We start from the raw sequence: 115343 nt of genomic DNA on the forward strand, positions 1-115343 counted from the left end.
CTTATAGGTACGGGCGCGTGCCCACTGGCGGTTACCGGTGATGGTGTTGATCTCGCCGTTGTGCGCCAGGTAGCGGAACGGCTGAGCCAGCGGCCAGCGTGGAACGGTATTGGTGGAGAAGCGCTGGTGGAACAGGCAAATGGCCGATTCCAGACGCAGGTCCGCCAGGTCCAGGTAGAAGCGCGGCAGGTCAGCCGGCATACACAGACCTTTATAGATGTTCACCAGGTTCGAGAGGCTACAAACGTAGAACTCTTTATCGTCCTGGAGACGTTTTTCAATGCGGCGGCGGGCGATAAACAGACGGCGTTCCATATCACGCGGACGCCAGCCCGCAGGCGCGTTGACGAAAATCTGTTCAATACGAGGCAGCGAGGAGAGGGCGATTTCACCGAGCACCCCTTCGTTGGTTGGCACATCGCGCCAGCCGACGATAGACAGGGTTTCACGCTGAAGTTCTTCTTCGACGATGCGGCGTGAGGCGGCAGCCTTTTCAGGATCCTGATTCAGGAACAGCATGCCGACAGCGTAGTTTTTGGCTAAACGCCAGCCGCGCTCTTCCGCCACGATGCGGAAGAAACGATCCGGTTTTTGCAGCAGCAGGCCACAGCCGTCGCCGGTTTTACCATCGGCAAGAATAGCGCCACGGTGCTGCATTCGGGCCAGTGCGTGAATAGCAGTACGCACTACCTTGTGGCTAGGTTCGCCTTCTATGTGGGCGATCAGGCCGAAACCACAGTTATCCTTCTCAAGGGATTTATCGTACAACATATCAGTGAACCTCCCCAGGCTCGTCGGGCTTCCCACTGAACTTTACCGTGGCGCACAGGCACAGAAAGAGCATGGCGACGGGGTTTGCGCTTCATACGCGGACCTCGCATTCGCCCTCTTTTTCATCCTTTCGCGCAGGTAAACAAGTTTGAGGACTTGCTTCAGAGGGAATCTCAATTACTGCATAAATATGATGAGCAGGCCGCTCATCCAGAAAGCTTCCAGCGGATTTCCAACTTATCGGGAATTGGTACACAGGTCAAATGGCAATCTTATTTATCCAAAAATGTGCTAAAGAGAGTTTATGTGATTGTAATTAAAGGATGTTTAACTATTTTTACATTGATTGTACGCCCTGGCAGGACGCAGCGGAGTGTGATCTGACTCACTATATGAAAGCGGTATTATCAATGTAGCGTGCTGAATAGCCGTTTTATAGCAGAATAATAATCTGGCATTGAATGCAAACCCGCATAAACCCACTGTTTTTCAGTGGTGGCGCTATAAATGAAAAAAACAATCAGAACATAAGGAAAAGTAATCACGGATGGTGTGAATGAAATTGCAGTAATCCTGATTATTTATTCATATAGATAAAGGCCGTCCAGGGCGATTGATCCAGGTCATCGCCGACAGAGGCTAAAAGTGGCAGGCTTGTCCCCTTTCTCCGGGACGGTCTATCAGATTATGCAGTTACAGAAATTAGTCAATATGTTTGGTGGGGATCTTTTGCAGCGGTACGGGCAAAAGGTTCATAAGCTGACGCTGCACGGCGGGTTTAGCTGCCCGAATCGCGATGGCACCATCGGGCGCGGCGGCTGCACCTTCTGTAACGTTGCGTCCTTTGCTGACGAAGCCCAGCAGCATAAATCTATCGCGGAACAGCTCGCGCATCAGGCGAGCCTGGTGAACCGCGCGAAGCAGTATCTGGCCTATTTTCAGGCCTACACCAGCACGTGGGCGGAGGTGCAGGTGCTGCGCTCTATGTATCAGCAGGCCGTCAGCCAGGCTAACATCGTTGGGCTGTGCGTGGGGACGCGCCCGGACTGCGTACCGGACGCGGTGCTGGATCTGCTCAGCGAGTACAAAGCACAAGGCTACGAGATCTGGCTGGAGCTGGGCCTGCAAACCGCGCACGATAAAACCCTGCACCGCATCAATCGTGGTCATGATTTCGCCTGCTACCAGCGCACCACGCGCCTGGCCCGTGAGCGTGGGCTGAAGGTCTGTTCACACCTGATTGTTGGGTTACCTGGCGAAGGTCAACAGCATGGCCTTGAAACGCTGGAAAAGGTGGTTGAGACCGGCGTGGACGGCATTAAGCTGCACCCGCTGCATATCGTTACGGGAAGCATTATGGCGAAAGCCTGGGAAGCGGGGCGGTTAAGCGGAATTGAGCTTGAGGACTATACGGTGACGGCGGGGGAGATGATTCGCCACACGCCGCCGGAAATTGTCTACCACCGCATCTCCGCCAGCGCCCGCCGTCCAACGCTTCTGGCACCGCTATGGTGTGAGAACCGCTGGACGGGGATGGTGGAAATCGACCGCTATCTGCAGGAGAACGGTGTGCAGGGTTCGGCGCTTGGAAAGCCGTGGATTCCTTTTTCTGAGCATTAGCGTTTTATAATAATTAATATGAATAGTATTAATAAAAGCTCATCAATATATATGAATTTTGTTATTCATTTATTTGATGAGTTTTTATCAATTACAACCCGTTTCGCTAGTGTGTACCTCTGTCGTGAGTAAGCATCATACTATTAATGTCGAATTAAACTCGCCCTCACTCTCCCGTTATTTATTCGTTGCATGAATAATGCGGTTTTCTGTGAGTGCTATTAATATTTTATTTCGTATTTAATTTCGCGCTTTACAGGCGTACTGTTTTACATCGCCACTCTAAAAAGGATATTTTGTATGGTCGATGATTCCTGCTGCTGCGTTTCCATCATTGAGATTGTCTTTCTGGAGAATGACTGATGACAGGCGTAAAAAAAAGCCCGTACTGCCCGCGAGTTATTTCAGAAAATGATATTCCTGTTTACAAAAGCCTCGGGCTGGTAGCCCAAACCCGCAGTATCGGCGTTCCACGACCCATGCCATGCATTGTGATTCTGGTGCACGGTGTGAACGATGTTGGGGAAGCTTATCAGAATCAGGAAAAAGGGATAATTGCCGGGTTAAGCAAGCGGTTGAACCGTTCAGACCTGTATGCGCACGAGTGGAAAGATTTCATCATGTCCCACAACGAAGAGGCGCAAAAAAAAATCTGTGAGCCTGGACGTTCTCCCATTATCCCCTTTTACTGGGGCTATAAGCCGGTTACGCATGAGGAGTGGCGCGCTGACCAGAAGCGTTATCGGGACGAAGTCGGAAAACTGGGCAGCGACGCCCACATCCCTTACGATGCCTACCAGGAAGACGACGAAACCAAGAAGGCCGCGCTGGGTAATGACAGTAAAGGGGCGTTTGCATTTCAGAATGACTGCTTTAAAAATGCGCTCGATATCAATTTTGCCAAAGGTGGTGGCACGTTTGCCAATGCAACCACCAATATACCGGACATGCTTGGCCCTGGGGCCGGTGGCGTTGCCGTCGCTGCCACCGGTTTTATGACGTTGCATGCAAATGGCGGCGATTTCACCCACCCCATCTTTCCCAACCCGCACCGCATCTACCAGTTTTTTGCCGCACAGCGGCTGGCGGATTTGATTATTCAAATCCGCCAGGAGCCAGTCACAACTAAGGATGTGATTAATGTCGTGGCGCACAGCCAGGGCACCATCATTACCATGCTAGCCAATATGCTGGTAAAGCAGGCTGGTTACGATCCCGTTAACTGTACCATACTGAACCACTCCCCCTATTCGCTGGAAGAGCGAATGTTAGAAAACGCGCAATCCGGGCATCACCAGACCAGCGCTGCCCGTCAGCAGACGTTCAGCAATTTCTGTGCCCTGATAGCGACGCAGTACAAAGGCGGTGAGGTGTCCGAGGCTAACCTACTGGCGATGGAGGCCGCGTGCACATTACGAAAACCGGCGGATAACCCGTTGCGGCAGGATGCGCGGTACCGTCGGGACAACAACGGTAAGGTGTATAACTATTTCTGCCCGAACGACGGGACGGTATCCCTGAAAAACATTCAGGGCATTGGCTGGCGGGGGATCCCGCAAAACATCGCCAGTGATATTCCAAACCTGTATCAGCGTGTCTTTTATCAGCACGGTCAGGTCGGTCTCCCGCCAGACGGAACGCGCTTTGAACTGCCTGCGACACAGAGCGGGGATGCGAAGTACAGTTCAGTGACGAACGCGGTTTACTCTGCTCGTGATGTCGTTGTAAATGGCGAAGAATTACCTGAGCCATTCGTCTATGAGTTACAGGGCGAGAGAAACCGAAAGGATAACGACCCGAAAACCTGCGATACCCCCTATGAAACCTGTATCGATCCAGACAGCCCGGATGCCTACATTTCGTATTCTGCTAAAGCCCATACCCTGAGTAGGACAGCCTCAGCCATGTTTCCCATGGATAAATATTATTATCCCTCAATGAAGCCAGGCCATTCACTGACTCCAGACGAGTTGAAAGGGATAAGCTTTGAACGAAAGCACAAGGTTATTCAGGGGGTTGTGTCGGGCGTTGATACGTTCAGAAACATGACGCTGGTGTGGCTAAAAAACCGTGATGAGCTGGAAGAGGAATGGAAGAAAGCCGATCCCGTAGGGTACAGCCAGCATTCGTCAATTGTGATGAGTGAATTTGCGCCCTCCCATGCTATGGCTTTTGATTTGGCAATTGGTCAATGTAAGTCATTTGATTTTAAGGCAGGCCGTTTTTGGGAGGATTTGTTGCATCGTGCGGACTGGAGGGATCCGTTGAATAAAAATAGCTATGCAACCGATTATTACAAAACGGGACGCCTTAATAAGGAAAATACTAAAGATTTTATGAATAAGCCCCAAAATGTACTTCCGAAAGGATGTTTTGGCGTGGTGAATGATTATGTAGGAACACGACCTAATCAACGTAATAAGTTGGAAATTGATACGGGAATTGTCAAGTCAGCCAGTTTCGAGGAAAAAAATATTTTGCAATGGGATATGCCACGGGCGTTAAGTCTTAGCCAAATTAACGAAAAATAGGGATGCCGCATGAGCCGGAATTTTTTTATCTTATGGATAGTATTAGTTATCGGTATTGTGGTCATCTGGGCGCTGAATCAGCCTGCCGCAGATATACGTCCTGCACAGATAGTGTATCGTTTTGACGACCACCGCTATCTGGAGCTGAAAGGCTGGAATTGCGAAGGTGAGCTTTGGTACATCGACAAACAACGTAATATTCACTCGCAAATTGCCTACCAGTTTTATCAGATTTTCACCAGACCATTTATTCATCCTTCAGAGAGATATATCGCCATACCATGGTGGGACACCATCACGGGTGGTTTTACTGTCTCAAAAGATTATGGTCGAACCTGGGAAAGAGGTGGGGCATCGATGCGTGGTCCGAATGAGCCGGACGGAAGCGATGCGCCGTACTATAAAGACGTGCTCTCTTTCACTGTCGTAAATGACCAGGGATTTCTGCAAACCAAGCACCGGCTATACATGTCATCCAAGCCTTATGATGACCCGCGTCTGGCACCAGGAGGGCCGGGTGTGACCTATCACCTGGAAGATGGGACAGTCCAGCGGATTGAGCCACGCTCCCCCGGTGCCGGATGGGGCATGGTGTATATGACCAAAGAAGGGCTTCCGAGCAGTATTGAGCAATTTAAAATCAACTGGCAAGGACAGCCGGATAAGGTACCGGAAGTAAAAAATTATACCGGCTGGGATCACATGCGCTGCGATATGGATAAGGGCAGGGGCGTTTGAATACATCCCCAACGGGAATGTATTCAAGCAGACGAAGCTAAGGTGAATTTGGGTCGCTTTTACTTTCTCTAACCTACCGACGACGGCCGCCTAACAGACTCCCCAGCATGCCGCGCACTATCTGATTGGTGACCTGTCGCGCCGCGCTTTTCGCCATGGTTTGTACCACGCCGTCGCGCTTGCCGCCGCGCGGCCCGGTGCTGCCGAACAGGATGTCTTTGAGCCCCCCGAGAATACCGTCATCCACGGCGACGGACTCCCCTTTAGCGGCGGGCGCATCCTGCGATTCGGTGGTCGCCTGCACCCCTTTTTGCAGCATCTCGAACGCGGACTCGCGATCCACCTCGTCTTCGTACTTTCCATAAACCGGAGAGTGGTTGATCAGGCCGTTGCGTTCATCGTCGGTAACCGGCCCCATGCGCGAGCAGGGCGCGATCACCATGGCGCGTTCCACCACGGACGGGCTGCCCTTCGCATCCAGGAACGAGATCAGCGCTTCACCGGTGCCTAACGCCTGAATCGCCGCTTCGGTATCAAAGGCCGGATTGGCGCGCATGGTCTGCGCGGCGGCTTTCACCGCTTTCTGATCCTTCGGCGTAAAGGCGCGCAGGGCGTGCTGCACGCGGTTACCGAGCTGACCGAGCACGTTATCCGGGATGTCCGACGGGTTTTGCGACACAAACCAGACGCCAACGCCTTTGGAGCGGATCAGGCGAATGACCTGTTCAATTTTATCCAGCAATACCTGCGGCGCGTCGTTAAACAGCAGGTGCGCTTCGTCAAAGAAGAAGACCAGCTTCGGTTTCTCCAGATCGCCCGCTTCCGGTAACTGTTCGTACAGTTCGGAGAGCATCCACAGCAGGCTGGCGGCGTAGAGCTTTGGCATCTGGTAGAGCTTTTCTGAACTCAGAATGTTGATAATGCCTTTGCCGCTGCTGTCGGTGCGCATCCAGTCTTTGATATCCAGCATCGGCTCGCCGAAGAAGTGTTCGGCCCCCTGTTGCTCCAGGGTCAGCAACCCACGCTGAATGGCGCCTACCGAGGCGCTGCTGATATTGCCGTACTGGTTCTGGAAGGATTTAGCGTTATCGCCGATGTACTGGGTAATGGCGCGCAGATCTTTGAAATCGAGCAGTAGTAGCCCTTGGTCATCGGCAATGCGGAAGATAATATTCAGCACGCCGGACTGCACGTCGTTGAGGTTAAGCAGACGGGCCAGCAGCAGCGGGCCGAGATCGGAGACGGTAGCGCGCACCGGATGGCCTTTCTCACCAAAGATATCCCACACGACCACCGGATTGTTATGCGGCGTCCAGTCCGTGATGCCAATATTCTTCAGCCGTTCGAGCAGTTTTTCAGAGGCCGTCCCTTCCTGAGCCACACCGGTTAAATCGCCTTTCACGTCAGCCATAAAGACCGGTACGCCAATCTCCGAAAGCGACTCCGCCAGCTTTTGCAGGGTGACGGTTTTCCCGGTCCCGGTCGCGCCCGTGATCAGCCCGTGGCGGTTCGCCATCGCGGGCAGTAAATACAGCTCTTTTTCCAGCGTCCGGGCAATTAATAATGGTGTACTCATGATGCGCTTCCTCTCTTTGTCCTGGGTGGAGTATAGGCAACCTGGTCGCAATTTGGTTGAGTAAATTCCTGACTTTGCGGCGCATTATCCAGTGCGGACTATGCTTTTGCATACGGTTCACAACATTTTGGGAATGTATGTCCAGATTCTTTTTTAACGATCGCAAACAACTGGTCAACGATGCTATTGAAGGCATTCTGATTTCTGCCCCCCACGGCAACCTCGTCAAGCTTGATGTTGATCCTGCCATTCGAATTGTTGCACGCGGTGACTGGGATAAAAGCCGCGTAGCGGTGATCTCCGGTGGGGGTTCCGGCCACGAACCGGCGCACGCCGGGTTTGTCGGAAAAGGGATGCTCACGGCGGCGGTATGTGGCGACCTCTTTGCCTCGCCGAGCGTGGATGCGGTGCTAAATGCCATTGTGGCAGTCACGGGCGATCGCGGCTGCCTGCTGATCGTCAAAAACTACACCGGCGATCGCCTGAACTTTGGCCTGGCGGCAGAAAAGGCCAAACGCTACGGTCTGAAGGTGGAGATGGTGATCGTGGCGGACGATATTGCGCTGCCGGACAACAAGCAGCCGCGCGGTATTGCCGGTACGGCACTGGTGCATAAGATTGCGGGCTATGCGGCGGAGCACGGGAAATCGCTAAGCGAGGTGCGGGAGATTGCGCAACAGGCCTGCGACAACCTCTGGAGCCTGGGCGTTGCAATGCAAACCTGCAACCTGCCGGGCAGCGACGAGGAAGAGGGGCGCATTAAGCAAGGCCATGTTGAGCTGGGTCTCGGCATTCACGGCGAGCCGGGAGCGTCCGTCGTGGATACGCAGAACAGCAAAGCCATTATCGACACGCTGGTGGCGCCGCTCAAAGCGCAGGCGGGCGAAGGGCGCTTTGCGGTATTGATTAACAACCTCGGCGGCGTCTCGGCGCTCGAAATGGCGCTGCTGACCAAAGAGCTGGCGCATTCGGCGCTGAAAGAGGAGATCGCGTATCTGATAGGCCCCGCACCGCTGGTGAGCGCGCTGGACATGAAAGGCTTCTCTCTGACGCTGCTGAAGCTCAACGATTTCTTTGAGAAGGCGATGCACGCCGAGGTCGAGACGCTGGGCTGGCAGAAGCCCGTGCCGTTTGCACCTTTGCGTACCGTTGCGCATAGCGCCATTCACGATCGCGTGGAATACACCCCGTCGGAAAACCCGCGGGTGGGTGAGTATGTCTCCTCGGTAACGAGGACGCTGATCCAACTCGAAAATCGCCTGAACGCGCTGGATGCCAAAGTGGGCGACGGTGATACCGGCTCTACCTTTGCGCAAGGCGCACGGGATATTGCGCAGCGTCTGGAGGATCGCAAGCTTCCGCTTGATAACCTATCGACGCTGCTGCTGCTGGTGGGCGAGCGGCTGGCGACGGTGATGGGCGGATCGAGCGGGGTGCTGATGTCGATCTTCTTCACGGCGGCCGGGCAAAAGCTTCACGATGGACAGCCGCTACCTGAAGCATTGCTCAGCGGGCTGGCGCAGATGAAGCAGTACGGTGGGGCCGATCTCGGCGATCGTACCCTGATCGACGCGCTGCAGCCGGCGCTGGAGGCGTTGCAGAAAAAAGATCTTCAGTCAGCGGCGCAGGCGGCACAGAAGGGGGCAGAGGCAACGGCGAAAATGCAGAAAGCCGGTGCGGGGCGCTCATCGTATGTGAATAAAGAGAATCTGGACGGTGTGATGGATCCGGGTGCGGTCGCGGTGGCAGAGGTTTTTAAGGCCATGGTAGATGCAAAACGGTAACAACCGTTACCGTTTTTACTGTTTGCGCCCTCTCCCAGTGGGAGAGGGTTGGGGTGAGGGCATCAGGCCGCACATTCCCCGGCAATGTCACATCAAAAATCCGCTTTCAACACCACGCGGTAGCGGGCTTTGCCGTCGCGCACGTGCTGGATCGCTTCGTTGATTTTCGACATCGGATACAGTTCGGTGGTCGGTGCCACTTTAGTGCGTCCGGCAAACTTCATCAGCTTGCGCAATTCAAACGGCGTACCGGTCGCGGAGCCGGACACGCTGCGATCCCCGCCGATCAGCGTAAAGGCCGGAACCGGCAGCGGCTTCATTACCGCACCCACGGTGTGGAAGTTACCGCCGTAGGCCAGCGCTTCAAAGTAGGGCTGCCAGTCGAGATCGACGTTCACGGTGTTGATGATCAGATCAAACTGACCCGCCAGCGCGTTCAGCGCGTCAGGATCGCGGCTGTTCACCACTTTATCCGCACCCATGGCCAGCACTTCTTTCTCTTTCGCCGGGTTCGAGCTGAATGCCGTCACTTCGCAGCCCATCGCGTGCAGCAGCTTGATGGCGATATGCCCCAGGCCGCCAATACCGATGACGCCCACGCGGCTGGTGGCGGTGATATGGTGCATCAGCAGCGGTTTGAATACGGTGATACCGCCACACAGTAGCGGACCGGCGGATTCGATATCAATGCTGTCCGGCAGCGGGATGACCCATTGCCAGTCGGCGCGCAGCTTGTCGGCAAAACCGCCTTTGTTCAGAATAGTAGGTACCGCGCCTTCGAGGCAGTTGATCTGGTTGCCGCTGATACAGGCGTCGCAGTGACCACAGCTGCGTGCCGTCCAGCCAATGCCCACGCGCTGGCCTACCTTCAGCCCTTTGTCCTGCGCGGCGCTACCGAGCGCCACGACGCGGCCAATAACTTCGTGTCCGGCAACCAGCGGATAGCTCGAGAAGCCCCATTCGTTGTCGATAATCGAGAGATCCGAGTGACAGATCCCGCAGTAATCAACCTGTACTTCGACGTCTTCTGCTTTTAGTTCGCCCGCATCGTACTCGTACAGCTCAAGTTCTGCACCCGCCTGCGGTGCGGCGTAGCTTTTTATCTTCGACATCGTGTTTCCCCCGTTATGGTGTGAACTGAGAGTGTAGAGCATTCAGTTTACAGCCGCTTAACAGAAGAGGGCAGGAACGAAAGTTACAGACTTTTCAGCATTCTGACTTCGCAGTCAACGTGGCCGGTACAGCCCAGCGGCGCATCAATATGCTCAAAGCCGAGATGCTCATACAGGCCGATGGCCTCTTTGAGGAAGGCGGTGGTTTCGAGGTAACAGCGTTTGAAACCCTGTGTGCGGGCGTGTTCCAGGGCGACCAGCGCCAGCTTTTTCGCCAGTCCTTGCCCGCGCGCCGTGGGCAGAAAATACATTTTCTGCAGCTCACAAATATCCGGCTCGCTGCAGCTCAGTGGTGCCACGCCGCCGCCGCCCACGACCTTGCCATTCTGCTCGATAACCCAGTAGGCGTGGCCCGGCTGGTTGTACAGATGGAAAAGCTCATCGAGATTAGGATCGGCCACGGTGTAGCCTTTATCGGCCGTCAGGCCATATTCGGCGGAAACCGTGCGGATAACAGCGGCAATGGCCGGGTTGTCCTGCTCAGTGATCCGACGCATTGTCGTCGCGACGGGGGTAATCACGCTCATAGCATTACTCATGACAAAAATTGACACACAACTGCTGTTAATAGCACCGCAGAAAGGGGAGTGCAAGCGAGGAGTTTTCAGGAAGGTTACCCCTTACGCCCTGAAGCGTAAGGGGTAAAAGCATTACAGGGCGGCAATAACCGCCTGCTGCTCAATCAGCTTGGTCTTCGCATCGGCGAAAGCAACCAGACGTTCACGCTCTTTGGCGATGACCGCTTCCGGCGCGCGGGCGACAAAGCCTTCGTTCGCCAGCTTGCTTTCGATTTTGCCAATTTCCACGTCGACTTTCGCCACTTCTTTCGCCAGACGCGCCAGTTCGGCGTCTTTGTCGATCAGGCCCGCCATCGGGATCAGCAGCTCGGCGCCGTCGATGATTTTGGTCACGGAAACCGGACCTTTGTCATCCGCAGGCAGCACGGTGATGCTTTCCAGACGCGCCATGGTCTTGAGGAAGGTGTTGTTCTCGCTGACGCGACGAACGGCAGCCTCGCTGCAACCGCGCAGCAGCAGCTCCAGCGGTTTGCCAGGGGCGATGTTCATTTCAGCACGGATGTTACGTACCGCAACGATCGCCTGCTTCAGCCACTCGGTATCCGCGGACGCCGCTTCATCAACCTTCGCCGCATCGAATTCCGGGAACGGCTGCAGCATGATGGTGTCGGCGTTGATGCCTGCAATCACCTTCACGCGCTGCCAGATGGTTTCGGTGATGAATGGAATGACCGGATGCGCCAGGCGCAGCAGACCTTCCAGAACGGTGATCAGCGTGTTGCGCGTGCCGCGCAGTTCCGCTTCAGAACCGCCGTTCATCACCGGCTTCGCCAGTTCCAGATACCAGTCGCAGAACTGGTTCCAGGTGAATTCATACAGAATGCCCGCTGCGATATCGAAGCGGTAGCTGTCCAGCGCATCGCGGAACGCTTTCACCGTCTGGTTGAATTCCGCCAGGATCCAGCGGTCCGCCAGAGACAGCGTCATCTCGCCGCCGTTGAAGCCGCAGTCCTGATCTTCGGTGTTCATCAGCACGAAGCGGCTGGCGTTCCACAGCTTGTTACAGAAGTTACGGTAACCTTCCAGACGCTTCATGTCCCAGTTGATGTCACGACCAGTAGAGGCCAGTGCCGCCAGGGTGAAGCGCAGGGCGTCGGTACCGTGAGACTCGATCCCGTTCGGGAACTGCTTCTCGGTGCGCTTGCGGATTTTCTCAGCCAGCTGCGGCTGCATCATGTTGCCGGTACGTTTTTCCAGCAGGTCTTCCAGAGAGATACCGTCAACCATGTCCAGCGGGTCAATAACGTTACCCTTGGACTTGGACATCTTCTGCCCTTCGTCGTCACGGATCAGACCGGTCATGTAGACGGTATGGAACGGAACCTGCGGCTTGCCGTCTTCGTCTTTGATGAAGTGCATGGTCATCATGATCATGCGCGCAATCCAGAAGAAGATGATGTCGAAACCGGAGACCATCACGCTTGTTGGGTGGAACTGACGCAGCGCGTCGGTGTTTTCTGGCCAGCCGAGGGTGGAGAAGGTCCACAGCGCGGAGGAGAACCAGGTATCCAGCACGTCTTCGTCCTGACGCAGCGCAACGTCAGCGCTCAGGTTGTTTTCCTGACGCACTTCGTCTTCGGTGCGGCCAACGTAGACGTTGCCGTCGTTGTCGTACCACGCCGGGATACGGTGACCCCACCACAGCTGACGGGAGATACACCAGTCCTGAATGTCACGCATCCAGGAGAAGTACATGTTTTCGTACTGCTTCGGCACGAACTGAATGCTGCCGTTCTCAACCGCTTCAACAGCCGGTTTCGCCAGCACGTCGGCACGCACATACCACTGGTCGGTCAGCATTGGTTCGATAACTACGCCACCACGGTCGCCGTACGGCACGGTCAGATCGTGAGGTTTAATCTCTTCGAGCAGGCCGAGCGCGTCGACGGCAGCCACAATCGCTTTACGCGCGGCAAAGCGTTCCAGCTTCTGGAACTCCGCCGGGATGTCGCTGGAGTAAACGTCAGACTCTTCGCCTTTGGTGTCGTACACTTCTGCGCTTTCACGGATATCACCGTCAAAGGTCAGGATGTTGATCATCGGCAGGGCGTGACGACGACCAACTTCATAGTCGTTGAAGTCGTGAGCCGGAGTGATTTTCACGCAGCCGGTGCCTTTTTCCATGTCGGCGTGTTCGTCGCCCACAATAGGAATACGGCGGTTTACCAGCGGCAGCACCACGAATTTGCCGATCAGATCTTTATAACGCGGATCTTCCGGGTTAACGGCCACGCCGGTATCGCCCAGCAGGGTTTCCGGACGAGTCGTTGCAACCACCAGGTAATCTTTACCGTCGGCGGTTTTTGCGCCGTCGGCCAGCGGATAGCGGATGTGCCACATGGAGCCTTTAGACTCGCGGTTTTCCACTTCCAGGTCAGAGATGGCGGTACGCAGTTTCGGATCCCAGTTTACCAGGCGCTTGCCGCGGTAAATCAGGTCTTCTTTGTACAGGCGCACGAAGACTTCTTTCACGGCGTTGGACAGGCCTTCGTCCATGGTGAAGCGCTCGCGCTCCCAGTCCACGGAGTTGCCGAGACGGCGCATCTGGCGGGTAATGGTGCCGCCGGATTCTGCCTTCCACTGCCAGATTTTGTCGATGAACGCATCGCGACCGTAGTCGTGACGGGTTTTACCTTCTTCAGCGGCAATTTTACGCTCAACCACCATCTGGGTCGCGATACCCGCGTGGTCAGTCCCCGCCTGCCACAGGGTGTTTTTACCCTGCATGCGCTGGTAGCGGATCATGGTGTCCATGATGGTCTGCTGGAAAGCATGTCCCATATGCAAACTGCCGGTGACGTTCGGCGGCGGGATCATGATGCAGAAGGACTCTTTGCTTTCGTCGCCGTTAGGCTTGAAATAGCCCTGCTGTTCCCAGTGCTCGTAAAGCGGCTGTTCGATATCGCGTGGGTTATATGTCTTTTCCATTATTTCCAGGTTGCCGTATTCAGGTTAAAACCAGCCAGGCGGTACGCTTTATAGCGTTCGCGCGCCAGTTGTTTCAAAGATTCTTCGTAAGGGACAAAGTCTACCACTTCTGTGAAAGCGGTGGCAAAATCTGCAAAGTCTACCCGCAGGCTAATGAGAATATCGCGCGCGCTGCTGTTGCGCTTCTGCGGCCAGGCAATTTCTACCGGCGCCCCGCCGCGCGGACCTTCACCCGACAGATTATGCGGGACAAAGCTTTCCGGCGGGCGAGCCCACAGCGCTTCATCAAGGCGAATCGCCTGCTGCTCATCTTCACAGGCAATCAACACGCGTTTGCCTGCGCGCCAACGTTCTGCGGCAATTTCACACACCAGCTGTTCTACGGCGCTGAGGCCATCCTGATGGGTGTCATTGTCCAGAAGGTAGAACGTTGCATTCTTCATATATGGGGCTTCTTGTCGTGGATTTAAATGCAAAGCCGGGTGGCGCTACGCTTACCCGGCCTACGGTTGAGTGACGCTGTAGGCCGGGTAAGGCGAAGCCGCCACCCGGCGTTATGCATCACTCGTCGCCGTTAAAACCCGCACGATTGAGCAGGAACTGCGACAACAGCGCGACCGGACGACCAGTTGCGCCTTTGGCTTTACCGGAGCGCCATGCGGTGCCCGCGATATCCAGGTGCGCCCAGTTGTACTTGCGGGTGAAGCGCGCCAGGAAGCAGCCTGCGGTGATCGCACCACCAGGACGACCGCCGATGTTTGCCATATCCGCGAAGTTGGACTCCAGCTGTTCCTGGAACTCATCGCCCAGCGGCAGACGCCACGCGCGGTCACCGGCCTGTTCGGACGCGCCGATAAGCTCGTGTGCCAGCGGGTTGTGGTTCGACATCAGGCCGGTGATGTGGTGGCCCAGCGCAATCACGCAGGCACCGGTCAGCGTTGCCACGTCAATGACCGCTTCAGGTTCGAAGCGCTCAACGTAGGTCAGCACGTCACACAGCACCAGACGGCCTTCGGCGTCGGTATTCAGCACTTCAACAGTCTGGCCTGACATGGTGGTCAGGACGTCGCCCGGACGGTAAGCGCGACCGCCAGGCATGTTTTCACAGCCCGCCAGCACGCCGATGACGTTAATCGGCAACTGAAGCTCAGCGACCATGCGCATCACGCCATAAACCGCCGCCGCGCCGCACATGTCATACTTCATCTCGTCCATGCCTTCAGCAGGCTTGATGGAGATACCGCCGGAGTCGAAGGTCAGGCCTTTACCGACGAGCACAATCGGGCGCGCGTCTTCGGACGGGTTACCCTTGTACTCAATCACCGACATCAGGGATTCGTTCTGCGAGCCGTTGCCGACCGCCAGATAAGAGTGCATCCCCAGCTCTTTCATCTGCTGTTCGCCGATGACGCGAGTGATGACATTCTTGCTGTAGGAATCCGCCAGCTGACGCGCCTGGGAAGCCAGGTACGCGGCGTTACAGATGTTTGGCGGCATGTTGCCGAGATCTTTGGCGGCTTTAATACCGGCGGCAATCGCCAGACCGTGCTGAATAGCGCGCTCGCCGCTGGTCAGCTCACGACGGGTAGGCACGTTGAAGACCATTTTACGCAGCGGGCGACGCGGCTCGCTTTTGGTGGTCTTGAGCTGGTCGAAGCTGTACAGGCTCTCTTTTGCGGTTTCGACAGCCTGGCGCACTTTCCAGTAGGTGTTACGACCTTTGACGTGCAGCTCGGTCAGGAAGCAGACGGCTTCCATCGAGCCGGTATCATTCAGGGTATTAATCGTTTTCTGAATCACCTGCTTATACTGACGCTCATCCAGCTCACGCTCTTTGCCGCAGCCAATCAGCAGAATGCGTTCGGACAGGACGTTCGGAACATGGTGCAGTAACAGCGTCTGCCCAGGTTTGCCTTCCAGTTCGCCACGGCGCAGCAGGGCGCTGATGTAGCCGTCACTGATTTTATCGAGTTGTTCGGCGATCGGGGAGAGTCGGCGCGGTTCAAACACGCCCACAACGATGCAGGCACTCCGCTGTTTCTCCGGGCTACCGCTTTTTACACTGAACTCCATGCACTACGCTCCTGAATCTTAAAGACAACGGCGGCAGCTACGGATAGAATTGAAACCTTTCGTAACTCATGTCCGCGGTTGTGGTGACTTCGTGTTAATCTTACGTTACTACGGTTTCGGCACGTCATTAAATGTTCTGAAGCGCGAATCCGCCGGGTTTTTTAATCTTAGCGATGATTTCGACGACTCAAGAGAATAAATGACGTTTAAGCCATGAAACAAGCTAAATTCCTGCAAAAGACGAGTTTTAACGGGCGTATTTAAAGTGATAATCATAAGATATCTGGTGCGGGAGACGCTGAAGAGCCAACTGGCGATTCTCTTTATCCTTCTTCTGATCTTTTTCTGTCAGAAGCTGGTCAAGATCCTCGGCGCGGCGGTTGACGGTGAAATCCCAACAAATCTGGTGCTTTCTCTGCTCGGATTAGGCGTGCCTGAAATGGCGCAGCTTATTCTGCCGTTAAGCCTTTTCCTCGGTTTACTGATGACGCTCGGTAAGCTGTATACCGAAAGTGAAATCACGGTGATGCACGCCTGCGGCTTAAGCAAAGCCGTGTTGGTGAAAGCGGCTATGGTGCTGGCGTTGTTCACGGGGATCGTTGCTGCCGTCAACGTCATGTGGGCAGGCCCGGCGTCATCTCGTCACCAGGACGAAGTGCTGGCGGAAGCAAAAGCTAACCCGGGGCTGGCCGCGCTGGCCCAGGGCCAGTTCCAGCAGGCCACCGACGGTAACTCGGTTCTCTTTATCGAAAGCGTTGACGGCAGCCGCTTTAACGATGTGTTTCTTGCACAGTTGCGTACCAAAGGTAACGCCCGTCCTTCCGTGGTGGTCGCCGATTCTGGTCAACTGGCGCAGCGTAAAGATGGTTCCCAGGTTGTGACGCTGAACAAAGGGACGCGCTTTGAAGGCACCGCGATGCTGCGCGATTTCCGTATCACTGATTTCCAGAACTACCAGGCGATTATTGGTCATCAGGCCGTCGCGCTCGATCCGACTGACACCGAACAGATGGATATGCGTACCCTGATCAGCACCGATACCGATCGTGCGCGTGCTGAACTGCACTGGCGCATCACGCTGGTATTCACCGTGTTTATGATGGCATTGATGGTTGTTCCGCTGAGCGTGGTGAACCCGCGTCAGGGACGCGTGCTGTCGATGCTTCCGGCCATGCTGCTGTATCTGGTGTTCTTCCTGCTCCAGACGTCAATTAAGTCCAACGGTGGCAAAGGTAAAATTGACCCGGTTGTCTGGACCTGGGTAGTGAATGGTCTGTATCTGCTGCTGGCGGTGGGCCTCAACTTGTGGGATACGGTGCCAATGCGTCGAATCCGTGCCCGGTTTACGCGTAAAGGAGCCATCTAATGCAGGCATTTGGCGTTCTTGACCGCTATATCGGTAAAACGATTTTTACCACCATCATGATGACCCTGTTCATGCTGGTGTCGCTCTCCGGCATTATCAAGTTTGTCGACCAGCTGAAAAAAGCCGGGCAGGGGAGTTACGACGCACTGGGCGCGGGGATGTATACCCTGCTCAGCGTGCCAAAAGACGTGCAAATCTTCTTCCCGATGGCGGCCCTGCTGGGCGCGCTGCTGGGCCTGGGGATGCTGGCGCAGCGTAGCGAACTGGTGGTGATGCAGGCTTCCGGCTTTACCCGTATGCAGGTTGCGCTGTCCGTCATGAAAACCGCGATCCCACTGGTGCTGTTGACCATGGCGATTGGCGAGTGGGTGGCGCCGCAGGGCGAACAGATGGCGCGTAACTATCGTGCTCAGGCCATGTACGGCGGCTCACTGCTCTCAACGCAGCAAGGCCTGTGGGCGAAAGACGGTAATAGCTTCGTCTATATCGAGCGCGTGAAAGGTGATGACGAACTGGGCGGTGTGAGTATTTACACCTTCAACGATGAACGTCGTTTGAAGTCTGTGCGTCACGCCTCCTCTGCAAAATTTGATGCTGAACACAAGCAGTGGCGTCTCTCTCAGGTGGATGAATCTGACCTGAAAGATCCGAAACAGATCACCGGGACGCAGACGGTTTCCGGAACCTGGAAGACCAACCTGACGCCGGACAAGCTGGGCGTGGTTGCGCTGGACCCTGATGCGCTCTCTATCAGCGGCCTGCATAACTACGTGAAGTATCTGAAGTCGAGTGGACAAGATGCCGGGCGTTATCAGCTCAATATGTGGAGCAAGATTTTCCAGCCGATGTCTGTCGCGGTAATGATGCTGATGGCGCTGTCGTTTATCTTCGGTCCATTGCGTAGCGTGCCGATGGGTGTACGCGTCGTGACCGGTATCAGCTTCGGCTTTGTGTTCTACGTCCTCGATCAGATCTTCGGTCCGTTGACGCTGGTTTACGGTATCCCGCCGATTATCGGCGCGCTGCTGCCAAGCGCCAGCTTCTTCCTGATCAGCCTTTGGCTGCTGCTAAAACGTTCCTGATTGATCTCTCCTCGCTTCCGGTTTGCCGGAAGCGAGGCTAATCTCCTGTTTCACCCCGCACTTTTTCTCACAACCTTCAACGCCTCGCCGCGAATTTGAGTATTATTGAGCGATAACGTCGTGAAGGGATCCCCTATGAAGCAAATTCGAATGCTGGCCCAGTATTACGTCGACCTGATGATGAAACTCGGGCTGGTGCGTTTCTCCTTGCTGCTGGCGCTGGCGCTGGTCGTTCTGGCGATTGTCGTGCAAATGGCCGTGACCATGGTTCTGCACGGTCAGGTTGAAAGCATCGACGTGATCCGCTCTATTTTCTTCGGCCTGCTGATCACGCCGTGGGCGGTCTATTTCCTGTCGGTAGTGGTGGAGCAACTGGAGGAGTCCCGCCAGCGTTTATCAAAACTGGTGGATAAGCTGGAAGAGATGCGCGAGCGCGACCTCAAGCTTAACGTCCAGCTCAAGGATAATATTGCGCAATTGAATCAGGAGATTTCGGACCGCGAGAAGGCTGAAGCTGAACGTCAGGCTACGCTGGAGCAGCTGAAAGTCGAGATGAAAGAACGTGAAGTGACGCAGATCCAGCTCGAACAACAATCCTCTTTCCTGCGCTCCTTCCTGGATGCCTCCCCGGATCTGGTTTTCTATCGTAACGAAGATAAAGAATTCTCCGGCTGTAACCGCGCAATGGAGCTGCTGACCGGCAAAAGTGAAAAACAGCTGGTTAACCTCAAACCGCAGGATGTCTACTCCGAAGAAGCGGCTGCCAAAGTGATGGAGACGGATGAAAAAGTCTTCCGCCACAACGTGTCGCTCACCTATGAACAGTGGCTGGATTATCCCGACGGGCGTAAAGCCTGCTTTGAGATCCGTAAAGTTCCGTATTACGACCGCGTGGGGAAACGCCACGGACTGATGGGCTTTGGCCGCGATATCACCGAGCGTAAACGCTATCAGGATGCGCTGGAGCGCGCCAGCCGCGACAAGACCACCTTCATTTCCACCATCAGCCACGAGCTGCGTACGCCGCTGAACGGCATCGTGGGCTTGAGCCGTATTCTGCTCGACACCGACCTGACCGGCGAGCAGGAAAAATACCTCAAAACGATCCATGTCTCGGCGGTCACGCTGGGCAATATCTTCAATGATATTATTGATATGGATAAGATGGAGCGCCGTAAGGTGCAGCTTGATAACCAGCCGGTGGATTTCACCGGATTTCTGGCTGACCTGGAGAACCTCTCCGGCCTGCAGGCCCAGCAAAAAGGGCTGAGCTTTGTGATGGAGCCAACCCTGCCGCTGCCGCATAAGGTGGTGACGGACGGCACGCGCCTGCGTCAGATCCTGTGGAACTTGATCAGTAACGCCGTGAAATTTACCCAGAAGGGGCGGGTTGCGGTGCGTATTCGCTATGACGAAGGGGATATGCTGCATTTCGAGGTTGAGGACTCGGGTATTGGCATTCCGCAGAAAGAGCAGGATAAGATCTTTGCCATGTATTACCAGGTAAAAGACAGTAACGGCGGTAAACCGGCGACCGGGACCGGTATTGGTCTGGCGGTGTCGAAACGTCTGGCGAAAAGCATGGGCGGTGATATCACGGTTGCCAGCCATCCGGGCAAAGGTTCAACCTTTACCCTGACGGTGCATGCGCCCGCGGTGGCTGAAGAGGTGGAAGATACCTTTGAGAACGACGATATGCCGCTGCCCGCTCTGCACGTTCTGCTGGTGGAGGACATCGAACTGAACGTAATTGTGGCGCGTTCCGTGCTGGAAAAACTCGGTAACAGCGTGGATGTGGCGATGACCGGTAAAGCGGCGCTAGAGATGTTTACGCCTGGCGAGTATGACCTGGTCCTGCTGGATATCCAGCTCCCGGACATGACCGGGCTGGATATCTCCCGTGAGCTTACGCGCAAATATGCTGCCGATGAGCTGCCGCCGCTGGTGGCGCTGACGGCGAACGTACTGAAAGACAAAAAAGAGTACCTCGATGCCGGTATGGATGATGTGCTCAGCAAGCCGCTGGCGGTGCCTGCCCTGACCGCCATGATCAAGAAGTTCTGGGATACCCGTGATGAAGAGGAGAGCACCATGACGTCTGTTGATAGCGCGAAAGCACACACACTACTCGATACCGCAATGCTGGAGCAGTATATCGATCTGGTGGGGCCAAAACTGATTACCGATGGTCTGGCGGTATTCGAAAAAATGATGCCGGGCTACTTGAGCGTGCTTGAGTCCAATCTGACGGCGCGCGACCGGAAAGGTATCGTTGAAGAAGGGCACAAAATCAAAGGTGCGGCCGGTTCGGTGGGGCTACGCCATCTTCAGCAACTGGGCCAACAGATTCAGTCACCTGATTTACCTGCGTGGGAAGATAATGTTGGTGAATGGGTTGAAGAGATGAAACAAGAGTGGCAAAACGATGTGGCGGTACTGAAAGCCTGGGTGGATGCCAGAAAAAAATGACCCCGGCTTAACCGGGGTGCGCGAATACTGCGCCAACACCAGGGAAATCGTGGCTGCGCCTGATTTTTCGTGTTGTTTTCGCTTGGACGCCGCCTGAATATTGAGGCCGCACGCAGATAAGATAGCAAATCTTAAATAGTTTGTTACATGAATCAGTGAAATGTGTGAAGCATAGCGGTTTAATCAGAATTTTTAATGTGCTTCAGCATGTTGCAAAGAAGGAACGTCATAATGAAAAAGATTGGTGTCGTGCTGAGCGGTTGTGGTGTTTACGACGGTTCAGAGATACATGAAGCCGTATTAACGCTGCTGGCATTATCTCGTCAGGGAGCAGAAGCGATCTGCTTCGCGCCGGATAAAAGCCAGGCGGATGTGATCAACCATCTTACCGGCGAGCCGATGGCGGAAACGCGTAACGTCCTGATTGAAGCCGCGCGTATCGCCCGGGGCGCTGTCCAACCTCTGGCGCAGGCTGATGCCTCAACGCTGGATGCGTTGATCGTGCCGGGCGGCTTTGGCGCAGCTAAAAATCTCAGTTCTTTTGCTTCGGAAGGGGCTGAGTGCCATATCGATCCCGATTTAAAACGGCTCGCCCAGGCGATGCATGCAGCAGGCAAGCCGCTGGGTTTCATCTGTATTGCCCCGGCCATGCTGCCCCGGATCTTTGACTTCCCGCTGCGCCTGACCATCGGGACCGATATCGATACCGCAGAGATCGTCGAAGATATGGGCGGAGAGCATGTTCCTTGTCCGGTGGATGATATTGTGGTCGATGAAGACAACAAGATCATCACCACGCCCGCCTATATGCTGGCGCAGTCCATCGCTGAAGCAGCCACGGGTATCGATAAGCTGGTGGACAGAGTGCTGGTTCTCTCGCAATGAGGCGTAAATTTACGGCGGGTGCCTGGATAAAACGTACCCTGTTACGCGTTGTGCTCGTGCTGGCCGTCTTCTGGGGCGGCGGGATCGCCTTATTCAGCATTCTGCCGGTACCCTTTTCTGCCGTGATGGTTGAGCGCCAGCTGAGCGCATGGTTGACCGGTGATTTCGGCTATGTCGCCCATTCGGACTGGGTAAGCATGGATGAGATCTCACCGTTCATGGGGCTGGCAGTGATTGCGGCAGAAGATCAGAAATTCCCGGAGCACTGGGGCTTTGATATGGCGGCCATCGAGAAGGCGCTCGCCCACAACGAGCGTCACGAGAATCGCGTGCGCGGTGCGTCGACGTTATCGCAGCAGACGGCCAAGAACCTGTTTTTATGGGATGGTCGAAGCTGGGTGCGAAAAGGGCTGGAAGCGGGGTTGACCCTGGGAATGGAAACGGTCTGGAGCAAAAAACGCATTCTGACCGTCTATCTCAACGTCGCTGAGTTTGGCGACGGCATATTCGGCGTGGAAGCTGCCTCGCAGCGTTATTTCAATAAGCCAGCCAGCCGTCTGAGCATGTCAGAAGCGGCGCTCCTGGCCGCTGTTCTACCGAACCCCATCCGTTTTAAAGCTGGTGCGCCGTCAGGGTACGTGCGAAGCCGCCAGGCGTGGATCATGCGCCAGATGCGTCAGCTAGGTGGGGAAGGGTTTATGCAGCGAAATCATCTTATGTAGGGCGGGTAAGCGTAGCGCCACCCGCCGACGTGGCGAACGTTAGTCTTCGTCAAACCCGGCATTAAACAGGGCTATCACTGCCGCCAGGGCTTCCTCTTCCTGGGGGCCGGTGGCCTCGACTTCAATCTGGCGACCTTTCGCTGAGTCCAGCATCAGCAGCGCAATGACGCTATTCGCTTCAGCTTCAGTGCCTTCGTCATTACGCAGCAGAACTTCTGCATCAAAACCCTGCATCAGTTCAAACAATTTCATTGCCGGGCGTGCATGCATGCCCAGCTTGTTGGTGATCTCAACGGTTTGTTTTACGGTCATGTTTTACGTTTTTCCAGCGTGCGATGACGGGACTGAACGTTCTTTCCGCGTGAGCGGAAGTAGTCGGCCAGCTGTTCGGCGATATAAACCGAACGATGTTTACCGCCGGTACAGCCAATCGCTACGGTCAGATAGCTACGATTGTTTGTCTCCAGCATAGGTAACCATAGCTCAAGGTAGCTTCGCGTCTGGTAGATAAAATTGTGAACTTCTGTGTGTCTGTCGAGGAAGGCCGCCACGGGCTTATCCAGACCGGTCATTGGACGCAGTTTGGGATCCCAGTGCGGGTTCGGCAGGAAGCGTACGTCGAAAACATAATCCGCATCGATAGGAATACCGTGCTTAAAGCCGAAGGATTCAAACACCATCGTCAGTTCACGCTCGCGTTTACCCAGCAGACGGGTACGCAGCATTTCCGCCAGTTCGTGCACGGACATTTCAGAAGTGTCGACAATCAGGTCGGCCCGGGAGCGCAGCGGTTCCAGCAGATCGCTCTCTTCGTCGATGGCACTTTCCAGTGAAAGGTTTTTACTGGAGAGTGGGTGCAAACGACGGGTATCGCTGTAGCGACGGATCAGGGTGTTACGATCGGCATCAAGGAACAACAGCTGAGGCGAGAAGCACTCTGGCAGATTGCTCATGGCCTGCTCAAAGACCTCAGGTGATTCTGGCATGTTACGGACATCGATACTGACGGCGGCAGAAATTTGTCTGTCCGCAAGCGTCCGCGCCAGTTCGGGCAACAGCACCACCGGCAGGTTATCTACGCAGTAAAAACCCATATCTTCCAGCGCGCGCAGGGCGACGGATTTCCCCGACCCCGAGCGACCGCTGACGATCATCAGCACCATGTTCCGTTTCTCCTCAGGACAACAGATGTGAAGGCCATCTCCCGGTTACGCATCATCCTGATTGCCTTCTGCTTCAGTGATAATCTGGAAAAGCTCTTCATCACTTTGGGCTGAACGCAGTCGACGGCAAATAGTTTTATCGGCCAGGCGTTTAGCGACCAGCGACAACGTATGCAGATGGGTCTTTGTCTGGTCTGCTGGTACCAGCAGCGCGAAGAGGAGATCGACGGGCTGGTTATCGATGGCGTCGAAGGCGATAGGCGTCTCCAGTTGCACAAACACCCCCACGGCACGCAAAGTGTCTTCTTCCAGTTTGCCATGTGGGATAGCAATGCCGTTGCCAATGCCGGTACTGCCCATTTTTTCACGGGTCAGGATCGCTTCGAACACGACCTGAGGCGGCAGGCCCAGCTGTTTTGCAGCCAGTTCACTGATGATCTCCAGCGCACGTTTTTTGCTCTGGCAGTGAACGCCACTGCGGGTACATTCCTGGTTAAGGACATTGCTCAGTTGAAGAGCGGAATCGTTGTTCATCATAATTTCACCTAAGCGCTAACTGTACAAATGGCCTGTTGTGTCGCACAACAGGCCGTCCTGCACCCGTTAACTGCCCGGACAATTAGTGTTGTTTCAGTTTATCTTTATGTTTATTGAGCTGTCGTGCAAGCTTGTCAATCAAGCCGTCGATAGCAGCGTACATGTCTTGCCCTTCCGCACTGGCATGGAGTTCACCCCCGTTGACGTGCAGGGTTGCATCCGAGATATGAGTCACTTTCTCCACTTTTAACACAACATAGACCTGATTGATCCTCTCGAAATACTGCTCAAGTTTCGCGAACTTCGCGTTCACAAACTCGCGTAAAGCCTCAGTAATCTCGACATTGTGTCCTGTGATGTTGAGCTGCATAGTGTCTTCCTTATCGGTTGTGTCAGACCAGCTGTTTACGCTGGTTAGACGGCGGAATGGATAAAGACTCTCGATACTTCGCAACAGTACGGCGTGCCACCATAATACCCTGGTCGGACAGCATGGTGGTTAACTTACTGTCACTCAGTGGCTTCGCGGGGTTCTCCGCGGCGATCAACTTCTTCACCAGTGCGCGAATGGCTGTTGACGAGGCTTCGCCGCCGCCTTCGGTATTCACATGGCTGGAGAAGAAATACTTAAGCTCAAAAATACCGCGTGGACTGTGCAGATACTTCTGCGTGGTCACGCGAGAAATGGTTGATTCATGCATCTCGACGGCCTGGGCGATGTCCGCCAGTACCATCGGTTTCATATACTCTTCGCCCTGCTCAAAAAAGGCCTGCTGTTGTTCAACAATACAGCGGCTTACGCGCAGCAGCGTGTCATTCCGGCTCTCCAGACTTTTGATCAGCCAGCGTGCTTCCTGCAAATTGCTACGAATATATTGATTGTCGGAGTCATTGCGCGCGCTGGTGCACATGGAGGCGTACTGCTGGTTGATTTGCAGGCGAGGAATGCTGTCAGAGTTCAGTTCAACGACCCAGCGGTCATTGTGTTTTCTGACCAGCACGTCCGGGATCACGTACTCGGGCTCGCTGGTCTGGATCGACTGGCCGGGACGCGGATCGAGCGACTGGATCAGATTCACCGCTTCTTTCAGCACCTCTTCCTTCAGGCGCGTGACGCGCATCAGGGAGCGGAAATCGTGGTTAGCCAACAGATCCAGATGATCGCTGATGATTAAGCGCGCCTCGTCGATCCATGGCGTCTCTTTGCTGAACTGAGAAAGCTGGATCAGCAGGCAGTCGCGCAGATCTTTTGCGGCCACGCCTACCGGATCGAAACGCTGGATGCGCTTCAGAACGGCTTCGATCTCCTCAAGTTCAATCTCTTCGTCGCCCATGCTTTCCAGTATATCGTCCAGCGTGACGGTCAAATAGCCGGTGTCGTCAACGGCATCGACAATTGAGGTGGCAATCGCGCGGTCGGTATCGGAGAAGGGGGTGAGTTCCACTTGCCACATCAGGTAATCCTGCAGCGACTGGGTGGTTTCTCCCTGATAGACCGGTAGCTCATCATCCTGGTAGTCTGCACGCGTGCCGGAAGGGGTTCCGGCGGTGTAGATTTCATCCCAGCTGGCATCCAGCGGCAGCTCGTCCGGCATCTCTTTTTGTTCGAGCGCATCAGCGGTGTCGAGCGTTTCAGTGTCCTGCGTTTGCTGGGTTTCTACCTCGTCATGAAGATCGGTTTGCTCCAGCAACGGATTACTGTCCAGCGCCTGCTGGAGCTCCTGCTGGAGTTCTAATGTGGACAGCTGCAACAGACGGATCGCCTGCTGTAGCTGCGGCGTCATCGCCAGTTGTTGGCTGAGCCTTAATTGCAAACCTTGCTTCATGTTCAGAGCATTTTTCTCCGGTTCGGCGTTACGTTACCTCTACCCTATCAGAGTCTGAAGTCTTCCCCAAGGTACACGCGCTTAACATGCTCATCTTCGAGGATTTGCTGCGGTGTACCGTGGGCAATCAGATGGCCCTGGCTCACTATGTAGGCGCGTTCACAGACGGCCAGCGTTTCACGGACGTTGTGGTCTGTGATCAGCACGCCAAGCCCGCTGTCGCGCAGGTGTTCGATAATGCGTTTGATATCAATAACCGAGATCGGGTCAACGCCCGCGAAGGGCTCATCCAGCAGGATGAATTTCGGGTTGGCGGCCAGCGCACGTGCAATCTCGACACGACGACGTTCACCCCCGGACAACGCCTGACCGAGACTGTCGCGCAGATGTTCGATGTGAAACTCTTCCATCAGCTCGTTGGCGCGGTCGGTACGCTGCTCGCTGGTCAGGTCGTCACGGATCTGCAGCACGGCCATCAGGTTATCGTAGACGCTCAAACGACGAAAGATTGAGGCTTCCTGCGGCAGGTAGCCGATACCACGGCGCGCGCGCGCGTGCAGCGGCAGCAGGCTAATGTCTTCATCATCAATGATGATGTTGCCGGCATCACGCGGCACAATGCCCACCACCATGTAGAAGGTGGTGGTTTTACCCGCACCGTTAGGACCAAGCAAACCCACAATTTCGCCGGAGTTGACGGTCAGGCTGACATCTTCGACGACACGGCGGCCCTTATACGCTTTCGCGAGGTTTTTTGCAGTTAATGTTGCCATAACGAATTAGTTACTCTTCTTTTGTGCCGGAGCCTGGCCTTTGCCTTTATCCTGCAGCTGCGATGGAACCAGCACGGTGGTGACGCGTTTGCCTTTCTCGCTGGAAGCCTGCATTTTCTGCTCTTTGACCAGATAGGTGATCTTGTCGCCGGTAATATTGCTGTCCAGCTGCTCCAGATAGGCGTTACCGGTCAGGATGACCAGATCCTTCGCCAGCTCATAGTGCATATGCGACGCGCGGCCTTTTACCGGCTTGCCGTTATCCTGCATCTGGTAGAACGTGGCCGGATTACCATAGCCATCAATAATCTCTTTGCCCTGCTCGCCGCCCGGACGGGTAACGACCACTTTATCGGCGTTAATTTTGATGGTGCCCTGAGTCATCACGACGTTGCCGGTGAAGGTGACGACGTTACCTTGCATATCAAGGGACTGGGTGTCGGATTCGATATGAATCGGCTGTTCGGTATCGCCAGTCACAGCAATCGCGGGAAGACTGGCCGCCAGCAGTGCGCTGGCGATAATGGCTTTAAGGCTGAGTTTGTTTGTTTTGAATTTCATAGGAGGTTCTAACCTTTTCAATCAGCTCGGCGTTTTTGCTGCGTAAGTTCCCGCGCATTCTTAAACCGCTGGAATTAAATGTTGTGCCATACAGTGTGACCAAATCCTGCGAAGTCACGTCCTGGGTCACCAGGTTGATCTGGGCGTTATCCGTCGTAATTTTGCGCAGTTGTGAGTCAGCGGTCAGGGCGTTGACTTCAACGTGGCCGTATAGATAAAGCATACGGTCATTTGTCAGTTTTGCCCGGTCTGACTTAATTGACCATGTCGGGGTTTTGTCAGTATCAAAGGTGGTCATCACTGGTTGGGTAAACCACGAGATACCGTCATCGGAAAAATATTCCACATGCTGGGCAATCAGGCGATAGTTCAGCGCACCTTCTGGGCTATACACCACAGTATCACTGTGATCGCTTTTATAGGTTGGATCGCTCGTATTAACCACTTCTGTTTGTGCATCGTCACGGTCGGCAAGGTTCACGCCAATCAGTACCAATGCGACAAGCGAAAGCAGAATGATAACCCAACGTCTGGTTTTACTCATATCGATTGCCCTTTGGCCTCATCAAGCTTGCCCTGCGCCAGCAGAAGCAGATCGCAGACTTCACGGACCGCTCCACGGCCCCCGTTGATACGGGTGACGTAATCCGCGCGCGGGAGAAGCAGCGGGTGTGCGTCAGCAACCGCCACGCTCAGACCCACTTCCGCCATCACCGGCCAGTCGATCAAATCATCGCCAACATAGGCCACGTTCTCAGGTGCGACTGCCAGCTTCGCCAGCAAATCATTAAAGGCGACCATTTTGTCGGACTGCCCCTGATACAGATGGGTAATGCCCAGCGTTTCGCAGCGGTCTTCTAAAAGTTTAGCTTTCCGTCCGGTGATAATAGCAACTTCAATGCCGGACGTGAGCGCGCAACGAATGCCGTACCCGTCGCGAACGTTAAATGCTTTCAGCTCTTCGCCGTTATTGCCCATGTAAATCAGGCCATCGGAGAGCACGCCATCCACATCAAGGATCAACAGACGGATGTTTTCCGCCTTTGCCATCATGTGCGCGCTTACCGGACCATAACAGGTTGCAAGGGATGCACCCGCATTACTCATTGTCTTATCCTTCATTACACTACGCCTGCGCGCAGAAGATCATGCATATGTACCACACCCAGCAACTGGTCGCCATCGGCAACCATCACTGAGGTAATATGACGGGACTGCATCAGGTTCAGGACATCCACCGCGAGGATGCCCGGACGCACGCGAATTCCGCCTGGCGTCATGACGTCTGCGATGCCCAATGTGCGAACGTCCACGCCCATATCGAACACCCGGCGTAAGTCGCCGTCGGTGAATATTCCCTGAATTTTCATCAGATCGTCGCACACCACCGTCATGCCCAGATTTTTACGGGTAATTTCCAGTAACGCATCGCGCAGGGAAGCCTCTTTGCTGACGTGAGGGATCTCATCGCCCGTGTGCATAATATCGTTGACCCGGAGCAGCAGCTTACGGCCCAGCGCACCGCCTGGGTGAGAAAGCGCAAAATCTTCAGGGGTAAAACCACGGGCTTCAAGCAGCGCAACGGCGAGGGCATCGCCCATCACCAGTGCTGCCGTCGTGCTGGAGGTTGGCGCAAGGCCAAGCGGGCAGGCTTCTTTAGGCACTTTTACGCACAGATGAATATCCGCCGCACGCGCCATGCTGCTTTCCGGGCGGCTGGTCATGCAGATAAGCGGGACCTGAAGTCTCTTCAGTACCGGGATCAGGGCCAGGATCTCATTGGATTCACCAGAATTCGACAGTGCGATAACCACGTCCTGCGGGGTGACCATACCGAGGTCGCCGTGCGCCGCTTCCCCTGGGTGCACGAAGAACGATGATGTTCCCGTGCTGGCAAAGGTCGCCGCCATTTTGCGTCCAATGTGGCCGGACTTGCCCATTCCCATCACCACGACTTTACCGGCACAGTAGAGTATCTTCTCACATGCCAGACTAAAATCCTGATTAATGTACTGATCTAACTGCGCCAGACCTTCACGTTCAATCTCCAGAACCTCTTTTCCTGCTTTCTGAAAGTCAAAACCCGGCTGCAATTCTATTTGCGACATAATGCGTTTCCGTTTACCCAGAGAGAAGCGGCGAGAGCCAGTACAGCATCGCCATCCATACGATAAATCCACCCGTCAGCAGTGCGCCTGCGCCTTTGCCAATTTGTCGTTGCCGCCGCCAGCAGAGCAGGGCAAAAATGACGCTGACAAGCAACATCACTCCGTAATCGCGCGTGAACGCCATCGGGTTAAACGGCCCCGGTGAAATCAGGGCTGGCAGGCCCGTCACGATCGCGATATTGAAAATATTCGAGCCGATGATGTTACCAATGGCGATATCATCTTCACCTTTGCGCGCGCCCGCGATGGCGGTGGCCAGCTCAGGCAGACTGGTACCGATAGCAATCACCGTCAGGCCGATTGTCAGCTCGCTCATGGCGAAAAAGTTTGCCAGCACCGTCGCGTTATCGACGACCATGCGCGTTGCCATCGGCATAATGATCAGCGCGACGCCAAGCCACAATAACGCCACAGGCAGCGTACCTTCACGCGGGAGTTCGGCAACCTGTTCTCGGGTCAGGCTGTCGTGCCCCTGTTTTTCTGCCTGACGGGCGATTTTAACACTATACAGCAGCCATATCCCGGCGAGGGCGAGCAAGAAAATGCCATCATCGTAGCTCAGCACACCGTCATACAGCACATAGCCCGCCAGCAGGCTTACGATTAACATTAGCGGCAATTCACGGCGCAGAACATCGGAATGCACGCGAAATGGGTGCAGCAATGCGGCTAAACCTAAAATCAGTAAGATATTGACGATGTTAGAGCCAATCGCGGTGCCAATAGCAAGGTCAGTCTGATCATGTAGCGATGCCGTGACAGAGACGATGATTTCAGGGAGTGAGGTGCCTACGCTAACCACCGTCATCCCGATGACGAGAGGGGGAACGCCAATCAGTCGGCACAAGATTGATGCGGCAAACACTAAACGGTCAGCACTGTAGACCACCAAAAGTAAACCAATTATTAACAGTGCTGTTGCTAAAAGCATCAAAAGTCCTTTCTTCAGGTATACTTGCCGGTCCACCGCGCAGGAATTGTTGGCGCTGCATACAGCCTGAGTCGTAACGAATTCCTAATTTTGACTTTATGCGCCGGAAAAGTAAAACAAATGCCAGCTTTCGCTAACCTCTACAGATAATATTCTGTAAAAATATGGCGTTTAGGGCTGATTTAAGCCTCATGCTTAGCCTGAGGCAGGGTAAGAAAGGAACCATAAATGAGCCAAACGATGGCGAATTTAGTCGATGTCCGTGGTGTCAGTTTCTCTCGCGGCAACCGATTGATATTTGATGATATTTCGCTGACCGTGCCGCATGGCAAAATCACCGCCATTATGGGCCCGTCAGGGATCGGTAAAACGACGTTGCTGCGTCTTATTGGGGGGCAAATTCCTCCGGACGGCGGCGAAATCCTCTTCGACGGTGAGAACGTCCCGGAGATGTCGCGCTCGCGTCTGTATACCGTTCGCAAACGCATGAGCATGCTCTTTCAGTCGGGGGCTTTGTTCACGGATATGAACGTCTTTGACAATGTGGCGTACCCGCTGCGTGAACATACCCATCTGCCGCCCGAACTGCTGAAAAGCACCGTCATGATGAAGCTTGAAGCCGTTGGTCTGCGGGGCGCGGCGAAATTGATGCCGTCTGAACTCTCTGGCGGTATGGCTCGCCGTGCCGCGCTGGCGCGTGCCATTGCGCTTGAACCCGATTTAATCATGTTTGACGAACCGTTTGTGGGACAAGACCCTATCACCATGGGCGTGCTGGTGAAGTTAATTTCTGAATTAAACAGCGCGCTGGGCGTCACCTGCATTGTGGTATCTCACGATGTGCCGGAAGTGTTGAGCATTGCCGATTACGCCTACATCGTGGCGGACAAAAAGATCGTCGCACACGGTAGCGCCCAGGCGCTGCAGGAAAATTGCGATCCGCGGGTGCGGCAGTTCCTCGACGGTATTGCCGATGGCCCTGTGCCATTCCGCTACCCGGCTGGCGACTATCGTGACGATTTACTGGGAATAGGGAGTTAAGCCACTCATGCTGTTAAATGCGTTGGCTGCGCTCGGACACCGTGGCATAAAAACCATCAGGACGTTCGGGCGTGCCGGATTGATGTTATTCAACGCGCTGGTCGGCAAACCGGAATTCCGCAAGCACGCGCCTTTGCTGGTGCGGCAACTTTATAATGTCGGCGTGTTGTCGATGCTGATCATCATCGTGTCCGGTCTGTTTATTGGTATGGTGCTTGGGCTGCAAGGCTACCTGGTGCTGACAACCTACAGTGCGGAAACCAGCCTCGGAATGCTGGTGGCGCTCTCGCTACTGCGTGAGCTGGGGCCGGTTGTTGCTGCGCTGCTGTTCGCCGGACGCGCGGGCTCTGCCTTAACGGCAGAAATCGGATTGATGCGCGCCACCGAGCAACTTTCCAGTATGGAAATGATGGCGGTCGATCCGCTGCGTCGCGTCATCTCACCGCGTTTTTGGGCGGGTGTGATTTCGTTACCGCTGCTGACTATCCTCTTTGTGGCGGTCGGTATCTGGGGTGGGTCGTTAGTCGGCGTGCACTGGAAAGGTATTGATGCCGGTTTCTTCTGGTCCGCGATGCAGGACGCCATCGACCTGCGGATGGATCTTGTGAACTGTCTAATCAAGAGCGTGGTCTTTGCCATTACGGTCACCTGGATTGCGTTATTCAACGGGTATGATGCTATTCCAACCTCGGCAGGCATCAGCCGTGCAACGACACGTACCGTCGTTCATTCGTCGCTGGCCGTACTGGGTCTGGATTTTGTGCTCACCGCACTGATGTTTGGGAATTGAGTTCATGCAAACGAGAAAAAATGAAATTTGGGTTGGCGTATTCCTGTTACTGGCGCTGCTGGCAGCCCTGTTTATCTGCCTGAGAGCGGCGGATATCACCTCTGTCCGCACCGAGCCGACGTATCGCGTTTATGCCACCTTCGATAACATCGGTGGCCTGAAGGCGCGCTCGCCGGTCCGTATTGGCGGCGTGGTGATTGGACGCGTATCAGACATTACGCTGGATGAGAAAACCTATCTGCCGCGCGTAGCGATGGATATTGAAGAGCGTTATAACCACATTCCTGATACCAGCTCGCTCTCCATCCGTACCTCCGGTCTGCTTGGCGAACAATATCTGGCACTTAACGTTGGCTTTGAAGATCCTGAGCTGGGAACGACTATCCTTAAAGACGGGAGCGTGATCCAGGATACGAAGTCCGCGATGGTGCTGGAAGATATGATTGGTCAGTTCCTTTACAACAGTAAAGGGGATGATAAAAAGTCTGACGCTGCCCCTGCGCAGAGTGAAGACCCTACCAATGTTGCGCCAACCCCTGGTGCTGCGAATTAATTTCAGGAGAAGTCATTCATGTTTAAACGACTGCTAATGGTTGCCATGCTGGTCATTGCCCCTCTCACTGCGGCACATGCTGCAGATCAGAGCAACCCGTACAAACAGATGGACGAGGCCGCGAAGAAAACCTTCGATCGTCTTAAAAACGAACAGCCGAAGATTCGTGCTAATCCTGATTACCTGCGTGATGTGGTCGATCAGGAACTGTTGCCGTATGTGCAGATCAAATACGCGGGCGCGCTGGTACTGGGCCGTTACTACAAAGATGCGACCCCAGCACAGCGTGAGGCTTACTTTGCTGCGTTCCGTGAATACCTGAAACAGGCTTACGGCCAGGCGCTGGCGATGTACCACGGTCAGACCTACCAGATTGCGCCTGAGCAGCCGCTGGGCGATGCCACCATCGTGCCTATCCGCGTGACGATTAACGATCCTAACGGCCGTCCGCCGGTTCGTCTGGACTTCCAGTGGCGTAAAAACAGCCAGACTGGAAACTGGCAGGCGTATGACATGATTGCCGAAGGGGTGAGCATGATCACCACTAAACAGAACGAGTGGAGCGACCTGCTGCGCACGAAAGGTATTGATGGCCTGACTGCACAGCTGCAGTCTATCGCTCGTCAGAAAATTACCCTGGACGAGAAGAAGTAATGACGCAGCAACTGAGCTGGTCGCGTGAAGGCGAGACGTTAAAGTTGTCTGGTGAGCTCGATCAGGATCTGCTAAACCCGCTGTGGGATAAACGCCACGAAGCTATGCAGGGCGTGACGCTGATTGATTTAAGCGATGTCTCGCGTGTCGATACGGCGGGTGTTGCGCTGCTTACCCATCTGATCGCGGTGGGTAAAACGCAGGGTGCAAACGTCACGCTTCACGGCGCGAGCGATAACGTCATGACCCTGGCGCAGCTTTATAATCTGCCTCAGGACGTTTTACCACGTTAATATTTTCAGTGCGTTACTTCTGAAAGCCCTGACAGTTTCATCGTCGGGGCTTTTTGCTTGTTTAAGACGACGCCACTTTGCTCTAAGATGTTGGGCTTGTTTTCACTATCAGATGATATAGACCCCATGGAAAATAATGAAATCCAGGCAGTGCTGATGAATGCACTCACCCTTCAGGAAGTCCACGTCTCTGGCGATGGCAGCCACTTCCAGGTTATTGCTGTGGGTGAGATCTTTGACGGGATGAGCCGTGTTAAGAAACAGCAGGCTGTCTATGCGCCGCTGATGGAATACATTGCGGATAACCGCATCCACGCCCTGTCGATTAAAGCGTTCACCCCGCAAGAGTGGGCACGCGATCGCAAACTAAACGGTTTTTGAGCTGAGGGCGAGACGCCCGCAGCACGGTTGAATTTATAAGAGAGCAATTACATGGACAAATTTCGTGTACAGGGGCCAACGCGTCTCCAGGGCGAAGTCACAATTTCTGGCGCAAAAAACGCTGCGCTGCCAATCCTCTTTGCTGCATTGCTCGCGGAAGAGCCGGTAGAAATTCAGAACGTACCTAAGCTGAAAGATATCGACACCACCATGAAGTTGCTCACCCAGTTGGGCACGAAAGTTGAGCGTAACGGTTCCGTCTGGATCGACGCCAGCAAGGTGAATAACTTCTCAGCTCCTTACGATCTGGTGAAAACCATGCGTGCATCCATCTGGGCGCTTGGCCCGCTGGTGGCGCGTTTTGGTCAGGGGCAGGTTTCACTGCCGGGCGGCTGCGCCATCGGTGCGCGTCCGGTTGACCTGCACATCTTTGGCCTGGAGAAACTGGGCGCGGAGATCAAGCTGGAAGAAGGTTACGTCAAGGCGTCCGTTAACGGCCGTCTGAAAGGCGCGCACATTGTCATGGACAAAGTGAGCGTGGGCGCAACCGTCACCATCATGTCTGCGGCTACGCTGGCAGAAGGCACCACCATCATCGAAAACGCCGCGCGTGAACCGGAAATTGTGGATACCGCCAACTTCCTCGTGGCGCTGGGTGCGAAGATTTCCGGCCAGGGTACCGACCGTATCACCATCGAAGGCGTTGAACGCCTGGGCGGCGGTGTCTATCGCGTTCTGCCGGACCGTATCGAAACCGGTACCTTCCTGGTTGCTGCAGCGATCTCTGGCGGTAAGATTGTTTGTCGCAACGCACAGCCTGATACCCTGGACGCGGTGCTGGCGAAACTGCGCGATGCGGGTGCGGATATCGAAATTGGTGAAGACTGGATCAGCCTTGATATGCATGGCCAGCGTCCAAAAGCCGTCAATGTGCGTACTGCACCGCATCCGGCGTTCCCGACGGACATGCAGGCTCAGTTTACGCTGTTGAACCTGGTCGCCGAAGGTACTGGCTTCATCACTGAAACCATCTTCGAAAACCGCTTCATGCACGTACCGGAACTCATCCGTATGGGCGCACGTGCTGAGATCGAAAGCAACACGGTGATTTGCCACGGCGTGGAAAAACTGTCAGGTGCGCAGGTGATGGCGACCGATCTTCGTGCGTCTGCAAGCCTGGTGCTGGCGGGCTGTATCGCGGAAGGAACGACCGTTGTTGACCGTATCTACCACATCGATCGTGGCTATGAGCGTATCGAAGACAAACTGCGCGCGCTGGGTGCAAATATCGAGCGTGTGAAAGGCGAGTAATCGTTCTTGCACCCCCCTGGCCTGTAAAGGCCGGGGGATTGCTGATGCTGTTAAATTTGCAGTGTTACTCCGACTGCTCCTTCCGCAACTTCTTCTGGCGCATCGTGCGCGTTCTGTCGATAAATTCGTGAGTTATGGGGTCGTGATAGCGTGACGGCCAGATGATCCACGGGTGCGTTTCCAGCGCCGTCGCAATAATCAATTCTCCCTTCGGCCACGGGCGAGTCAGTGCGTTTGCCAGCGTCGATGAGCTCAACCCGTTACGGCGCGATTCTGCCGCCAGTGATGTCCCTTTTTTGCGCAGTGCCGCAATAATATCAGCTGAATGCCAGTCGATCAGTTTCATATCCATAAAGCTGTCCTTGTGTTCGTTTTCACCCACGCCATTTCTCCTGAAATGACAGGGCTACTATACCTTCTTCGAACATGTGTTCTAAAAAGTTCGCGTTACTGGAAGCAATATTCAGAATATGACATGGCTTTATTCATGCGGGATGTAAGCCGATGATTTAACATGATTATGGAATTTATTGGTGCTTATTAGAATCTCCCCGTGTAGCCACGGGGAGAAGAGGGAAGGATTAACGATCGCGCTGAACGGCGATGTGGGCAAGGCCAATCAGCGCGTCACGCCACGGGCTGTCTGGAATGACCTGAAGCGCTTCGATAGCTTTGTCTGCCTCTTCTTCAGCACGCTGACGCGTCCATTCCAGCGATCCGCAGAGCGCCATTGTTTCCAGTACAGGTTCCAGAAGATGGCGACCATTTCCTTGCTCGATCGCTTCACGGATCAGTTTCGCCTGCTCGGGGGTTCCGTGACGCATAGCATGGAGCAGCGGCAGCGTTGGTTTGCCTTCGTTCAGGTCATCCCCGACGTTTTTGCCGAGCGTTTCGCCGTCGGCACTGTAATCCAGCAGATCATCGATCAGTTGGAAGGCTGTGCCCAAATAGCGGCCATAGTCCTGAAGCCCTTTTTCCTGGGCTTCAGTGCAGCCAGCAAGGATGCCAGAGCATTGAGCCGCCGCTTCAAACAGGCGCGCCGTTTTGCTGTAAATCACGCGCATGTAGTTTTCTTCGGTGATGTCCGGGTCGTTAACGTTCATCAGCTGCAAAACTTCACCTTCAGCGATAACGTTTACCGCTTCAGACATCACCTCCAGCACTTTCAGCGAGCCGAGGCTGGTCATCATCTGGAAAGCACGGGTATAGATGAAATCCCCCACCAGAACGCTGGCTGCGTTGCCAAACGCTGCGTTCGCGGTTGCTTTGCCACGGCGCATGTCTGATTCATCCACCACGTCATCATGCAGCAGCGTGGCTGTGTGGATAAATTCGATCAGGGCCGCAATCGTGACGTGGGCATTTCCCTGATAGCCAACGGCGCGAGCGGCCAGAATGGCAATCATCGGGCGAATGCGTTTACCGCCGCCGCTAACGATGTAATAGCCCAACTGATTGATCAGCTGAACATCAGAGTTGAGTTGCTCCAGGATTGCTGCATTCACACCCGCCATATCTTGCGCGGTTAACTCGTTGATTTTTTCTAAATTCATCGCAAAAGCCGGGCTTTTTATCCTGTTTATCCCACGGAGTGTGGGTTCACAAAGGGTTTCGGTTTATCAATAGTATCGCTGATTGTACTGAAAAAACGGCTCAGATAAACGTTACCGTACGTGTTGTGTTTTTTTTCTTCATGTATTGATGGTAGCACTTGTCAAAGGCTCGCGTTTTGCGTAATATTCGCGCCCTATTGTGAATATTTATAGCGCACTCTGATTCATACGAGGATGTGCGCGGAAGCGGAGTTTATATGTACGCGGTTTTCCAAAGTGGTGGTAAACAACACCGAGTAAGCGAAGGTCAGACCATTCGCCTGGAAAAGCTGGACATCGCAACTGGCGAATCTGTTGAATTCGCTGAAGTTCTGATGATCGCAAACGGTGAAGAAGTCAAAATCGGCGTTCCTTTCGTTGATGGCGGCGTGATCAAAGCTGAAGTTGTTGCACACGGTCGTGGCGAGAAAGTTAAAATCGTTAAGTTTCGTCGTCGTAAGCACTACCGTAAGCAGCAGGGCCACCGTCAGTGGTTCACTGATGTGAAAATTACTGGCATCAGCGCCTAAGACCTGAGGAGAGATTTAAATGGCACATAAAAAGGCTGGCGGCTCCACACGTAACGGTCGCGATTCAGAAGCTAAACGCCTTGGCGTTAAGCGTTTCGGTGGCGAATCCGTTCTGGCGGGTAGCATCATCGTTCGTCAACGTGGTACCAAATTCCACGCTGGCAACAACGTAGGTTGCGGTCGTGACCACACTCTGTTTGCTAAAGCAGACGGTAAAGTGAAATTTGAAGTTAAAGGCCCGAACAACCGTAAATACATCAGCATCGTTGCTGAGTAAGGTTTTCTCGGTCCGGTAACGGATTAAAGCCCCGCAACGTGTTGCGGGGCTTTTTACATTGGAAACCCGGAAAATTTTCTGTAGGGAAAACGGGCATGAAGCAGCAGGCCGGCATTGGTATTCTTTTGGCGCTCACCACCGCAATGTGCTGGGGTGCACTGCCAATTGCAATGAAGCAGGTACTGGACGTGATGGAGCCACCAACGGTGGTGTTTTATCGCTTCCTGATGGCAAGCATAGGCCTCGGTGCCATTCTGGCGATCAAAGGTAAGCTTCCACCGCTGCGTCTCTTCCGAAAGCCGCGCTGGCTGGTTTTACTGGCTATCGCAACGGGCGGTCTGTTCGGTAACTTCATCCTGTTTAGCTCCTCCCTGCAATATCTCAGCCCCACGGCGTCGCAGGTGATCGGTCAGCTTTCACCGGTCGGCATGATGGTCGCCAGCGTCTTTATCCTCAAGGAGAAGATGCGCGGAACGCAGATTATCGGGGCGAGCATGCTGCTCTGTGGTCTGGTGATGTTTTTCAACACCAGCCTGGTTGAGATTTTCACCCGCCTGACGGATTACACCTGGGGTGTGATTTTCGGTGTCGGGGCAGCAACGGTCTGGGTGAGTTATGGCGTCGCACAAAAGGTATTATTGCGTCGTCTGGCCTCACCGCAGATCCTCCTTTTATTGTACACTTTGTGTACAATAGCATTACTGCCGTTAGCAAAGCCGAGTGTGATTACTCAGCTTAGTGACTGGCAACTGGCGTGCCTCATCTTTTGTGGGCTTAATACGCTGGTCGGTTATGGCGCGCTGGCCGAGGCAATGGCGCGCTGGCAGGCAGCGCAGGTGAGCGCGTTAATCACGCTGACTCCGCTGTTTACGCTGTTATTTTCAGATTTGTTATCAATGGCCTGGCCCGATGTCTTCGTCAAGCCGATGCTCAACTTGTTGGGTTATCTCGGTGCGTTTGTCGTGGTTGCGGGTGCGATGTATTCCGCCATTGGTCATCGTCTCTGGGGGCGTTGGCGCAAAAATGAAGCGGTCGTAGTAGTCCCCCGCTCAGGCGAATGAGTTACGGAGAGTAAAATGAAGTTTGTTGATGAAGCGACGATTCTGGTCGTGGCAGGTGATGGCGGTAACGGTTGTGTAAGCTTCCGCCGTGAAAAATATATTCCTCGTGGCGGCCCTGACGGCGGTGACGGTGGCGATGGTGGTGACGTGTGGCTGGAGGCGGATGAAAACCTCAATACGCTGATCGACTACCGTTTCGAAAAATCTTTCCGTGCCGAGCGTGGCCAGAACGGCCAGAGCCGTGACTGTACGGGTAAACGTGGTAAAGACGTTAACATCAAGGTTCCGGTCGGTACGCGTGTGATCGATCAGGGTACCGGTGAAACCATGGGTGATATGACCAAACACGGTCAGCGCCTGCTGGTTGCTAAAGGTGGTTGGCACGGTCTGGGTAACAGCCGTTTCAAATCATCGGTTAACCGCGCTCCGCGTCAGAAAACCATGGGTACACCGGGCGATACGCGTGAGCTGCAGCTTGAACTGATGCTGCTGGCTGATGTCGGTATGCTGGGTATGCCTAACGCCGGTAAATCGACGTTTATCCGTGCTGTATCGGCCGCTAAGCCAAAAGTTGCGGATTATCCGTTTACGACGCTGGTGCCAAGCCTGGGCGTTGTCCGTATGGACCACGAAAAGAGCTTTGTTGTCGCTGATATCCCAGGGTTGATCGAGGGCGCAGCAGAAGGTGCAGGGCTGGGTATTCGCTTCCTGAAACACCTTGAGCGCTGCCGCGTACTGCTGCACATCGTTGATATTAACCCAATCGATGAATCCGATCCGGTCGAAAACGCCCGTATCATCATTGGCGAACTGGAAAAATACAGCGAAAAACTCGCAGGTAAGCCACGCTGGCTGGTCTTCAACAAGATCGACCTGATGGATAAAGCCGAAGCTGAAGCCAAAGCGAAAGCCATTGCTGAAGCTATGGGTTGGGAAGATAAATATTACCTGATCTCTGCGGCAAGCCAGGTCGGCGTGAAAGATCTCTGCTGGGATGTGATGACCTTTATCATCGAGAACCCAATCGTTCAGGCGGAAGAGGCGAAACAGCCTGAAAAAGTCGAATTCATGTGGGATGACTACCACCGTCAGCAGCTTGAAGAGCTGGAAGCGGAAGACGATGATGAAGACTGGGACGATGACTGGGATGAAGACGACGAAGAAGGCGTTGAGTTCATCTACAAGCATTAATACCTGAAAGAAGCCCCGCGAAGGGGCTTTTTTTTATCGTAACGTCGACGGCAACCAGCAGCTGGCGATTAAGCCACCCTCAGCGCCGTTCTCCAGCATTAAATTGCCGTGGTGGAGCTGAACGATGCGCTGCACTATGCTCAGCCCCAGGCCGCTGCCACCGTAGCGCTGGTCGAGCCGACGGAAAGGTTCGGTAATAGACTGCCGATGTGCCTCATCGATTCCGGGGCCCTGATCAACCACGCTGACCTGCGTTCCGCCGTCAATCTCCGCTAATTTCACTTCGATGGTCGTTCCCGTTGGGCTGTAGCGGGCGGCATTCTCCAGTAAATTTCTGAGCATCAGGCGCAGCAGTACGGCGTCCCCCTGTACGGAAAGACTGCTTTTAGCGGGCCATATCACCGTATGATCTTTGGCCTCATGCTCAAGACCCAGCGGCGCAATAATATTCTCTGTCCAGTTGACGGTATCGTAGTGACCGCTAGCCATCGCCTGTCCCGCTCGCGCCAGCATCAGCAGTTGCTCAACGGTGTGCATTAACTGATCGATACGACTAATCAACGTCGTGGCCTGTGGTGAGCCAGACTGAGCCATTAATTCCAGATGCAACCGAATCCCGGCAAGCGGTGTTCGAAGCTCGTGTGCGGCATCAGCGGTGAAAAGCCGCTCCTGCTGGAGGGTGTGATCAAGACGCGCCAGCAGCTGGTTTAGCGATGTCGTCACTGCGCCAATTTCTTCCATATCGGAATACATAGGCAGCGGCGTTAGATTGTCGGCCGATCGGTTGGCCAGGCTGGCACGTAATTTGTTAAGCGGCCGGGTTATCCAGGTGACCGCCCAGAAGGAGAAGAGCAGGGTAAAACCGACCATTACCAGAGAAGGGACCAGCAGCGACGCAATCGCTTCACGGATCTCTTTCTCAACGTGGTTGTTGCGTGCTTTCGCTGACAGCGTTTCATTCACCAGAAAGCCAATCTGTTCACGGCTTTCATGCCATAACCAAATCACGCTGATAAGTTGAAAAAACAGCAGGATAACCGCCAGCAAAACCATGAGTCGCCGACGCATGCTGTTCATTTCTGGCTCTCCAGGCGGTATCCGACGCCGCGTACCGTTTTGATCCGTTCTTTGCCGAGCTTGCGGCGCAGATTGTGAATATGGACCTCAAGAGTATTTGACCCCGGATCGTCCTGCCAGGAGTAGATATCCTGCTGCAGCGTCTCGCGATGTACCGTTTGACCGCTCCGCATGATGAGGCGCGTCAGCAGTGCAAATTCTTTTGGGGTTACTTCGACAGGCTGGGACTTACGCAACACCTGCTGCGTCTGGAGATTCAGCGTAATATCACCGTCAGTCAGCATGTTATCGCTATGCCCCTGATAGCGGCGGATCAATGCCCGCACGCGCGCCTGAAGCTCTGCAAGGGCAAAAGGTTTCACCAGATAATCATCTGCGCCCGAGTCCAGACCGTTAATACGATCTTCAATGGCATCGCGTGCCGTGAGGATAAGCACTGGATTTTCAACACCACGGCGACGCCACTGGCTGAGCAGCGTCGCGCCGTCTTTATCCGGTAAACCTAAATCAAGGATCACCAGGCTATATTCACCGCTCTGGAGCAGCGCATCGGCTTCTGCCGCCGTTGCGGCGCAATCGAGCGCGTATCCTTCATTCGCCAGCGCGAGCGCCAACCCTTCCTGCAATAACAGATCGTCTTCAACTATGAGTAGTTTCATCGCTAGTTATTCTGGTAGATGTCCTTGTATAGCCTGCTTTCGAAGCGCACCAGCGGAATACGGCGATTACGCTGATCGGTCGGTTCGACGGCATAGCCGGAAAGATACTGCACGAATGCCATGCGTTGTCCGCTGGCCGTGGTGATAAAGCCCGCAAGGTTATAAACCCCCTGCAGTGAGCCTGTTTTCGCTGACACTTTGCCATCAACACCTGCGGCATGCAGCCCTGCCCGATACTGCAGCGAACCGTCATGCCCGGCAAGTGGCAGCATCGAAATAAAGTTTAGCTCAGTGTCATGTTGGGCAATGTACTGAAGCACTTGCATCATGGTGGCCGGGGAGATGAGATTGTGACGTGATAACCCGGAGCCATCGACGGCGATGGTATTACCAAGATCGATCCCCGCCTGCTGGCGCAGGATCTGACGAACAGCGTCTGAACCCGCACGCCAGGTACCTGGTACGCCGAAACGCGCGTGACCAATCATGCGGAACACGGTGTCAGCAATCATATTGTCTGACTTTTTCAGCATAATCCGAAGCAGGTCATGTAGCGGCGCAGACTGTTTGCTGGCGATGACGGTACCCGGTTGATTAACCTGTGTCTGACGCATCAGCGAGCCAGAATAGGTGATGCCGGCCTGTTTCAGTTCGTCTTTCAATATCGCACCCGCATAACCCGCTCCGTCCTGAATGGCGAAGGCCAGCGGCAGCGGATCGGCACGCTGCGTCAGGCAGCCGGTGAGGGTGAAACGGTTAAGGTCGCCCGGCACAACGTCCAGCTCGCAATACTGCGCATCCGGCGATCCTTTTGCCAGCGTGCGTACCTGGCTGAACATCGTGACCGGGTAGTAGGACGCCACGCGAATAAAGGCTAAATCATCCGGCTTGGGGGCGCTGTAGAGCGACACGGAGAAGCAGTTACGGTCTACGATGGCAGCGGCAGGCGGGGCGCTAAAGCACTGCGTCATGTCATTCCACGGCCAGCCAGGCGCTTTATCGTGGCTGGCGAAAATGGAGGTATCAATCAGCACGTCGCCATCGATTTTTGTCACGCCGGATTTTTTCAGCACCGCGACCATATTGCGGATATCCTGGCGCTTGAAGGTTGGGTCACCCCCAAAACGGGCAATCAGATCGCCTTTCAGTTCGCCACCCTCGACGTTACCTTTCGTCTCAAGCGTGGTAGTAAACCGGAAGTCAGGGCCAAGCTGGAGCAGGGCGGCGAGGGCTGTGATCACCTTCTGGGTGCTGGCAGGCAGCGCCATCTGTTGACTGTGAAAGTCAATGTCAGGTGCCTGGGCGCCAACCTTCTGCACCATTAGCGCAAGGTTAGCGCCTGCGGGCAGCTGATTAATGTACTCATCAACGTTCGCGGCCTGAGCGGCGAACGCCATACTGGTAGTCAATCCGATGATAAAACTGGAAAATCGCATAATCTCGCGCTAACAACCCGAAAACAAACCGTCATACTACGGTGCATGGCACTGCAAAGTAAACGATGACCCATAGTGAACTTCGCGGTAAAATGCGTATCAAATTGAAAAATTGCTGCTGACCTGGGGCGTTGCTCCCGGGTCGGTTTTCTTTTTGCTTCTTGCCCGCTTAGGGGGGCAGGAGCAGGGAACACTGCTCCCAACAGGAATGTTTAAGAGGTATAACAAATGCAAGCTATTCCGATGACCTTACGTGGTGCCGAAAAACTGCGCGAAGAGCTGGATTTCCTGAAATCCGTGCGTCGCCCTGAAATCATCGCCGCTATCGCGGATGCGCGCGAGCATGGCGACCTGAAAGAGAACGCTGAATACCATGCGGCGCGTGAGCAGCAGGGCTTCTGTGAAGGGCGTATTAAAGACATCGAAGCAAAGCTGTCTAATGCGCAGGTGATCGACATCACTAAGATGCCAAACAATGGCCGCGTGATCTTTGGTTCTACCGTAAGTGTCCTGAACCTGGACAACGACGAAGAGCAGACTTACCGCATCGTGGGTGACGATGAGGCTGACTTTAAGCAGAACCTCATTTCAGTGAACTCACCCATCGCGCGTGGCCTGATTGGCAAAGAGCAAGACGATGTGGTCGTGATCCGTACCCCTGGTGGTGAAGTGGAATACGAAATTATTAAGGTTGAGTACCTGTAATTCGCTTCTCCACTGAGATGTTGATACATTGTAAAGAAAAGAAAAAGGCCGCATAGCGGCCTTTTAACAACTCAAGGAGCGTGGCATTTTGCTCACCTGCTGACAGAAATCCCTCGTTTTACACAGAAAATGTGTTCGATTAGGGATATCCTTAACGTGGCAGCGAGATTTTGCGCTCTTTAGATGGGCGATAGAGCACCAGCGTTTTACCGATGACCTGTACATTACAGGCGCCGGTTTCGCGCACGATGGCTTCCACGATCAGGTTTTTAGTGTCTCTGTCTTCAGAGGCGATTTTCACCTTGATCAGCTCGTGGTGTTCCAGCGCTTGTTCAATCTCGGCAAGCACCCCTTCGGTCAAACCATTGTTGCCAAGCATAACTACAGGCTTGAGCGGATGTGCCAGACCTTTAAGGTGCTGTTTTTGTTTAGTACTCAGATTCATCGTATATTTTTGCTTACGTTGGGATTGAAAACGGTTCATTCTACCGCCATCTCCCTAATATCGCCAAATAGCAGCGTAGAAATTTACGTCAAAGGTAAGCAACGATGAACCCGGACGGAAAAGTTAAATGACAGGTAAAAAGCGTTCTGCCAGTTCCAGCCGCTGGCTTCAGGAACACTTTAGCGATAAATATGTTCTGCAGGCGCAGAAAAAGGGGTTACGTTCCCGCGCCTGGTTTAAACTTGATGAAATACAGCAAAGTGACAAACTTTTTAAACCGGGGATGACGGTTGTTGACCTCGGTGCTGCCCCTGGTGGATGGTCCCAGTATGCGGTAACGCAGATCGGCGGAGCGGGTCGAATCATCGCATGCGATCTTTTACCAATGGATCCCATTGTCGGTGTCGACTTCCTTCAGGGCGATTTTCGTGATGAATTAGTGCTGAAAGCGTTACTTGAACGTGTGGGTGACAGTAAGGTCCAGGTTGTCATGTCTGATATGGCACCAAATATGTGCGGAACACCGGCGGTGGATATCCCCCGCGGCATGTATCTGGTGGAGCTAGCGTTAGAAATGTGTCGTGATGTACTAGCGCCTGGTGGTAGTTTTGTTGTGAAGGTGTTTCAGGGCGAAGGTTTCGAGGAGTACCTTAAGGAAATTCGCTCCCTGTTTGCGAAGGTTAAAGTTCGTAAGCCGGACTCTTCCCGGGCGCGTTCCCGTGAAGTGTATATTGTAGCGACCGGGCGAAAATGATAACCGGTAGATTTCAGGCGAAAGTTTGAATGACACTGGATATAGAGTATCCTGACGCTGTTTTTAACACAGTTGTAATGTGAGGTTAATCCCTTGAGTGACATGGCGAAAAACCTAATTCTCTGGCTGGTCATTGCCGTCGTGCTGATGTCAGTATTCCAGAGCTTTGGGCCCAGCGAGTCGAATGGCCGCAAGGTGGATTATTCTACCTTCCTGCAGGAGGTCAATCAGGACCAGGTTCGCGAAGCGCGTATCAACGGACGTGAGATAAACGTTACCAAGAAAGATAGTAACCGTTACACGACCTACATCCCGGTGAACGATCCTAAGCTGCTTGATAACCTTCTGACTAAAAACGTCAAAGTGGTAGGCGAGCCGCCAGAAGAACCAAGCCTGCTGGCTTCTATCTTCATTTCCTGGTTCCCGATGCTGCTTCTTATCGGCGTCTGGATCTTCTTTATGCGTCAAATGCAGGGCGGCGGTGGCAAAGGTGCCATGTCGTTCGGTAAGAGTAAGGCGCGTATGCTGACGGAAGATCAGATCAAGACCACGTTTGCTGACGTTGCAGGTTGTGACGAAGCAAAAGAAGAAGTGGGCGAACTGGTTGAATACCTGCGTGAGCCGAGCCGTTTCCAGAAACTGGGCGGTAAGATCCCGAAAGGCGTTCTGATGGTCGGTCCTCCGGGTACCGGTAAAACCCTGCTGGCGAAAGCTATCGCGGGTGAAGCGAAGGTACCGTTCTTTACTATTTCAGGTTCTGACTTCGTCGAAATGTTCGTGGGTGTAGGTGCATCTCGTGTGCGTGACATGTTCGAACAGGCTAAGAAGGCAGCACCGTGCATCATCTTCATCGATGAAATCGACGCCGTAGGCCGCCAGCGTGGCGCAGGTCTGGGCGGTGGTCATGATGAACGTGAACAGACGCTGAACCAGATGCTGGTTGAAATGGACGGCTTCGAAGGTAACGAAGGTATTATCGTTATCGCGGCGACTAACCGTCCTGACGTACTTGACCCAGCGCTGCTGCGTCCAGGCCGTTTCGACCGTCAGGTTGTGGTGGGGCTGCCAGATGTTCGTGGTCGTGAACAGATTCTGAAAGTCCACATGCGTCGCGTACCGCTGGCACCTGATATCGACGCGGCAATTATTGCGCGCGGTACTCCAGGCTTCTCCGGTGCGGATCTGGCTAACCTGGTCAACGAAGCTGCCCTGTTTGCTGCTCGCGGCAACAAGCGCGTCGTATCAATGGTGGAATTCGAAAAAGCGAAAGACAAAATCATGATGGGTGCGGAACGTCGCTCCATGGTGATGACGGAAGCGCAGAAAGAGTCCACGGCATACCACGAAGCTGGCCACGCGATTATCGGTCGCCTGGTACCGGAACACGATCCGGTGCATAAAGTGACGATTATCCCACGTGGACGTGCGCTGGGTGTGACCTTCTTCCTGCCTGAAGGCGACGCTATCAGCGCCAGCCGTCAGAAGCTGGAAAGCCAGATTTCGACCCTGTACGGCGGTCGCCTCGCAGAAGAGATCATCTACGGTGCGGAACATGTTTCTACCGGTGCGTCCAACGACATTAAAGTGGCGACAAACCTGGCGCGTAACATGGTGACGCAGTGGGGCTTCTCCGACAAACTCGGTCCGCTGCTGTATGCAGAGGAAGAGGGCGAAGTGTTCCTGGGCCGTTCTGTCGCAAAAGCGAAGCATATGTCCGATGAAACGGCACGTATCATCGACCAGGAAGTGAAAGCGCTGATTGAACGTAATTACGGTCGCGCGCGTCAGATCCTGAACGACAATATGGACATCCTGCATTCGATGAAAGATGCGCTCATGAAATATGAGACCATCGATGCACCGCAGATTGACGACCTGATGGCGCGCCGTGAAGTGCGTCCGCCAGCAGGCTGGGAAGATCCAGGTGCTTCCAACAATTCTGACAACAATGGCACCCCGCGTGCGCCGCGTCCGGTAGATGAACCGCGTACGCCAAACCCGGGCAACACCATGTCAGAACAGTTGGGCGACAAGTAAGTCACTTCTGTTGAAATGTTTGTCTGTACCTCAAACCCTGGAGCTTGCTCCGGGGTTTTTCTTATCTGTTAAACCATATCAATACCAGGGATTTTAGCCATGAAACTCTTCGCCCAGGACTCGCATCTCGATCTCTCGCATCCGCATGTGATGGGGATCCTGAATGTTACCCCTGACTCCTTCTCTGACGGCGGCACGCATAACACGCTTATCGAGGCGGTTAAGCACGCAAATTTAATGATCAATGCGGGTGCCACCATCATTGATGTCGGCGGAGAATCGACGCGCCCAGGCGCGGCGGACGTTTCTGTGGACGAAGAGCTGGCGCGCGTGGTGCCCGTGGTTGAGGCCATTGCTCAGCGATTTGAGGTGTGGATCTCCGTTGATACGTCCAAGCCTGAGGTGATTCGTGAAGTGGCGAGAGTGGGCGCTCACATCATCAATGATATTCGCTCACTGACTGAGCCTGGCGCGATTGAGGCGGCAGCGGAAACTGGCCTGCCGGTCTGCCTGATGCACATGCAGGGGCAGCCGAAAACCATGCAGGAAGCGCCAAAGTATGACGATGTCTTTGCCGACGTGAATCGCTTCTTTATTGAGCATATTGCACGCTGCGAGCGTGCGGGTATCGCAAAAGAGAAATTGCTGCTCGACCCGGGGTTCGGTTTCGGTAAAAATCTCTCTCACAATTATGCGCTGCTGGCGCGCTTATCAGAATTTCATCACTTCGGCCTGCCGTTGCTGGTGGGGATGTCGAGAAAGTCGATGATTGGGCAGTTGCTGAATGTGGGGCCGAGCGAACGCCTGAGCGGTAGCCTGGCTTGCGCGGTGATCGCGGCGATGCAAGGCGCGCACATTATTCGTGTCCATGATGTCAAAGAAACAGTAGAAGCCATGCGTGTGGTGGAAGCCACACTGGCAGCGAAGGAAAACAAACGCTATGAGTAATCGTAAATATTTTGGTACCGATGGTATCCGTGGGCGCGTAGGCGATGCTCCAATCACCCCTGATTTTGTCCTGAAGCTGGGCTGGGCTGCTGGCAAGGTGCTGGCACGTCATGGCTCCCGTAAGATCATCATCGGCAAAGATACCCGTATTTCAGGCTATATGCTGGAATCCGCGCTGGAAGCCGGTCTGGCGGCGGCGGGGCTTTCTGCTTCCTTTACAGGCCCAATGCCAACGCCTGCTGTTGCATACCTGACGCGCACCTTCCGTGCGGAAGCGGGGATTGTTATCTCGGCTTCTCATAACCCGTTCTACGACAACGGCATCAAGTTCTTCTCCATTGACGGCACCAAGCTGCCGGATGATGTTGAAGAGGCGATTGAAGCGGAAATGGAAAAAGAGATCACCTGTGTCGACTCCGCTGAGCTGGGTAAAGCGAACCGTATTGTTGATGCCGCGGGTCGCTATATCGAATTCTGCAAAGGCACCTTCCCGAATGAGCTGAGTCTGGCCCATCTTAAAATTGTGGTGGACTGTGCAAACGGCGCGACCTACCACATTGCTCCGAATGTGTTCCGCGAGCTGGGCGCGAAGGTCATCACCATCGGCTGTGAGCCGGATGGTCTGAACATCAACGAAGAAGTGGGAGCGACGGACGTGCGTGCCCTTCAGGCGCGCGTGCTGGCGGAAAAAGCCGATCTGGGTATTGCCCTGGACGGTGACGGTGACCGTGTGATCATGGTCGACCACGAAGGTAATAAGGTCGACGGCGATCAGATCCTCTACATCATTGCACGTGAAGGTCTGCGTCAGGGTCAGCTGCGTGGCGGCGCTGTAGGTACGCTGATGAGCAACATGGGCCTGGAACTGGCGCTGAAACAGCTCGGTATTCCGTTTGTCCGCGCGAAAGTGGGCGACCGCTATGTGCTGGAAAAATTGCAGGAGAAGGGCTGGCGAATCGGTGCGGAAAACTCCGGTCACGTGATCCTGCTCGATAAAACCACCACCGGTGACGGCATCGTGGCGGGCCTGCAGGTGGTTGCTGCCATGGCGCGCAACCATATGAGCCTGCACGATCTCTGCAGTGGTATGAAGATGTTCCCGCAGATCCTCGTTAACGTGCGTTTTACCGCGGGTAATGGCGATCCGCTTGAAAGTGACAATGTGAAAGCGGTGATGACAGAGGTTGAAGCTGCTCTGGGCAATCGTGGCCGTGTGCTGCTGCGTAAATCTGGCACCGAGCCACTGATTCGCGTGATGGTTGAAGGCGAAGACGAAGCGCAGGTGACTGAATTCGCGCATCGCATCGCGGATGCGGTAAAAGCTGCATAACTTTTCACAGTAAGTGTTTAAAAAGGCGGCGCTTGCCGCCTTTGTTTTAAGCAATTAATGGCTTTTTGCTGTTTTTTTCCGCAGTTGATACAATGCGTCGAAAATGCCCTTGCGAAGGTCATTCGCTTTGGTTAGTATTCACACCCGCTTCAGTGGGAAACAAAAATCCTGCTAATTGGTCGAAGCATTGGTATGCGGCAAATCCGCAAGGAACAGGTTGATTATGTACGAAGCTCTTTTAGTTATTTTCCTTATTGTAGCCATCGCTCTTGTAGCGCTGATCATGCTGCAGCAAGGTAAAGGCGCTGATATGGGAGCCTCCTTCGGAGCAGGCGCTTCCGGTACGCTGTTTGGTTCAAGTGGTTCTGCGAACTTCATGACCCGTACGACGGCGATTCTGGCTACGCTGTTCTTCATCATCAGTCTGGTGCTGGGCAATATCAACAGCAACAAGACCAGTAAAGGAAGCGAGTGGGAAAATCTGAGCGCGCCAGCAAAAACTGAGCAGACTCAGCCAGCTGCACCGGCTAAGCCAACCAGCGATATCCCGCAGTAAGTATTCCGTACCGAGGTGGTGGAATTGGTAGACACGCTACCTTGAGGTGGTAGTGCCCTAACGGGCTTGTGGGTTCGAGTCCCATCCTCGGTACCAATATTCCAGAAGAAAGACGTCGCAAGACGTCTTTTTTTTCGTCTGTATATTGTGGTGGCGGCCAAAATGGCGGGTGGCGCTGCGCTTACCCGCCCTACAAATACCAAATAAAAAAGGCGCCTGTTGGGCGCCTTCTGCATGTCTTGCTGTCGATTACTTCTTATCGCTGTGTTCCAGGTTTTCAACCTGCGGCAGGCCGTTACCGGAACTGGCGGAGAGCAGGCCATTCTCAACATAGTTGAACAGCTTCTCGCGGGTATCGGTGATGTCCAGGTTACGCATGGTCAGTTGACCGATACGGTCATCCGGAGAGAAGACTGAATCACCTTTCTCCATGGTCAGACGCTCTGCTTTATAGGTCAGGTTGTCAGACACGGTATTCAGGATGGAGTAGTCATTGCCGCGACGCAGCTCCAGCGTCACTTCACCGGTGATTGCGCTTGCCACCCAACGCTGCAGCGCGTCACGCAGCATCAGTGCCTGCGGATCGAACCAGCGGCCCTGGTACAGCAGTTTACCCAGCTGACGGCCATGAGAGTGATACTGTTCGATAGTGTCTTCGTTATGAATACCGGTCAGCAGACGCTCGTAAGCGATGTGCAGCAGCGCCATCCCCGGGGCTTCATAAATGCCACGGCTTTTCGCTTCAATGATACGGTTTTCAATCTGATCGCTCATGCCCAGGCCGTGACGACCGCCTATGCGGTTTGCTTCCAGCATCAGCTCAACGTCGTCAGAGAACGTTTTGCCGTTCAGGGCAACCGGGTGGCCCCGTTCAAAACGTACGGTCACTTCTTCAGCCTGGATTTTGACGTTCTCATCCCAGAACTTCACGCCCATGATCGGATTAACGATCTTCACGCTGGAGTTCAGGAATTCCAGGTCTTTCGCTTCGTGCGTTGCACCCAGCATATTGGAGTCGGTAGAGTACGCTTTTTCGACGGACATCTTATAGTCAAAACCGCAGGCAATCATGAATTCAGACATCTCATGACGACCACCCAGTTCGTCGATGAAGTCGGTATCCAGCCACGGTTTGTAAATCTGCAGTTCGGCGTTGGTCAGCAGGCCATAACGATAGAAACGTTCGATATCGTTGCCTTTATAGGTGCTGCCGTCACCCCAGATATTTACGCCATCTTCTTTCATGGCAGCAACCAGCATGGTGCCCGTCACGGCACGGCCCAGCGGGGTGGTATTGAAATAGGTCAGGCCACCGGTGGTGTTATGGAAAGCACCGCACTGAATCGCAGCGATACCTTCGGCGACCAGCTGCTTGCGGCAGTCAATCAGTCGTGCGTTCTCTGCGCCATACTCCATGGCACGACGAGGGATCGCATCATAATCTTCCTCATCTGGCTGTCCCAGGTTCGCAGTATATGCATACGGAACCGCTCCCTTTTGGCGCATCCACAGCAGTGCAGCGCTGGTATCCAGGCCGCCTGAGAAAGCGATGCCAATACGTTGTCCTACCGGAAGATGCTTGAGAATCGTCGTCATATAATAAAACCCTGCTTGATTGACTGATTAGAGACCGCTTTCGCTCTCTTGTGCATTTTTATGCAAAATAAGTGAGTATTCATTTAATCATCTTTTGCCGTAGACCGGAAGAGACTCATGCGTTTTTTGTAAAAAATTTGGTCTAATCGATCTGGTGGAAGTCGGGTTGACAGGCGGGGTCAACTATCAATATACTGAACGCCGATTTTACGTCCCGTCTTCGGTACCAAATCCCAGCATTATTTGCATTTTCTACCTAAAACGCGTAGAATTTGCCACGTTTCAGGCGCGGGGTGGAGCAGCCTGGTAGCTCGTCGGGCTCATAACCCGAAGGTCGTCGGTTCAAATCCGGCCCCCGCAACCACTTTCCCATAAAGTTCTTTTTCAAATATACTGTGAAGACTTAGAGCCTTCGTAGCTGGATTTGAAAAAATTCTTTCGGAGAGTGCTCCAGGCCACAGTTGTGGCTATAGGGTTCAGTTATCTAAAGCCCCGATTTATCGGGGTTTTTTGTTATCTGACTACAGAATAACTGGGCTTTACGCCCTTTTTTTATGTCTTGGGGGTGGGCTTGTCCACATTAGAGCAAAAATTAACAGAGATGATTACTGCACCGGTCGAAGCACTGGGCTACGAACTGGTCGGCATCGAATTCGTTCGCGGCCGTACATCGACGCTGCGCATCTATATTGATAGTGAAGATGGCATCAATGTTGATGATTGTGCTGATGTTAGCCACCAGGTGAGTGCGGTTCTTGATGTTGAAGACCCGATTACCGTTGCGTACAACCTGGAAGTTTCCTCACCTGGCCTCGATCGCCCGATGTTCACGGCCGAGCACTATGTGCGCTTTACCGGTGAAGAAGTGGCTCTCGTTCTGCGTATGGCCGTACAGAACCGCCGTAAATGGCAGGGAATTATCAAAGCCGTTGATGGTGAAATGATCACGGTGACAGTCGACGGCAAAGATGAAGTGTTCGCGCTGAGTAATATCCAGAAGGCGAACCTGGTTCCCCACTTTTAACAGTCTGGATTGAGGTGAAAAGCCCGCGATGAACAAAGAAATTTTGGCTGTTGTTGAAGCCGTCTCCAATGAGAAATCACTGCCGCGTGAGAAGATTTTCGAAGCGCTGGAAAGTGCACTGGCTACAGCAACCAAGAAAAAATACGAACAAGAGATCGATGTTCGCGTAGAAATCGATCGTAAAAGCGGTGACTTCGATACATTCCGTCGTTGGGTAATCGTTGAAGAAGTGACCCAGCCGACCAAAGAGATCACGCTGGAAGCGGCGCGTTATGAAGACGAAAGTCTGAACGTGGGCGAGTATGTTGAAGATCAGATTGAATCTGTGACCTTCGACCGTATCACGACCCAGACCGCTAAACAGGTTATCGTGCAGAAAGTTCGCGAAGCCGAGCGCGCGCTGGTTGTCGATCAGTTCCGCGATCAGGAAGGCGAAATCATCACCGGCGTGGTGAAGAAAGTGAATCGCGACAACATCTCTCTGGAGATCAAATCCGAAGGGATGCCGGGTAACGCTGAAGCCGTGATCCTGCGCGAAGACATGCTGCCGCGTGAAAACTTCCGCCCAGGCGACCGTATCCGTGGTGTTCTGTACGCCGTGCGCCCTGAAGCGCGTGGTGCACAGCTGTTCGTGACCCGTTCTAAACCAGAAATGCTGGTTGAACTGTTCCGTATCGAAGTGCCGGAAATCGGCGAAGAAGTTATTGAGATCAAAGCGGCGGCTCGCGATCCGGGTTCCCGTGCGAAAATCGCGGTGAAAACCAACGACAAGCGTATCGACCCGGTCGGTGCTTGCGTCGGTATGCGCGGCGCGCGTGTTCAGGCGGTTTCGACCGAACTGGGCGGCGAGCGTATTGATATCGTTCTGTGGGACGACAACCCGGCGCAGTTCGTGATCAACGCAATGGCTCCGGCTGATGTCGCGTCTATCGTTGTTGACGAAGACAAACACACCATGGATATCGCTGTTGAAGCGGGCAACCTGGCGCAGGCGATTGGCCGTAACGGTCAGAACGTACGTCTGGCGTCACAGCTGAGCGGCTGGGAACTCAACGTGATGACCGTTGATGACCTGCAGGCTAAGCATCAGGCTGAAGCCCATGCGGCGATCGATACCTTCACTAAATACCTCGACATTGACGAAGACTTCGCCACTGTTCTGGTTGAAGAAGGTTTCTCTACGCTGGAAGAACTGGCCTATGTGCCAATGAAAGAGCTGCTGGAAATTGACGGTCTGGATGAACAGACTGTTGAAGCCCTGCGTGAACGCGCTAAAAACGCACTGACCACCCTGGCACTGGCTCAGGAAGAAAGCCTTGGTGATAAGAAGCCGGCTGATGACCTGCTGAATCTGGAAGGTCTTGATCGTGCGATTGCGTTCAAGCTGGCTGCCCGTGGTGTTTGTACGCTGGAAGATCTCGCTGAGCAAGGCGTTGATGACCTGGCTGATATCGAAGGTTTAACCGACGAGAAAGCCGGCGAGCTCATCATGGCCGCACGTAATATTTGCTGGTTCGGCGACGAAGCGTAATAAACTGTAGCAGGAAGGAACAGCATGACTGATGTAACTGTAAAATCGCTGGCTGCTGAGATTCAGACCTCCGTGGACCGCCTGGTACAGCAATTTGCTGATGCAGGGATCCCGAAGTCCGCTGATGACTCGGTGACCGCGCAAGAAAAACAAACCTTGTTAACGCACCTGAACCGTGAACACGGCTCTACGCCTGACAAGTTAACGCTGCAGCGCAAAACGCGTAGCACGTTAAACATCCCTGGTACCGGTGGCAAAAGCAAATCGGTACAAATTGAAGTCCGCAAGACGCGCACCTTTGTAAAACGTGATCCGCAAGAGGCAGAACGCCTTGCTGCGGAAGAGCAGGCACAGCGTGAAGCGGAAGAACAAGCTCAGCGTGCGGCGGAAGCAACCGCCAAACGTGAAGCAGAATTAAAAGCTGAACGTGAGGCCGCAGAAAAAGCGAAACGCGACGCAAGTGATAAAGTGAAGCGTGACGCTGCGGAAAAAGACAAAGTGAGCAATCAACAGACAGACGAAATGACCAAAACCGCCCAGGCTGAAAAAGCCCGCCGTGAAAATGAAGCTGCCGAGCTGAAGCGTAAAGCGGAAGAAGAAGCCCGCCGTAAGCTGGAAGAAGAAGCTCGCCGTGTTGCTGAAGAAGCGCGCCGTATGGCAGAAGAAAACGAGAAGAATGGCGTGAATACCGCTGAAACGACTGAAGACACCAGCGACTATCATGTGACCACTTCTCAGCACGCGCGTCAGGCTGAAGACGACAACGATCGTGAAGTTGAAGGCGGCCGTGGCCGTGGCCGCAGCACCAAAGCCGCGCGTCCAGCGAAAAAAGGTAACAAACACGCTGAATCTAAAGCTGACCGTGAAGAAGCACGTGCAGCCGTTCGCGGTGGTAAAGGCGGCAAGCGTAAAGGTTCCGCGCTGCAGCAGGGCTTCCAGAAGCCAGCTCAGGCCGTTAACCGTGACGTTGTGATTGGTGAAACCATCACCGTTGGCGATCTGGCGAACAAGATGGCCGTTAAAGGCTCTCAGGTCATCAAAGCGATGATGAAGCTGGGCGCAATGGCGACCATCAACCAGGTCATCGACCAGGAAACCGCACAGCTGGTTGCTGAAGAGATGGGCCACAAAGTTATCCTGCGTCGTGAAAACGAGCTGGAAGAAGCAGTAATGAGCGACCGTGACACTGGCGCAGCGGCTGAACCGCGTGCACCTGTTGTGACCATCATGGGTCACGTTGACCACGGTAAAACCTCTCTGCTTGACTACATTCGCTCTACTAAAGTGGCATCCGGCGAAGCGGGTGGCATTACCCAGCACATCGGTGCTTACCACGTAGAAACCGAAAACGGCATGATCACCTTCCTGGATACCCCAGGCCACGCAGCGTTTACCTCAATGCGTGCTCGTGGTGCTCAGGCAACGGATATCGTTGTACTGGTTGTTGCGGCAGACGATGGCGTGATGCCACAGACCATTGAAGCTATCCAGCACGCAAAAGCGGCGCAGGTACCTCTGGTTGTTGCAGTCAACAAAATCGATAAGCCAGAAGCCGATATGGATCGCGTGAAGAACGAACTGTCTCAGTACGGCGTTATGCCGGAAGAGTGGGGCGGTGAAGCGCAGTTCATCCCAGTATCTGCAAAAGCGGGTACCGGTATCGACGACCTCCTGAACGCTATCCTGCTGCAGGCTGAAGTTCTGGAGCTGAAAGCGGTTCGTAAAGGTATGGCAAGCGGCGCGGTTATCGAATCCTTCCTGGATAAAGGTCGTGGTCCGGTTGCAACCGTTCTGGTTCGCGAAGGTACGCTGAACAAAGGTGACATCGTTCTGTGTGGTTTCGAATACGGTCGCGTTCGTGCGATGCGTAACGAACTGGGTCAGGAAGTGCTGGAAGCGGGTCCATCCATTCCAGTGGAAATCCTGGGTCTGTCCGGTGTGCCGGCTGCCGGTGATGAAGTGACCGTTGTGCGTGACGAGAAGAAAGCGCGTGAAGTTGCACTGTATCGTCAGGGTAAATTCCGCGAAGTTAAACTGGCTCGTCAGCAGAAATCTAAACTCGAGAACATGTTTGCCAACATGACCGAGGGCGAAGTTCACGAAGTGAACGTTGTTCTGAAAGCCGACGTTCAGGGTTCTGTGGAAGCGATCTCCGACTCCTTGCTGAAACTGTCTACCGACGAAGTGAAAGTGAAGATTATCGGTTCTGGCGTAGGTGGTATCACCGAAACCGACGCAACCCTGGCTGCTGCCTCCAACGCTATCCTGGTTGGCTTCAACGTTCGTGCGGATGCATCTGCGCGTAAAGTGATTGAAGCTGAAAGCCTGGATCTGCGTTACTACTCCGTCATCTATAACCTGATCGACGAAGTGAAAGCAGCGATGAGCGGCATGCTGTCTCCTGAGCTGAAACAGCAGATCATCGGTCTGGCTGAAGTACGTGACGTATTCAAATCACCGAAATTCGGTGCGATCGCGGGCTGTATGGTTACCGAAGGTAACATCAAGCGTCACAACCCAATCCGCGTACTGCGTGACAACGTGGTTATCTACGAAGGCGAGCTGGAATCCCTGCGCCGCTTCAAAGATGACGTTAACGAAGTCCGTAACGGCATGGAATGTGGTATCGGCGTGAAGAACTACAACGACGTTCGCGTTGGCGATATGATCGAAGTGTTCGAGATCATCGAAATTCAGCGTACCATCGCTTAATCTTCGTCGGCTTTTGGGCCGCCACTGCGTTGGCTGCGCTCGTTCACCCCGGTCACATAGTTATCTATGCTCCCGGGGATTCACGAGCTTGCCGCCTTGTTGCAACCCAAAATCCTTAGAAGATTAACTAGCGTAGGCCGGGTAAGCGAAGCGCCACCCGGCAATAATTTTAAAAGGGGCTTTTAGCCCCTTTTTTGTCTGGAGAATTTATTATGGCGAAAGAATTTGGTCGCCCTCAGCGCGTAGCGCAGGAAATGCAGAAAGAGATCGCACTCATTCTGCAACGCGAAATCAAAGATCCGCGTATTGGTATGATGACCACCGTGTCTGGCGTTGAGATGTCCCGCGATTTGGCCTATGCCAAAGTATTCGTGACGTTCCTGAACGATCAGGACGAAGCCGCGGTGAAAAACGGCATTAAAGCGCTGCAGGAAGCCTCTGGTTTCATCCGCTCTCTGCTCGGCAAAGCGATGCGTCTGCGTATCGTGCCTGAGCTGACCTTCTTCTACGATAACTCGCTGGTAGAAGGTATGCGTATGTCCAACCTGGTGACCAGCGTGGTGAAACATGACGATGAGCGTCGTGTGAACCCAGCGGACGACAGCAAGGAGGACTGATGAGTCGTCCTCGTCGTCGCGGTCGCGACGTGCATGGCGTGCTGCTGCTGGATAAACCGCAGGGCGCATCCAGCAACGACGTACTGCAAAAAGTGAAGCGTATTTTTAACGCCAACCGTGCGGGCCATACGGGTGCGCTGGATCCGCTGGCGACCGGTATGCTGCCGGTCTGCCTGGGAGAGGCGACAAAGTTTTCCCAGTACCTGCTGGATTCCGATAAGCGCTATCGCGTTATCGCTAAACTGGGCCAGCGCACGGATACCTCCGACGCGGATGGCCAGGTCGTGGAAGAGCGCCCGGTGACCTTCAGCGCAGAGCAGCTTGATGCGGCGCTGGAAAGCTTCCGCGGTGACACGATGCAGGTGCCGTCGATGTATTCGGCGCTGAAATATCAGGGCAAGAAGCTCTACGAATATGCGCGCCAGGGCATTGATGTTCCGCGTGAAGCCCGTCCGATTACCGTGTATGAACTGCTGTTCATTCGCCATGAAGGCGATGAGCTGGAGCTAGAAGTACACTGTTCGAAAGGCACCTATATTCGTACCATCATCGACGACCTCGGTGAAAAGCTGGGCTGCGGGGCGCATGTGATTTACCTGCGTCGTCTGGCTGTCAGCAAGTATCCGGTCGAACGCATGGTGACGCTTGAGCATCTTCGCGAGCTGGTTGAACAGGCGGAAGCACAGGGAATAGCGCCAGCAGAATTGCTGGATCCCTTGCTGATGCCAATGGACAGTCCGGCGGCGGATTTCCCGATCGTTAATCTTCCTTTAACATCGTCCGTTTACTTTAAGAACGGCAACCCGGTTCGTACGGCGGATGCGCCGCTTGAAGGGCTGGTACGCGTGACGGAAGGTGACGACGGGAAATTCATCGGTATGGGCGAAATGGACGGTGAAGGGCGCGTTGCGCCGCGTCGTCTGGTCGTCGAGTATCCGATAGAAGCGTGACGGCGATAACACCTCACCTTGCGATAAGCAGGGGAGACGAGTAGAATATCGCCGCTTAACGATCTGCAAATTGTTTAACAATTTGTTGGTCGTATACTGGGATTGCTGAATTAGAGATCGGCATCCTTACATTCTTTATATTCTGGAGTTTGAAAATGTCTCTAAGCGTTGAAGCTAAAGCTAAAATCGTTTCTGAGTTTGGTCGTGGTACTAACGACAGCGGTTCTACCGAAGTTCAGGTTGCACTGCTGACTGCACAGATTAACCACCTGCAGGGTCACTTTGCAGAGCACAAAAAAGATCACCACAGCCGTCGTGGTCTGCTGCGTATGGTTTCTCAGCGTCGTAAACTGCTCGACTACCTGAAACGTAAAGATGTTGCACGTTACACCGCGCTGATCGAGCGTCTGGGTCTGCGTCGCTAAGTCTTGCGAGTTTCAGAAAAGGGGGCCTGATGGCCCCTTTTTTCAACCAGACGGCAGCAATTCACTGGAAACTATTGTATTGTTGCTATAAATGATCTTCATTGCAGAGGTTCGCGCGGCTAATGAGAGGCTTCACCCATGGGGGTGTCGGTTGTCATTAGTCGCGAGGATGCGAAGAAGGTCGGGTTAAATCGTCAGCACACCTGTGGTGTGCTGTCATACATTTAAGAAAGGACAGAACTTTGCTGAATCCGATCGTTCGTAAATTCCAGTATGGTCAACATACCGTCACGCTGGAAACCGGCATGATGGCACGTCAGGCTACTGCTGCCGTTATGGTAAGCATGGATGACACCGCGGTATTCGTTACCGTTGTTGGCCAGAAAAAAGCTAAACCAGGTCAGGACTTCTTCCCGCTGACCGTTAACTACCAGGAGCGTACCTACGCTGCCGGTAAAATCCCGGGTGGTTTCTTCCGTCGTGAAGGCCGTCCAAGCGAAGGCGAAACCCTGATCGCGCGTCTGATTGACCGCCCGGTTCGTCCGCTGTTCCCGGAAGGCTTCGTTAACGAAGTACAGGTTATCGCGACCGTTGTTTCCGTTAACCCACAGGTTAACCCGGACATCGTTGCTATGATCGGCGCATCTGCTGCCCTGTCACTGTCTGGTATTCCATTCAATGGCCCAATCGGTGCCGCGCGCGTTGGCTACATCAACGACCAGTACGTGCTGAACCCAACTCAGGAAGAGCTGAAAGAAAGTAAGCTGGACCTGGTGGTTGCGGGTACTGAAGCCGCTGTGCTGATGGTTGAATCCGAAGCTGAACTGCTGAGCGAAGACCAGATGCTGGGCGCTGTGGTATTTGGCCACGACCAGCAGCAGATCGTTATCCAGAACATCAACGACCTGGTGAAAGAAGCCGGTAAACCACGTTGGGACTGGCAGCCAGAAGCAGTTAACGACGCGCTGAATGCACGCGTTGCTGCACTGGCAGGCGCACGCCTGAGCGATGCATACCGCATCACCGACAAACAAGAGCGTTACGCTCAGGTTGACGTCATCAAATCAGAAACCATCGCGACGCTGGTGGCTGAAGATGAATCCCTGGACGCTAACGAGCTGAGCGAAATTCTGCACGCTATCGAGAAAAACACCGTTCGCAGCCGCGTACTGGCAGGCGAACCGCGTATCGATGGCCGTGAAAAAGACATGATCCGTGGTCTGGACGTTCGTACTGGCGTACTGCCACGTACTCACGGTTCCGCACTGTTCACCCGTGGCGAAACGCAGGCGCTGGTTACCGCGACCCTGGGTACCGCACGTGACGCACAGAACATCGACGAACTGATGGGCGAGCGTACTGACAGCTTCCTGTTCCACTACAACTTCCCTCCGTACTCCGTTGGTGAGACCGGTATGGTTGGTTCGCCGAAGCGTCGTGAAATTGGTCACGGTCGTCTGGCGAAGCGCGGCGTGCTGGCAGTGATGCCAGAAGCTGACAAATTCCCGTACACCGTTCGTGTGGTTTCTGAAATCACCGAATCTAACGGTTCTTCTTCCATGGCTTCCGTGTGCGGTGCCTCTCTGGCGCTGATGGATGCAGGCGTACCAATCAAAGCCGCTGTGGCGGGTATCGCTATGGGTCTGGTGAAAGAAGGCGACAACTTTGTTGTTCTGTCTGACATCCTGGGCGACGAAGACCACCTGGGCGATATGGACTTCAAAGTCGCGGGTTCCCGCGAAGGTATCTCTGCGCTGCAGATGGATATCAAAATTGAAGGTATCACCAAAGAGATCATGCAGGTTGCTCTGAACCAGGCTAAAGGTGCGCGTCTGCACATCCTGGGCGTGATGGAACAGGCGATTAACGCGCCACGCGGCGACATTTCTCAGTTCGCTCCGCGTATCCACACCATCAAGATCAATCCAGACAAGATCAAAGACGTTATCGGTAAGGGCGGTTCCGTAATCCGTGCGCTGACCGAAGAGACTGGCACCACGATCGAAATCGAAGATGACGGTACTGTGAAGATCGCAGCAACCGACGGCGAAAAAGCGAAATTCGCTATTCGCCGCATCGAAGAGATCACTGCAGAGATCGAAGTGGGTCGTGTCTACGCAGGTAAAGTGACCCGTATCGTTGACTTTGGCGCGTTCGTCGCCATCGGTGGCGGTAAAGAAGGTCTGGTTCACATCTCTCAGATCGCTGACAAGCGCGTTGAGAAAGTGACCGATTACCTGCAGATGGGTCAGGAAGTGCCGGTTAAGGTTCTGGAAGTTGACCGTCAAGGCCGTATCCGTCTGAGCATTAAAGAAGCAACCGAGCAGTCTCCTGCCGCTGCGCCAGAAGCGCCAGCCGCAGAACAAGGCGAGTAAGGTAGCATTTGCCCTCCGCTTCGGCGGAGGGTTTATTATCAGGCAGGACGCCTTGTTAAGCCGCCGGGGGACAGGACGTTCATCCAATAGTTGTCTTCGGGAGTGGGAAATGAAGCCTTTTTTGCGCTGGTGTTTCGTTGCGACAGCTTTAACGCTGGCAGGATGCAGCAACTCTGCCTGGCGTAAGAGCGAAGTCCTCGCAGTGCCATTGCAACCGACTTTGCAGCAGGAAGTGATTCTGGCACGCATGGAACAAATTCTTGCCAGTCGGGCTTTAACCGATGACGAACGCGCACAGCTTTTATATGAGCGCGGAGTGTTGTATGATAGTCTCGGTCTGAGGGCATTAGCGCGGAATGATTTTTCACAAGCGCTGGCAATCCGACCTGATATGCCTGAAGTATTCAATTACTTAGGCATTTACTTAACGCAGGCAGGCAATTTTGATGCTGCCTATGAAGCGTTTGATTCTGTACTTGAGCTTGATCCAACTTACAACTACGCGCACTTGAATCGCGGTATCGCATTGTATTACGGCGGTCGTGATAAGTTAGCGCAAGATGATCTGCTGGCGTTTTATCAAGACGATCCTAATGATCCTTTCCGCAGCCTGTGGCTTTACATCGTTGAGCAGAAGCTCGATGAGAAGCAGGCCAAAGAAGCACTGAAACAGCGCTTCGAGAAATCGGACAAGGAACAATGGGGATGGAACATTGTCGAGTTCTACCTGGGCAACATTAGCGAAGCAACGCTGATGGAACGCCTCAAGGCGGACGCAACGGATAACACCTCGCTCGCTGAGCATCTCAGTGAAACCAACTTCTATTTAGGTAAGTACTACCTAAGTCTGGGGGATATGGACAGCGCTACGGCACTGTTCAAATTAGCGGTTGCTAACAACGTACACAACTTCGTTGAGCACCGTTATGCATTGTTGGAATTATCGCTCTTGGGCCAGGAGCAAGACGACCTGGCAGAATCGGACCAGCAATAGCTGACGACATAAACATCAGCCCGTAATCTTTTGATTGTCATCACCTTAACTGGTGAGGGCGTTGTTGTTCGTCAATACACCTACTTTGAGCCGGTTCACACTTTTCAATGAAAATTGCTAATCATTTTCACGATGAGCTAAGTAGACTGGCCGCCATTAATATCGAGGCACTTGTACTACATGGCTGAATTCGAAACCACTTTTGCAGATCTGGGCCTGAAGGCTCCTATCCTTGAAGCCCTTAACGATCTGGGTTACGAAAAACCATCTCCGATCCAGGCAGAATGTATCCCACATCTGCTCTCTGGTCGTGACGTGCTGGGCATGGCCCAGACTGGTAGCGGTAAAACTGCAGCATTCTCGCTGCCGCTGCTGAACAACATTGATCCGGACCTGCGTGCACCGCAGATCCTCGTCCTGGCTCCAACCCGTGAACTGGCTGTTCAGGTTGCTGAAGCAATGACGGAATTCTCTAAACATATGCGCGGCGTAAACGTGGTAGCCCTCTACGGCGGCCAGCGTTATGACGTGCAGTTACGCGCTCTGCGCCAGGGCCCACAGATTGTCGTCGGTACGCCGGGCCGTCTGCTGGATCACCTGAAGCGCGGTACTCTGGACCTCTCTAAACTGAGCGGCCTGGTACTGGATGAAGCAGATGAAATGCTGCGTATGGGCTTCATTGAAGACGTCGAAACCATCATGGCGCAGATCCCGGAAGGTCATCAGACCGCTCTGTTCTCTGCCACCATGCCAGAAGCGATTCGTCGTATCACCAAACGCTTCATGAAAGATCCTCAGGAAGTGCGTATTCAGTCCAGCGTAACCACTCGCCCGGACATCAGCCAGAGCTACTGGTCTGTGTACGGCATGCGCAAAAACGAAGCGCTGGTACGTTTCCTGGAAGCGGAAGATTTTGATGCGGCGATCATCTTCGTTCGTACCAAAAACGCGACCCTGGAAGTGGCTGAAGCCCTGGAGCGTAGCGGCTACAACAGCGCAGCGCTGAACGGTGACATGAACCAGGCCCTGCGTGAGCAGACTCTGGAGCGCCTGAAAGACGGTCGTCTGGATATCCTGATTGCAACCGACGTGGCAGCACGTGGTCTGGACGTTGAGCGTATCAGCCTGGTTGTAAACTACGACATCCCAATGGATTCTGAGTCTTACGTTCACCGTATCGGTCGTACCGGTCGTGCGGGTCGCGCTGGTCGTGCGCTGCTGTTCGTTGAGAACCGCGAGCGTCGTCTGCTGCGTAACATTGAACGCACCATGAAGCTGACCATTCCAGAAGCTGACCTGCCAAACGCAGATCTGCTGGGCAAACGCCGTCTGGAAAAATTCGCCGCGAAAGTACAGCAGCAGCTGGAAAGCAGCGATCTGGATCAGTACCGTGCGCTGCTGTCGCAGATTCAGCCTACCGCTGAAGGCGAAGAGCTGGACATGGAAACCCTGGCTGCAGCACTGCTGAAAATGGCTCAGGGCGAACGTAGCCTGATCGTGCCACCAGATGCGCCGATGCGTCCTAAGCGTGAATTCCGTGATCGTGACGATCGCTTCGAACGTCGTGGTGACCGCAATGACCGTGGTCCACGCGGTGACCGTCCAGAGCGCGGTGGTGAAGACCGTCCACGTCGTGAGCGTCGTGACGCTGGCGAAATGGAACTGTACCGCATTGAAGTGGGCCGTGATGACGGTGTTGAAGTTCGTCACATCGTTGGCGCGATCGCTAACGAAGGCGACATCAGCAGCCGTTACATCGGTAACATCAAGCTGTTCGGCTCTCACTCTACTATCGAGCTGCCTAAAGGCATGCCGGGCGAAGTACTGCAGCACTTTACTCGCACCCGTATCCTGAACAAGCCGATGAACATGCAGCTGATGGGTGATGCACAGCCTCGCTCTGACCGCGGTGGTGAGCGTCGTGGCGGTGGTCGCAGCTTCGGTGGCGAGCGTCGTGAAGGCGGTCGTAGCGAAGGTCGCGGTGAACCACGTCGTTTCTCCGGTGAACGCCGTGAAAACCGTGGCCCGCGCCGCGAAGAAGGCACCAGCCGTCGTCGTTTCGGTGACGCGTAAGCCTTACGCAACTGACGTAAAGTAATATATACAGCCCCGATAATTGCTATCGGGGCTTTTTTTATTCCCTTTGTACTCTTGTACTGGTACAGTGCTGCACATTAAACTGCATACCACATTTTTGACTGGAGTAATGGCTGTATGGCGACACTAACCACCACCCAAACGTCACCCTCGCTGCTCGGCGGCGTGGTGATCATCGGCGGTACCATCATTGGTGCTGGGATGTTCTCCCTGCCAGTGGTTATGTCCGGTGCGTGGTTCTTCTGGTCGCTGGCGGCGCTGGTGTTCACCTGGTTCTGCATGCTTCACTCCGGGCTGATGATCCTTGAGGCGAACCTGAACTACCGCATTGGCTCCAGCTTCGACACCATTACCAAAGATCTGCTGGGCAAAGGCTGGAACCTGGTGAACGGGCTGTCCATCGCGTTTGTGCTTTACATCCTGACCTACGCGTATATTTCGGCGAGCGGCTCGATTCTGCATCACACCTTCGCTGAGATGTCGCTGAACGTTCCGGCGCGTCTGGCGGGGCTCTGCTTTGCGCTGGGCGTGGCGTTTATCGTCTGGATGAGTACCAGGGCGGTGAGCCGCATGACGGCGATTGTGCTGGGTGCTAAGGTCATCACTTTCTTCCTGACCTTCGGCAGCCTGCTGGGGCACGTGACGCCCGCCACGCTGTTTAACGTCGCCGAAGTGAACACCTCCTACACGCCGTACCTGCTGATGACGCTGCCGTTCTGTCTGGCGTCGTTCGGCTATCACGGTAACGTGCCGAGCCTGATGAAGTACTACGGCAAAGATCCGCGCACCATTGTGAAGTGTCTGGTCTACGGCACGCTGCTGGCGCTGGGGCTGTACGTGATTTGGCTGCTGGGGACGATGGGCAACATCCCACGTCCAGAATTTATCGGCATTGCGCAGAAGGGCGGTAACATCGACGTGCTGGTGCAGGCGCTGAGCGGCGTGCTGAACAGCCGCAGCCTGGATCTGCTGCTGGTGGTCTTCTCTAACTTTGCGGTGGCGAGCTCTTTCCTCGGCGTGACCCTGGGCCTGTTTGACTACCTGGCGGATCTGTTTGGCTTTGATGATTCTGCGATGGGGCGCTTCAAAACCGCGCTGCTGACCTTCCTGCCGCCGATCGTGGGTGGTCTGCTGTGGCCGAACGGTTTCCTGTACGCCATCGGTTATGCAGGGCTGGCGGCAACCATTTGGGCGGCGATTGTGCCGGCGCTGCTGGCACGTAAATCACGTAAACGCTTCGGCAGCCCGAAATTCCGCGTCTGGGGCGGCAAGCCGATGATTGCGCTGATCCTGGTGTTTGGTGCTGGCAATGCCCTGGTACACGTGCTGTCGAGTTTTAACCTGCTGCCTGTGTATCAGTGAGTCTTTTGTGCCGGATGGCGGCTACGCCTTATCCGGCCTACGCGATCCCGTAGGCCCGGTAAGCGTAGCGCCACCGGGCGAAACAATGACTACCCCACCAACTCTTCTTTCACCTGCATCGCCAGTTCAAACGAATGCAAACGCGCCTGGTGATCGAAAATCTGGCCGTTGACCATAATCTCATCCGCCTGCGTTTCACGCAGCACCGCGTCCAGCCCGTGGCGCACTTTCGCTTTATCGCCTACCAGCGACATACTCAGCGCCTGCTGAACGCCATACTGTTCAGAGGCCGACCACAGCTGATGCATATTCTCCACCGGCGGCGGCAGCTGGCCCGTCTCACCGCGACGCAGCTTCACAAACGCCTGCTGCATGGAGGTAAACAGGAATTCCGCGTCGCGATTGCTGTCGGCGGCAATGATGTTGATACAGACCATCGCGTACGGCTTCTCCAGACGCTCGGACGGTTTGAAGTTCGTGCGGTAAAGATGCAGCGCCTGATGCAGCATATCCGGCGCGAAGTGCGAGGCAAAGGCAAACGGTAGTCCCAGTTGCGCGGCGAGCTGTGCGCTATACAGGCTCGATCCCAACAGCCACACCGGGATCTTCTCACCGTAGCCCGGGACCGGGCGCACATGCGGGTTCGGATCGCGCGCGTCGAACCACTCCACCAACTCGGCCACGTCGCGCGGGAAGTTGTCGATATCGCCGCTCATATGGCGACGCAGGGCGCGCATCGTCGGCTGGTCGCTACCGGGCGCACGACCAAGACCCAAATCAATCCGTCCCGGATAGAGCGTGTTCAGGGTGCCAAACTGCTCGGCAATCACCAGCGGGGCGTGGTTAGGCAGCATCACGCCGCCGGAGCCCAGGTGCAGGGTAGTCGTATTTGCTGCCAGATAGCCAATGAGTACCGAGGTGGCGGCGCTGGCGATGCCCACCATGTTGTGGTGCTCGGCCAGCCAGTAGCGGTGATAGCCACGCTTTTCGGCCAGCTGAGCCAGATCGAGAGAGTGCGAAAAGGCTTCTCGTGCCGAGGAGCCCTGAGGGATCGGCGCCAGATCCAGCACCGAAAACGGAATGGTTTTGTCAGTCATAACAGCTCACTTTGTCGACGGTGAATCTTTAATACTGCATTAAAAAATGATAACCGTTGTTAACAAAGTGAGCCTTTTTTACGCCTGAAGTTCCAGCCCGGCCAGACGCTTCCAATAGCCGTTGCAGTCGCTGTTTGCCGTCAGCGGCAGCGGCGCGGCACCCTTTTCGTTGGCGCGGAAGGCGTCCAGCATCGCGAACACGCCGGTATCCAGCGGCGACAAACGCACCATATCCACCAGCCCGTCCATCGACGCCAGCTCGTTGCCGAGGTTATAGACATAGCCGCTCATGGTCTGAATGCCGTTCAGGACAAACACCTGCTGATTCTCCTGCGACAGCATGCTGCGTCCGTTCGGGTACTTGATGCAGCAGGTTTCGCATTCGTCTTTCGGGCGGTCTTCCGAGCGCGCGGTAAAGCAGCGGGCGGAGTAGGCCAGCGGCAGATGCCCGTAGCTCAGCACCTCCACTTCAAACTGATTTCGAATACCCAGCTCGTCGCACTGATTCAGCAGGTTAGCCAGCCAGTCGCGGGAGAGTTCCACCGGCATGCACCAGCGCGTCATCCCCTGTTTGAGCAGCAGGCGCAGGGTCACGGCGTTATAGCAGTTCAGGGCATGTCCCGCGACAAACGGCAGCTTGCGTTCAGCGCACATGTTCACCACGCCGAGATCGCTCGCTTCCAGCAGGAACTCGCCATTTTCGACGTAGCGCTTCAGTTCGCCCAGTTCGGAAGACGCCTGCACCAGCGCGAGCGTCGAGAGCACCACCTGCTTGCCGCTGCCGGCAAGGCTTTTCGCCATGTCCAGCCAGTCACCCACTTTGGTGGCACGGCGCTTGCTGCACACCGCTTCGCCGAGGTAAATCACATCGGCGCTGCTGGTGGCGGCCTGTTGGTAAAAATCTTCCAGCGTCTCTTTTGGCCAGTAGTAGAGCACCGGTCCTAATGAATATTTCATGGTTATCTCACTGCCATTTACGGTGATACGCGCCAAGCGTCGTTTGCGTGCCTTCGGACATCGATCCGAGCGTCTCCATCCAGGCCGGCTGCGGAGCGTAGTTCATCGGGTCCGCCATGCAGCGGTCGATGGCCTGACGCCACACTTTCGCCACCTGGCTCACATAGGCCGGGCTGCGCTGACGACCTTCGATTTTCACCGAGGCAATATTCGCCGCCAGCAGTTCCGGCAGCAGCTCCAGCGTGTTGAGGCTGGTAGGCTCCTCAAGCGCGTGGTAGCGCTCGCCGTCGACCAGGTAGCGGCCTTTGCACAGGGTTGGATAACCGGCGTTTTCACCGTCCTGATAGCGGTCAATCAGCACCTCATTCAGGCGAGACTCCAGCCCCTGAGGGGTCTGCTGCCAGCGAACAAAGCGGGCAGGGGAGCAGGCTCCGACGGTATTCGGCGATTCACCGGTTAAATAAGAGGAGAGATAGCAGCGGCCTTCGGCCATGATGCACAGGCTGCCAAAGGCAAAAACTTCCAGCGGCACTGGCGTGACGCGCGCGAGTTGCTTAACCTGATGAATAGAGAGCACGCGCGGCAGCACCACGCGGGCCACGTCGAAGTGTTGATGATAAAAACGCACGGCTTCTTCGTTGGTGGCGGATGCCTGAACGGAGACGTGGCGCTCAATATGCGGATAGCGTTCTGCTGCATACTCAAGCATGGCAAGGTCGGCCAGGATCAGTGCATCGGCACCCAGCTGTGCCGCCATGTCCACCGCGCGCTGCCAGCGAGCGTAGCCATCAGGATGGGCAAAGGTGTTGATGGCAATGTGCAGTTTGCGGCGGTGCTGATGAACGAAGTTAACGGCTTCCTGAAGCTTTTTCTCCGTAAAGTTGAGGCCAGCAAAATGGCGGGCGTTGGTATCATCCTTTAGCCCGATATAGACCGCATCGGCCCCATTTTCGATGGCCGCCTTAAGCGCCGGAAGGTTTCCGGCAGGGCAGAGCAGCTCCATAATTTATCCTGAAGTTCTCGATCGCTGAGATCGCAAAATTGTTAACGAGCTGGGATTTTAATTAACCCACAGGCGACAATTTTTGATTTAAGGCAGCTAATGGCGTATTGATGACACCAATAATGAGGTAAGCCGGACGACGGTTTGTTGATTTACGCCGCTATGTTCTGGAATGGATGTGGCAAAATAGCGGGATTACAGATATCAGGGAGTAAAGCTCGTGCTGGAGAAACTGCGTTCACGTCTCGTACAATTTGGTCCATCTATGCTGAGCGTGCCGGTCAAGCTGGCACCGTTCGCGCTTAAGCGCCAGGTGCTGGAGCAGGTCCTGAGCTGGCAGTTCCGCCAGGCGCTGCAGGACGGCGAGCTGGAGTTCCTGGAAGGCCGCTGGCTGAGCATTGAGGTGCGTGACATCGGGCTGCGCTGGTTTACCTCCGTAGAGAACGGCCAGTTGATCGTACGCGAATCAGCCGAGGCGGACGTGAGCTTTAGCGCCAACGCCAGCGATCTGCTGATGATCGCCGCGCGAAAGCAGGATCCGGATACGCTCTTCTTCCAGCGCCGTCTGGTGATTGAAGGGGACACGGAGCTTGGCCTGTATGTGAAGAATTTAATGGATGCCATTGAGCTGGAGCAGATGCCGAAGGCGCTGCGCGTGATGTTGATGCAAATGGCAGATTTTGTTGAGGCCGGGTTGAAAACCCCGCCGGACGGTAAACACACTTCAGTAGGTGAGCCATGCTGATTCGAGTCGAAATTGGGATTGATGCACCGGGTATCGATGCGTTATTGCGCCGCTCTTTTGAGAGCGATGCGGAAGCTCAACTGGTCCACGATCTCCGTGAAGACGGTCTGATCACGCTGGGGCTGGTTGCTACCGATGATGAAGGTCAGGTTGTCGGCTATGTTGCCTTCAGCCCGGTCATCGTTCAGGGCGACGACCTTCAGTGGGTGGGAATGGCACCGCTGGCGGTAGATGAAAACTATCGCGGGCAAGGTCTGGCGCGCCAGCTTGTCTATGAAGGGCTGGACTCGCTGAATGAGTTTGGCTATGCCGCCGTAGTCACGCTGGGCGATCCGGCGTTCTATGGTCGATTAGGTTTCGAGCAGGCCGCGCATTACGATCTGCGCTGCCGCTGGCCGGGGACCGAGTCCGCCTTCCAGGTGCACCGTCTGGCGGACGACGCGCTTAACGGCGTCAATGGCCTGGTGGACTACCACGACCATTTCAATCGCTTTTAATCAGGCTCTCGCGTAGCGCCTCAAAGGAGCCGTCTCCGGTCACGAGGCGCTCCTTCTGGCGCTTCGTCAGCTGCTTGATACGGTATTCCAGCCTGAGCGCCAGCGATCTGTCGCCCACCGCGGCTGAAAATGCCAGCTGCAGTTCCCCTTTCCCCCGCAGCGCCTTTGCTCCTTTCCCCGTTTGATGCTGTAAAAAACGCCGCGCCACATCGGTGGTGATCCCGGTGTAGAGAGCGTTATCAGCGGTTCGGACAAGATAGAGAAACCAGCACACGGTAAAAAGATTCAGTATGTTAAGGTGAACGCACCATAGCATGAGAGAGAACGAAAATGGAAACACTGGCCGCCATTAACCGCTGGCTGGCGAAGCAGCATGTTGTCACCTGGTGCGTTTATGACGAGGGTGAGATGTGGTGCGCTAACGCGTTTTACTACTACGACCCTGAGCGCGTGGCTTTTTACGTCATGAGTGAAGACAAAACGCGTCATGCACAGATGACCGGCCAGCAGGCAAAGGTAGCGGGCACGGTGAACGGCCAGCCGAAAACGGTCGCGCTGATCCGTGGGGTGCAGTTTAAAGGTGAAATTCGTCGGCTGGATGGCGAAGAGAGCGACGCGCGCCGTAAGCTCTACACGCGCCGCTTTCCCGTTGCAGCTGCGCTAAAAGCCCCGGTGTGGGAAATCCGCCTCGATGAGCTGAAATTTACCGACAACACCCTGGGCTTTGGCAAGAAGCTGCACTGGCTACGCGCCGAGCAGGCGTAGCGCTTCGCGGTTAAACGCCGGGAGATCGTCCGGCGTTCGGCTGGTGATCAGCTGGTCTTTGTCGTTGACCACCTCCTGATCGTAAAACTCGGCCCCCGCATTTTTGAGATCGATAACGATAGGCTTCACGGCGGTAAGCTTACGCCCGCGCACGACTTCTGCGCTGATCAGCAGCTGCGGGCCGTGGCAGATAGCAAATACCGGTTTACCGGTGCTCACAAAGTCACGGGTGAAGGTGACGAAGCGCTCGTCCCCGCGCAGGGAGTCGGGTGAATGGCCACCGGGTAACAGCAGGGCGTCGAAATCGGACGGGCTGACGTTATCAATTGACTCGTCAATCGTCACGCTGGCTTCGCCCTTATGGCCTGTCACCGTTTTGCCCGCTTCTTTCTCAATGGTGATGACCTCATGTCCCGCCTTGCGGAACGCCTCTGCTGGAGAGGTGAATTCTGAATCTTCAAACTCGTCGGTGATCAAGACTGCGATTTTCTTGCCCATGCTTCCTCCGTTGTTTTGGCTTCAGACTGATTTTTCTCCGCTTGTGGTAAATACTTACCTGTAACAGACTTCTAAGTGTGGTCGACGACGCTGAGTTCGCAAACGGACAATTCTGTAAAGGGGATACGATGAGTCAGGTATTGATTACGGGCGCCACCGGGCTGGTGGGCGATCATCTGCTGCGGCTGCTGATTCAGGATCGCCGCGTGAACTACATTGCAGCGTCTACGCGTCGCCCGCTGGCGGACGTCTCCGGCGTATTTAACCCGCACGATCCGCAGCTGACGGACGCGCTGGCGCAGGTTCAGGATCCCATTGATATCGCCTTTTGCTGTCTGGGCACCACGCGGCGCGAGGCGGGCAGCAAAGAGGCATTTATCCATGCCGACTACACGCTGGTAGTGGACACCGCGCTCACGGCGAAAAAGCTGGGGGCCAAACATTTTCTGGTGGTCAGCGCGCTGGGCGCCAATGCCGGGTCGCCTTTCTTCTACAACAAGGTGAAGGGCAAGATGGAGGATGCGCTGATTGCGCAGAAATGGGAGCAACTGACGATTGTGCGCCCCTCGATGCTGAGCGGCCACAGGGACGAACGCCGGTTTAACGAGTCGATACTGGCCCCGCTGTTTAAGATCCTTCCTGGCAACTTGAAATCCATCGACGCGCGGGACGTCGCTCTTGCGATGCTAAAAGAGGGGCTGGCGCCGTTGAAAGCGGGGGTCAACATTATCCCTTCGGCAAAACTGCGTGAAATAGCTCAGGACGAGGCGTAAACTCCCCCGGCTAATTAAATAACACTCTCCGGGGAATGCTATGACTGGTCAGTCTTCATCTCAGGCGGCAACACCTGTTCAATGGTGGAAGCCCGCACTTTTCTTTCTCGTGGTCATTATTGGCCTCTGGTATGTGAAATGGCAGCCGTACTACGGCAAAGCCTTCACCGCCGCCGAAACGCACAGCATCGGTAAATCTATTCTCGCTCAGGCTGATTCCAGCCCGCTTCAGGCTGCGTGGGATTACGCCATGGTCTACTTCCTTGCCGTCTGGAAGGCCGCCGTCTTAGGCGTGATCCTGGGCTCGCTGATTCAGGTGCTTATCCCCCGCAACTGGCTGGTGAAAACGCTTGGTCAGCCGCGCTTTCAGGGCACGCTGCTGGGGACGATTTTCTCCCTGCCGGGGATGATGTGCTCCTGCTGTGCCGCGCCCGTGGCTGCAGGGATGCGTCGTCAGCGCGTGTCGATGGGCGGCGCGCTGGCGTTCTGGATGGGTAACCCGCTGCTCAACCCGGCGACGCTGGTGTTTATGGGCTTCGTGCTGGGCTGGCATTTTGCGGCTATCCGCCTGGTGGCCGGGCTGGCGACGGTGCTGGTGGTGGCGACGCTGGTGCAAAAACTGGTGAAGGACAACGCGCCTGAGACCGCTGCCGTTGAGCTGGAGATCAGCGAGCCACAGGGCGGATTTTTTGCCCGCTGGGGCAACGCGCTGTGGCAGCTTTTCTGGAGCACCATCCCGGTTTATATCCTGGCGGTGCTGGTATTGGGGGCGGCGCGCGTCTGGCTGTTCCCGCATGCGGATGGCGCTATCGACAACACCCTGATGTGGGTTATCGCAATGGCGGTTGCGGGCTGCCTGTTCGTGATCCCAACGGCGGCGGAAATTCCGATTGTTCAGACCATGATGCTGGCCGGCATGGGGACCGCCCCGGCGCTGGCGTTGCTGATTACGCTGCCGGCGATCAGCCTGCCGTCGCTTATCATGCTGCGTAAGTCATTCCCGGCGAAAGCGCTGTGGTTGACCGCGGGGCTGGTGGCGTTGAGTGGCGTGGTGGTGGGGAGTATTGCGCTTCTGTGAAAAACGCCCGGTGGCGCTATGCTTACCGGGCCTACAAAAAAATCCCCTCAAGTGAGGGGATTTTTATTATTTAATGTAAGTAAACGCGGTGGTGACGTGCTTCACGCCACTCACCCGGCTGGCGATATCCGCCGCCGCTTTCCCTTCACGCTCGGTCACCAGACCCAGCAGGAACACTTCGCCGTTCTCGGTGGTTACTTTCACGTTTGACGATTTTACCTGGTCCGATCCCAGCAGCTGAGAGCGCACTTTGGTGGTGATCCAGGTATCGGAAGACGCATCGCCCAAACCAATTGGCTGGCCCTGGCGCACCTCATTGAACACCTCTGTTGTCCCTTCTACACCCATCGCGATCTGTTTAGCGCGGGAGGCTAATTCAGTATTAGGTGCCTGGCCTGCCAGCAGCACTTTGCCCTGATAAGCCGTTACGTTAATACGCGCTTCTTTCTTGATTTGTTCGTCTTTCGACAGCGCACTGTTGACGCGCAGCTCCAGCGTGCCGTCATCAACCTGCGTCCCGACAGAACGCGGGTCGGTTGCCGCTTTGGTGCCGACAGCTGCGGTACCGACAACAGCTGCGGCAATACATCCCTGAAGTAGAAGTGCAGACATAAGGACTGCAAGGGTCGATAAAGCCTTCATTAGAACTCCTTAATCATCCTGGTGAGGGAAAAGCGTGTTATCGATCAGATCGCATAAGCAGTTGACCGTGAGCATGTGCATCTCCTGAATACGCGCGCTACGGTGAGACGGAATACGAATTTCCACATCCTGCGGCCCCAGTAAACCTGCCAGCTCGCCGCCGTCATAGCCGGTCAGCGCAACGATGGTCATATCGCGGGTGACCGCTGCTTCAACGGCTTTCACGATATCCCGGCTGTTACCGCGCGTGGAGATGGCCAGCAGCACGTCCCCGGCATGGCCTAAGGCGCGCACCTGCTTCGCGTAAATCTCGTCATGTAGACGATCGTTAGCAATCGCTGTTAAGACCACATTATCGGTATTAAGTGCAATGGCAGGTAAACTCGGGCGTTCTGTTTCAAAACGATTGATCATGCTGGCAGCAAAATGCTGTGCGTTGGCGGCTGAGGTGCCATTGCCACAACAGAGGATTTTGTTGCCGTTCAGAAGAGACTGTACCAGCGTCATTGCTGCGCGGGAGATCGCGTCCGGGAGGGCTTCCGCCGCGGCAATTTGTGTTTGAATGCTTTCTGTGAAGCACACTTTAATTCTTTCGAGCACGTTATCCCTTTAAATCTCAATTATGCGTCTTCGCCAAAAGCGTTTTTAAGCCATTCGATCTCATTTCCGGTGAAGGCTATCACATCGAACCGGCAATCCACAGTATCAAAGCTCCCATTATGGCGGGCAAGCCACAAGAGGGCAGTCTGTAATAATTTTTGTTGTTTGGCGAGCGTCACGCTGGCGGCAGCACCGCCAAAACGGGAGGACTGTCGAAAACGCACTTCTACAAACACGGTGACCTGACCGTCTTTCATGATCAGGTCGATTTCGCCGCCGCGCCCGCGGACGTTGGCGGCGATAAAACGCAGTCCTTTGCCTTCAAGCCAGCGACGCGCTTTTAACTCCCACGCATCGCCGGTCTCTTTACGGCTTAACTGGCCGGGACGATCTGCCCCTGCTGGTATTTGAGCCATGATAACTTCCTGTTAATCACACAATCCTGAGTGGCGGTCAGATCGCCGGTGTTGCCGTTAAGCTCGAAGCCCGGCACCTGACGCATCTGGGTAAAGTGGTTTGCCAGCGCCCACGCATCCACGCCCATCGCATACAGACGTGCCAGCGAGTAGTCGTTACGTACCGAGCTCAGCGCCTGCTGCATCAGCGGCGGGTTGCTGCCCGCGAGCATTGGGATTTCGCTGTACTGCAGGCCGTCCATTTCCAGACGGAAATCCGGGCCTGCGGTGCCCTGCGCGCTGCGCGAGCTGGCGTATAGGGTTGCGCCGCTCTGGCTGCCGTTGCGCATCGCGATCATCGGCTTGATGAAGGCAATCTCTTCCGGCGTCGCGACAATGTAGGCCGCATCCACTTTGCCGCCACCGCTGATTTGCGCGTCGGTAGGCGGTGCAGGAATGGTCAGGCCGCCGATGGTTACGCTCTGCTGCTGCGGCAGGCTGGCGCTGACCGGGCTGCCGTTAAGGGCGATACCTGCGCCGCCGTTGACGCCAGCGCGCAATTCAGAGACGGAACCGAACTTCTGTTGCAGCACCACGCCACCGCCGATCTTCTGCCACTCATCGGCAAAGGCACTGGCAACACGATCGCCCAACGCGCTGCGCGGGATCAGCAGCAGCGGCGCCTGTTTACCCTGTTCGTGAATATGACGCGCCGCGTCGCGGGCTTCATCTTCTGGCGAGAGAGCAAAGTAGCAGATGTTGGCGCGGTTCTGCACGTTCTCTGGCTGGTTAAGCGCCAGCACGTTCAGCGTGGTGTTGCTCTTTATCAGCGTATCCACGTCGTTTTTCAGCAGAGGGCCGACAACGATGCTCGCGCCATCTTTTTGCACCTGCGCCAGCACTTGATCGAGCGGCTGAGCGGTGGTGTCGTAGATTTTCAGCTCAGCACTCGGGTTGGCGCTGGTGGTTGCCACGGCCTGAGGCTGAGTGGCAGGTTGCTGTTCTGCTGGCGCGGCTTGCGGTTGTGGCTGTTCAGCCGTCACGGGAGCCTGAGTTTCCGCAGGAGCCTGTACTGCTTCAGGTGCTGGCGTTGCTGCTGGTGGCGTCGTCGGCGCGGTGACCGGGTTCTGCATCGTTCCCTGCGCTGGCGCCTGTGTTGCAGTCAGGTCGCTGGTTTCAACGGCAGAAGGGCTGACAACGTCGTTCACGTTAGCAGCCTGCGCGGACTGAGCCGGTACAGCACTACCGCTTACGGCAGTCGTCCCGTTTTTCGCCGCTTCAAAGCCTTGCTGAATGGTGCGACCAAAGACCGCCGCCTGGCCGTTCAACGGCAGAAGCAGCGCTATTTTGCTGGTTGAGGCTGGCTTAAAGTTCTGCACATTCACCAGCTGCGTCGGCAACATTTTTGCGCCCGGGTTTTGCGGGTAGCGGGTCTGCCAGTCGGTAATACCTGCTTTCAGCATCGTTGGATCGCTGCGGTTGTTAAACCACATCTGCTGCAGATCCAGCCAGCCCTGCAAGACATTTTCGTCGGCGTTAATAACCAGCGTTTGCGCCTGCTCCTGGGTCATGGAGGCGAGCGCCTGCCAGGTTGCATCGATATTTTTCTGTTTATCCGCACCGGCGAGCAGCGGCTCCTGGGCGATAAGCGCGCGCAGCAGCGTCAGGGAAGGGCGACCCTGCTCGGCGGTAATGCCCGCCTGCCAGAAGCGCGCCTGCTGGTTTTTGTCCAGCGCCCCGACGTCGATGTCTCCGAGGATTTTCTTCGCAGCCGCATAATCTTTCTGCGCCACCTTCAGTTCAGCAGAGAGCAGACCCTGCTCGCGGCGCTGATCGTCGTTAAGATCCTGCGGCAGCTGATTGAACAGTTCGGCGGCCTGCTGGGTTTTCCCTTCTTTCAGCAGTGCACGAATGGCGAGTAATTGCCAGTTGGTCTTGGTATCATTTGAGCTCTGCGACATTTGTTGCAGATAAAAGCCAGAATCAGCCTGAGCGGATCCCTGCATATGGGCAGCGGTCTGATCGGGTGCCTGGGTGCCACAGCCTGCAAAGATCAGGGCTGCGAGCAGAAGCGGCACGCTGCGCGTGGCTTTTTTTCGAAGAAACGTTAACGGTACCATACTGTATCCAGTGATTTTTTTTACGCAATGCTCAATATTAAATCGGCAATACGGACGAAACAATGAAACAACACGAAACGGCAGATAATTCTCAAGGCCAGCTTTATATTGTACCTACTCCTATCGGGAATTTGTCTGATATTACCCAACGTGCGCTCACCGTGTTGCAAGCTGTTGATTTAATTGCCGCTGAAGATACCCGCCACACCGGCTTACTGCTGCAACATTTCGCGATTAACGCCCGTTTGTTTGCCCTGCACGATCACAATGAGCAACAAAAAGCTGAAACGCTGGTAGCGAAACTGAAGGAAGGGCAGAACATTGCGCTGGTCTCCGACGCCGGTACGCCGCTGATCAACGATCCGGGCTATCACCTGGTGCGTACCTGCCGTGAAGCCGGTATTCGCGTTGTACCTCTGCCGGGGCCGTGCGCCGCTATTGCTGCGTTAAGCGCCGCAGGTCTGCCGTCTGACCGTTTCTGCTATGAAGGCTTCCTGCCCGCCAAATCCAAAGGCCGTCGCGACGTATTGAAGGATCTGGAAGCCGAGCCGCGCACCCTGATTTTCTACGAATCCACGCACCGCCTGCTGGAAAGCCTGGACGATATGGTGACCGTCTGGGGTGAATCCCGCTACGTGGTGCTGGCGCGCGAGCTGACCAAAACCTGGGAAACGATCCACGGTGCACCGGTGGGCGAACTGCTGGCGTGGGTGAAGGAAGACGAAAACCGCCGCAAGGGTGAAATGGTGCTGATTGTCGAAGGGCATAAAGCGCAGGAAGACGCGCTGCCAGCCGACGCGCTGCGCACGCTGGCGCTGCTGCAGGCAGAGCTACCGCTGAAGAAAGCGGCGGCATTAGCGGCGGAGATCCACGGCGTGAAGAAAAATGCGCTGTATAAGCATGCGCTGGAGCAGCAGGGGGAGTGATCCATACTCCGCCTTTTTTTGCCGGGTGGCGGCTGCGCCTTACCCGGCCTACAGATCTGAACACTTTTTATTTTCCTGGCACCGCTTCAAACACCAGCGTTTCCAGCGGCTGCAGCGTAATCACCACCGCGTTTTTGTACTCCTCCGGTACGGTTGAATTACTGCCGTACACCGCTTTCAGACTAAACTGCGCCGCGTTTCCTGTCGGGATTTCGAAGTCTTTCGCCAAATCCAGGAAGTAGCTTTGCGGCTTATCCGACGGGTTACGCAAGCCGAGAATTGCTTTGTCCTTGCTCCAGGATGCCCAACCGTAAACCTGCAGCGCGGTTGGATCGCCACCAATCCAGTGCGTATCCACCAGCACGCTGGCGTTATCCCGGGACCATTTCGCCGCCTGCGCCAGGGTATCCCACTTCGCCTTGTTCAGCATTGAAGGGGTGATATACAGCTCCTGCAGCTGCGTGCCGGTCGCGAAGTAGCTCCAGACCTGATCGGCAAAATCGCTGTCCGTTTGGACTTTCTCCAGCCCGTAATAGGCATTTTCCGCGCTGACGATCCCGTGGTACATCAGCGAGTTCAGCGGGAACAGCGGGCCTTTGCGCACAATGGAGCGGTACGTTTCCGCATCGCGGTAGGTCATCCACTGCTGCACCGGCGTGCCGGGGCCGTATAGGTTGATGTCATCGCCCTGGCGCCAGATCGAGTCGGCGTAGAACAGCCAGGACGGGCTGGCATTGGTACCTGTCGTCAGGTTGATAAACAGATTCGGGTTGGCGCTGCGCATGTTGTGCAGCAGGGCGATAGATGCGTCAAAATCCGAGGCATACGGGCTGCCCTGGATATGCGCGTTGGCATTACCCATCCCGTCCAGCTTGAATGAGGTAATGTGCTCGTTTTTGATAAGCTTAACGATCTGCTCATTGAAGTTCTTAAAGTAGTTCGGCCCTGACAGTGCCAGCTTCCCGTCGACGGTTTCGAACCCATACTCTTTTGCATGCGAGACGCGCACGTCGCGCGGTTTGTTGTAGCCTCCCCACGGTGAGAGCCACAGTCCGACCGAGCTGTGCAGGCTGTCGGCTTTTTCCCGAACCTTGCCAAAACCGTTGCTGAATGCCGGGCCAAACAGCCAGCGCCCGGTAAGGTCGTCCCAACCGTCGTCCAGCAGGAAGGCGTCCAGCGCCACGCCGCGTCCGGTAATGAACTCCTTATTCCACTCGTCCATCCGCCCCAGCACATCCTGCTCGGTGTACGGATTGAAAAAGCCGATATCCATCCAGCTGTTGTAGTGCAGATAAGGCTTGTACGGTCGCGGACGCACGGCATCAATAAACTGGTTCACGCTGCGGCGCAGCTGGCTGATTTCGGGGAAGGTGCCGAACCAGGTGGTAAAGCTGACCGGCGACTCTGGCTGGATCGGCGTTTTCAGCTCTACGTTGAGATTGGTGGTCGCTTCATAGGCGTAAGTGTTAACGATGGGCTTGTCCGGCAAAATAAAGAACGAATCAGCAACGATTGGCGAGCTGTTGATCGCCCCGTCAACGTAGGGGGCCTGAGACTGCTTTTTGGTCGGGAAGAAGGTAATTTTCGCCACGTCTCGCGGCTGGCCGACTGCGGCAACGGTGTAGTCGATGCTGGCGTATTTCCCCTTCACCAGGTTCAGCTTCACCGTTACGTTAAAGTCAGGATGGATAAAGTCGACGACAATTGCGTTGTCCTGCTTTTCGACGTGCTTGATGGTGAAATCCGCGGTGTGGATTTTTGTCTCGTCCGGCAGCGTCAGAAAGAACAGCTCCTGCGGCGTGATGGGGTGGTTCGTTTTCTTGTCTTTTACCACTACCGCTGAACTGGCATCGTCAAACGACAGAGCAATATTGTCGTTATCCAGCGCGTAGTTGGCGGCCAGAGCGCCGTGAGAAACAAACAGGGCCAGCATCGAGAGTGTGAGCACTTTTTTCATCAGGGTAAGATTCCTTATTAGTAATGCTTCAGCATTCGGTTGATGGATTGCTCCAGCCAGTAGCGCTGGGTGCCGAAGTTAATCCGCAGGTAGTTTTCGCCGTTTTGCACGTAGTGGCTGCCGTCTTCAATCACGACACCGGCCTGCTGGGCGAAATGTTGGGTCAACTCTGTGGCGCTGCGGTCGTCGGCGCTTACGTCTATCCAGGCCAGGTACGACGATTCCGGGTTCATCATCTTCCACGCCGGAAAATGGGTCTGCATAGCGTCCGCAAGGTAGCGGGCGTTCCCTTGCAGATAGCCGTTCAGCGCGTCGAGCCACGGCAGGCCGTGCTGGTAGGCGAGAATAATCCCCCATACGCCGAACATATTGGGTGAGGTAATCGAGTTCTTCTCAAGCTGCTGGCGGAAGCGCTGGCGCAGCGAATCGTCCGGGATCATGGAGTAGGACGTTTTTAGCCCGCCCAGGTTGAAGGCTTTATTTGGCGACGTCAGCACGATCAGGTTGTCCAGTGCGGCACAGCCCGAGCTCAGACAGCTGACGAATATGCCGTCCAGAATGTGCTCAGCGTGAACCTCATCGACAACCAGAATTGTGCCGTAGCGTTTACAGAGATCGGAGACCTGGCATATCTCATCCGCGCGCCAGATCCTGCCCGAGGGGTTATGCGGCGAGCAGAAGAACCACAGTTTTGGACGGTGGGTTTTGAGCTGATCTTCAACCAGATTAAAATCCAGCTGATAGCGGTTTTGCTTCACGGACAGCGGGTTAGCAAGCACCCGCACGCCCTGGCGCTGCGCCGCCATCGCAAACGGATCGTAGACCGGCGTGTTCATCATCACGCTATCGCCAGGCGTGCAGAATGCCTGGACCGTGTAATGCAGCGTGGAGACGGTGCCGTAGGTCAGGGTGATCCACGACTTCTCCATCTCAACCTGATGACGCGTGCGCTGGAAGGCGATCACCGCGTCGTAAAATTCGTCGAAGCACCAAGTATAGCCAAAGGTGCCGTGCTCCACGATGCGCTGGAAGCCTTCAATAACGGCCGGTGGCGAGGTGAAATCCATATCTGCGATCCACAGCGGGATAAACCCCTGCGGGACATCCCCAAAGCGTGAGCAGACAAACGCATGGTCCCATTTACGGCACTTATCGCTTTTACGCTCGATGATTTTGTCGAAATCAAACACAACAATCCCCTGTTAGATTAAGGCTTCAATGCCGGTTTTGACGCTTTGCACCTGCGGGCCGATGATCACCTGAACGCTGTGAGCATCCAGCACCACCACCGACAGGGCGCCAGCCGCTTTCAGCGCCTGCTGATCGATAAGCCCCATCTCCTTCACGACCAGACGCAAGCGGGTGATGCAGTTGTCGAGCGACTCGATGTTCTCTTTGCCACCGAGCGCGCGCAGGATAAGCCCGTGATCGTATTTCGATTTTCCACGCGCGCGGGTGTTGGCTTCGACGGCCTGCTGCGCACCCTGCACGTCCACCTCACGGCCCGGCGTCTTGATATCGTGTTTGAGGATGTACCAGCGGAAGACGAAGAAGTAGATGGCAAACCAGGCGATACCGACCGGGAACAGCAGATACCATTTGGTCGACATTCCCTGCATCACGCCGAAGATCAGCAGATCCAAAATCCCGCCGTCGGTGTTGCCGATGGTGACCCCCAGCAGGGCCATCACCATCAGCGCCAGGCCCGACATCACGATATGGAAGGCGTAAAGCGCGGGGGCGATAAACAGGAACAGAAACTCAATCGGTTCTGAAATACCGGTGACGACGGAAACCAGCACGCCGGAAAGCAGCAGCCCCTTAATCACCGGGCGGTTTTCCGGGCGCGCGGTGCGGTAGATGGCGTACGCCACGGCAGGCAGGCCAAAAATAAAGGTCGGCATAAAGCCTTGTGACAGAAACGCGGTAACGTGCGGGCTAAACGGCAGTCCGGCTTTCAGCTCGGCGTAGAAGATATTCAGCGCGCCGGCCACTTCATGACCGTTGACCATCTCAATGCCGCCTGCCGGCGTGAAGCGTACCATCGCCAGCAGGATATGGTGCAGACCAAAGGGTTTAAGCAGCAGCACGCCTACGCCGTACAGGAACGGTCCAAAAACGCTTGTGCTCTGAATGATATGGCCAATTCCGGCAATCCCCAGCGCCACGTATTCCCACAACAGCGGGATAAACAGCCCGACCAGCGACAGCGTAAGGGCGGTGATAATCGGCACGAAACGAATGCCGCTGAAAAAGGCAAAGGCATCGTGTAACACGGTGTCCTGAAAACGCTCGTGCAGGAAGTAAGTGATTACCCCGACCACGATGCCGCCCAGCACGCCCATCTCCAGGGTCTGGATCCCCAGCACGATCGATTGCCCAACCTGCCTCATGGTGGCGGCGTCGGCAAGCTGGTGGGTGGCGGTAAGGTAGTAGTTGATGCTCATGTTCATCAGCATATAGCCAACGAACCCGGCAAAGGCGCCCACGGCCTTGTTGCGTTTGGCGAGGCCCATCGGGATAGCCATGGCAAACATCAGCGGCAGATAGGTAAAGGCGAACCCGCCCACCATGGCGATAAAGCCAAAGGTCAGCTGCGTTAACTCACCGCCCAGAAAGGGAAAGCTTTTAATAGTGGAAGGGCTGGTGACGGAGCTACCGATACCCAGCAGCAACCCCATAAAGGCCAGCAGAGAGACCGGGAACATAAACGTCTTTCCCAGGCTTTGGAAAAATTCCCACGCTTTCGATTTAAACGACTTTTCCTGTGTCATGTAGGGACTCCTCGGATTTTTAGGATAATGGAAGGCGCTGTCTGGCTTAAGGACGCGCCTTCATATTTGCGAGGCTTATAGTTATTTTTTAGGTATTGACGTAATGCGCGATGGGATCAGGCTTCGGCAGGAAGCAGGAGCCGTTTTGCCGAGCCGCAAACGGCGATCTTGCTTCTGACCACCTCTTTCATGGCGTCCATGCCTACCCGCATGTAGAAGCGCGGATCGTTCCCCTGCGGGTTTTCGGCAAACCAGGCTTTAACCGCGTCAGAGAAGGCAATTTTCAGCTCGGTGGCCACGTTGACTTTGCACACGCCCAGCTCGATGGTGCGGCGAACAAACTCATCCGGCACATCGCTCGCGCCGTGCAGCACCAGCGGCACGGTGACCACTTCGCGAATTTCCGCTAGCCGCTGGAAGTCGATTTTCGGACGTTTGGTATACAGGCCGTGTGCGGTGCCGATGGCGACGGCAAGGCTATCGACGCCGGTCAGTTCGACGAAGCGTTTCGCCTCCTGCGGATCGGTGAGGAACGCGCTTTCGGCGTCCACGCTCATGTCATCTTCCACGCCGCCCAGGCGGCCCAGCTCGGCTTCGACGCTGCAGTCGTTGAGGTGGCAGAAATCGACCACCGACTTCACCAGCTTCACGTTTTGTTCAAACGGATAGTGGCTGCCGTCGATCATCGCGCTGCGCACGCCCGCGTTGACCTTGCGGCGTATATCATCCAGCGATTCGTGGTGATCGAGGTGCAGCGCCAGCGGCATGTCGTAGGTGTGGGAGTACGCGCTGCACAGGGCGTAGATCTCTTCCAGCGCAATATGCTTAAAGGTGCCCGGCGTGCCCGCGAGGATCACCGGCGATCGCATTTCGCTGCACACTTCGAGGATCGCCTGGATCGTCTCCGCGTTGTGGATGTTGAACGCCGGCACGGCGTAGCCTTTTGCCTGCGCGTCCAGCAGAAGATATTTCGTCGAGATAATACTCATAATCAGATCCTCTTAAGCCTGCCACGGATGAATAACAACGCCCTGCACCACGCGGTTGACCGTCCCGCTGGCGGATGGCGTATCGGGCGTATTGCCTACGCTGAGCGACTGGGTGAGCGCAAAGACCTGGGCATACATCAGGAAGCAGAACGCCTGTTCCATATCGATAAATGGACGTGAAGGTGGCAGCAGAATGTGCGGACCCGCTTCAATGACCGGATCGTTTTCAGCGGCGATGGCGACGACGCGCAGGGCCTGGCGATCGCGGTGCAGCTCGGCCAGCAGATCCAGATCGTACTGACGCGTATACGGATGGCTGGAGATAAACACCACCACCAGCGTTTCGCTATCGACCAGAGACTTCGGCCCGTGACGGAAGCCCGTCGGGGAGTCGTAAAACGCCGCCAGCTTGCCCGCCGTCAGCTCCAGCACCTTCAGCGCCGATTCGCGCGCCGCGCCCTGCAGGCCGCCGCTTCCCAGATAGACGACGCGTTTCCACGGTTCATTGCCAAAGACGCCGTGGCTGAAATCGCCGAGCGTAGTGAGGATCGCCTGACAGCGATCGGCCACGTCGCGGAAGGTGTGGCTATTGATCCTTTGCGGAGCAAACACCGCCAGACAGCTCGCCATCATGGTGGTGATGCTGCTGGTCATCGCGAACCCGCGATCGTGCGTTTCGGCTGGCATCAGCAGGGCATAGGCGTTATCGCTGTCGACGGCGTTCTGGTACAGGCTCCCCGCCTCGTTGCAGGTGATGGACAGGTGGTAGCACTCCGGCACGAACTGGTTTGCCAGCTCGACGGCCGCGACGCTTTCCGGGCTGTTGCCGGAGCGGGCAAACGAAATCAGCAGCAGCGGATGCGCAGGGCTGAAGTAGTCCATCGGGTTTGTGACCAGATCGGTTGTCGGGACGGCAGTGAAGTTTTTCCCGGTGTAGCTCGCGAGCCAGGGAGAAACGATATCGCCGATAAAGGCGGACGTGCCCGCGCCGGTCAGGACGATCCGCAGGTCGTCCTTGCGCAGCAGCGGCGTCAGGAAACTGTCGATCGAAGCACGCAGGTTATCGATGTTGTTGAGCGAGCGGATCCAGCTGGCAGGCTGCTGGCGGATCTCTTCCTCGGTCCAGGTGCCGGTTGTCGCGGCGGTAGTGGTTTGTGGCATAACTCAGTCCTTAGTCGTGTGAATTCCACATCAGACGCTGGCAATCGTGTCGCTATCTTTCGTTTCGTTTCACTTGTTCACTTAAGCAGTTAAATAAAATCTATAGAAAAGAAATCGAAAGTTCAATGAAAGAAAAGAAATAAAACGAAAAGTGTGATCGTGAAAGGAAAGGGAAGAGTTAAGGAAAGGAAAAGAAAGGCCTTACGATCGGGTGCCGTAAGGCCAACAGGAGACACAATAAAAGGGCTAAAGGGGGAGAGCCAGGCCCTGAATCCAGATCTGCTGGAGGTGTAAACCCCCGTCCAGCGCAATGATATTGGCGCGTTTACCCTGGGCTAAGGATCCGAGCTGACCTTCAACGCCCAGCAGTCGGGCAGGGTGCAGCGAGGCCATATGGATAGCGTCTTCGGTGGTTACGCCCGCATACTCCACCATATTCCTGACCGCGGCATCCAGCGACAGCGTGCTGCCCGCCAGCCCGCCGGAGCCGGTTCGAACCACGCCGTTTTGCATCGAGACCTCTTCACCACAGAGCGTGTACCGTCCGTCCGGCATACCTGCCGCCTGCATGGCATCGGTAATCAGCACCACGCGATCCTGCGCGCAGCAGCAGCATAAGCGCATCGCTCCATGATGGACGTGGTGTCCGTCGGCAATCAGCTCCAGCCACGCCCGTTTGTCCGTAAGCCCTGCGCCGACCATGCCGGGCTCTCTGTGGTGCAGCCCCGTCATGCCGTTGTAGCAGTGAACCAGCCCGTCGGCACCCGCATCAAACGCGGCGAGAGTTTGCCGGTACGTGGCAGCGCCGTGGCCCAGCATCACGCGTATACCGCGCTGTTTAAGATGGCGAATCGCCTGCAGCGCGCCGGGCTTTTCTGGCGCGAGCGCCACCACCCGTAGCGTGCCCTGTGAAACGTCAGCCAGCCTGTCCAGCTCGGCGATATCCAGCTCCCGGAACAGCTCCGGCGGATGCGCCCCTTTGTTCTGCGGCGTAAAGTACGGTCCTTCCAGATAGCTGCCCAGGATCTGCGCGCCGGGGCCGCCGGACCGAGTGCGCCGGGCAATCCGCATCAGCGCGGCGTGGATACTCTCCAGCGGTGCGGTCACGGTGGTGGGCAGAAATGCGCCCACGCCTTCACGCGCTTTATGCATTGCCAGGATGTCCAGCACGTCCGGCGCATCATCCATGACGTCCACGCCCGCGCCGCCGTGGACGTGCGTATCGATATAGGCCGGGCAAAGCAGCTCCGCATCACGCGTCGTAACGCCCGCCGGAATGGGTTCAATCGCCGCAACCGCGCCGCTTTCAATGCGTAGCTGGTGGTCGTTCAGCCACCCCCGTTCGGTAAGGATCCGTCGCGCGCGCAGCAGCTGGCTCATATCCCTTCCTCGGCAGGGGCTTCCTCGCGACAGCGCCCCAGCTCGTCCACCAGGCTCGTCAAGCCGCGGTGTCCGCACTCCAGCGCCTGCAGACGAAACGCTTCGCTGCTTAATCCGTCGCGCTCCAGCACCATCTCCAGCAGCAGCTGCAGGTTGGTGCCGGTGATCACTTCGCTGCCCGGCCTTTGCATCGCGAGCGTTGACGCCACGCGGAACGGCGTGCCACCGAGCAGGTCGGTGAGAAACACAATATCGTGCTGCGCATCGAGTTCGCTCACCGCCTGCTCAAGCTGAGCGGTCAGCCGCGCGGTGGTGGAGGTTTCCGGAAAATCGATGGCGATAAACTGCGGCTGCTCGCCGAGGATCTGCTTCATCGCCTGCTCAAGCCCGCTGGCAAACCCGCCGTGACCCGTCAAAATAATGCCTAACATCGCAACCTCTTTGCTTTTACAGGAAGTGACAGAATTTACCGACAACGCCCAGCAGCACGGTGATACCGATTAGCCGCAGCGGGCTCCAGCCGCGGCGTACCAGCCAGAACATCGTCAGGGTGTAGACAAGCGGCAGGAACGCGGGCATCAGCTTGTCAATGACGTCGGCCTGCAGTTTGACGACCGCATCACCCGCCTTGATTTCGAGCGTGGTATTGAGGCGGACGTAGGTTGCCACCAGCGCGCCGATCACCGTCATCCCCACGATAGACGCCGCGTGGCCAACCTTTTTGGTGTTGGCTTTAATCAGCGGAATGGCCGCGACACCCATCCGGTAAGCGTAGTGCGCCAGGCCAAAACGCAGGCCGAGGTGTACCACGTTAAACAGCACGATAAAGATCACCGCGCCCAGAATCGATCCTTGCAGCGCCAGGCTGGCACCAATACCGCCGCAGATGGGCAGCAGGGTCAGCCAGAACATGGCGTCGCCAATACCGCCAAGCGGCGCGCCGACGGCAATTTTGGTGCTCTGGATGCTGTTTACATCCTGCTTGGACCGCTCCATCGCCAGAATGATGCCGATAACAAAGGTCACCAGGAACGGGTGGGTGTTAAAGAAGCCCATATGGCCTTTCATCGCCCGCGCCAGGTCCCGCTTGTTGGTGTGGATCTTTTTCAACGCGGGCAGCAACCCGTACAGCCAGCCGGAGGCCTGCATACGTTCGTAGTTAAACGAGGCCTGCAGCAGCATGGAACGCCAGGCCACGCGGTTAATATCCTTTTTCGTCAGCTCGGCACCGATGTTTTGGTCTTCGTAGACGTTTTCATTCACGCCGGTCAGCAGCGTCTCTTCGCTTTCAGACACGCCCGGCAAGGTGGTTTGGTTAGATGCCATCTTCGAATTCCTCTTTCTGAGCGGCGGGAGCCGTCGGTTCAGGTGATTTACGCATCAGGTCGATCAGCGCCATGGCCAGCGCGGCCGCCGCAATCGCCAGCACCGGAAGCTTGAGCCAGGCGGCGGCGACAAAGCCGATAATGAAGTAAGGGATGTAGACGTTTTTCATCATAATCTTCAGCAGCACGGCGAAGCCGATGGCTGGCATGATGCCGCCCGCGACGCCGAGGCCGTCAATCAGACGCGCTGGCAGAACGTCAATGGCGGTTTTCGCATGTTCCGCACCGAAGTAGATCGGCAGGAACGCGCACAGAAAATAGAAGATGCCGAGCGCCAGCAGCGCAAGATAGTTAACCCGTTCAATACCGTGAGTATCTGCATTGGCCGCCATGCGATCGCAGCGCGACATGACGCCGGACATCACCGAGAAGAGGAACGTAATCCCCATCTGAACCGCCACGGCAAACGGCACGGCGACGCCAACCGCAACTTCTGGCTTCACGCCGGTGCTGATGGCAAATGCGGTACCCACGATGGTGCCGATAATGACGTTAGGCGGCTGGGCACCCGCGAGCGGGGCCAGCCCCATCCAGACCAGCTCTAACGTCCCGCCGGTCAAAATGCCGGTGTGCAGATCGCCCAGAATCAGGCCGACCAGCGGCCCGAGTACCACCGGGCGGTGCATGTGCGTTAACCCGTTAAACATATCCAGACCGGCGATAAAGGCGAGTATGCCTAACCCCAGCGCCTGCAACAGACTGATTTCCATTGTGAATCCCTCAGAGCAGTTTAAAGAGATCCAAAGCAGTTTCTGTTGGAACGCCCTGAACGAAGCATTCCACACCGGCCACTTTCAGGCCGTTGAACGCGGTGATATCGTTCGCGTCGACAGAGACCGTTTTGGCAATTTGTTGTTTGCCACTGGCGTAGTGCATGTTTCCGACGTTAATACGGGTGATGGGCACGCCGCCCTCAACCAGCTTCAGAAAATCGGCGGGTGATTTGCAGACCAGCAGGATTTTCTGGCGGTCAGCGGCGCGGTGAATGTTGTCGATCACTTTTTGCAGCGACCAGAAGCGCACGGCGATCCCTTCCGCGAGCACCATTTCCATCAGGTTCTGTTGAACCGGATCCTCAGCGACCTCGTCGTTAGCGACCAGCACCAGGTTTGCCCCCGCAAACCCCACCCACTGCACGCCCACCTGACCGTGGATCAGGCGTTCATCGATGCGGCATAAAACAATGTTTGGCATAGCGTTTTCCTCTTTTTTAATTATGCGTTTTGAGTCGTTACGCCTTCGCAGGCGGCGTGGTACTGCTGGAGTATGTCCTGAATGTGGTCGATGATGAGTTCCCGTGGCGTTGACTTGAGAGCGCCCTCGCGAACTTTGCCATACTGCAACGGCAGGTACTGGCTGATCAGCGGCAGAGGAATAGGCTCGTCTGCCAGGTTACGCACCAGCCGTTCAAAAGCGTCGTCAATCTGGCTGTCCGGCCAGTAGTAGCGCACGCGGTCAGAGTAGCTGTAGCCGCGCGCCAGGCGACGCGCGTTGCCGTCACCGTGGTAATGGCTTTGCCAGTATTCCGGGCGATCGAGCATGACGTTTTCCAGCACGTGACGCAGGCCGGAGCTGGCTTTTGCCGGCAGCAGCTCCTCTTCTATGGCGGCCAGCGAGAACAGCGCTTCGCGCAGGGCGAAGGTCAGGGCGGGGCCAACTTTCAGAATCGCAAAGTGATCGTTGACCAGCTGACGCAGTGCCTGCGGCGTCTGGTAGTCGGTGGAGTGCGCTTCAAACACCAGCGTATCGTAGGCTTCAACCATTTTGCTCAGGGCAACGGCTTTCTGTGGCTGATAGTCGCAGACGTGCGCATGGTCGAACTCCACGCCAGGCTGGACCACCAGGCCAATAATGCGCGGCCAGATGTCGCTCAAACCTTCCTTTTCGAACGCGTGGCGGTGCGCTTCAAGCGTGGCGCGTGCCGCGTCCGGCGTGGTGACGGCTAGTTCGGTGAGTGCCTCGTGCGCGCCACCGGGAACCGGCACTTCCGTGCCGATAACGTAAACCAGATCGGATTCACCAAACTGCTCGCGACAGGTCGCTTCGGCAATTTTCGCCAGGCGTGCGGCGCGTCCGGCGACGATCGAGTCGGTCAGGGGAACCGGATCGTCCTCACAGGACATGCTGCAGTCGAGGTGGATCTTTTTGAATCCGGCAGAAACATAGCTTTTGATCAGATCGTCGGCGTTGGCCATCGCCTGTTCCGCAGGGAGATTTTGCCAGCGGTTGGGGCCTAAATGATCGCCGCCGAGGATCAGCTGTGACGTCGGGAAGCCGAGCGACTCGGCAAGCTTGCAGACAAATCCGTGAAAATCCGCAGGCGTCATGCCGGTATAGCCGCCAAACTGATCCACCTGGTTGGAGGTGGCCTCGATCAGCAGCGGCGACTGATGCGAATGCGCGTAACGAATGGCAGCTTCAAGTACCAGCGGATGTGCGGAACAGACGGCATAGATCCCGTTTGAATTCCCTCGTTTATGTTGTTCCACCATTTCTGTCAGATGTTTCACTTTCCTCTCCATTTCGGATGGTAATGACACTTGTCTTTCGTTTTGTTTCATTTAATCCTGCATCATGGTGAGATAAAAATAAAACGAAAGATAATAGTTTTCCGATCTGTTTCACAAAAGAAACATAATGAAAGTTTTCAGCGCAGTGTAGGCTTGCGTCTGGACGTAAGGCGGGACTTGCATTCCCGAAAAAGAAAGGCCTTAATAGACAAAACGAAATGAAACGAAAGTTTATTTATTAAGGAGCTCGTATGAGCAGCACCGATTCATCCGCAAAAAAGCGCATCACCGGGACCAGTGAAAGGCGAGAGCAGATCATTCAGCGGTTGCGGGCGCAGGGAAGCGTGCAGGTTAACGACCTGTCTCATCTGTACGGCGTATCGACGGTGACGATCCGCAACGACCTGGCGTTCCTGGAGAAGCAGGGCATTGCCGTTCGCGCTTACGGTGGGGCATTGATTTGCGAAGGCAACATGCCGGGCGCTGAGCCTTCCGTGGAGGATAAAAGCTCGCTGAATACGGCGGTGAAGCGCAGCATCGCGCAGGCCGCTGCCGCGCTGGTCAAACCCGGGCACCGTATTATTCTGGACTCCGGCACCACGACGTTTGAAATCGCCCGCATGCTGCGCCAGCACACGGACGTCATTGCGATGACCAACGGGATGAACGTGGCGAATGCGTTACTGGAAGCGGAAGGGGTGGAACTGCTGATGACCGGCGGGCATCTGCGCCGTCAGTCGCAATCTTTCTACGGTGACCAGGCAGAACAGTCGCTACAGAATTACCATTTTGACCTGCTGTTCCTGGGAGTTGACGCCATCGATCTCGATCGCGGCGTGAGCACGCACAACGAGGATGAAGCCCGTTTGAACCGCAAAATGTGCGAGGTGGCGGAGCGTATTATCGTGGTGACGGACTCCAGCAAGTTTAACCGCTCAAGCCTGCATAAAATCATTGATACACAAAGGATTGATATGATTATTGTCGATGAAGGCATTCCGGCGGAGAGCCTGGACGGGCTGCGGAAAAGCGGGATTGATGTGGTGTTGGTTTAAGTTTTTTACCCTCTCCCCTATGGGGAGAGGACAGGAGGAGGGGAAGTCACGTCACCGGTGCCGGGTTAAACACCGCCAGCTGATTATGCAATCCCCATTGATCGGAGAACGTTTTCTTCCGTCCGCTGGCGACATCGAGAATGAAGTGGAACAGCTTCCAGCCCACGTCCTCAATACTCTCTTCCCCGGTGGCGATGGTGCCCGCGTTGATATCCATTAAGTCATACCAGCGGTTTGCCAGCTCGGTGCGGGTCGCCATCTTAATCACCGGCACCGCCATCAGGCCGTACGGCGTGCCGCGCCCGGTGGTAAAGACCTGAACCGTAATGCCGGATGCCACCTGCTGCGTGCCGCAGACGAAATCGCTGGCAGGCGTTGCCGCATAAATCAGGCCGCGTTTGGTCGGGCGCTGGCCCGGAGAGAGCACTTCGACAATCGCGCTCTGGCCGGATTTGGCAATCGACCCAAGGGCTTTTTCCACCACGTTCGCCAGTCCGCCTTTTTTGTTGCCCGGCGACGGGTTGGCGCTGCGGTCGGTTTGCCCCATATCGAGATAGTTATCGTACCAGGCCATCTCTTCCAGCAGGCGTTTGCCCACCTCTTCGTTGACGGCGCGCGGCGTCAGCAGGTGGATGGCGTCACGCACTTCGGTCACTTCGGAGAACATCACCGTCGCGCCGCAACGCACGAAAAGGTCAGAGGCATAGCCCACCGCAGGGTTGGCGGTCACGCCGGAAAACGCATCGCTGCCGCCGCACTGGGTGCCCACCACCAGCTCAGAGGCCGGGCAGGTTTCACGCTGGCGCTTGTTGAGCTTGTCCAGATGGCGTTCAGCCACCTGCAAAATATCGTCGACCATCGATCGAAAGCCGACGTGATGCTCGTCCTGCAGGCGCACGATGCTGGCATCGTCTACCGGAATCGCTTTCACATCCTCGGTGCCCTGCAGCAGGCGCTCAGGCTGAAGCTTTTCACATCCCAGACCGATGACCATCACCTCGCCGCCGAAGTTCGGGTTGAGGGCAATATTGTGAATGGTGCGGATCGGCACTACCGCCGCGGGCGCGTTGATCGCCACGCCGCAGCCGTAGAGGTGGTTCAGGCCCACTACGCCATCCACGTTCGGGTATTTTGGCAGCAGGTCGCGCTCGATGATCTTCACCACGTAATCCACCACGCCCGCCACGCAGTGCACGCTGGTAGTAATGCCGAGCAGGTTCTTGGTGCCGACGCTGCCGTCCGCGTTGCGGTAGCCCTCGAAGGTATAGCCCTCCAGCGGTGGAAGCGGTTCCGGCACGCGCGTCGCCAGCGGCAGGGTATTCAGCGGCGGCGCTGTTGGCAGTTCAACCAGCGACTCCTCAATCCAGCTCCCTTGAGGAATGGCGCGCACCGCATAGCCAATGACTTCACCGTAGCGCACGATTTCACCGTGCGCCGGGATATCCACCAGCGCCACCTTATGCCCCTGCGGAATATGCTCAATCAGTTCCAGCCCGTCCGGGAAACGGGTTCCCGCTTTTAAGCCGTTGTCGTTGACAATAATCGCCACGTTATCGGTGTCATGTACTTTTATATAAAACGCCGTCGGCGATGCCTGTCGAATTTCAATGTCGGCCATTGTTCACTATTCTCCAGCAAAGTGTCTGATCATTAATGCAGCCATGCAGATAGTTATTTACTTATTGTCGAAATAAAGACGCTGCTTTCTTAAATAAAGAATGTCAGGACTTTTGATATAAGAATGTGATCCAGATCACCCACTAAAGCGAGGGATGGCGCCCTGTAGCTGCGAATGCGTGATTCTGTGCAGCAGCGCCCAGTGCTTTGTGCATATGCTCAAAAAATTATTCATTTCAGGTGTGATAATTGAGCGTTAATCCAGTGCGATGCCATAAAGCGATGATTATACTGAATCACATTGATATTGCGTCTGGTTAATTACCTGATATTACCTGCGATCGATAAATAATCAGAAAATAAGTTTTCTAAAAATTATAAATATAAATCTCGCTGTGCCTGAGGAAATAAATATGATTCTGGATACCGTTGTAGAATCGAAAAAGGGTGTGCCCACTCGTTATTTAATATTGCTGATTATTTTTATCGTCACGGCCATTAACTACGCTGACCGTGCGACGCTGTCGATTGCCGGTACGGAAGTGGCAAAAGAGCTTCAGCTCAGCGCCGTCTCAATGGGGTATATCTTCTCTGCGTTCGGCTGGGCCTACCTGTTGATGCAGATCCCCGGCGGCTGGCTGCTGGATAAGTTCGGCTCTAAAAAGGTCTATACCTACAGCCTGTTCTTCTGGTCGCTGTTCACCTTCCTGCAGGGCTTTGTGGACGTCTTCCCGCTGGCCTGGGCGGGCATTTCAATGTTTATCATGCGCTTTATGCTCGGATTCTCGGAAGCCCCGTCATTCCCGGCAAACGCCCGTATCGTGGCGGCCTGGTTCCCGACCAAAGAGCGCGGCACCGCGTCTGCGTTGTTTAACGCCGCGCAGTATTTCTCGCTGGCGATCTTCTCGCCGCTGCTGGGCTGGCTGACCTTCGCCTGGGGCTGGGAACACGTCTTTACCGTGATGGGCGTGATTGGCTTTGTGCTGACCGGCGTATGGGTGAAGTACATCCATAACCCAACCGACCATCCGCGCATGTCAGAGCAGGAGCTGAAGTTCATCTCCGAAGGCGGCGCGGTGGTGGATATGGACCACAAAAAGCCGGGTGCGCAGGTCGCAGGCGGTCCGAAGCTCCATTACATCAAACAGCTGTTGACCAACCGCATGATGCTGGGCGTCTTTTTTGGTCAATACTTTATCAACACCATCACCTGGTTCTTTCTCACCTGGTTCCCGATTTATCTGGTGCAGGAAAAAGGGATGTCGATCCTGAAAGTGGGCCTGGTGGCCTCCATTCCGGCGCTGTGCGGTTTTGCCGGTGGCGTGTTGGGCGGTGTGTTCTCGGATTATCTGATTAAGCAGGGCAAGTCGATTACCCTGGCGCGCAAGCTGCCGATTGTGCTCGGCATGCTGCTGGCCTCGTCCATCATCCTGTGTAACTACACCAACAACACCACGCTGGTGGTGGCCCTGATGGCGCTGGCGTTCTTCGGCAAAGGTTTTGGGGCGCTGGGCTGGCCGGTAATTTCCGACACCGCGCCAAAAGAGATTGTTGGCCTGTGCGGTGGGGTATTTAACGTCTTTGGCAACGTGGCGTCCATCGCGACTCCACTGGTCATTGGCTATCTGGTCAGTGAGCTGCATTCGTTCAACGCGGCACTGGTATTCGTTGGCTGTTCCGCGTTGATGGCGATGTTCTGCTACCTGTTCGTGGTAGGCGACATCAAACGTATGGAATTGCAGAAATAAGCAAAGGTATAAGCGATGAGTAACGATATCTTCCCGAACAAGTTTAAAGCGGCCCTCGCGGCGCATCAGATCCAGATTGGCTGCTGGTCTGCGCTGGCAAGCCCAATCAGCACCGAAGTGCTGGGACTGGCCGGGTTCGACTGGCTGGTGCTGGACGGTGAACATGCGCCAAACGACATCAGCACCTTTATTCCGCAGCTGATGGCGCTGAAGGGCAGCCAGAGCGCGCCGGTGGTCCGCGTGCCGACGAACGAGCCGGTCATCATCAAGCGCCTGCTGGATATCGGTTTCTACAACTTCCTGATCCCGTTCGTGGAAACGGAAGAAGAGGCGGTGTTGGCCGTGGCCTCCACCCGCTACCCGCCTGAAGGCATTCGCGGCGTGTCCGTATCGCACCGTGCCAACATGTTTGGCACCGTGCCGGACTACTTCGCCCAGTCTAACAAGAACATCACCATTCTGGTGCAGATCGAGAGCCAGCAGGGCGTGGATAACGTCGATGCCATCGCCGCAACCGACGGCGTGGACGGCATCTTTGTCGGTCCCAGCGACCTGGCCGCTGCGTTCGGGCATCTGGGCAATGCGGGTCATCCTGACGTGCAGCGCGCCATTCAGCACATTTTCGCGCGTGCCAAAGCGCACGGCAAACCGTGCGGCATTCTGGCCCCGGTTGAAGCCGATGCCCGCCGCTATCTGGAGTGGGGGGCGACCTTCGTTGCCGTTGGCAGCGATCTCGGCGTGTTCCGCTCCGCCACGCAGAAATTAGCAGACGCTTTTAAAAAATAACCATCACTGAGGAAAAGATTATGACGCTGAAAGTGGGCTTTATTGGCTTAGGTATCATGGGTAAACCAATGAGCAAAAACCTCATTAAAGCAGGTTACTCACTGGTGGTTTTAGACCGTAATTCAGACGCCGTGGCGGAAGTGATTTCCGCAGGGGCTGAAGCGGCCACCACGGCCAAAGCGATTGCCGAGCAGTGCGATGTGATCATCACCATGTTGCCAAACTCGCCGCACGTGAAAGAGGTGGCGCTGGGCGAGAACGGCATCATCGACGGCGCGAAGCCGGGTCTGGTGGTGATCGACATGAGTTCTATTGCGCCGCTGGCGAGCCGTGAAATCAGCGAGGCGCTGAAGGTGAAAGGCGTGGATATGCTGGACGCGCCGGTCAGCGGCGGCGAGCCAAAAGCCATCGACGGCACGCTGTCGGTGATGGTGGGCGGCGACAAGGCAATCTTCGACAAATATTACGACCTGATGAAAGCCATGGCCGGTTCCGTGGTGCATACCGGTGAAATCGGCGCGGGTAACGTTACCAAGCTGGCGAACCAGGTGATTGTGGCGCTGAACATCGCGGCGATGTCAGAAGCGCTGACGCTGGCCACCAAGGCGGGCGTGAACCCGGATCTGGTGTATCAGGCAATCCGCGGCGGCCTGGCGGGCAGCACCGTGCTGGATGCGAAAGCGCCGATGGTGATGGATCGTAACTTCAAGCCGGGTTTCCGCATTGACCTGCACATTAAAGATCTGGCTAACGCGCTGGATACCTCTCACGGCGTGGGCGCCCAGCTCCCGCTGACCGCTGCGGTCATGGAGATGATGCAGGCGCTGCGCGCGGACGGTCTGGGCACCGCCGACCACAGCGCGATTGCCTGCTACTACGAAAAACTGGCGAAAGTGGAAGTTGCTCGCTAATGACGTCCTGCCCGGTGGCGCTTTGCTTACCGGGCCTACGGTCCAGGCCGGATCCGTGCTGTAACAGGCTACAACTATGAAAATCGTAATCGCGCCAGACTCTTATAAAGAAAGCCTCTCTGCCACCGAGGTAGCTCAGGCGATAGAAAAAGGATTTCGGGAAATCTTCCCCGACGCACTTTATGTTTCTGTTCCCGTCGCCGACGGCGGGGAAGGCACGGTTGAAGCGATGATCGCCGCCACCCAGGGAAGCGAACATCATGCCGTCGTCACGGGCCCGCTGGGTGAAAAGGTGAATGCCTGCTGGGGAATGTCCGGCGACGGCAGCACGGCATTTATCGAAATGGCGGCAGCCAGCGGTCTGGCACTCGTCCCTCCGGCACTGCGAAACCCGCTGGTTACCACCACGCGCGGCACCGGGGAGCTTATCCTCTGCGCGCTGGATAAAGGCGCGCGCAATATCATTATCGGTATCGGCGGCAGCGCGACCAACGACGGCGGCGCGGGGATGATGCAGGCGCTTGGGGCAAAGCTCAGCGATGCCAACGGCACGGAGATCGGCTACGGCGGCGGCAGCCTGATGGCGCTTAACAGTATTGATGTCTCAGGGCTGGATGCCCGGCTTAAGGGCTGCGCAATCCGCGTCGCCTGCGACGTCACCAACCCGCTGGTGGGGGAGAAAGGCGCGTCGCGCGTTTTCGGCCCACAAAAAGGGGCGACAGAGGGGATGATCCTCGAGCTGGACGCCAATCTCAGCCACTATGCTGACGTGATTAAAAAATCCCTGCGTATCGACGTGAAGCACGTACCGGGAGCCGGTGCTGCGGGCGGTATGGGCGCGGCGCTGATGGCGTTTCTCGGTGCGGAGCTTAAGAGCGGAATTGAGATTGTCACCCAGGCGCTCAACCTTGAAGAGCATATCCACGACTGCACCTGGGTGCTTACGGGGGAAGGGCGTATCGACAGCCAGAGCATTCACGGCAAAGTGCCCGTCGGCGTGGCGAACGTCGCCAAAAAATACCATAAGCCGGTGATCGGCATTGCCGGTAGCCTGACCCCGGACGTGGGCGTCGTGCACCAGTACGGCATTGACGCCGTGTTCAGCGTGCTGACCAGCATTGGTTCCCTGGAAGAGGCGTTTCGCGGCGCCTATGACAACATTTACCGCGCCTCACGCAATATCGCCGCAACTTTGCAGGTGGGGATGCACACCCAAGGGTGACAGCGGCGGGCAAACCCTCTATACTGCGCGCCGAAGCTGACCAGACAGTCGCCGCTTCGTCGTCGTCCCTTTCGGGGGAGACGGGCGGAGGGGAGGAAAGTCCGGGCTCCATAGGGCAGGGTGCCAGGTAACGCCTGGGGGGGAAACCCACGACCAGTGCAACAGAGAGCAAACCGCCGATGGCCCGCGCAAGCGGGATCAGGTAAGGGTGAAAGGGTGCGGTAAGAGCGCACCGCGCGGCTGGTAACAGTCCGTGGCACGGTAAACTCCACCCGGAGCAAGGCCAAATAGGGGTTCACATGGTACGGCCCGTACTGAACCCGGGTAGGCTGCTTGAGCCAGTGAGCGATTGCTGGCCTAGATGAATGACTGTCCACGACAGAACCCGGCTTATCGGTCAGCTTCAACTTCTTAAAGAACCCCGCTTCGGCGGGGTTTTTGCTTTCAGACCATCCGGCAATGTGGGCAAATGATACCAATTATCAAAATTGCGACACTAAGCACATTTCACTGTTTATGTGGTTAATGCATCCATTCATTTGCCACATACGATCATAATCACAAAATTTACCGCTAAAAAATAACGCTTTCGCAGTGTTGTTAATTTGTTGCTGATGTTGCGTTGATGGTGTTCATAGTTTTCATATTTGATGCGTGAATATTGAATTCAAAAACATTCCCCTTGTGAATGTGTGATGTATTCCACCCTTTTGTATTCGCGGGCAACGTCATTATTGTTCTTTTTGATAAAACACAAAAATGTTTTAAATTGAAAATGGTTGTTTATTAGCCGTTAATTGCCTGAAAGATAGTCTTTATTGATATTTTTAAATACAAAAAATCCACCGGGGTTATCACCATAAAATAAAGTTATTACCGCCATATTTGTTGATCAATATCAGCGTATTGGTGTGTTTTTATATTATCAACTCATTGATATTTAAGTGTTTTAATGGTGTTTTATCGAATCCAATAATGATGCGGAAAGGCAAATTGTGAGTAACAGCACATACCCCCTGAAACACTATTAGGTAGAATTCGCTCCGTCATAGGGAAATAAGCGCAGAATATTATGAACACTATTATTCTACCGAAAACACAGCACCTCGTGGTATTTCAGGAAGTCATTAAAAGTGGCTCCATAGGTTCTGCGGCAAGACAGCTGGGCCTGACGCAGCCGGCCGTCAGCAAAATCATCAGCGATATCGAATCCTACTTCGGGGTTGAAGTGATGGTTCGTAAAAACACGGGCGTTAAGTTGACCGCCGCAGGCCAGGTTCTGCTCTCGTACTCAGAGTCGATCACCCGCGAAATGAAAAACATGGTGAGCGAGATTAACAGCCTCAGTTTTAGCACCGTTATGGACGTCTCCTTTGGCTATCCGTCGCTGATAGGCTTCACCTTCCTGTCTGAGATGATCAAAAAGTTCAAGGAAGTGTTCCCAAAAGCGCGCGTCTCGATGTACGAAGCACAGCTCTCTTCGTTCCTGCCCGCTATCCGTGATGGCCGACTGGATTTTGCCATCGGTACGTTAAGCGATGAAATGCTGTTGCAGGACCTGCACGTTGAGCCGCTGTTTGAGTCCGAGTTTGTGCTAGTCGCCAGCAAATCACGAACGTGCACCGGCCCGACGACACTGGCATCGCTCACGCACGAGCAGTGGGTGATGCCGCAAACCGATATGGGCTACTACAAAGAACTTCTGACCACCCTGCAAGACAACCACATCAGCATTGAAAACATCGTCCAGACCGATTCCGTCGTCACCATTTATAACCTTGTCCTGAATGCCGATTATCTGACGGTGATTCCCCGCGACATGATTGCACCGTTCGGCTCGGACCAGTTTATTGTCTTGCCAGTGGAAGATGAATTACCCGTGGCGCGTTATGCCGCCGTGTGGTCAAAAAATTACAGGATTAAAAAATCAGCGTCAGTATTAGTTGAACTGGCAAAACAATATTCGTCGATGAATATCGAAAGACGACGATGAATAATTAGTACCAATTTAAAAAACACCCAGAGCTTATCTCTGTAACGCTCTGATACCCTGACTTTGCCTGAAAACAATGAATTATTATAACGAGGATATTATGCACATTACTTACGATCTCCCGGTAACGATTGAAGATATTCAGGATGCCAGAAAACGACTGGCAGGAAAAATATATAAAACCGGCATGCCGCGCTCGAATTATCTCAGCGAACGTTGTAAAGGTGAGATATTCCTGAAGTTTGAAAACATGCAGCGTACCGGCTCGTTTAAGATCCGCGGCGCGTTTAATAAGTTAAGCTCGCTCACCGATGCTGAAAAACGCAAAGGCGTCGTCGCCTGCTCGGCGGGGAACCACGCGCAGGGTGTGTCGCTCTCCTGTGCGATGCTCGGTATCGACGGTAAAGTGGTGATGCCGATGGGCGCGCCGAAATCCAAGGTTGCCGCCACCCGCGACTACTCGGCTGAAGTGGTGCTGCACGGCGAGAACTTCAACGACACTATCGCCAAGGTCAGCGAAATCGTCGAGATGGAAGGGCGCATTTTTATTCCGCCTTACGATGACCCAAAAGTGATTGCCGGGCAGGGCACCATCGGCCTGGAAATCCTCGAAGATTTATATGACGTGGATAACGTCATTGTGCCTATCGGCGGCGGCGGATTAATTGCCGGGATTGCCACGGCGATTAAATCCATCAACCCGACCATTAATATTATCGGCGTGCAGTCTGAGAACGTTCACGGTATGGCAGCGTCTTATCAGGCCGGCGAAATTGTCAACCATCGCGTCACCGGAACATTAGCAGACGGCTGCGACGTTTCTCGTCCCGGTAAATTAACCTTCGAAATTGTTCGTGAATTAGTTGACGACATTGTGCTGGTCAGCGAGGACGATATTCGCAACAGCATGATCGCGCTTATTCAGCGAAATAAAGTGGTGACGGAAGGCGCTGGCGCGCTGGCCTGCGCGGCGTTATTAAGCGGCAAACTTGACCATTATATTCAGGGTCGTAAAACCGTCTGCATTATTTCCGGCGGCAATATCGATCTCTCCCGTGTTTCCCAAATTACCGGCTTCGTTGACGCATAAAGGTGACCTATGAGCAACACAGAAAGCATTATCGTTGGCCAGACAAAAACGTCCTCCTGGCGTAAGTCTGATACCACCTGGACGCTTGGCCTGTTTGGTACCGCCATTGGCGCGGGCGTGCTGTTCTTCCCCATTCGCGCAGGCTTCGGTGGCCTGATCCCCATTCTGCTGATGCTGGTTCTCGCGTTCCCGATTGCGTTTTACTGCCACCGTGCGCTGGCACGCCTGTGTCTGTCCGGCAGCAACGTCTCCGGCAACATCACCGAAACGGTGGAAGAGCACTTTGGTAAAACCGGCGGGGTGGTGATCACGTTCCTCTACTTCTTTGCGATTTGCCCGTTGCTGTGGATTTACGGTGTCACCATTACCAACACCTTTATGACCTTCTGGGAAAACCAGCTCCAGCTGCCCGCGCTGAACCGCGGCTTCGTGGCACTGTTCCTGCTGCTGCTGATGGCCTTTGTTATCTGGTTTGGTAAAGACCTGATGGTGAAGGTGATGAGCTTCCTGGTGTTCCCGTTTATCGCCAGCCTGGTGCTGATTTCCCTGTCGCTGATCCCTTACTGGAACTCGGCGGTGATCGACCAGGTCAATCTGAGCGATATCGCGTTCACCGGTCATGACGGCATTCTGGTCACCGTGTGGCTGGGTATCTCTATCATGGTCTTCTCCTTCAACTTCTCGCCTATCGTTTCCTCGTTCGTGGTCTCCAAGCGCGAAGAGTACGAGCCTGAGTTCGGTAAAGAGTTCACCGAGCAGAAATGTTCCAAAATCATCGGTCGCGCCAGCCTGCTGATGGTGGCCGTGGTGATGTTCTTCGCCTTTAGCTGCCTGTTTACGCTCTCTCCGCAGAACATGGCGGACGCCAAGGCGCAGAACATTCCGGTGCTCTCTTATCTGGCGAACCACTTCGCGTCGCTGTCAGGCACTAAATCTACCTTTGCCACCGTGCTGGAATACGGCGCGTCCATCATTGCGCTGGTCGCTATCTTCAAATCCTTCTTTGGTCACTACCTCGGCACGCTGGAAGGGCTGAACGGCCTGATCCTCAAGTTCGGCTACAAGGGCGATAAGAAGAAAGTCTCTGTTGGCAAACTGAACACCATCAGCATGGTCTTCATCATGGGTTCCACCTGGGTTGTGGCCTACGCCAACCCGAACATTCTGGACCTTATTGAAGCCATGGGCGCGCCAATCATCGCCTCTCTGCTGTGCCTGCTGCCGATGTATGCCATCCGCAAGGCACCGGCGCTGGCGAAATACAAAGGCCGCACCGAGAACATCTTCGTTACCGTGGTTGGCCTGTTGACCATTCTGAACATCGTTTACAAACTGTTCTAACCCATTGCTCAGGAAGAGCGGAGTCACATGATGATTGAGTTTCCGGTAGTACTGGTTATTAACTGCGGATCGTCCTCTGTTAAGTTTTCGGTGCTCGACGCCAGCAACTGCGATGCCCTGATGACGGGCATTGCAGACGGGATCAACACCGATAAGGCCTTTATTTCCGTGAACGGGGGTGAGCCGGTCAGACTGGCTCACCATGACTACGAAGGGGCGCTGGCTGCCATCGCCCTGGAGCTGGAGAAGCGTAACCTGATGAGCAGCGTGGCCTTAATCGGCCACCGCATTGCGCACGGCGGCGACCTCTTCAGCGAGTCGACCCTTATCACGGAAGTGGTGATCGCGCAGATCCGCCAGGTCTCCCCGCTGGCGCCGCTGCATAACTACGCCAACCTGAGCGGCGTGGAAGCCGCAGAGCGACTGTTCCCGGGCGTGCAGCAGGTGGCGGTATTTGATACCAGCTTCCACCAGACGCTGCCGCCGCAGGCGTATCTGTACGGATTGCCGTACCGCTATTTTGAAGCGCTGGGCGTGCGCCGCTACGGCTTCCACGGCACCTCTCACCGCTACGTGGCGGCGCAGGCGCACACGCTTCTCGGGCTGTCCGCCGATGACAGCGGCCTGGTGATTGCCCATCTTGGCAACGGGGCGTCTATTTGCGCGGTGCGCAACGGCGAAAGCGTCGATACCTCGATGGGGATGACGCCGCTGGAAGGGCTGGTGATGGGTACGCGCTGCGGCGACGTGGACTTCGGCGCGATGGCGTGGATTGCCCAGCAGACCGGCCAGTCGCTTGAGGATCTGGAGCGCGTGGTTAACAAAGAATCTGGATTGCTGGGGATCTCCGGCATCTCCTCCGATTTACGCGCGCTGGAGAAAGCCTGGCACGAAGGCAACGAGCGGGCGCAGCTGGCAATACACACCTTTGTTCACCGCATTGCGCGACATATCGCCGGGCACGCGGCGTCGCTGCACCGCCTGGATGGAGTGGTCTTTACCGGTGGCATTGGCGAAAACTCGACGCTTGTCCGCGCGCTGGTGGCGGAGCATCTGAAAGTCTTCGGCATCATCCTCGACGACGCCAAAAATGCCCTGCCGGGCAGCGCGGGCGAGCGCGTGATCTCCACCGAGTCGTCCCGCGTGGCCTGCGCGGTGATCCCTACCAACGAAGAAAAAATGATCGCGCTGGACGCCCTCCGTCTTGGGAAGGTTACTCCGGCCGCGGCTTACGCCTGATAAAGCGAGAAACACATGAAAGTAACAATCGATACGGGCGTCGCACCCTACAGCGACGCATGGGCCGGGTTTCGCGGTGAAGAATGGAAAAACGCCGTCAACGTCCGCGATTTTATTCAGCATAACTACACCCCTTATGAAGGCGATGAAGCTTTCCTCGCGCAGGCGACGCCAGCAACGACGGCGCTGTGGCAGAAGGTAATGGTCGGCATTCGCCAGGAGAATGCCACCCACGCCCCGGTGGATTTTGACACCAACATTGCCACCACCATTACGGCCCACGGGCCGGGCTACATCGACCAGGATCTGGAGACGATCGTTGGTCTGCAAACCGATAAGCCGCTCAAGCGCGCGCTCCATCCGTACGGCGGGATCAACATGATCCGCAGCTCGTTCGAAGCCTATGGCCGGGAGATGGATCCGCAGTTCGAGTACCTGTTTACCGACCTGCGCAAAACCCACAACCAGGGCGTATTTGACGTCTATTCGCCGGAGATGATGCGCTGCCGTAAATCCGGTGTGCTGACCGGTCTGCCGGACGGCTACGGGCGCGGACGCATCATCGGCGACTATCGTCGCGTGGCGCTGTACGGGATCGCTTATCTGGTGCGCGAGCGGGAACTCCAGTTTACGGATCTGCAGGGCAGGCTGGAGCGCGGTGAAGATCTGGAGGCGACGATCCGCCTGCGTGAAGAGCTGGCGGAGCACAGGCGTGCGCTGCTGCAGATCCAGCAGATGGCGGCGAACTATGGCTATGATATCTCGCGCCCGGCGATGAACGCCCAGGAAGCGGTGCAGTGGGTCTATTTTGCCTACCTGGCCGCGGTGAAATCCCAGAACGGCGGGGCGATGTCGCTGGGGCGCACGGCCTCGTTCCTCGATATCTACATTGAACGCGATATGCAGGCAGGACGGCTGAACGAAGTTCAGGCGCAGGAGCTGATCGACCACTTCATCATGAAGATCCGCATGGTGCGCTTCCTGCGCACGCCGGAGTTCGACACGCTCTTCTCCGGCGATCCGATCTGGGCGACGGAAGTGATCGGCGGCATGGGGCTGGACGGGCGCACGCTGGTGACCAAAAACAGCTTCCGCTATCTGCACACGCTGCACACCATGGGGCCTGCACCGGAGCCGAACCTGACGATCCTCTGGTCTGAACAACTGCCGATCGCGTTCAAGAAATACGCCGCGCAGGTGTCGATCGTCACCTCTTCGCTGCAGTATGAGAACGACGATCTGATGCGTGCGGACTTCAACAGCGACGACTACGCCATTGCCTGCTGCGTCAGCCCGATGGTGATCGGCAAGCAGATGCAGTTCTTTGGCGCGCGCGCCAACCTCGCCAAAACGCTGCTGTACGCGATCAACGGCGGGGTGGACGAGAAGCTGAAGATCCAGGTTGGGCCGAAAACCGAGCCGCTGCTGGATGACGTGCTGGATTACGACACCGTGATGGCGAGCCTCGATCACTTTATGGACTGGCTGGCGGTGCAGTACATCAGCGCGCTGAATCTCATTCACTACATGCATGATAAGTACAGTTACGAAGCCTCGCTGATGGCGCTGCACGACAGGGACGTCTATCGCACCATGGCCTGCGGCATTGCCGGGCTGTCGGTGGCGGCGGATTCCCTGTCGGCCATTAAATACGCCACGGTGAAGCCGGTGCGCGACCATAACGGTCTGGCGGTCGATTTCGTGATTGAAGGGGACTATCCGCAGTACGGCAACAACGACGACCGCGTGGACAGCATCGCCTGCGACCTGGTGGAGCGCTTTATGAAGAAAATTCAGGCGCTGCCAACCTACCGCAACGCGGTGCCAACCCAGTCGATCCTGACCATCACCTCCAACGTGGTTTACGGTCAGAAGACCGGGAATACGCCGGACGGACGCCGCGGCGGCACGCCGTTTGCGCCAGGCGCGAACCCGATGCACGGCCGCGACAGAAAAGGGGCGGTGGCCTCGCTAACATCGGTGGCCAAACTGCCGTTCACCTATGCCAAAGACGGGATCTCCTACACCTTCTCCATCGTGCCGCAGGCGCTGGGTAAGGACGAGCTGGTGCGCAAAACCAACCTGGTAGGGCTGCTGGACGGGTATTTCCATCACGAAGCATCTATTGAGGGCGGGCAGCACCTGAACGTCAACGTCATGAACCGGGAAATGCTCCTCGATGCCATTGAGCATCCTGAGAATTACCCGAACCTGACGATCCGCGTCTCAGGCTATGCGGTGCGGTTTAACGCCCTGACGCGCGAGCAGCAGCAGGATGTGATTTCGCGAACGTTTACCCACTCTATCTAAACGTGAGTTTTCATGCCCCCTCAACGCAGGGGGCATTTTTTTGCCCGCGAAACATACAAAATTGTTTATATAATTACTCACACATATTCATCCGCTCTTGAAAAACAATGTTCCTGCTTTTCCCAATAACAAAATGTAAGGACAGTAAGATGATGAAAATGACCCGTATTGCGCTGGTTGCAGCGTCGTTGGCGGTGTGCAGTTTTACGGTACAGGCCGCGAACGTTGAGGCAGCCCCGTCTCCCTCGCAGGATCCGCTGGTACAGCACCTGAAGCTCAGTAATGAGCAGGTTAAGAAGATTGAAGATCTGCATCAGCAACTGGAACAAAATGTCAGCAAGATCCCGTTGACGGGCGTGAAGGACGGTGCGCTGATCGACATGTTCCAGGCGGGTAAATGGGACGAAAGCACGGTGAAAAACCAGCTTACCGCCTTTAGCAAAATTGAAGAGCAGACCCGTTACTATCGCGTGAAATATTATTTCGACGTCAGCCAGGTGTTGACGCCGGAGCAGCGTAAGCAGGTAAAAACCGACATGGCTAACGCGCTGGCTGAGTGATCCAGGAATCATTCATCTAAAATGAAACCTCACAGAATCGCTTGAAGTGGATTCTGTGAGGAATGATCCTGACTTTCACGCTGATGCCCGTTCATTCCATGCATCAGAGAATTGAATATTCCCGTCGCAATAGGTCCAGGTCGCTTTTTCGTAGCGCAATTGAATAGATTCAAGGTGGCCAGTACCAGGACAGCTACGAGTATCGTTAACAATAGGGGAGATAGAGACAACTTTCACACCTTCCAGCTCAGTTCTAAAATATTCAACCTCCCAACCAGCGTCATTAATTCGGTAATATCTAATCTCAACTTTCTTAAGGTTTTGCCCTGTCGCTACCGCCTTATAAAGATAGGGAGATGAGCTATCAATTTCCTTCTCGAACAGGAAAGGCGCGTGTTTCCTCGTTCCGGTTAATCTTCCGGAGAGTGGATCGGTTGGAATACTCAGGTTATGGGTTAAACCTCTAATTTCAACACTCCCTTCACGATCCTGAACATCACATGAACCTTTAATGAGTGAGCCACCGTCGTCATAGAACCATATGTGAACAGGTACGGCCATGATAAAAAATCCTTCTATAAATCAATCGTGTATCCATTTTCCTGCTTTTACCGCTTCGGCAAACATTCTTACCGTCAAGGGCTTTGATATTTGCTTAACCGGTTCTTTAGTAAACCATTTTCTGAAAAACCAGGTTTGAGTCCAGGGGAAATAATTTTCAGTATTAACTTCGATAAGATACTCTTTTTCGAATCTCTCAATGGCATATACGATATCATCCAGATCGGTGTAATCTTGTAAAACATCATCTATCTCAAGTGGGATTCTCTTGCCGGTAAATGTTCCTTGCTCTGGTAAATTGTCCCTGAAGAATTTTAAAACATCAGTTTCACTGTTCATCTTCACCAAATCCGGTCTTTTGGGTGAGCAATCGTATTATATCTTGAAAGCGTTTTGTAACTTATCATTGCAACATCTGCAGCAAGTATGGTTATCCCTAGTGCAGGTATCCATCGGCCAATGAACGCCCCTAAGTTTTTGGTATACATTGGTTTTCTGTATTTAAAGCTTGCGAGTGTAATTGTAGGTAGTCGGTGTGGTAACTGTACATTGAGTAGATCTCGCAGGTATTTAGATGCCACAGATGTGCCTATTGTAGCCGTTTCTGGCTTTGTTCTGGTTTCAAGTATAGGTAAACCAAGAATCATAGTGGCCATCATTACTGCATCCTTTAATCCGCCGAATTGTTCATCGGTGGCATCCAGATAAATCCCAAAAAATAACTCAGATGCAGAGATGTTACACACACCTTTATAAAAATATGTTCCATTGAGTTCTTCAACGGTGTCCATAGTATAACCATAGTCTTTGCGTTGTTTGCTGAAATGCCATCCTATAAAAAACAAAGGGCTGAGAGTAGGGCGTTTATCTTTATAAATTCCGAAATATTCGCGTTTCAGGATGATATAATTTTTTTGAGATGCATCACATTTAGAAAATCTTATCTTCTTTTTAGGATTTTATAGAATGTTTTACTCATGATCTTGATAAATCCTTATAAAAGTTGTGACCTTTTTCTCCCACGCTCCGGATATGATCTTTCCACACCAATAACACACACCTGCAACCCTCTGAATCGCAATCGCTGGCGATCGGAAACCTATAAAAACAACTTTTTACCCTACAAAATAAGCGAGTGCCCAATGGATACGGCAACAAACAGCAGTGTGATTGTGAGTGATTCCCCTGCGGCAAGGCGGGCGGGAATGAGCGAAAGCGAGTGGCAAGCGGCAATTAAATTCGACAGCACCGACACGGGCTGGGTCATCATGAGTATCGGGATGGCTATCGGCGCGGGGATTGTTTTTCTCCCTGTCCAGGTCGGGTTAATGGGGCTGTGGGTATTTTTGCTCTCATCAATAATTGGTTATCCGGCCATGTATTTATTCCAGCGTCTGTTTATTAACACCCTGGCGGAATCACCGGAATGCAAAGACTACCCGAGCGTCATTAGCGGTTATTTGGGTAAGAACTGGGGCATTTTATTAGGCGCGCTCTATTTCGTGATGCTGGTGATCTGGATGTTTGTCTATTCCACGGCCATTACCAACGACAGCGCCTCGTATTTGCATACCTTCGGCGTGACCGACGGTTTGTTATCTGACAATCCGTTTTACGGTTTATGCCTGATCTGCATTCTGGTGGCCATTTCGTCGCGTGGTGAAAAGCTGCTGTTTAAAGTCTCCAGCCTGATGGTGCTGACCAAGCTGTTTGTGGTGGCCGCGCTGGGGCTGTCGATGATTGGGCTCTGGCATCTGGCCAACGTGGGCATGCTGCCGCCTGCGGGGCTGCTGATTAAAAACGCCATCATTACGCTGCCCTTTACCTTAACCTCCATTCTGTTTATTCAGACCTTAAGTCCGATGGTGATCTCATATCGTTCACGTGAAAAATCTGTGGAGGTTGCGCGCCATAAAGCGCTGCGGGCGATGAATATTGCCTTCGGCGTGCTGTTTGTGACGGTCTTTTTCTACGCCGTCTCTTTCACCCTGGCGATGGGGCACGATGAGGCGGTTAAAGCCTACGAGCAGAACATTTCGGCTCTGGCGATTGCGGCGCAGTTTATCAGCGGTGACGGCGCGGGCTGGGTCAAAATCGTCAGCGTGATCCTCAATATTTTTGCCGTGATGACTGCATTCTTCGGCGTCTACCTCGGCTTCCGCGAGGCTACGCAGGGTATCGTCATGAACATCCTGCGCCGCAAAATGCCGGCAGAGAAAATCAGTGAAAACGCCGTCCAGCGCGGGATTATGCTGTTCGCCATCCTGCTGGCCTGGAGCGCCATTGTCTTAAACGCGCCGGTGTTGAGCTTCACCTCCATTTGCAGCCCTATCTTCGGCATGGTGGGCTGCCTGATCCCTGCATGGCTGGTCTACAAGGTGCCGGCCTTGCATAAATATAAAGGCGTATCGCTGGTGATTATCGTCATCACCGGGTTGCTGCTTTGTGTTTCTCCTTTCCTCGCATTCTCCTGAGGGTAATTAAGGTCGTAACGATGTCTAAGCAAACTCATCCTTTATGGAATCAATTTATTCGCGCGGTGCAGGAAGAAGTGAAGCCTGCGCTTGGGTGTACCGAACCTATTTCTCTGGCGCTGGCCTGTGCGATTGCCGCAGAAAATCTGCCGGGGAAGGTCACGCAGATTGAAGCGTGGGTATCGCCGAACCTGATGAAAAACGGGCTAGGCGTGACGGTGCCAGGCACCGGGATGGTCGGTCTTCCCATTGCAGCGGCGCTGGGCGCGACTGGCGGTAACGCGAACGCCGGACTGGAGGTGTTGAAAGATGCCACCGCTGATGCGCTAATACGCGCCAAGGCCCTGCTGGAGGCGGGGCAGGTGCAGGTCAAACTGCAGGCACCGTGCGATGAGATCCTCTATTCGCGTGCCTGCGTTTACGCCGGAGATGCCTCGGCTACGGTGACCATCGCGGGCGGGCATACCCGCGTGGTGGAGGTGGTTTGTCAGGGCGAAACGCGCTTTACGCTTGACGATCAACGGTGCCAGACGAATGACGATCCGCTGGCGGTGCTTTCAACTACCACGCTGTCGCAGATCCTGGAATTTGTTGAGCAGGTGCCGTTCGAGGCGATCCGCTTTATCCTGCAAGCAGGGCAACTGAACGATGCGCTCTCCCGTGAAGGGCTCAGCGGGAGGTGGGGGCTGCACATTGGCGCAACGCTCAGTAAGCAGCGCGCGCGCGGATGGATGGCGCAGGATTTGGGCTCGGACATTGTTATCCGTACCAGCGCAGCCTCGGATGCAAGGATGGGCGGCGCGACGTTGCCAGCGATGAGTAATTCAGGCTCCGGTAATCAGGGGATCACGGCCACCATGCCGGTTGTCGTGGTCGCTGAGCACGTTCAGGCCGATGATGAACGGCTGGCGCGGGCGCTGATGCTTTCGCATCTGTCGGCGATCTATATTCATTATCAGCTTCCGCGCCTGTCCGCACTGTGTGCGGCGACAACGGCGGCAATGGGTGCAGCTGCGGGAATGGCGTGGCTGATGGGCGGTTCTTACCAGACTATTTCGATGGCGATCGGCAGTATGATCGGTGACGTCAGCGGGATGATCTGCGATGGAGCGTCTAACAGCTGTGCCATGAAGGTCTCAACCAGCGTCAGTAGCGCCTGGAAAGCGGTGATGATGGCACTGGATGATTCTGCCGTAACGGGCAACGAGGGGATTGTGGCGCACGATGTGGAGCAGTCGATCGCAAACCTGTGCGCGCTGGCGTGCCGCTCAATGCAGGAAACGGACCGGCAGATTATTGAGATTATGGCGAGTAAGGTGTAGCGAGTTCAGGGGCTCGATCGGTTCCCTCTCCCTGTGGGAGTGTACAGTCCGGGGACATGGTAGACAGGTGTTCGGGGACATGGTGAACACTTTTTAACATCCTTTACCCATGGTGATCGACTTTTTCTTCAGGTCGATCACCCCCACTTTCGTGCTGTACCACCACACCTCGTAGCGGCCGTCCTCCTGCATCTCCTTCAGCCCGACCCGCTCTCCCCTGAACGCATTGCCTGCCTTCAGACTTACCCCTTTCACGCTCAGCTTTCCGCTGATATCCACTTTCCTGACCATCACCCCCTCGTCGTATTCCGGGGGCGTCATGGTGCCGCTGTACTGCCGCGCTGACGGCTGATACCGCGAGCCCGGTACCGCCATATCCAGCGCCTCGTGCGGGCGTTCAAGGTTATAGACCGTCCGCCAGTGGTCGAAGGCGCGCTGCAGTTCACCGCTGTCTGCGAACCATTTTCCCTGCAGCACTTCCGCCTTCAGGCTGCGGTGAAAACGCTCCAGCTTGCCCTGCGTCTGCGGATGATAAGGCCGGGAGTGCCCCACCCGGATACCCAGGCGCATCAGCCACAGCTACAGCGCCGTCCAGGTGCCGGTGGTGTCGCCCCACGGTGAGCCGTTGTCCATCGTCATCCGGTCCGGCAGGCCGTAGCGTTCAAACACGCTGACCAGCTGCTGCTGCACGGTCTCGCGCCGTTCATCGGTACAGTGCGCCAGGCACAGGGAAAAACGGGAGTGGTCGTCCAGCAGGGTGAGCGGATGGCAGCGGCCGCCGCCAAAGGGAAAATGGCCCTTAAAATCCATCTGCCAGAGGCGGTTCGGCGCGTCGTGTTCGAAGCGGCCCGTGCCGGAAGTGCCCGGTGACGCGCCCGGCAGCAGGCCATGGCGGGCCATCAGGTTATGGACGGTGCTGAAGGCGGGCATGGTGTGCCCCTGGTCTTCGAGCCAGCGCTTTATCTTGCGGGCTCCCCAGCGTTCATGGCGGTCATGGGCCATACGCAGCAGGGCCGTAATGTCGTCTGACGAGCGGTTCGGGGAATGGTGCGGAATGCGCGGGCGGTCCTGAAGACCGGCGGCACCTTCCTGAGCCCAGCGCTGGAGCCACTTGTAGCCGGTGGCAGGTGAAATGCCGAAACGACGGCAGAGGGAACGGATGTTCGCCCCGTCCTGCGAGGCGAACAAAACAAACTCGGTACGTAATGACATGGTATCTCTCGCATCCCAGGGCATAAGCGACTCCATAAACGGGTTCTTATGCCTTAGTTGTAAGTGTCTACCATGTCCCCGAACAAGTGTTCACTATGTCCCCGGACCGTACAGGGAGAGGGTTAGGGTGAGGGCAACATCACAGCCCTTTGCGCACCCTGCGCTGGGTATAAATTGCATCGGCAACGAAAATCGCCAGCGCCACCCAGATAAAGGCGAACGTCACCATCTTATCCGCACCCGGCACTTCTCCGTAAAACACCACCGCCAGCAGGAACATCAGCGTCGGGCCAATGTACTGGAAGAAGCCCAGCGTGGAGAGACGCAGGCGCGTCGCCGCGCCGGTGAAGCACAGCAGCGGAATGGTGGTCACCACGCCAGCGGCCATCAGCATCAGGTTCAGCGACCACGGGTTGCTGCCCATGTGGCTGGTGGCGCTGTCGGCAATGCCAAACAGATAAATTGCCGCCACCGGTAGCAGCCACAGGGTTTCAAACAGCATCCCGGTTTGGGCTTCCACCGCGATCTTCTTACGCACCAGCCCGTAGAACGCAAAGCTGAACGCCAGACCGAGGGCAATAATCGGCAGCGAGCCGAAGGTCCAGAGCTGCACCAACACGCCGCAGAAGGCCAGAATCACCGCCACCCACTGCATCCGGCGGAAGCGTTCGCCGAGGAAAATCATCCCCAGCACGATGTTCACCAGCGGGTTAATGAAGTACCCCAGGCTCGCTTCGAGCATGTGATGGTTATTCACCGCCCAAATGAACAGCAGCCAGTTGCCGCCAATCAGCACCGCTGAAAGCGCCAGCAGGAAGACCTTTTTCGGGGTTTGCAGCAGCGTTTTGACGCCGGACCACTGACGGCTGACGCTCATCAGCGCAATCATAAAGAAGAACGACCAGATGACGCGGTGGGTGAGGATCTCGTCGGCCGGTACATAGGCGATAAATTTGAAGTACGCCGGTGCAATACCCCAAATAAAATAAGCGGCAAGGGCGAGTAAAACGCCCTGCCGCGTCTGTTTAGCATCCATCGGGAAAATCCGTTACAAAAGAGTGAATTAATTTTACCCGTTTTTATCGCCTTAACCCACCATATAAGTGGCGGTTGCGCTGGCGATATAAACCTGTTCTTCGTTATGCAACTCAACGCGCGCCACCGCGACTTTGTTGCCCGCGCGCAGCAGGCTGCTGGTACAGGTAAAGCGATTACCCCGTCCAGGGCGCAGATAGTCGACGCGTAGGTCGATAGTGCCCATCCGCGAAAGACGCTGGCGGAGCTCCTCTTCATTGATGGTGTCATGGCGCGTCAGCGTGCTGCCGACGCAGACGAGCCCTGCCGCCACGTCCAGCGCAGAGGCAATCACCCCGCCGTGCAAAATACTTTGCGCCCAGTTGCCTACCATCATTGGCTGATTATTAAAGCTGAGCTGGGCGAAGTCTTTCTCGTATCGCTCCAGCTCCAGCCCCAGCGCGCGGTTAAACGGCATGTGGTAGACAAAAATCTCGCCCACGAGTTTTAACGTTTCTTCGGCGGTAAGCGTGGCTGACATGAGGGGTTGCATCCTTGTTGTTAACAAAATGTTGATTTTATGCCTCAACAATAAGGATTTCCACTTTCAGAAACGAGGAGGCGGAAGTTGCCGCAGAAGTCTGTAGAATGCCCGGACAAAACTATTCATTAAATATCACCCTTTCAGGAGAACACCACCGATGCGGACGTATCTGGGTTGGTTACTGGCAGCGGTTTCGCTGCCCCTCACAGCATATGCGCAGGAAGCAACAGTCAAAGAAGTGCACGATGCCCCCGCAGTGCGCGGCAGCATCATCGCCAATATGCTTCAGGAGCATGACAATCCGTTCACGCTTTACCCGTATGACACCAACTACGTGATCTACACCCAGACCAGCGATCTCAACAAAGAGGCGATAAGTTCCTATAACTGGTCCGATAATGCGCGTAAAGATGAGGTGAAGTTCCAGCTCAGCCTCGCGTTCCCGTTCTGGCGAGGCATTCTTGGGCCGAACTCGGTGCTCGGTGCGTCATATACCCAAAAGTCCTGGTGGCAGCTCTCCAACAGCGGGGAGTCGTCGCCGTTCCGTGAAACCAACTATGAGCCGCAGCTGTTCCTCGGCTTCGCAACGGATTACGAATTTGCGGGCTGGACGCTGCGTGACGTCGAAGTGGGCTTTAACCATGATTCCAACGGTCGTTCCGACCCAACCTCGCGCAGCTGGAACCGTGCCTACACGCGCCTGATGGCGCAGAACGGTAACTGGATGGTGGAAGTGAAGCCGTGGTATGTAGTGGGTGACACTGACGATAACCCTGACATCACCAAATACATGGGCTACTACCAGCTCAAGATTGGCTATCAGCTGGGTGAGGCGGTGCTGAGCGCGAAAGGCCAGTACAACTGGAACACCGGATACGGCGGTGCTGAGGTTGGCCTGAGCTACCCGGTGACGAAACACGTGCGTCTCTATACGCAGGTGTACAGCGGTTACGGCGAGTCACTTATCGATTACAACTTCAACCAGACCCGCGTGGGTGTGGGCGTAATGCTGAACGATATTTTCTAGGTCGCTCGAATGTTTTTGCGTTAAACATTGAAGTTTCTTTCTCAGGCGCTGAAAATAGCGCCTGTTTCATTTCTGGCATATGGGGTTAACGTGGCGCAGGCGGAAGTATTGAATCAGGAGTCGCTGGCTAAACAGGTTTTGCATGAAACCTTTGGCTACCAGCAGTTCCGCCCCGGCCAGGAAACCATCATTGAAACCGTGCTGGAAGGCCGCGACTGCCTGGTGGTGATGCCAACCGGCGGCGGGAAATCCCTCTGCTATCAGGTGCCTGCGCTGGTGCTGAACGGCCTGACGGTCGTGGTATCCCCTCTCATTTCGCTGATGAAAGACCAGGTTGACCAGCTGCTCGCCAACGGCGTGGCGGCGGCCTGTCTCAACTCCACGCAAACCCGGGAGCAGCAGCAAGAGGTGATGGCGGGCTGCCGCACCGGGCAGATCCGCTTGCTGTATATCGCGCCGGAACGCCTGATGCTGGATAACTTCCTCGACCATCTTGCGCACTGGAACCCGGTGCTGCTGGCAGTGGATGAAGCGCACTGTATCTCTCAGTGGGGACACGATTTCCGCCCGGAATATGCCGCCCTCGGTCAACTGCGTCAGCGCTTCCCCGAGCTGCCGTTTATGGCGCTTACCGCCACGGCGGACGACACCACGCGTCTGGACATTGTCCGTCTGCTGGGGCTGAACGACCCCTACATTCAGGTCAGCAGCTTCGACCGCCCGAACATCCGCTATATGCTGATGGAAAAATTCAAGCCGCTGGATCAGCTCCTGCGCTACGTGCAGGAGCAGCGCGGCAAGTCCGGCATCATCTACTGCAACAGCCGTGCGAAGGTGGAAGACACCGCCGCGCGTCTGCAAAACCGCGGCTTTAGCGCCGCCGCATATCACGCCGGGCTAGAGAACCACATCCGCGCCGACGTGCAGGAGAAATTCCAGCGCGACGACCTGCAAATCGTGGTCGCGACGGTGGCGTTCGGAATGGGCATCAACAAGCCCAACGTGCGCTTTGTGGTGCATTTCGACATCCCGCGCAATATCGAATCCTACTATCAGGAAACCGGTCGCGCCGGGCGTGACGGGCTGCCTGCGGAAGCGATGCTGTTTTACGATCCGGCCGATATGGCGTGGCTGCGCCGCTGCCTGGAAGAGAAACCGCAGGGACAGCTGCAGGATATCGAGCGCCACAAGCTCAACGCGATGGGCGCGTTTGCCGAAGCGCAAACCTGCCGCCGTCTGGTGCTGCTCAACTACTTTGGTGAAGGGCGGCAGGAGCCGTGCGGCAACTGCGATATCTGCCTTGATCCGCCAAAGCAGTACGATGGCCTGATGGACGCGCGTAAGGCGCTCTCAACCATTGGGCGCGTCAATCAACGCTTTGGTATGGGCTATGTGGTGGAAGTGCTGCGCGGGGCTAATAACCAGCGTATCCGCGATATGGGCCACGACAAGCTGCCGGTTTATGGGATAGGTAAAGAACAGAGCCACGAGCACTGGGTGAGTATCA

At 55.2% G+C, this 115343-nt stretch carries 109 protein-coding genes, 2 tRNA genes, 1 other RNA gene and 1 pseudogene (2 of these 113 cut by a window edge); 61 read left to right on the forward strand and 52 right to left on the reverse strand.

The annotated features are described in order from the left end of the window. Positions 1 to 771: the 5' end (the start) of a glutamate synthase large subunit gene (gene gltB / locus K5E19_RS10185; RefSeq protein WP_221551102.1), read on the reverse strand. Its footprint begins 3690 nt before the window's first position; 771 of the gene's 4461 nt are visible here — the first part of the coding sequence; it begins with the start codon at positions 769 to 771; its stop codon lies beyond the left edge, outside the window. A gap of 687 nt (positions 772 to 1458) precedes the next feature. On the opposite strand from gltB, the gene K5E19_RS10190 reads away from it, so the two are divergent. From K5E19_RS10190 to K5E19_RS10200, 3 genes are all read left to right on the forward strand, one after another. Then, entirely contained in the window at positions 1459 to 2391 is a 933-nt protein-coding gene (locus K5E19_RS10190) for a TIGR01212 family radical SAM protein (RefSeq protein WP_221551234.1), read from the forward strand. 362 nt (positions 2392 to 2753) lie between these two features. Then, entirely contained in the window at positions 2754 to 4922 is a 2169-nt protein-coding gene (locus K5E19_RS10195; protein ID WP_221551104.1) for a DUF3274 domain-containing protein, read from the forward strand. Positions 4923 to 4931: 9 nt separating this feature from the next. Continuing rightward, positions 4932 to 5660, forward strand: a complete 729-nt coding sequence (locus K5E19_RS10200; protein WP_260411741.1) for a hypothetical protein — start codon at positions 4932 to 4934, stop codon at positions 5658 to 5660. A 73-nt stretch (positions 5661 to 5733) separates the two neighbouring features. Here K5E19_RS10200 and K5E19_RS10205 read toward each other — a convergent pair whose 3' ends face one another. Continuing rightward, entirely contained in the window at positions 5734 to 7236 is a 1503-nt protein-coding gene (locus K5E19_RS10205) for a helicase HerA-like C-terminal domain-containing protein (protein ID WP_221551105.1), read from the reverse strand. Positions 7237 to 7373: 137 nt separating this feature from the next. On the opposite strand from K5E19_RS10205, the gene K5E19_RS10210 reads away from it, so the two are divergent. Further along, positions 7374 to 9020: a dihydroxyacetone kinase subunit DhaK gene (locus K5E19_RS10210; protein WP_221551107.1), complete on the forward strand. Its 1647-nt coding sequence runs from the start codon at positions 7374 to 7376 to the stop codon at positions 9018 to 9020. A gap of 92 nt (positions 9021 to 9112) precedes the next feature. On the opposite strand, the gene K5E19_RS10215 is transcribed toward K5E19_RS10210, so the two are convergent. The 5 genes from K5E19_RS10215 to pepA form a co-directional block, all read right to left on the reverse strand. Then, entirely contained in the window at positions 9113 to 10132 is a 1020-nt protein-coding gene (locus K5E19_RS10215) for an NAD(P)-dependent alcohol dehydrogenase (RefSeq protein WP_221551109.1), read from the reverse strand. A gap of 83 nt (positions 10133 to 10215) precedes the next feature. Further along, positions 10216 to 10719, reverse strand: coding sequence for a GNAT family N-acetyltransferase (locus K5E19_RS10220; protein ID WP_221551111.1), 504 nt, complete (start codon positions 10717 to 10719; stop codon positions 10216 to 10218). 123 nt (positions 10720 to 10842) lie between these two features. Further along, positions 10843 to 13698: a valine--tRNA ligase gene (locus K5E19_RS10225; RefSeq protein ID WP_221551113.1), complete on the reverse strand. Its 2856-nt coding sequence runs from the start codon at positions 13696 to 13698 to the stop codon at positions 10843 to 10845. Next, the gene (gene holC, locus K5E19_RS10230; protein ID WP_221551114.1) at positions 13698 to 14141 is read right to left on the reverse strand and encodes a DNA polymerase III subunit chi; all 444 of its coding nucleotides are present in this window, start codon (positions 14139 to 14141) and stop codon (positions 13698 to 13700) included. Before holC ends, K5E19_RS10225 begins: the two co-directional genes overlap by 1 nt. A 118-nt stretch (positions 14142 to 14259) precedes the next feature. After that, the gene (gene pepA / locus K5E19_RS10235) at positions 14260 to 15771 is read right to left on the reverse strand and encodes a leucyl aminopeptidase (RefSeq protein WP_221551115.1); all 1512 of its coding nucleotides are present in this window, start codon (positions 15769 to 15771) and stop codon (positions 14260 to 14262) included. Between the two features lie 265 nt (positions 15772 to 16036). Between pepA and lptF the strand changes: the two genes are divergently transcribed. From lptF to mtgA, 5 genes are all read left to right on the forward strand, one after another. Beyond that, a complete protein-coding gene (gene lptF, locus K5E19_RS10240; RefSeq protein WP_221551116.1) occupies positions 16037 to 17137 on the forward strand; it encodes an LPS export ABC transporter permease LptF in 1101 nt (366 codons plus the stop codon). Continuing rightward, entirely contained in the window at positions 17137 to 18219 is a 1083-nt protein-coding gene (gene lptG / locus K5E19_RS10245; protein WP_126545333.1) for an LPS export ABC transporter permease LptG, read from the forward strand. The genes lptF and lptG overlap by 1 nt, the downstream gene beginning before the upstream one ends. Before the next feature lie 135 nt (positions 18220 to 18354). Beyond that, positions 18355 to 20688, forward strand: coding sequence for an aerobic respiration two-component sensor histidine kinase ArcB (arcB, locus tag K5E19_RS10250; RefSeq protein WP_221551117.1), 2334 nt, complete (start codon positions 18355 to 18357; stop codon positions 20686 to 20688). 231 nt (positions 20689 to 20919) lie between these two features. After that, positions 20920 to 21573, forward strand: coding sequence for an isoprenoid biosynthesis glyoxalase ElbB (gene elbB / locus K5E19_RS10255; RefSeq protein WP_221551118.1), 654 nt, complete (start codon positions 20920 to 20922; stop codon positions 21571 to 21573). Beyond that, positions 21570 to 22295, forward strand: a complete 726-nt coding sequence (gene mtgA, locus K5E19_RS10260; protein WP_221551119.1) for a monofunctional biosynthetic peptidoglycan transglycosylase — start codon at positions 21570 to 21572, stop codon at positions 22293 to 22295. The genes elbB and mtgA overlap by 4 nt, the downstream gene beginning before the upstream one ends. Before the next feature lie 39 nt (positions 22296 to 22334). Here mtgA and npr read toward each other — a convergent pair whose 3' ends face one another. The 11 genes from npr to K5E19_RS10315 form a co-directional block, all read right to left on the reverse strand. Beyond that, positions 22335 to 22607 carry a PTS phosphocarrier protein NPr gene (gene npr / locus K5E19_RS10265; RefSeq protein WP_003861872.1) on the reverse strand — a complete coding sequence of 91 codons (273 nt, stop codon included), beginning with the start codon at positions 22605 to 22607 and terminating at the stop codon, positions 22335 to 22337. Continuing rightward, on the reverse strand, positions 22604 to 23458 hold the full coding sequence (rapZ, locus tag K5E19_RS10270; protein ID WP_119936814.1) for an RNase adapter RapZ: 855 nt from the start codon (positions 23456 to 23458) through the stop codon (positions 22604 to 22606). The genes npr and rapZ overlap by 4 nt, the downstream gene beginning before the upstream one ends. Before the next feature lie 45 nt (positions 23459 to 23503). Next, positions 23504 to 23995: a PTS IIA-like nitrogen regulatory protein PtsN gene (ptsN, locus tag K5E19_RS10275; protein WP_010436064.1), complete on the reverse strand. Its 492-nt coding sequence runs from the start codon at positions 23993 to 23995 to the stop codon at positions 23504 to 23506. Between the two features lie 82 nt (positions 23996 to 24077). Continuing rightward, on the reverse strand, positions 24078 to 24365 hold the full coding sequence (hpf, locus tag K5E19_RS10280; protein ID WP_221551120.1) for a ribosome hibernation promoting factor: 288 nt from the start codon (positions 24363 to 24365) through the stop codon (positions 24078 to 24080). A gap of 22 nt (positions 24366 to 24387) precedes the next feature. After that, a complete protein-coding gene (gene rpoN, locus K5E19_RS10285; RefSeq protein ID WP_221551121.1) occupies positions 24388 to 25821 on the reverse strand; it encodes an RNA polymerase factor sigma-54 in 1434 nt (477 codons plus the stop codon). Positions 25822 to 25868: 47 nt separating this feature from the next. Further along, the gene (gene lptB, locus K5E19_RS10290) at positions 25869 to 26594 is read right to left on the reverse strand and encodes an LPS export ABC transporter ATP-binding protein (RefSeq protein WP_010436061.1); all 726 of its coding nucleotides are present in this window, start codon (positions 26592 to 26594) and stop codon (positions 25869 to 25871) included. A 6-nt stretch (positions 26595 to 26600) separates the two neighbouring features. Then, positions 26601 to 27155 (reverse strand): lipopolysaccharide ABC transporter substrate-binding protein LptA, encoded by a 555-nt coding sequence (gene lptA / locus K5E19_RS10295; RefSeq protein WP_010436059.1) that lies wholly within the window; start codon positions 27153 to 27155, stop codon positions 26601 to 26603. Then, positions 27124 to 27699 (reverse strand): LPS export ABC transporter periplasmic protein LptC, encoded by a 576-nt coding sequence (gene lptC / locus K5E19_RS10300; protein ID WP_148401074.1) that lies wholly within the window; start codon positions 27697 to 27699, stop codon positions 27124 to 27126. Before lptC ends, lptA begins: the two co-directional genes overlap by 32 nt. Further along, entirely contained in the window at positions 27696 to 28262 is a 567-nt protein-coding gene (gene kdsC / locus K5E19_RS10305) for a 3-deoxy-manno-octulosonate-8-phosphatase KdsC (protein WP_221551236.1), read from the reverse strand. Before kdsC ends, lptC begins: the two co-directional genes overlap by 4 nt. 14 nt (positions 28263 to 28276) lie before the next feature. Beyond that, positions 28277 to 29263: an arabinose-5-phosphate isomerase KdsD gene (kdsD, locus tag K5E19_RS10310; RefSeq protein WP_221551122.1), complete on the reverse strand. Its 987-nt coding sequence runs from the start codon at positions 29261 to 29263 to the stop codon at positions 28277 to 28279. Between the two features lie 13 nt (positions 29264 to 29276). Then, positions 29277 to 30254 (reverse strand): calcium/sodium antiporter, encoded by a 978-nt coding sequence (locus K5E19_RS10315; protein ID WP_221551123.1) that lies wholly within the window; start codon positions 30252 to 30254, stop codon positions 29277 to 29279. Positions 30255 to 30482: 228 nt separating this feature from the next. Between K5E19_RS10315 and mlaF the strand changes: the two genes are divergently transcribed. The 7 genes from mlaF to murA all read left to right on the forward strand — a co-directional run bounded on the left by mlaF (position 30483) and on the right by murA (position 35277). Next, positions 30483 to 31295, forward strand: a complete 813-nt coding sequence (gene mlaF, locus K5E19_RS10320; RefSeq protein ID WP_010436047.1) for a phospholipid ABC transporter ATP-binding protein MlaF — start codon at positions 30483 to 30485, stop codon at positions 31293 to 31295. A 7-nt stretch (positions 31296 to 31302) separates the two neighbouring features. Next, a complete protein-coding gene (mlaE, locus tag K5E19_RS10325; RefSeq protein WP_010436044.1) occupies positions 31303 to 32085 on the forward strand; it encodes a lipid asymmetry maintenance ABC transporter permease subunit MlaE in 783 nt (260 codons plus the stop codon). Positions 32086 to 32089: 4 nt separating this feature from the next. Further along, the gene (gene mlaD / locus K5E19_RS10330) at positions 32090 to 32638 is read left to right on the forward strand and encodes an outer membrane lipid asymmetry maintenance protein MlaD (RefSeq protein ID WP_010436042.1); all 549 of its coding nucleotides are present in this window, start codon (positions 32090 to 32092) and stop codon (positions 32636 to 32638) included. Between the two features lie 18 nt (positions 32639 to 32656). Further along, complete coding sequence (gene mlaC, locus K5E19_RS10335; protein ID WP_221551124.1) at positions 32657 to 33292, forward strand: phospholipid-binding protein MlaC; 636 nt, start codon at positions 32657 to 32659, stop codon at positions 33290 to 33292. Beyond that, positions 33292 to 33585: a lipid asymmetry maintenance protein MlaB gene (mlaB, locus tag K5E19_RS10340; RefSeq protein ID WP_221551125.1), complete on the forward strand. Its 294-nt coding sequence runs from the start codon at positions 33292 to 33294 to the stop codon at positions 33583 to 33585. The genes mlaC and mlaB overlap by 1 nt, the downstream gene beginning before the upstream one ends. Positions 33586 to 33711: 126 nt before the next feature. Beyond that, entirely contained in the window at positions 33712 to 33966 is a 255-nt protein-coding gene (gene ibaG, locus K5E19_RS10345; RefSeq protein ID WP_010436035.1) for a BolA family iron metabolism protein IbaG, read from the forward strand. A gap of 51 nt (positions 33967 to 34017) precedes the next feature. After that, positions 34018 to 35277, forward strand: coding sequence for a UDP-N-acetylglucosamine 1-carboxyvinyltransferase (gene murA / locus K5E19_RS10350; RefSeq protein WP_221551126.1), 1260 nt, complete (start codon positions 34018 to 34020; stop codon positions 35275 to 35277). Between the two features lie 64 nt (positions 35278 to 35341). Here murA and sfsB read toward each other — a convergent pair whose 3' ends face one another. Together sfsB and ispB are read right to left on the reverse strand one after the other, a co-directional pair. Continuing rightward, positions 35342 to 35629, reverse strand: a complete 288-nt coding sequence (gene sfsB, locus K5E19_RS10355) for a DNA-binding transcriptional regulator SfsB (RefSeq protein WP_221551127.1) — start codon at positions 35627 to 35629, stop codon at positions 35342 to 35344. Positions 35630 to 35858: 229 nt separating this feature from the next. Continuing rightward, positions 35859 to 36830 carry an octaprenyl diphosphate synthase gene (ispB, locus tag K5E19_RS10360; protein WP_010436028.1) on the reverse strand — a complete coding sequence of 324 codons (972 nt, stop codon included), beginning with the start codon at positions 36828 to 36830 and terminating at the stop codon, positions 35859 to 35861. 257 nt (positions 36831 to 37087) lie between these two features. On the opposite strand from ispB, the gene rplU reads away from it, so the two are divergent. The 4 genes from rplU (at position 37088) to cgtA (ending at position 39928) form a co-directional block, all read left to right on the forward strand. Continuing rightward, complete coding sequence (gene rplU, locus K5E19_RS10365) at positions 37088 to 37399, forward strand: 50S ribosomal protein L21 (RefSeq protein WP_010436026.1); 312 nt, start codon at positions 37088 to 37090, stop codon at positions 37397 to 37399. Positions 37400 to 37418: 19 nt separating this feature from the next. Then, the gene (gene rpmA / locus K5E19_RS10370; RefSeq protein ID WP_004385076.1) at positions 37419 to 37676 is read left to right on the forward strand and encodes a 50S ribosomal protein L27; all 258 of its coding nucleotides are present in this window, start codon (positions 37419 to 37421) and stop codon (positions 37674 to 37676) included. A gap of 95 nt (positions 37677 to 37771) precedes the next feature. Next, on the forward strand, positions 37772 to 38737 hold the full coding sequence (locus K5E19_RS10375; RefSeq protein ID WP_221551128.1) for a DMT family transporter: 966 nt from the start codon (positions 37772 to 37774) through the stop codon (positions 38735 to 38737). Positions 38738 to 38752: 15 nt separating this feature from the next. Continuing rightward, on the forward strand, positions 38753 to 39928 hold the full coding sequence (gene cgtA, locus K5E19_RS10380; RefSeq protein WP_029739622.1) for an Obg family GTPase CgtA: 1176 nt from the start codon (positions 38753 to 38755) through the stop codon (positions 39926 to 39928). Positions 39929 to 39961: 33 nt separating this feature from the next. On the opposite strand, the gene pmrB is transcribed toward cgtA, so the two are convergent. Genes pmrB through dacB form a run of 3 tightly spaced genes read right to left on the reverse strand, consistent with a single transcriptional unit; the run spans position 39962 to position 43100 of the window. After that, the gene (gene pmrB / locus K5E19_RS10385) at positions 39962 to 41005 is read right to left on the reverse strand and encodes a two-component system sensor histidine kinase PmrB (RefSeq protein ID WP_221551130.1); all 1044 of its coding nucleotides are present in this window, start codon (positions 41003 to 41005) and stop codon (positions 39962 to 39964) included. Next, the gene (gene pmrA, locus K5E19_RS10390; protein ID WP_221551132.1) at positions 41002 to 41664 is read right to left on the reverse strand and encodes a two-component system response regulator PmrA; all 663 of its coding nucleotides are present in this window, start codon (positions 41662 to 41664) and stop codon (positions 41002 to 41004) included. The genes pmrB and pmrA overlap by 4 nt, the downstream gene beginning before the upstream one ends. A 2-nt stretch (positions 41665 to 41666) precedes the next feature. Continuing rightward, positions 41667 to 43100: a serine-type D-Ala-D-Ala carboxypeptidase gene (dacB, locus tag K5E19_RS10395; RefSeq protein ID WP_221551133.1), complete on the reverse strand. Its 1434-nt coding sequence runs from the start codon at positions 43098 to 43100 to the stop codon at positions 41667 to 41669. A gap of 228 nt (positions 43101 to 43328) precedes the next feature. Between dacB and greA the strand changes: the two genes are divergently transcribed. Beyond that, a complete protein-coding gene (gene greA, locus K5E19_RS10400; RefSeq protein WP_010436008.1) occupies positions 43329 to 43805 on the forward strand; it encodes a transcription elongation factor GreA in 477 nt (158 codons plus the stop codon). A 151-nt stretch (positions 43806 to 43956) separates the two neighbouring features. On the opposite strand, the gene yhbY is transcribed toward greA, so the two are convergent. Then, positions 43957 to 44250, reverse strand: a complete 294-nt coding sequence (gene yhbY / locus K5E19_RS10405; protein WP_003861814.1) for a ribosome assembly RNA-binding protein YhbY — start codon at positions 44248 to 44250, stop codon at positions 43957 to 43959. Positions 44251 to 44377: 127 nt separating this feature from the next. On the opposite strand from yhbY, the gene rlmE reads away from it, so the two are divergent. From rlmE to K5E19_RS10435, 6 genes are all read left to right on the forward strand, one after another. Beyond that, complete coding sequence (gene rlmE / locus K5E19_RS10410) at positions 44378 to 45004, forward strand: 23S rRNA (uridine(2552)-2'-O)-methyltransferase RlmE (protein ID WP_010436004.1); 627 nt, start codon at positions 44378 to 44380, stop codon at positions 45002 to 45004. Between the two features lie 102 nt (positions 45005 to 45106). Then, a complete protein-coding gene (gene ftsH / locus K5E19_RS10415) occupies positions 45107 to 47041 on the forward strand; it encodes an ATP-dependent zinc metalloprotease FtsH (RefSeq protein ID WP_014833437.1) in 1935 nt (644 codons plus the stop codon). Between the two features lie 99 nt (positions 47042 to 47140). After that, positions 47141 to 47989, forward strand: coding sequence for a dihydropteroate synthase (gene folP / locus K5E19_RS10420; RefSeq protein WP_221551134.1), 849 nt, complete (start codon positions 47141 to 47143; stop codon positions 47987 to 47989). Next, positions 47982 to 49319, forward strand: a complete 1338-nt coding sequence (glmM, locus tag K5E19_RS10425) for a phosphoglucosamine mutase (protein ID WP_221551135.1) — start codon at positions 47982 to 47984, stop codon at positions 49317 to 49319. The genes folP and glmM overlap by 8 nt, the downstream gene beginning before the upstream one ends. Before the next feature lie 223 nt (positions 49320 to 49542). Beyond that, positions 49543 to 49875: a preprotein translocase subunit SecG gene (gene secG / locus K5E19_RS10430; protein WP_003861803.1), complete on the forward strand. Its 333-nt coding sequence runs from the start codon at positions 49543 to 49545 to the stop codon at positions 49873 to 49875. Positions 49876 to 49884: 9 nt separating this feature from the next. After that, positions 49885 to 49971 (forward strand) — tRNA-Leu (locus K5E19_RS10435). Positions 49972 to 50124: 153 nt separating this feature from the next. On the opposite strand, the gene argG is transcribed toward K5E19_RS10435, so the two are convergent. Further along, positions 50125 to 51471, reverse strand: a complete 1347-nt coding sequence (argG, locus tag K5E19_RS10440; RefSeq protein WP_006178761.1) for an argininosuccinate synthase — start codon at positions 51469 to 51471, stop codon at positions 50125 to 50127. A 287-nt stretch (positions 51472 to 51758) separates the two neighbouring features. On the opposite strand from argG, the gene K5E19_RS10445 reads away from it, so the two are divergent. The 12 genes from K5E19_RS10445 (at position 51759) to mtr (ending at position 65558) form a co-directional block, all read left to right on the forward strand. Next, positions 51759 to 51835 (forward strand) — tRNA-Met (locus K5E19_RS10445). Between the two features lie 207 nt (positions 51836 to 52042). Beyond that, positions 52043 to 52495, forward strand: a complete 453-nt coding sequence (gene rimP / locus K5E19_RS10450; RefSeq protein ID WP_032639709.1) for a ribosome maturation factor RimP — start codon at positions 52043 to 52045, stop codon at positions 52493 to 52495. 28 nt (positions 52496 to 52523) lie between these two features. Continuing rightward, on the forward strand, positions 52524 to 54026 hold the full coding sequence (gene nusA, locus K5E19_RS10455; protein WP_089599826.1) for a transcription termination factor NusA: 1503 nt from the start codon (positions 52524 to 52526) through the stop codon (positions 54024 to 54026). Between the two features lie 24 nt (positions 54027 to 54050). Beyond that, entirely contained in the window at positions 54051 to 56738 is a 2688-nt protein-coding gene (gene infB / locus K5E19_RS10460; protein ID WP_221551136.1) for a translation initiation factor IF-2, read from the forward strand. Between the two features lie 212 nt (positions 56739 to 56950). Next, entirely contained in the window at positions 56951 to 57355 is a 405-nt protein-coding gene (gene rbfA / locus K5E19_RS10465; RefSeq protein WP_010435986.1) for a 30S ribosome-binding factor RbfA, read from the forward strand. Further along, the gene (truB, locus tag K5E19_RS10470; protein ID WP_221551137.1) at positions 57355 to 58305 is read left to right on the forward strand and encodes a tRNA pseudouridine(55) synthase TruB; all 951 of its coding nucleotides are present in this window, start codon (positions 57355 to 57357) and stop codon (positions 58303 to 58305) included. Before rbfA ends, truB begins: the two co-directional genes overlap by 1 nt. A gap of 155 nt (positions 58306 to 58460) precedes the next feature. After that, positions 58461 to 58730, forward strand: a complete 270-nt coding sequence (rpsO, locus tag K5E19_RS10475) for a 30S ribosomal protein S15 (protein ID WP_003861789.1) — start codon at positions 58461 to 58463, stop codon at positions 58728 to 58730. A gap of 242 nt (positions 58731 to 58972) precedes the next feature. Beyond that, positions 58973 to 61105 (forward strand): polyribonucleotide nucleotidyltransferase, encoded by a 2133-nt coding sequence (gene pnp / locus K5E19_RS10480; protein ID WP_100166516.1) that lies wholly within the window; start codon positions 58973 to 58975, stop codon positions 61103 to 61105. 109 nt (positions 61106 to 61214) lie between these two features. Then, complete coding sequence (nlpI, locus tag K5E19_RS10485) at positions 61215 to 62099, forward strand: lipoprotein NlpI (protein WP_003861782.1); 885 nt, start codon at positions 61215 to 61217, stop codon at positions 62097 to 62099. Positions 62100 to 62206: 107 nt separating this feature from the next. Beyond that, positions 62207 to 62287, forward strand: a complete 81-nt coding sequence (gene yrbN, locus K5E19_RS10490; RefSeq protein ID WP_097397692.1) for a protein YrbN — start codon at positions 62207 to 62209, stop codon at positions 62285 to 62287. Then, positions 62280 to 64172 carry a DEAD/DEAH family ATP-dependent RNA helicase gene (locus K5E19_RS10495; RefSeq protein ID WP_221551138.1) on the forward strand — a complete coding sequence of 631 codons (1893 nt, stop codon included), beginning with the start codon at positions 62280 to 62282 and terminating at the stop codon, positions 64170 to 64172. Before yrbN ends, K5E19_RS10495 begins: the two co-directional genes overlap by 8 nt. A gap of 141 nt (positions 64173 to 64313) precedes the next feature. Further along, entirely contained in the window at positions 64314 to 65558 is a 1245-nt protein-coding gene (gene mtr / locus K5E19_RS10500) for a tryptophan permease (protein WP_221551139.1), read from the forward strand. An 89-nt stretch (positions 65559 to 65647) separates the two neighbouring features. Here the strand turns inward: mtr and K5E19_RS10505 are convergent, their stop codons facing one another. The 3 genes from K5E19_RS10505 to K5E19_RS10515 form a co-directional block, all read right to left on the reverse strand. Further along, positions 65648 to 66655, reverse strand: a complete 1008-nt coding sequence (locus K5E19_RS10505; RefSeq protein WP_221551140.1) for a luciferase-like monooxygenase — start codon at positions 66653 to 66655, stop codon at positions 65648 to 65650. Positions 66656 to 66733: 78 nt separating this feature from the next. Further along, a complete protein-coding gene (locus tag K5E19_RS10510; protein ID WP_221551141.1) occupies positions 66734 to 67612 on the reverse strand; it encodes a U32 family peptidase in 879 nt (292 codons plus the stop codon). A 7-nt stretch (positions 67613 to 67619) separates the two neighbouring features. Further along, positions 67620 to 68615, reverse strand: a complete 996-nt coding sequence (locus K5E19_RS10515; protein WP_221551142.1) for a peptidase U32 family protein — start codon at positions 68613 to 68615, stop codon at positions 67620 to 67622. 220 nt (positions 68616 to 68835) lie between these two features. Between K5E19_RS10515 and K5E19_RS10520 the strand changes: the two genes are divergently transcribed. Together K5E19_RS10520 and K5E19_RS10525 are read left to right on the forward strand one after the other, a co-directional pair. Next, a complete protein-coding gene (locus tag K5E19_RS10520) occupies positions 68836 to 69360 on the forward strand; it encodes an SCP2 domain-containing protein (protein WP_221551143.1) in 525 nt (174 codons plus the stop codon). After that, complete coding sequence (locus K5E19_RS10525; RefSeq protein WP_010435964.1) at positions 69354 to 69857, forward strand: GNAT family N-acetyltransferase; 504 nt, start codon at positions 69354 to 69356, stop codon at positions 69855 to 69857. Before K5E19_RS10520 ends, K5E19_RS10525 begins: the two co-directional genes overlap by 7 nt. Here the strand turns inward: K5E19_RS10525 and K5E19_RS10530 are convergent. After that, positions 69844 to 70173, reverse strand: a complete 330-nt coding sequence (locus tag K5E19_RS10530) for a GIY-YIG nuclease family protein (protein WP_045260079.1) — start codon at positions 70171 to 70173, stop codon at positions 69844 to 69846. The genes K5E19_RS10525 and K5E19_RS10530 overlap by 14 nt on opposite strands. A gap of 14 nt (positions 70174 to 70187) precedes the next feature. On the opposite strand from K5E19_RS10530, the gene K5E19_RS10535 reads away from it, so the two are divergent. Next, positions 70188 to 70622 carry a YhbP family protein gene (locus K5E19_RS10535; protein ID WP_023309322.1) on the forward strand — a complete coding sequence of 145 codons (435 nt, stop codon included), beginning with the start codon at positions 70188 to 70190 and terminating at the stop codon, positions 70620 to 70622. Here K5E19_RS10535 and K5E19_RS10540 read toward each other — a convergent pair. After that, complete coding sequence (locus tag K5E19_RS10540; RefSeq protein WP_218308262.1) at positions 70602 to 71120, reverse strand: type 1 glutamine amidotransferase domain-containing protein; 519 nt, start codon at positions 71118 to 71120, stop codon at positions 70602 to 70604. The two genes, K5E19_RS10535 and K5E19_RS10540, sit on opposite strands and share 21 nt — an antisense overlap. 128 nt (positions 71121 to 71248) lie before the next feature. Between K5E19_RS10540 and K5E19_RS10545 the strand changes: the two genes are divergently transcribed. Beyond that, complete coding sequence (locus K5E19_RS10545) at positions 71249 to 71893, forward strand: NAD(P)H-binding protein (RefSeq protein WP_221551144.1); 645 nt, start codon at positions 71249 to 71251, stop codon at positions 71891 to 71893. A gap of 40 nt (positions 71894 to 71933) precedes the next feature. Continuing rightward, entirely contained in the window at positions 71934 to 72971 is a 1038-nt protein-coding gene (locus tag K5E19_RS10550; protein ID WP_221551145.1) for a permease, read from the forward strand. Positions 72972 to 73037: 66 nt separating this feature from the next. On the opposite strand, the gene dolP is transcribed toward K5E19_RS10550, so the two are convergent. The 4 genes from dolP to K5E19_RS10570 are packed head-to-tail and all read right to left on the reverse strand — an operon-like array spanning position 73038 to position 76728. After that, on the reverse strand, positions 73038 to 73613 hold the full coding sequence (dolP, locus tag K5E19_RS10555) for a division/outer membrane stress-associated lipid-binding lipoprotein (protein ID WP_089599837.1): 576 nt from the start codon (positions 73611 to 73613) through the stop codon (positions 73038 to 73040). 9 nt (positions 73614 to 73622) lie between these two features. Next, complete coding sequence (diaA, locus tag K5E19_RS10560) at positions 73623 to 74213, reverse strand: DnaA initiator-associating protein DiaA (RefSeq protein ID WP_003861754.1); 591 nt, start codon at positions 74211 to 74213, stop codon at positions 73623 to 73625. Between the two features lie 20 nt (positions 74214 to 74233). Next, on the reverse strand, positions 74234 to 74629 hold the full coding sequence (locus tag K5E19_RS10565) for a YraN family protein (RefSeq protein WP_221551146.1): 396 nt from the start codon (positions 74627 to 74629) through the stop codon (positions 74234 to 74236). Continuing rightward, positions 74587 to 76728 carry a penicillin-binding protein activator gene (locus K5E19_RS10570; protein WP_221551147.1) on the reverse strand — a complete coding sequence of 714 codons (2142 nt, stop codon included), beginning with the start codon at positions 76726 to 76728 and terminating at the stop codon, positions 74587 to 74589. The genes K5E19_RS10565 and K5E19_RS10570 overlap by 43 nt, the downstream gene beginning before the upstream one ends. Before the next feature lie 62 nt (positions 76729 to 76790). Between K5E19_RS10570 and rsmI the strand changes: the two genes are divergently transcribed. Then, positions 76791 to 77654: a 16S rRNA (cytidine(1402)-2'-O)-methyltransferase gene (rsmI, locus tag K5E19_RS10575; protein WP_221551148.1), complete on the forward strand. Its 864-nt coding sequence runs from the start codon at positions 76791 to 76793 to the stop codon at positions 77652 to 77654. Between the two features lie 67 nt (positions 77655 to 77721). Here rsmI and K5E19_RS10580 read toward each other — a convergent pair whose 3' ends face one another. The 11 genes from K5E19_RS10580 to kbaZ form a co-directional block, all read right to left on the reverse strand. After that, positions 77722 to 79611, reverse strand: coding sequence for an enterotoxin (locus K5E19_RS10580; protein WP_221551150.1), 1890 nt, complete (start codon positions 79609 to 79611; stop codon positions 77722 to 77724). Between the two features lie 17 nt (positions 79612 to 79628). Then, entirely contained in the window at positions 79629 to 80801 is a 1173-nt protein-coding gene (locus K5E19_RS10585; RefSeq protein WP_221551151.1) for a MalY/PatB family protein, read from the reverse strand. Between the two features lie 12 nt (positions 80802 to 80813). Beyond that, positions 80814 to 82385: a maltose/glucose-specific PTS transporter subunit IIBC gene (gene malX, locus K5E19_RS10590; protein WP_221551152.1), complete on the reverse strand. Its 1572-nt coding sequence runs from the start codon at positions 82383 to 82385 to the stop codon at positions 80814 to 80816. Between the two features lie 116 nt (positions 82386 to 82501). Beyond that, on the reverse strand, positions 82502 to 83374 hold the full coding sequence (gene kbaY, locus K5E19_RS10595) for a tagatose-bisphosphate aldolase subunit KbaY (protein ID WP_221551153.1): 873 nt from the start codon (positions 83372 to 83374) through the stop codon (positions 82502 to 82504). 12 nt (positions 83375 to 83386) lie between these two features. Continuing rightward, the gene (locus K5E19_RS10600) at positions 83387 to 84535 is read right to left on the reverse strand and encodes an SIS domain-containing protein (protein ID WP_221551154.1); all 1149 of its coding nucleotides are present in this window, start codon (positions 84533 to 84535) and stop codon (positions 83387 to 83389) included. A 246-nt stretch (positions 84536 to 84781) separates the two neighbouring features. After that, positions 84782 to 85915 (reverse strand): N-acetylglucosamine-6-phosphate deacetylase, encoded by a 1134-nt coding sequence (gene nagA, locus K5E19_RS10605; RefSeq protein ID WP_221551155.1) that lies wholly within the window; start codon positions 85913 to 85915, stop codon positions 84782 to 84784. Continuing rightward, positions 85912 to 86346 carry a PTS galactosamine/N-acetylgalactosamine transporter subunit IIA gene (gene agaF, locus K5E19_RS10610; protein WP_023333563.1) on the reverse strand — a complete coding sequence of 145 codons (435 nt, stop codon included), beginning with the start codon at positions 86344 to 86346 and terminating at the stop codon, positions 85912 to 85914. The genes nagA and agaF overlap by 4 nt, the downstream gene beginning before the upstream one ends. Positions 86347 to 86362: 16 nt before the next feature. Beyond that, the gene (agaE, locus tag K5E19_RS10615; protein WP_221551156.1) at positions 86363 to 87241 is read right to left on the reverse strand and encodes a PTS N-acetylgalactosamine transporter subunit IID; all 879 of its coding nucleotides are present in this window, start codon (positions 87239 to 87241) and stop codon (positions 86363 to 86365) included. Then, positions 87231 to 88010: a PTS N-acetylgalactosamine transporter subunit IIC gene (gene agaW / locus K5E19_RS10620; protein ID WP_024906387.1), complete on the reverse strand. Its 780-nt coding sequence runs from the start codon at positions 88008 to 88010 to the stop codon at positions 87231 to 87233. Before agaW ends, agaE begins: the two co-directional genes overlap by 11 nt. A 10-nt stretch (positions 88011 to 88020) precedes the next feature. Continuing rightward, complete coding sequence (gene agaV / locus K5E19_RS10625) at positions 88021 to 88494, reverse strand: PTS N-acetylgalactosamine transporter subunit IIB (protein ID WP_221551157.1); 474 nt, start codon at positions 88492 to 88494, stop codon at positions 88021 to 88023. A gap of 20 nt (positions 88495 to 88514) precedes the next feature. Further along, on the reverse strand, positions 88515 to 89810 hold the full coding sequence (gene kbaZ / locus K5E19_RS10630) for a tagatose-bisphosphate aldolase subunit KbaZ (RefSeq protein WP_311775518.1): 1296 nt from the start codon (positions 89808 to 89810) through the stop codon (positions 88515 to 88517). A gap of 251 nt (positions 89811 to 90061) precedes the next feature. On the opposite strand from kbaZ, the gene K5E19_RS10635 reads away from it, so the two are divergent. Further along, entirely contained in the window at positions 90062 to 90865 is an 804-nt protein-coding gene (locus K5E19_RS10635; protein WP_221551158.1) for a DeoR family transcriptional regulator, read from the forward strand. A 46-nt stretch (positions 90866 to 90911) separates the two neighbouring features. Here the strand turns inward: K5E19_RS10635 and garD are convergent, their stop codons facing one another. Beyond that, the gene (garD, locus tag K5E19_RS10640) at positions 90912 to 92483 is read right to left on the reverse strand and encodes a galactarate dehydratase (RefSeq protein WP_221551160.1); all 1572 of its coding nucleotides are present in this window, start codon (positions 92481 to 92483) and stop codon (positions 90912 to 90914) included. Positions 92484 to 92895: 412 nt separating this feature from the next. On the opposite strand from garD, the gene K5E19_RS10645 reads away from it, so the two are divergent. From K5E19_RS10645 to K5E19_RS10695, 11 genes are all read left to right on the forward strand, one after another. Then, entirely contained in the window at positions 92896 to 94230 is a 1335-nt protein-coding gene (locus K5E19_RS10645) for an MFS transporter (RefSeq protein ID WP_221551161.1), read from the forward strand. 15 nt (positions 94231 to 94245) lie between these two features. After that, positions 94246 to 95016 carry a 2-dehydro-3-deoxyglucarate aldolase gene (gene garL, locus K5E19_RS10650; RefSeq protein ID WP_100166498.1) on the forward strand — a complete coding sequence of 257 codons (771 nt, stop codon included), beginning with the start codon at positions 94246 to 94248 and terminating at the stop codon, positions 95014 to 95016. 20 nt (positions 95017 to 95036) lie between these two features. Further along, positions 95037 to 95927, forward strand: coding sequence for a 2-hydroxy-3-oxopropionate reductase (gene garR / locus K5E19_RS10655; protein ID WP_063143548.1), 891 nt, complete (start codon positions 95037 to 95039; stop codon positions 95925 to 95927). A 76-nt stretch (positions 95928 to 96003) separates the two neighbouring features. Then, complete coding sequence (garK, locus tag K5E19_RS10660; RefSeq protein WP_221551162.1) at positions 96004 to 97149, forward strand: glycerate 2-kinase; 1146 nt, start codon at positions 96004 to 96006, stop codon at positions 97147 to 97149. A 32-nt stretch (positions 97150 to 97181) separates the two neighbouring features. Continuing rightward, positions 97182 to 97558, forward strand: an RNA gene (rnpB, locus tag K5E19_RS10665) — RNase P RNA component class A. 663 nt (positions 97559 to 98221) lie between these two features. Further along, positions 98222 to 99142, forward strand: a complete 921-nt coding sequence (gene tdcA, locus K5E19_RS10670) for a transcriptional regulator TdcA (RefSeq protein ID WP_221551163.1) — start codon at positions 98222 to 98224, stop codon at positions 99140 to 99142. A gap of 100 nt (positions 99143 to 99242) precedes the next feature. After that, on the forward strand, positions 99243 to 100232 hold the full coding sequence (tdcB, locus tag K5E19_RS10675; protein ID WP_010435913.1) for a bifunctional threonine ammonia-lyase/L-serine ammonia-lyase TdcB: 990 nt from the start codon (positions 99243 to 99245) through the stop codon (positions 100230 to 100232). Positions 100233 to 100241: 9 nt separating this feature from the next. Then, on the forward strand, positions 100242 to 101573 hold the full coding sequence (gene tdcC, locus K5E19_RS10680; RefSeq protein ID WP_182401602.1) for a threonine/serine transporter TdcC: 1332 nt from the start codon (positions 100242 to 100244) through the stop codon (positions 101571 to 101573). Positions 101574 to 101603: 30 nt separating this feature from the next. After that, positions 101604 to 102812 (forward strand): propionate kinase, encoded by a 1209-nt coding sequence (tdcD, locus tag K5E19_RS10685; protein WP_221551238.1) that lies wholly within the window; start codon positions 101604 to 101606, stop codon positions 102810 to 102812. Positions 102813 to 102827: 15 nt separating this feature from the next. Beyond that, a complete protein-coding gene (gene pflB / locus K5E19_RS10690; protein WP_221551164.1) occupies positions 102828 to 105122 on the forward strand; it encodes a formate C-acetyltransferase in 2295 nt (764 codons plus the stop codon). 149 nt (positions 105123 to 105271) lie between these two features. Continuing rightward, entirely contained in the window at positions 105272 to 105682 is a 411-nt protein-coding gene (locus K5E19_RS10695; RefSeq protein ID WP_221551165.1) for a Spy/CpxP family protein refolding chaperone, read from the forward strand. Between the two features lie 75 nt (positions 105683 to 105757). On the opposite strand, the gene K5E19_RS10700 is transcribed toward K5E19_RS10695, so the two are convergent. Genes K5E19_RS10700 through K5E19_RS10710 form a run of 3 tightly spaced genes read right to left on the reverse strand, consistent with a single transcriptional unit; the run spans position 105758 to position 107034 of the window. Then, positions 105758 to 106243: a type VI secretion system tube protein TssD gene (locus K5E19_RS10700; RefSeq protein ID WP_221551166.1), complete on the reverse strand. Its 486-nt coding sequence runs from the start codon at positions 106241 to 106243 to the stop codon at positions 105758 to 105760. A gap of 21 nt (positions 106244 to 106264) precedes the next feature. Beyond that, positions 106265 to 106582 carry a DUF1493 family protein gene (locus K5E19_RS10705; RefSeq protein ID WP_221551167.1) on the reverse strand — a complete coding sequence of 106 codons (318 nt, stop codon included), beginning with the start codon at positions 106580 to 106582 and terminating at the stop codon, positions 106265 to 106267. A 2-nt stretch (positions 106583 to 106584) separates the two neighbouring features. Beyond that, positions 106585 to 107034 (reverse strand): STM2901 family protein, encoded by a 450-nt coding sequence (locus K5E19_RS10710; protein ID WP_221551169.1) that lies wholly within the window; start codon positions 107032 to 107034, stop codon positions 106585 to 106587. A 351-nt stretch (positions 107035 to 107385) separates the two neighbouring features. Between K5E19_RS10710 and K5E19_RS10715 the strand changes: the two genes are divergently transcribed. Both K5E19_RS10715 and K5E19_RS10720 read left to right on the forward strand, forming a co-directional pair. Then, entirely contained in the window at positions 107386 to 108717 is a 1332-nt protein-coding gene (locus tag K5E19_RS10715; RefSeq protein WP_221551171.1) for an amino acid permease, read from the forward strand. A 20-nt stretch (positions 108718 to 108737) separates the two neighbouring features. Next, on the forward strand, positions 108738 to 110039 hold the full coding sequence (locus K5E19_RS10720; RefSeq protein WP_221551172.1) for a serine dehydratase subunit alpha family protein: 1302 nt from the start codon (positions 108738 to 108740) through the stop codon (positions 110037 to 110039). A 93-nt stretch (positions 110040 to 110132) separates the two neighbouring features. On the opposite strand, the pseudogene K5E19_RS10725 reads toward K5E19_RS10720, so the two are convergent. The 3 genes and pseudogenes from K5E19_RS10725 to yigI form a co-directional block, all read right to left on the reverse strand. Next, a pseudogene (locus K5E19_RS10725) lies at positions 110133 to 111287 on the reverse strand (IS481 family transposase). 103 nt (positions 111288 to 111390) lie between these two features. Further along, positions 111391 to 112287 (reverse strand): EamA family transporter RarD, encoded by an 897-nt coding sequence (gene rarD / locus K5E19_RS10730; RefSeq protein WP_010426302.1) that lies wholly within the window; start codon positions 112285 to 112287, stop codon positions 111391 to 111393. Positions 112288 to 112338: 51 nt separating this feature from the next. Further along, a complete protein-coding gene (yigI, locus tag K5E19_RS10735) occupies positions 112339 to 112806 on the reverse strand; it encodes an acyl-CoA thioesterase YigI (protein WP_010426301.1) in 468 nt (155 codons plus the stop codon). Between the two features lie 160 nt (positions 112807 to 112966). Between yigI and pldA the strand changes: the two genes are divergently transcribed. Continuing rightward, the gene (pldA, locus tag K5E19_RS10740) at positions 112967 to 113836 is read left to right on the forward strand and encodes a phospholipase A (protein ID WP_221551173.1); all 870 of its coding nucleotides are present in this window, start codon (positions 112967 to 112969) and stop codon (positions 113834 to 113836) included. 90 nt (positions 113837 to 113926) lie between these two features. Beyond that, positions 113927 to 115343, forward strand: the 5' portion of a protein-coding gene (gene recQ, locus K5E19_RS10745) for an ATP-dependent DNA helicase RecQ (RefSeq protein ID WP_010426289.1). The gene runs 413 nt beyond the window's last position; only the first 1417 of its 1830 coding nucleotides appear in the window; the start codon lies at positions 113927 to 113929; the stop codon falls past the right edge of the window.

The organism is Enterobacter sp. RIT637 (assembly GCF_019718755.1).
GTDB lineage: Bacteria > Pseudomonadota > Gammaproteobacteria > Enterobacterales > Enterobacteriaceae > Enterobacter.

Coding starts and splice junctions, on each gene's coding strand:
- K5E19_RS10190 (WP_221551234.1), top strand. CDS start 1,459: ATGCAGTTACAGAAATTAGTCAATATGTTTGGTGGGGATCTTTTGCAG.
- K5E19_RS10195 (WP_221551104.1), top strand. CDS start 2,754: ATGACAGGCGTAAAAAAAAGCCCGTACTGCCCGCGAGTTATTTCAGAA.
- K5E19_RS10200 (WP_260411741.1), top strand. CDS start 4,932: ATGAGCCGGAATTTTTTTATCTTATGGATAGTATTAGTTATCGGTATT.
- K5E19_RS10205 (WP_221551105.1), bottom strand. CDS start 7,236: ATGAGTACACCATTATTAATTGCCCGGACGCTGGAAAAAGAGCTGTAT.
- K5E19_RS10210 (WP_221551107.1), top strand. CDS start 7,374: ATGTCCAGATTCTTTTTTAACGATCGCAAACAACTGGTCAACGATGCT.
- K5E19_RS10215 (WP_221551109.1), bottom strand. CDS start 10,132: ATGTCGAAGATAAAAAGCTACGCCGCACCGCAGGCGGGTGCAGAACTT.
- K5E19_RS10220 (WP_221551111.1), bottom strand. CDS start 10,719: ATGAGCGTGATTACCCCCGTCGCGACGACAATGCGTCGGATCACTGAG.
- K5E19_RS10225 (WP_221551113.1), bottom strand. CDS start 13,698: ATGGAAAAGACATATAACCCACGCGATATCGAACAGCCGCTTTACGAG.
- holC (WP_221551114.1), bottom strand. CDS start 14,141: ATGAAGAATGCAACGTTCTACCTTCTGGACAATGACACCCATCAGGAT.
- pepA (WP_221551115.1), bottom strand. CDS start 15,771: ATGGAGTTCAGTGTAAAAAGCGGTAGCCCGGAGAAACAGCGGAGTGCC.
- lptG (WP_126545333.1), top strand. CDS start 17,137: ATGCAGGCATTTGGCGTTCTTGACCGCTATATCGGTAAAACGATTTTT.
- arcB (WP_221551117.1), top strand. CDS start 18,355: ATGAAGCAAATTCGAATGCTGGCCCAGTATTACGTCGACCTGATGATG.
- elbB (WP_221551118.1), top strand. CDS start 20,920: ATGAAAAAGATTGGTGTCGTGCTGAGCGGTTGTGGTGTTTACGACGGT.
- mtgA (WP_221551119.1), top strand. CDS start 21,570: ATGAGGCGTAAATTTACGGCGGGTGCCTGGATAAAACGTACCCTGTTA.
- npr (WP_003861872.1), bottom strand. CDS start 22,607: ATGACCGTAAAACAAACCGTTGAGATCACCAACAAGCTGGGCATGCAT.
- rapZ (WP_119936814.1), bottom strand. CDS start 23,458: ATGGTGCTGATGATCGTCAGCGGTCGCTCGGGGTCGGGGAAATCCGTC.
- ptsN (WP_010436064.1), bottom strand. CDS start 23,995: ATGATGAACAACGATTCCGCTCTTCAACTGAGCAATGTCCTTAACCAG.
- hpf (WP_221551120.1), bottom strand. CDS start 24,365: ATGCAGCTCAACATCACAGGACACAATGTCGAGATTACTGAGGCTTTA.
- rpoN (WP_221551121.1), bottom strand. CDS start 25,821: ATGAAGCAAGGTTTGCAATTAAGGCTCAGCCAACAACTGGCGATGACG.
- lptB (WP_010436061.1), bottom strand. CDS start 26,594: ATGGCAACATTAACTGCAAAAAACCTCGCGAAAGCGTATAAGGGCCGC.
- lptA (WP_010436059.1), bottom strand. CDS start 27,155: ATGAAATTCAAAACAAACAAACTCAGCCTTAAAGCCATTATCGCCAGC.
- lptC (WP_148401074.1), bottom strand. CDS start 27,699: ATGAGTAAAACCAGACGTTGGGTTATCATTCTGCTTTCGCTTGTCGCA.
- kdsC (WP_221551236.1), bottom strand. CDS start 28,262: ATGAGTAATGCGGGTGCATCCCTTGCAACCTGTTATGGTCCGGTAAGC.
- kdsD (WP_221551122.1), bottom strand. CDS start 29,263: ATGTCGCAAATAGAATTGCAGCCGGGTTTTGACTTTCAGAAAGCAGGA.
- K5E19_RS10315 (WP_221551123.1), bottom strand. CDS start 30,254: ATGCTTTTAGCAACAGCACTGTTAATAATTGGTTTACTTTTGGTGGTC.
- mlaF (WP_010436047.1), top strand. CDS start 30,483: ATGAGCCAAACGATGGCGAATTTAGTCGATGTCCGTGGTGTCAGTTTC.
- mlaE (WP_010436044.1), top strand. CDS start 31,303: ATGCTGTTAAATGCGTTGGCTGCGCTCGGACACCGTGGCATAAAAACC.
- mlaD (WP_010436042.1), top strand. CDS start 32,090: ATGCAAACGAGAAAAAATGAAATTTGGGTTGGCGTATTCCTGTTACTG.
- mlaC (WP_221551124.1), top strand. CDS start 32,657: ATGTTTAAACGACTGCTAATGGTTGCCATGCTGGTCATTGCCCCTCTC.
- mlaB (WP_221551125.1), top strand. CDS start 33,292: ATGACGCAGCAACTGAGCTGGTCGCGTGAAGGCGAGACGTTAAAGTTG.
- ibaG (WP_010436035.1), top strand. CDS start 33,712: ATGGAAAATAATGAAATCCAGGCAGTGCTGATGAATGCACTCACCCTT.
- murA (WP_221551126.1), top strand. CDS start 34,018: ATGGACAAATTTCGTGTACAGGGGCCAACGCGTCTCCAGGGCGAAGTC.
- sfsB (WP_221551127.1), bottom strand. CDS start 35,629: ATGGATATGAAACTGATCGACTGGCATTCAGCTGATATTATTGCGGCA.
- ispB (WP_010436028.1), bottom strand. CDS start 36,830: ATGAATTTAGAAAAAATCAACGAGTTAACCGCGCAAGATATGGCGGGT.
- rplU (WP_010436026.1), top strand. CDS start 37,088: ATGTACGCGGTTTTCCAAAGTGGTGGTAAACAACACCGAGTAAGCGAA.
- rpmA (WP_004385076.1), top strand. CDS start 37,419: ATGGCACATAAAAAGGCTGGCGGCTCCACACGTAACGGTCGCGATTCA.
- K5E19_RS10375 (WP_221551128.1), top strand. CDS start 37,772: ATGAAGCAGCAGGCCGGCATTGGTATTCTTTTGGCGCTCACCACCGCA.
- cgtA (WP_029739622.1), top strand. CDS start 38,753: ATGAAGTTTGTTGATGAAGCGACGATTCTGGTCGTGGCAGGTGATGGC.
- pmrB (WP_221551130.1), bottom strand. CDS start 41,005: ATGAACAGCATGCGTCGGCGACTCATGGTTTTGCTGGCGGTTATCCTG.
- pmrA (WP_221551132.1), bottom strand. CDS start 41,664: ATGAAACTACTCATAGTTGAAGACGATCTGTTATTGCAGGAAGGGTTG.
- dacB (WP_221551133.1), bottom strand. CDS start 43,100: ATGCGATTTTCCAGTTTTATCATCGGATTGACTACCAGTATGGCGTTC.
- greA (WP_010436008.1), top strand. CDS start 43,329: ATGCAAGCTATTCCGATGACCTTACGTGGTGCCGAAAAACTGCGCGAA.
- yhbY (WP_003861814.1), bottom strand. CDS start 44,250: ATGAATCTGAGTACTAAACAAAAACAGCACCTTAAAGGTCTGGCACAT.
- rlmE (WP_010436004.1), top strand. CDS start 44,378: ATGACAGGTAAAAAGCGTTCTGCCAGTTCCAGCCGCTGGCTTCAGGAA.
- ftsH (WP_014833437.1), top strand. CDS start 45,107: ATGGCGAAAAACCTAATTCTCTGGCTGGTCATTGCCGTCGTGCTGATG.
- folP (WP_221551134.1), top strand. CDS start 47,141: ATGAAACTCTTCGCCCAGGACTCGCATCTCGATCTCTCGCATCCGCAT.
- glmM (WP_221551135.1), top strand. CDS start 47,982: ATGAGTAATCGTAAATATTTTGGTACCGATGGTATCCGTGGGCGCGTA.
- secG (WP_003861803.1), top strand. CDS start 49,543: ATGTACGAAGCTCTTTTAGTTATTTTCCTTATTGTAGCCATCGCTCTT.
- argG (WP_006178761.1), bottom strand. CDS start 51,471: ATGACGACGATTCTCAAGCATCTTCCGGTAGGACAACGTATTGGCATC.
- nusA (WP_089599826.1), top strand. CDS start 52,524: ATGAACAAAGAAATTTTGGCTGTTGTTGAAGCCGTCTCCAATGAGAAA.
- infB (WP_221551136.1), top strand. CDS start 54,051: ATGACTGATGTAACTGTAAAATCGCTGGCTGCTGAGATTCAGACCTCC.
- rbfA (WP_010435986.1), top strand. CDS start 56,951: ATGGCGAAAGAATTTGGTCGCCCTCAGCGCGTAGCGCAGGAAATGCAG.
- truB (WP_221551137.1), top strand. CDS start 57,355: ATGAGTCGTCCTCGTCGTCGCGGTCGCGACGTGCATGGCGTGCTGCTG.
- rpsO (WP_003861789.1), top strand. CDS start 58,461: ATGTCTCTAAGCGTTGAAGCTAAAGCTAAAATCGTTTCTGAGTTTGGT.
- nlpI (WP_003861782.1), top strand. CDS start 61,215: ATGAAGCCTTTTTTGCGCTGGTGTTTCGTTGCGACAGCTTTAACGCTG.
- yrbN (WP_097397692.1), top strand. CDS start 62,207: ATGAAAATTGCTAATCATTTTCACGATGAGCTAAGTAGACTGGCCGCC.
- K5E19_RS10495 (WP_221551138.1), top strand. CDS start 62,280: ATGGCTGAATTCGAAACCACTTTTGCAGATCTGGGCCTGAAGGCTCCT.
- mtr (WP_221551139.1), top strand. CDS start 64,314: ATGGCGACACTAACCACCACCCAAACGTCACCCTCGCTGCTCGGCGGC.
- K5E19_RS10505 (WP_221551140.1), bottom strand. CDS start 66,655: ATGACTGACAAAACCATTCCGTTTTCGGTGCTGGATCTGGCGCCGATC.
- K5E19_RS10510 (WP_221551141.1), bottom strand. CDS start 67,612: ATGAAATATTCATTAGGACCGGTGCTCTACTACTGGCCAAAAGAGACG.
- K5E19_RS10515 (WP_221551142.1), bottom strand. CDS start 68,615: ATGGAGCTGCTCTGCCCTGCCGGAAACCTTCCGGCGCTTAAGGCGGCC.
- K5E19_RS10525 (WP_010435964.1), top strand. CDS start 69,354: ATGCTGATTCGAGTCGAAATTGGGATTGATGCACCGGGTATCGATGCG.
- K5E19_RS10530 (WP_045260079.1), bottom strand. CDS start 70,173: ATGCTATGGTGCGTTCACCTTAACATACTGAATCTTTTTACCGTGTGC.
- K5E19_RS10535 (WP_023309322.1), top strand. CDS start 70,188: ATGGAAACACTGGCCGCCATTAACCGCTGGCTGGCGAAGCAGCATGTT.
- K5E19_RS10540 (WP_218308262.1), bottom strand. CDS start 71,120: ATGGGCAAGAAAATCGCAGTCTTGATCACCGACGAGTTTGAAGATTCA.
- K5E19_RS10545 (WP_221551144.1), top strand. CDS start 71,249: ATGAGTCAGGTATTGATTACGGGCGCCACCGGGCTGGTGGGCGATCAT.
- K5E19_RS10550 (WP_221551145.1), top strand. CDS start 71,934: ATGACTGGTCAGTCTTCATCTCAGGCGGCAACACCTGTTCAATGGTGG.
- dolP (WP_089599837.1), bottom strand. CDS start 73,613: ATGAAGGCTTTATCGACCCTTGCAGTCCTTATGTCTGCACTTCTACTT.
- K5E19_RS10565 (WP_221551146.1), bottom strand. CDS start 74,629: ATGGCTCAAATACCAGCAGGGGCAGATCGTCCCGGCCAGTTAAGCCGT.
- K5E19_RS10570 (WP_221551147.1), bottom strand. CDS start 76,728: ATGGTACCGTTAACGTTTCTTCGAAAAAAAGCCACGCGCAGCGTGCCG.
- rsmI (WP_221551148.1), top strand. CDS start 76,791: ATGAAACAACACGAAACGGCAGATAATTCTCAAGGCCAGCTTTATATT.
- K5E19_RS10580 (WP_221551150.1), bottom strand. CDS start 79,611: ATGAAAAAAGTGCTCACACTCTCGATGCTGGCCCTGTTTGTTTCTCAC.
- malX (WP_221551152.1), bottom strand. CDS start 82,385: ATGACACAGGAAAAGTCGTTTAAATCGAAAGCGTGGGAATTTTTCCAA.
- kbaY (WP_221551153.1), bottom strand. CDS start 83,374: ATGAGTATTATCTCGACGAAATATCTTCTGCTGGACGCGCAGGCAAAA.
- K5E19_RS10600 (WP_221551154.1), bottom strand. CDS start 84,535: ATGCCACAAACCACTACCGCCGCGACAACCGGCACCTGGACCGAGGAA.
- nagA (WP_221551155.1), bottom strand. CDS start 85,915: ATGAGCCAGCTGCTGCGCGCGCGACGGATCCTTACCGAACGGGGGTGG.
- agaF (WP_023333563.1), bottom strand. CDS start 86,346: ATGTTAGGCATTATTTTGACGGGTCACGGCGGGTTTGCCAGCGGGCTT.
- agaE (WP_221551156.1), bottom strand. CDS start 87,241: ATGGCATCTAACCAAACCACCTTGCCGGGCGTGTCTGAAAGCGAAGAG.
- agaW (WP_024906387.1), bottom strand. CDS start 88,010: ATGGAAATCAGTCTGTTGCAGGCGCTGGGGTTAGGCATACTCGCCTTT.
- agaV (WP_221551157.1), bottom strand. CDS start 88,494: ATGCCAAACATTGTTTTATGCCGCATCGATGAACGCCTGATCCACGGT.
- K5E19_RS10635 (WP_221551158.1), top strand. CDS start 90,062: ATGAGCAGCACCGATTCATCCGCAAAAAAGCGCATCACCGGGACCAGT.
- garD (WP_221551160.1), bottom strand. CDS start 92,483: ATGGCCGACATTGAAATTCGACAGGCATCGCCGACGGCGTTTTATATA.
- K5E19_RS10645 (WP_221551161.1), top strand. CDS start 92,896: ATGATTCTGGATACCGTTGTAGAATCGAAAAAGGGTGTGCCCACTCGT.
- garL (WP_100166498.1), top strand. CDS start 94,246: ATGAGTAACGATATCTTCCCGAACAAGTTTAAAGCGGCCCTCGCGGCG.
- garR (WP_063143548.1), top strand. CDS start 95,037: ATGACGCTGAAAGTGGGCTTTATTGGCTTAGGTATCATGGGTAAACCA.
- garK (WP_221551162.1), top strand. CDS start 96,004: ATGAAAATCGTAATCGCGCCAGACTCTTATAAAGAAAGCCTCTCTGCC.
- tdcA (WP_221551163.1), top strand. CDS start 98,222: ATGAACACTATTATTCTACCGAAAACACAGCACCTCGTGGTATTTCAG.
- tdcB (WP_010435913.1), top strand. CDS start 99,243: ATGCACATTACTTACGATCTCCCGGTAACGATTGAAGATATTCAGGAT.
- tdcC (WP_182401602.1), top strand. CDS start 100,242: ATGAGCAACACAGAAAGCATTATCGTTGGCCAGACAAAAACGTCCTCC.
- tdcD (WP_221551238.1), top strand. CDS start 101,604: ATGATTGAGTTTCCGGTAGTACTGGTTATTAACTGCGGATCGTCCTCT.
- pflB (WP_221551164.1), top strand. CDS start 102,828: ATGAAAGTAACAATCGATACGGGCGTCGCACCCTACAGCGACGCATGG.
- K5E19_RS10695 (WP_221551165.1), top strand. CDS start 105,272: ATGATGAAAATGACCCGTATTGCGCTGGTTGCAGCGTCGTTGGCGGTG.
- K5E19_RS10700 (WP_221551166.1), bottom strand. CDS start 106,243: ATGGCCGTACCTGTTCACATATGGTTCTATGACGACGGTGGCTCACTC.
- K5E19_RS10705 (WP_221551167.1), bottom strand. CDS start 106,582: ATGAACAGTGAAACTGATGTTTTAAAATTCTTCAGGGACAATTTACCA.
- K5E19_RS10710 (WP_221551169.1), bottom strand. CDS start 107,034: ATGGACACCGTTGAAGAACTCAATGGAACATATTTTTATAAAGGTGTG.
- K5E19_RS10715 (WP_221551171.1), top strand. CDS start 107,386: ATGGATACGGCAACAAACAGCAGTGTGATTGTGAGTGATTCCCCTGCG.
- K5E19_RS10720 (WP_221551172.1), top strand. CDS start 108,738: ATGTCTAAGCAAACTCATCCTTTATGGAATCAATTTATTCGCGCGGTG.
- rarD (WP_010426302.1), bottom strand. CDS start 112,287: ATGGATGCTAAACAGACGCGGCAGGGCGTTTTACTCGCCCTTGCCGCT.
- yigI (WP_010426301.1), bottom strand. CDS start 112,806: ATGTCAGCCACGCTTACCGCCGAAGAAACGTTAAAACTCGTGGGCGAG.
- pldA (WP_221551173.1), top strand. CDS start 112,967: ATGCGGACGTATCTGGGTTGGTTACTGGCAGCGGTTTCGCTGCCCCTC.